Origin of the sequence: Leptolyngbya sp. KIOST-1, from assembly GCF_000763385.1 — a bacterium.
In the GTDB taxonomy this organism is placed as follows: Bacteria; Cyanobacteriota; Cyanobacteriia; order Phormidesmidales; family Phormidesmidaceae; genus Nodosilinea.
Window position 1 is genome coordinate 1,997,759 of record NZ_JQFA01000004.1, and the last position, 108,578, is coordinate 2,106,336.

Genomic DNA, 108,578 nt, shown 5'->3' on the forward strand with positions numbered 1-108,578 from the left:
GGCCTGCCTGCTACAGCGGGTAGAATGGTCGGCCCCTGGGGTGCCGCCGACAGCCAGCGATCCCAACTTTCAGACCCTACCTGTCGATCCGCTCTTTACTGACTGGTACGGCACCCTGGCCCAGGGACAGATTATTAACCTGGTCGAAGCCGACTTTTCTGAGCTTCAGCGTCAGGTGCTGGGCAGTGCGCCCAGCCAGGTTAAGTCGCTGCTGCTGCTGCCCCTGTTCCTGCAAAACCGGCTACAGGGGGTGATGGGCTTTAGTAACTGCGCCGAGCCCCGCCGCTGGGGTGAAGGCGAAATTGACCTGCTGCGGGTGGTCACGGCCGATCTAGCCCTGGCCCTGGAGCGGCGGCAGACCGAGCTTTCGCTAAAGCGGGCTGAGGCCAAGTATCGCAGCATCTTTGAAAACGCCGTCGAAGGGATGTTTCAGAGCACCCCCCAGGGCCAGTACCTGACCGCCAACCCAATGCTGGCCCGACTCTATGGCTACGATTCGGCCCAGGACCTGATCCAAAATCTGACCGATATTAATCGGCAACTCTACGTGCAGCCCGGTCGGCGGCAGGAATTTATCGACCTGATCTGGGCCAGCGGCTCGGTGCTGGGGTTTGAGTCTGAGGTGTACCGCAAAGATGGGGCCGTGATCTGGATTTCGGAGTCGGCGCGGGCCATCTACGACGATCGCCAGGTGCTGATTGGCTACGAGGGCACCGTCGAAGACATTACCGATCGCAAGCGGGGGGAAGCCGCGATTCTGCGCCGCGATCGCCTGCTTCAGGGGGTTGCCCAGGCCAGCCAGTGCCTGCTCACCACCGCCAACGTCAACGAGGCGATTCCCCAGGTGCTGGCCCGCCTGGGGGAAGCTGCCACCGCCGATCGCGCCTACGTCTACACCCACCATCCCCAGTCAGTAACGGGGGAACCGGCCATGACCCTGCGCTACGAGTGGACCAACGCCAACATTCCTCCCAGCATGGATCAGCCCCACTGGCACGATCAGAGCTATCGGGATTTGGGGGTAGAGCGGTGGTACCAGGCCTTTCAGGCCAATCAGTCGATCTGCGCCCTAACTCGGCACCTGCCTCGGGCCGAGCAGACCTTGCTGCTGAAGGACAATATTCTGTCGATTTTGATGGTGCCAATTTTCATTGACGCTGAGCTGTGGGGCTACATTGGCTTTGATGCCTGCCAGCAGGAGTGGGAGTGGAGCGCCAGCGACGAGTCTATTCTGGTGGCGGTGGCGGCCAGCCTGGGGGGTGCCCTCAAGCGCCAGCAGACCGAGGCCCAGATGTGCTACCAGGTGTACCACGACACCCTGACCGGGCTGCCCAACCGGGCGTTTTTTGACCTGCATCTGCCCCAGGCGATCGCCCGCACCAGCCAGGGCGAACAGATGCTGGCGGTAATTTTTCTAGACCTCGATCACTTCAAAACCATTAACGACACCCTCAGCCACGCCGTGGGGGATCTGCTGCTACAGCAGGTTACCCAGCGCATGAGTGCCGCCCTGAGGGCCGAAGACATCGTAGCCCGCTGGGGCGGCGACGAGTTTACGCTGATTTTGCCCAACCTCGTTAGCCCCAGCGACGCCGCCAAAATTGCCCATCGCATTGCCGACCAGCTGAGGCCCCCCTTTCTGCTGCACAACCATGAGCTACACGTAACCGCCAGTCTGGGCATTGCCCTGTTTCCCCAGGACGGCGAAGATATGACCACCCTGCTGCAAAATGCCGACGCGGCCATGTACCGGGCCAAGCAGCAGGGGCGCAATAACTACCAGTTCTACACCCAGAGCCTGAGCACCGAGGCCGCCCAGCGGCTCAAGCTAGAGACGTTTTTGCACCACGCCCTGGGGCGTAACGAATTTGTGCTCTACTACCAGCCCCAGGTGAATGTGGTTACCGGCAAGGTGGTGCAGATGGAGGCCCTGCTGCGCTGGCAGCATCCGACCCTGGGGTTGGTCACCCCCTCCGAATTTATTCCTCTAGCCGAAGAAAATGGCCTGATTGTGCCCATTGGTGACTGGGTGATGCACACCGCCTGCACCCAGGTGATGGCCTGGCATCGGCTGGGACTGCCCCTGGTCAACCTGGCGGTCAACCTGTCGGCGCGGCAGCTCCAGCACCCCAACCTGGTCACCCGCGTGGCTGCCGTATTAAAAGAAACGGGGCTGCCCCCCCATTGCCTGGAGTTAGAAATCACTGAAACGGCGGCCATGGCCGACATGACCGCCTCCATTGAGCGGCTGCAGGATCTGCGTCAGCTGGGGGTCAAAATTTCCATGGACGACTTTGGCACCGGCTACTCCTGCCTCAGCCATCTAAAGCAGTTCCCCCTCGACGGCATCAAGATCGATCGCGCCTTTGTCAAAGACCTGCCCTACAGCCCGGTAGATCAGGCCATGGTCAGGGCCATTATCGCCATGGCCAGGGGGCTGTCGCTCAGCCTGGTGGCCGAGGGAGTGGAAACCGCCGACCAGAGCCTGTGCCTCCACGAGCTGGGCTGTATCGAGATGCAGGGGTACATGTTTGGCCCCCCCCAACCACCCGAGGCAGCGGCTTCCTATCTGCGCCCTCTGCACGGGCAGAGGTGGCAACTGAGCTGATGCCAAGCCCTAGGGGCTGCAACCGTTGTTTTCGGGCCTTCAAAGGCTAATTGATCACAGCCCCTAAGCCAGCGCCGCCTTCAGCTGGCGGCAAAAGTCGCCGATGGTGGACAGGGCCACCTCAGGGGAATCGGCGGCCAGGCGCTTGACAAAGGCGCTGCCCACAATCACGCCGTCGGCCCCCCAGGCTTTGAGCTGCTGGGCCTGATCGGGATCTGAAACGCCAAAGCCCACGCCTACAGGTTTGTCGGTGGTTTGCTTGAGCCCATCGATCAGGTCTTTGACCCGGCTTTGCAGCTCACTGCGAATACCGGTGACGCCGGTGACGCTGACCAGGTAGACAAACCCCTGGGCCTGGGCTGCGATCGCCTGAATCCGCTCCGCCGGCGAGGTCGGGGCCACCAGCAGGGTGACGTCGATGCCCGCCGCTGCCGCCGCCGCCAGCAGGCCCTCCACCTCTTCCAGGGGCAGGTCGGGCACCACCAGCCCCGCCAGCCCCGCCGCCGCGATATCGGCCATAAACGCCTCAATGCCCCGGTTGAGGATGGGGTTGTAGTAGGTAAATAAAATCAGCGGAGCCTGGAGCTGCATGCCCTTCACCATAGAGAGCACCGCATCGAGGTTGACGCCTTTGGCCAGGGCGCGGGTGGCGGCAGCCTGGATCACCGGCCCGTCGGCCAGGGGGTCTGAATAGGGCACCCCTAGCTCGATGAAGTCGGCCCCGTTGTCGTCGAGCACCCGCAGGGCCGCAGCGGTAGTCTCCAGGTCGGGATCGCCAGCAGTAATGAAGGGGATCAGGGCGCATTTGCCCTGGGCACGCAGGTCACGGAAGCGATCGGAAACAAGGGCCATAGCGGGATACCAAAGACTTAGTCCAGAGAAGTTGGCCAAAGGGCTGGGGCAAACATTTCGCCCAATACAGCACTCTAGGACAAGAGGGGCACTGAGTCTATGGTCTGAAGCTTAAGGTCTGGGAGCCAGCGATCGCGCCTAACAGAAAGAGGGGTTACCTGAACCATCTAGCCCTGATCGTCGTCGAGCTTCTCCTGGAGGGCGGCCAGCTGCTCGGGGCTGAGCTCGTCGAGTCGACGCTGGAGCACCGCCGACTCGTAGTCCTCCATCTGCTGGTTGAGGGTCATGTTGTGGGTGACGACCCGGAACAGGTAGCTCAGCAGCCAGGCCACCACGCCCCCAACCATGATCGCCTGACTCCAGATGCCGGCGTTGATGCCGTCGAGCCCAGCCAGGCGCAGGCCAAGGAACATTCCACCCCCGGCCAGAAAGATGCCGAGGCCAATGGCCAATACATCGATGCGTCGCATAGCCCGTTAAGCCTTGAGGTTGCGGGGCTGAGGACGGAAGTTGAGGAAGGGGCTAAACAGCAGCATGCCGGGGAAAAAGACAAACACCAGCCCGTACAGCAGAGTGCGCTCGACCGAACCCGCCACATACCAGCGCTGGCGGACATAGAAGATCAGGGCCAGGGGGACCACCAGCAGGTACAGGCCGCCAATACCGGCGTACAGGGCCGCCGTCAACAAAAAATCGCTCGATAGCGCGGTCGGTAGGGTCATGGCAAGTGCGTGATAAATCCGCTAACCCAGCGGGGTGAAACGTATTCAGGCTTTGGTCCCGTGGGCCGAAAAACTCCCAAGACCAGACTGTGCCTGAGGACATTGTAAAGGGTTCTCGCTCAGCGGAGCGCCCCAGGGCGCAAATGTTCCCCTAGCCCGTCGGGGTGGCGATGTCCAGCCCTAGAGCGGGCCATTGTCCAGGGTCAGGAGGGCGCGATCGCCTGCGGCCAGCGCCCCTGGCTGCAGCACCCGGGCGTACAGTCTACTGCTGCCGGGATAGTGGCGCTGGCTGATGCGGCTGTAGCGGCGATCGCGGAACCAGCGCATGACGGTGCGGCAGGGCGGTGCGTAGTCAGTGATCTCAATCCACACCTGCTCGCCCAGCTGGAGTTGGTGCCCCGGCCCCAGAACTGTCCAGTCCAGCCCGGCCAGGGTGAGGTTTTCCCCAGCGCTGCCGGGGGCAATGGGGTGACCTTCGACCCGCAGGGATTCAATCACCTCCAGCGACCAGAGGCAAAGGGCGCGATCGGGGCCGCCGTGAAATTTGAGATTCCGCTGCCGGTCACCGCTGAGGCCAGCGAGGGTGACCTGGGCCTGGGGCACCGATCGCTTCGGCACCCCACCAGCGGAAACATTAATCTGCGCAACGCGACCGACAAGGGCCATAGCCGAATGCTTCCGGTTGAGGGAGTAGGGGAGAACACCCTGGGCTGGGGTGAAGCCATTCTAGTCCAGGGCAATCTTCAAAGAGCGTCCTTATCGATTCCATATAACCTCTGTGGTACTTTCTAGCTCAATTTCTAGCGCCAGCCCAGGCCAAGGGGAGTGGGCGGCTCTCGCCAAGGGATGTAAGGTGGCGCTGCGCCGTACCCTCGATCAGGCAAATCAGCACAAATTTAAAAAACTTAACAGAGCTTTTGTGTATATTTACGGATGCCCTTGGTATGATTTGCCGAGTTTGGCAACATCTACATTTTTTTAGCGGTTGTCAATGGGTTCTGACCCCACAGGAGTGAGCAGACGCATGGGTTGACCTCGGTTGGCCCGGCTACGTGGTGTGAAGAGTGGTCTCAGAGGGGTAGTGTGGGACGTATTGAGCGACGACTTTACCGAGGGCTGCTGTTTTTGCTGGCCCTGGTTTTAAGCTATTGCCTGAGCCATGCGGGGCCACCCTCGACGGTGGCGCAGGCTCAAAATCGAGTCTTTATCAACCAGGCCTCGGCCCAGTTTGACGGTCCGCAGGGACCCGCCACCATAGCGTCTAACGAGACTCGGGTGGGGGAAAACATCGTGCCGCTCAGTCTGGTCAAGACCGCTGACCGGGCGGCGGCGGAACCGGGGGATGTGGTTGTCTACCGCCTGCTGGTGACCAACCCCTCCAGTCGGGTGGCCGCCCCGCTGACGGTGACTGACCAGCTACCCCGAGGCATGATCTACGTGGCCAACTCGCTGCAGACCACCCCTCTGCAGCCCGCCCAGCAGGTGACCACCGACAGCAGCCTGTCGCTGACCTTCCCCGCGCTAGAGCCGGGGGCTTCGGTTTCGATCGCCTACGGAGTGCTGGTTACTCCCGATGCGGTGCGCGGCGATGGGCGCAACGTGGCCCAGGCCTCGGCTCCGGGTTTTGCGCCGGTATCGGCACCATTCCAGCTCACCATTCGCCCCGGTATTGTGTCCGACTGCGGCACGATTGTAGGCCGGGTGTTTGTGGATAAAAACTTTGACGGGCAGCAGCAGCCCGGGGAGCCTGGGGTCCCCAATGCCGTTATCTTCATGGACGATGGCAACCGGATCTTGACCGACCCCGACGGGCTATTCTCGCTGGCCAATGTGCTGCCGGGCTACCGGGTCGGCACCCTGGACCTCTACAGCCTGCCCGGCTATACCCTGGCTCCCAACCTTTACCGAATTGAGGAAAACAGCGCCTCGCGCTTCGTGCGTCTGACGCCCGGTGGCCTGGGTCGGATGAACTTTGCCGTCACACCAACCTTTGGGGAGGAGCAGTCATGATGTCTCTGTCTTCTCGTTTGCTGGGGTTGGGTTTGCTGACCACCCTGGCCGGGTCGTTTGGCCTGCTGCTGCCGGCTGAGGCGGCTCCCGGTGATGGGGGCACAGCCGCTGACCTGGAGCTTTCGGGCTCTTCGTCAGCCCCAACTGAATCGCCAGCCCCGACTGGATCGGTGTACGGTGCTTCGGGGGGCGATTCCCTCCCCGGCGAGCCCCTGCGGCTGACCCTGCCCTCCCAGGCTGGCCCACTGCTGCCCAATTCGGCCCCTGCCCCGGGTGCCGTTGCCTCAGGCTGGACAGACCCTAGGGCGGCGATCGCGGCGGCCACGGTACTGCCCCAGGGACAGCTGCCTGCGGTGGAGTCCGGGGCAGATCCCGGCGTAGTGCCCCTGGCCAATCGCCGGGAAAATGCCGAGCTGTTTGAGTTTCGCTTTGGGGGCGACCAGTTGCCGCTGAACCCTCCCCCCACCCAGCTCCTGCGGCCTGTTACTCCAGAGGTCGAGGTGGCCTACACCCTGACTGTGACCCCCGCTCGCGAGTTTCAGGTGCCGGCCAACGGGCGATCGACCCTGACCCTGGTGGGAGCCGTCACCACGGCGGCGGGAGACCCCCTGGCAGGCGATGTGGTGGTGACCCTGACCACCAGTGCCGGGGAGTTTGTCGGAGCCGACTACGATCGCGATCGCAGCGGGTTTCAGGTCCTGGCCCGGCGCGGCCAGTTCGAGGCCCAGCTGCGATCGACCCTGGATGCCCAATCGGTAACGGTGCGCGCCCAGGTCAGCTCCCAGGCACTGCGACAGCTGGACCCCAACCTGGGGGAGGGCTATCCGGCGCTGGAGGCCAGCACCCAGGTCAGCTTCTTCACCGACCTGCGGCCCACGATTATTTCTGGGGTGGTGGATTTCCGGGTGGGCCGAGGCGGCACCAACCTGCTGGGCAGCTTCCGGGACTTTCTCAGCCCCGACTCCCTCAACCAGGATGTGGAGGTGAGCTTTACCACCGGGCTGTTTGCCACTGGAGCGGTGGGCGACTGGCTTTTCACCGGGGCCTATAACAACACCCGCGGGCTCAACGATCGCTGCGATGGCCGCAGCCTCTACCGTGACGTGCAGGCCTGCGACCAGACCTATCCGGTCTATGGCGACAGCTCCACCACCGACTTTCTCACCCCTTCCATCGACAGCCTGTACCTGCGGTTTCAGCGCGACTCCCTGGTGCCCAACGCCGAGCCCGACTACTTCATGTGGGGCGACTACGGCACCCAGGAGTTTGCTGGCCAGTCGCAACAGTTCACGGCCACCGTGCGCGAGCTGCACGGCTTTAAGGGCAACTACACCTTTGGCAACGGCCTCCAGCTCACCGCTCTGTACGCCGACAACGTGCGGCCCTTCCAGCGCGACACCATCGCCCCCGATGGCACCAGCGGCTACTACTTTTTGTCGCGGCGACTGGTGCTGCGGGGCAGTGAGAACGTGTTTATCGAGGCCGAGGAGTTTAACCGGCCCGGCACTGTACTGGAGCGCACTCCGCTGTACCGCGGCGTCGACTACACCATCGATTACGATCGCGGCACCCTGCTGTTCAACCAGCCAATCCGCTCCGTCGATCTCAACCCCCTGGGGGTGACCCTGGTGCGCCGCATCGTGGTGACCTACCAGGTGGAAGATGCCTCGGTACGGGGCAGCCTCTACGCCGGGCGGTTGCAGTACCGGCCCAACGGGGGCGACGGCGTGGTGGGGGCCACCCTGCTGACGGAAAACCAGGGGGCCCAGGACTTCACCCTCTACGGCTTTGACCTGCTCTGGCCCCTGGGGGACCTGGCCCAGGTGAGCGGCGAATTTGCCCGATCGTCGTTTAATGCCGGGGGCACTAACAACCAGGGCAACGCCTACCGCATCGAACTCAGCGGTACCCCCTTTGAGGGAGTGACGGGGCAGGCCTATTACCGCTCCACCGACAGCGGCTTTAACAACACCGCCACCAGCACGTTTCGCCCCGGACAGACCCGCTGGGGTGGCCAGGTGCTGGCCCAGGTCGGAGCGCAGACCCAGATTCGCGCCCTGGTGGATCAGGAGCGCAACCTGGGCACCGCCACCGCTATTCAGACCTCCGCCGCCGGGCTGCTGCGACCGGGGCAAACCGCCATCCAGGGCGGCCAGATCGACAACACCCTGACCGAGTGGCGGGCCGGGATTGTGCAGCAGTTTGGCAGCGCCACCCTGGGCATTGACTTTGTCAACCGCAGCCGGGACGATCGCATTGCCAATACCTCAACCAATGCCAACCAGCTGGTATCGCGGCTGAACCTGCCGCTGACCGAGACCCTCAGCGCCCTGGCCCAGAGCGAGCTGAACCTGGGCACCACCGACCCCCTCTACCCCACCCGCAACACGGTGGGCCTGGAGTGGGCGGTGCAGCCCGGAGTGAGCCTGCGACTGGCCCAGCAGTTTCTGTCGGGGGGCACCGGGCCGGGGTCAATCACCAGCCTTGACACCCTGGTGGACTACGAACTGGACGACAACACCACCCTGACCAACCGCTACTCGCTGCTGGGGGGCTACAACGGGATTACGGGCCAGGGGGCGATCGGCCTCAACCACCGGCTGGTGCTGGCCCCTGGGCTGCGGGCCACCTTTGGCTTCGAGCGCATCTTTGGCGATGGCTTTAACCTCACCGGGGCAGGTCAGCAGTTTGCCCAGCCCTTTGCCGTGGGCCAGGGGGGATCCTCCTCCCTGGGGCTCTTGGCCTCTACGGTGTATTCGGTGGGGCTGGAGTACACCGACAACCCCGACTGGCAGGCCAGCGGCCGCATTGAGTACCGCGACTCGCCGGGGTCGAGTAACCTGGTGCTGGGGGCGGCGGCGGCCGGGCGAATTACCGATTCCCTCACCGGTCTGGCTCGGTTTGACCTGGCCAACTTTGCCAACCAGACCATCACCGACGCCCTGGGCAACTCCAGCAGCCTGCGCCTGGGGCTGGCCTACCGCAACCCGTTCAGCGACCAGTTCAACGGCCTGTTTAGCTACGAGTACCGCCGCAACCCCGGCAGTACGCCAGACAGCATTTTGCAGGGCACCAGTTCCGAGGCCCAGGACCACACCCTGTCCCTGGAGGGCATCTATGCCCCCAGCTACCGCTGGGAGTTCTACGGCAAGTACGGGCTGCGCTACAGCACCGCCAATCTGGCCGAGAACTTTGGCTTTTCCAACAGTATTCACCTGGCCCAGCTGCGGGCTACCTATCGGTTTGCCTTCCGCTGGGATGTGGGGGCTGAGGTGCGCTGGCTGGGACAACCGGCGGTGGGCTACAACGAGACCGGCTTTGCCGTGGAGGCGGGCTACTACCTCACCCCCGATGTGCGCCTGGGGCTGGGCTACAGCTTTGGCGGTGCCAACGACGGTTCCTTTGTGGGCGGCGGCGGCTATCGCTCCGCCAGCGGCCCCTACTTTGGCATTACCGCCAAGGTGAACCAGCTGTTCAACGGCTTTGGAGTGCAGCCGGTGTCGCCACCCCAGCAGCGGGAGTCCTACGTGGACGAGGCAGCCCTGATCGAGATTCCCGAGGCCCAGGTGCCCGAGGCCCAAGTGCCCGAGGCCCAGGTACCCGAAGCCAGAGTGACAGGAGGTGAGGAATGAAGCAGCGCTGGTGGATAGGATGGGGCGCGATCGCTCTGAGCGTGCCGGGGCTAGCCCTGGCGGTGGCCCCTGTGGCGGGACAGTCGGCGCTAGCAGGCTACAGCCTGCGGGTAACCAGCGCGGACGATGGCCCGGTGCAGCCCGACGAGGGGCTGACCCTGCGGGAGGCGATCGAGCTGGCCAACGGCAGCCTGACTCCTGAGGAGCTGAGTCAGGCTGAGCGGGCCTTCGTGCAGCCGCTGCCATCGGGGCAAGGATCGCGAATTAGCTTCGATCTGCCAGCGGGGCAGACCACCATCGCCCTGGTGGACCTGCTGCCGGAAATTGTGGCCCCGGAACTGGTGATCGATGGGACCACCCAGGCGGGCTTCGACGCCGAGGCCGGTCTGGATCCTAAATTTCCACCCGCCCCGGTGGTCAGCCTGACGGTGGCCGAGGGCAGCGAGGTGGCGCGGGGCCTGACCATCGCCGCCGATGGGGTGACGGTGCGAGGGCTGAGTTTCTACGGGTTTCGCACCAGCGATCGCGCCACCCAGACCACGCCGCCCGCCAATATTTTCATCAGCGCCTTGGCCCCCCCGGTGGACGCCAGCCCCCTCAGCCCGGTGCTGGACCTGTTTCGCCTGAACGAATCCGAGGCCGCGCCCCGAGGGGTGGTGATCGAGCAGAACTGGCTGGGTCTTCCCCCCGACGGTGAGTTTCCGGCGGTGCCGTCGGCCTTTGGGGTGTCGGTTTTCAACGCCGTGGAAACCACCATTCGCAACAACCGGATTCAAAACCACGACGGTAGCGCCATTATTACTGGCTTTCGGGCCGAGGGCCTGCTGGTAAGCGAAAACGCCATCATTGGCAACGGCCTGGCCGGTATGCCCGACGCCATTCGCCTGGAGGGGGCGATCGCCGCCAGCGCCATTACCGACAACCTGATCTGCGCCAACGACGGCAGCGGCATCTATCTGTTTAAGCCGGAGGGATCGACCCAGATCTCGGGCAACGCCATCCAGTACAACGGGCGGCGGTTTGAGCGAACCGCTGTCTATCTGATGGGCAGTGACCACCAGCTCAGCGACAACTTCATCGGCTACCAGCCGGGGCCGGGGGTGACGGTGACCGCCTACCCCCTCAGCCACCGCAACCAGATTCGCGGCAACCGCTACGCCGGGCTAGACGGGCTCTCCATTGACCTCAATACCCAGGGCAATACTGGCGTGCAGGATTTTCAACAGGGGGATGGTCCCAACCCACCCCGCAACTCGCACCACCGCCGCCGCGAAACCGGCAACGCCGCCATCAACGCCCCCCAGTTTGACAGCTACAGCTTTGTCAGTGGGGCAGCCCAGGTCACGCTCACCGGCACTGCGGACCCCGGCACCGAGGTTGACCTCTACCGGGTGGCGGACGCCGGGCTGCCCTTTGCCCCCCTGGGCGAGCCCTTAGGCACCGTCACCGCCAGCCCCGAAGGCACCTTTAGCGCCAGCCTGGCGCTGCCGCCGGGGACGCGGGTGAGCGCGATCGCCAGTGACCCGCAGTGGGGCACCTCAGAGCCCGCCGCCGTGGCTGCCGTCCTGGCCGCTGACGGCACCCTGCCCGATCTGCCCAACGGCCCCGCCGAGCTGCCCAACTGCGCCCCGCCGGTACCGCCGCCCGCTCCGGTGGAGCCGCCCCCACCGCTGGAACCGCTGCGGCTGGAGATCCCGCGCAACATTCACTTTGCCCTCGATCGCTCCAACATCAGCGCCGAGAGCGCCCGGGTGCTCGACCAGATCGCCGCCGCCCTGCTGGAATACCCCTTCCTGACGGTGGAACTGCACGGCCACACCGACCCCCGCGCCAGCGCCGCCTACAACCTGGCCCTGAGCGAGCGCCGTGCCCTGGCCGCCCGCGACTACCTGATTCGCCGGGGGGTCCCCCCCGAGCGTATGCGGATTGTGCCCTTTGGCCTCACCCAGCGCCGCAGCCAGGGCAACACCCGGCTGGACTTCGCCCGCGATCGCCGGGTGGAGTTCATCTTCACCGACCTGCGCGGGCTGGAAATTATCTTCGTCAACCAGGAGGCCGACCTCCAGCTGGAGTAAAGCTGCCGGCCACGCCACTGCCTGATTGGTCCATGTCTTGTCACCCCTTACTATGCCCGTTATGCAACAGTCTGCCAAACCTGACCTACGGGAGAGCAAAGCGATGGTTCTCCCATTCCCCACCGCCCGGCTGGCAGGTCTAGTAGCTGGAGTCGTCCTGGCTTTGGTCGGGGTGCTGGGTGGGGCAACCCCTGCCTATGCCCAGCTGGCAGCCCCGGTCAGTGTAGACTCTCTAATCACCAACAACGAGCCTGCCATTCGAGCAGACTTCCCGGGCACCCCTTTCACAACCCCCTGTAACCCAGCGGCTTTTCCCGGCTGTGATGCCCTTGGAGCAACCTCAAACCTCTCCTTTGGGGCTGGCACCAACGTTGTTTTGGAAGCTGTGATTGCAGCGGGAAACCGGTTTGAGCCCGCCGCCGATCTGCTACCCCCCGTTGGTCTGGCCCAGCAAATTGTCTTTCGCCGCAATCTGGGAGCTGGCTTACCGAACCGTGAGCTCCTGTTTTTTGAGCAGCTGAACATAAACCTGCCCACCATTGAATTAAATCCTGGACAGGTAAGCGGCATTGAAGAGGCCATGCTGAGCAGAATTATCAATCGGGGTATCGATAACGTTTTTAATAACCAACTGGAGGTAGTTCCTCCCGCAACTACTGGTGCGGAGACTAGCAACAATATTGAGCGTATTGACTATTTGATTACCGCCCCAGGCATTACTGTGCCCGTCGAGCAACAGGGTGATGTCGGCTTTCTAATCCTGGAGCGAGGTGGTAATGACGCCTTCAAAATTGCGGCTATTACCGCCGTGGATGGTGCTGGCAACCCAACTGCCTATGGCCCTCTGATCAACGTTGGTGCCGGTACCTGGGGCAACAGCACGGATGTCAACATCTCGACAGCTGTGTTACGGCGTGACGATTTGGCCTCGGTGGTTCCGCCGCTGTTTCGGCCCTCGCACCTGGTAGGACCTCAAAACGTTCAGGGTATTTTCTTCCCGATCAACTCACTGGTTCAGGCACCGGAAAATACCCAGCCCATCTTTGGCTACTCACTGTTTGCGGCTGATGTCACCGGGGTAGGTCCTCAGTTGGTAGATTTCACCAACACTGCGTTCTTTCCAACAACGACTGACGGTACTAATTTTGGTGGTCTCGACTTAATTGCAGGTGGTTTTGGCTTGATTCGGCGGGCCGCTCCCCCGCCTGTTGGCGTCGGTGCTCTGGCGCTGGTTAAGCGGGTCACCAACTTGTTTGGGGCCGCGCCCCTACCCAACTTTGGCCAGGTGGTGGGCGATGGTGCAGCGCTGACGCTGCTGCAAAACAATGGTCTGGGCCAGGGGCTGGATGTGATTACCGAACCCCAGGTGGAGCCGGGCAACGGTATTGAGTACACCGTTTACTTTGCCAACTCAGGGGTCGGGCCCAGCAACAATGTAGTGCTGTGCGACCAGATTCCCGCCGGGCTGACCTTTGACCCCAATGCCTACGGACCGGGGGTGGGGATTCAGGCGATCGCCCCGTCGTCCCCAGCAGGCCCAGTGGTGACCTACACCAACGCCAGCGATGGGGACCCCGGCCAGTTCATTGCCCCTGGGGCGGCGTTACCTCCGTTCTGTGGCGTCAACCAGGGCAACGGGGCGGTCGTGGTCAATGTGGGCACCGTTGACAGTGACCAGGTGGGGCTGATTCGGTTCAGAGCCACCGTGAATTAGGGCTGTTTTTAGGGCTCTTTAAGTCTAGGCTCTGTAAGGCATGGGTACGGCTGGTCACAGTGGCCAGCCGTTTTAGTATCAGCGTCAGATCGTAGGCTAGCAGAGGCTGGGTGGCCGGGGTGAGGGGCGGAATGTGTACAAAGAGGGCGTGGATAGGCCAGCGGTGCTGCGCGATCGACCCCAGCAGTCGGTGGTACAGGTGGTTGCACACATAGGTGCCCGCATCCTCGCTAATGCTCGTCAGATGGGTGCCCAGCAGCAGCGAGTCCAGGGGCAGGGCCGTGGCCAGCCAGTCCTCCCCGTTCTTGCCGTAGCGCTCCAGGTGCAGGTGGCGGCGTTTCTCCGCCATCCCGCAGCACACCACCACCGCCGGCCGCAGTTCCACCAGCTTGGCCACCACCCGAATGGGGGCCAGCTCAAAACTGACCGGAATATGGCGCACAACAGTGGTGCCCAGGGGAATGTGGTGATGCTGCTGCAGGTGAGCCACCAGATCGTCAGCGGCATTAGAACACTGGTGGGCTCGCCAGGGGGCGAAGGTGGTGAGGAGCATGGGGTGAGGGGTGGGGAGTGAGGGGTAAGGGGTGAGGAGTGAAAAGTGAAAAGTGAGGGGATGATCGAGTAGCGAGTTGGTTTTGAGTTTTGAATGCATTTCGTACACCGAAAACTCAAAACTCAGCCCTTAAAATTTACATCGACCCCCACCCATCCACCCCTTACCCATTAACCAATCCACTCGCTACCCATCCCCAGGTAGGATAGAGTCTGGAAATGTCCCAGTAGCCCAAAAACGTGAGCAGATCAGGAGATCCCATGGCCAATATTGCCGTAATCGACTATGACATGGGCAACCTGCACTCGGCCTGTAAGGGACTGGCGCTGGCGGGGGCAATGCCCACCATTACCGATGTGGTGGCCGACCTGGAGGCCGCCGATGCCCTGGTACTGCCTGGCGATGGGGCCTTTGACCCGGCCATGCGGCACCTGCGCGAGAAGGGATTGATTGAGCCGATTAAGCGAGAAATTGCGGCGGGCAAGCCTTTCCTGGGCATTTGCCTGGGGCTTCAGCTCCTGTTCGACGGTAGTGACGAAGGGGTCGAGCCGGGACTGGGAATTATCCCCGGTCGAATTCGTAAGTTCAAGCAGGAGTCGGGGATCACCATTCCCCACATGGGCTGGAACCAGCTAACCCTGACCCAGCCGGACTGTCCGCTGTGGCAAGGGGTGGCCAATGGCGACTGGGTGTATTTTGTGCACTCCTACTACGCCGAGCCCAGCCACCCGGCGGTGAATGCGGCCACCACTACCCACGGGAGCCAGACTGTAACGGCGGCGATCGCCCGCGACAACATCATGGCCATGCAGTACCACCCCGAAAAGTCGGCCCCGGCCGGTCTCACCATGCTGGCTAACTTTGTGGCCTTGGTGAATGCCCAAACCCCAGTGGCGATGGCCTAGCCATGCTGCGCATCTACGGCAACCGCGCCCTCAAGACCCTGCCCGGCACCGACACTCGGCCCACCGCCGCTCGGGTGCGAGAGGCCCTGTTCAACATCTGGCAGGGGCGCATTGCGGGCTGCCGCTGGCTCGACCTGTGCACGGGCAGCGGTGCCATGGGGGCCGAGGCGCTGTGTCGTGGCGCAGCTGAGGTTGTGGGCATTGAAAAATCACCGGAGGCCTACGCCATCACCCGCGAAAACTGGCAGAAAGTGGCCCAGAGCGACCAAACCTTTAGTCTGTTCAAGGGTGATGTGGTGAAGCAGCTCTCGCGGCTGCACGGCCAACCCTTCGACTGCATTTACTTTGATCCGCCCTACGCCAGCGAGCTGTACCTGCCGGTGCTGGAGCGGATTGTCAGCCTCAAGCTACTGCAGCCCACGGGCGAAATGGCGGTGGAACACAATCCCAATGTCTGGGAACCCGTCGTCCTTTCTGGCCTGAGCTTGGTGCGGCAAAAGCACTACGGTACGACCCACCTGGCGTTTTACGCCCCTTGTTCTCGGTGTCACAGCGAATTTGAATGGGGGCCTGACCGTCCACCGGGATAACCGAGATAGGACCATCGGTAGAGCTGGGGCCCGAGTCCGCAGAGTTGGATGACCCATTCGGACTGGGGCCAGTGGCCTTAGTCTGGGTGATCGAAATGCCGACCCGGCCCCGACTCCGCTGCCCACGGTAGCTAAATGAGTAGGAGCCGATCGCGTAGTTAGGCCGGTCGGTGAGCGTCCCCCGGTGGGGCGAGACCGTCAGCTCGACTAGACCGCCAATGGATTGCTGGAAGGCTGGACAGGTCTGGAGGGTGGTTTTGGCAGCGATATAGGTGGCACCAAAGGTGGCCACCGCCGCCTGGTCCCTGGCGGCATCGGTCTGGAGCAAGCGCCACCCGGTTGACCAGGGGACCAGCAGATAGAGCAGCAGCAGCCCTGAGCCTGCCGCCAGGGCAACCCTGGCCTGGCCATAGATCCCATCGCTGGTTGTGCCGACGAGCAGGTAGCGAATCAGCAGAATGTTGAGACCCGCAAAGATCGCGATCGCCCCATTCAACAGGCGATCGCCGCCACTTGAGGGCCCTGACCATAGAGCGCCCTGCATCATGCCCAGCAGCAGCAGCACCAGCAGGTAAAAGGTCAGGGCCATGCCGCCCGCTACAATCAGCGGCAGCAGAGGCACGCGCTTTAGGGCCAGATTCAGCAGGGCCAGGGCCAGGGTAGATGCCCAAAAAAACACCACCATACTCCGGCTAATGTCATCGGGAACGGGGGTATTGGGGCCAACCCAACCTAAATTTACCGTTACGAAGGCCAACGAAAACGCGCCATACCCCGTCGTGGCTGCAATCAAAAATAGGGCGGCACTGCCCAACCAGGGGGCGAGGATCCGTTGCAGTCGATTGAGCATTGGCTCTAGCCTCCTGGCTGGCACCGAGTAGTCGATCTTTTAAGGTGCGGGGCACCTGCCATCGCCCCCGGATATTGGCTATGGTAGGTCCACCTCCATTGTGCGGAACCGATCGTGCAACGACTTCACCGGCAACATAATCGGGCCAGGGCTTTGGCCCCCGCTTCCTGCAGGGTCGCTGGCAGGCTGATGGGTTGGATTGCCGTGGCCACCGCCTTGGTCGGTCTGCTGGAGCTGGGGGAGGTAAATCTGGGCACAGCCAGCGGTGTGGCTCCGCTGGTTGGCGTGCCCACAACGCTGGCTTTCTTGACGGTGTTGGCCCAACCAGGGGCAGCCGTGGCGATCGCCCTCTGCCTGGCCGCCCTTTACAGCTGGCTGGCCCGAGGCGTTTGGCAAAACTCGACCGTGGCCCTGGGGCTGAGTCTGGTGCTGCTGCTGGGCGATCTGGGCGGAGGTGCCCTGGCCGCGCTTGAGGTCAGTGGCGAAATGCCGCCGGCCCTGGTGGTCTTGCTGGCAGCCCTCTTTCTGGCACCTCGGCTGGGCCTGATGTACCTGCTGGGGCAGTGCCTTCGCCAGCAGAAAGGCGATCCGATCGCTGTGAAAATCGGCGCTCTGACCCAGGGCTTGGTTCGGTTTTTAGTCGATCCCATCGGCTGGATCATTCACCGCAGGAATTGATCGGCCGCCGCTACCCAGGCCCAGTCGCTCTAGGTCAAAACATCCCTAGGCCCTGGCGGTCATGCTCTGCAACCGACCCAGGGTGCGCTGCACCGACGACAGCCCCTGCTGATCGCCCTGGGCCTCCAGGTAGGCGCTGGCCCGCTCCAGGTCAGCGATCGCCCGAGCCTGGTCGCCCTGACTCTGGTAGGCGGCGCTGCGGTAGCAGTAGGGCAGGGCAATTGGGTCGCCGCAGGCGATCGCATCGCTGTAGTCGCGCACAGCCCCCTTCAGGTCGCCCAGCTTTTGCAGGGCGCTGCCCCGGTACACGTAGGCCATCGGCAGGTGGGGCTTGAGGGCGATCGCCTGGGTGAAGTCGGCGATCGCGGCGGCGTAGCGGCGCTGCTCCAGGCGCAGCCAGCCCCGGTTGCAGTGGGGGGCAAACAGCTTGCCGTTCTGCAGAATTGCCTCGCTGAGGTCGGCTTCGGCGGCCTCGGGCTGGTTGAGTTCGAGCTGGGCCACCCCCCGGTTGTTGAGGGCGATCGCGTGGTTAGGCTGGAGGGCAATTACCTGGCTGTAGTCGCTGATCGCGCCGGGCTGGTCGCGCAGGTCGTGGCGGGTGGTACCCCGATTGAAAAAAGCCATCCCATCGCCGGGGGGGATGACTGGATCGTGGAAGCGCTGCATCAGCGCCTGCACCACGGCGGGTTCGGCGGTGCGCAGCTTGGCCTCCAGGTCGGGGATAACGGCGCTCTGGGTTGGCAGCGCCTTGAGGCTAACAATGGCGTAGGTGTGCTCTGCGGTATTTTCACCCGAGGCGCCGCTGCCGCTGTCGCAGACCAGGTAGCTCTCGGCGGTGCCCATAATTCTAAACTTGAAGCGATCGGGGTAGTTTTCGCGCAGGGGCAGCAGCTGGTTGAGGGCCGTCTTCAGCAGTTGCAGCTGGCTCGACTCGGTACCCCAGCGCTGGCTAATCCGCCAGGCCAGGCGACCGTCGTGCTGGTCGCCCCGGTGGCACCAGCCAATTTCAAGCTGCCCGCCCCGCTCCAGCAGCTGGTTAAACCGCTGGAGTAGAGAGTCATCGATGGTGACGTAGCTGGCCCAGGGCCACACCAGCAGCACTCGCCGGGTGGCGGTCGTCAGCGCCGCCTCCAGGGCCTGGTGGCTAGGCAGAGCCTGGGGCTCGCTCCCTGTTGCCACCGGCAGATCGATAATCCAGTCGGGCTGGGTGGCCTGGTTCGGTGCTTTGACCGGTTCCTGGCGTTCGGTTTCCCGGTGCGGGGTTTCCTGGCGCGATCGCTTCAGGTCGGTTTCCGCCTGCTGCACCCGGCGAGCCAGATGAATCAGGGCTTTGCGGTTAGCGGTGTCTCCGGGGGCCGTGACCAGCTGGCTAGTCAACTGCTGCTGCCGTTCCGAGAGCGATCGCGTCACCCCCTCCAGCTGCGCCACCTGGGCCTTGACCTGGCCCAGGTACTGGGACACCACCTGCTGCACATGCTCCTGGGTATGGCCGGCGGTCTCCTGACGGCTGACCTGCTGCTGCAGGCGCTGCACCTCAGCGGTCAGCCGCTCTAGCTCGGCAATGCTGGGGGTTGGGGTGGCGGGGGCACCGCTCACCGTGCCCACCGGAATTTTGGTCAGGGCTTGCTCCAGCCGGGTTTGCTGGCGGGTGAGGTCTTTGACATGGTCCACTAGCTGGCTAAATTCTGACTGGGGCACCAGAGTAGCCATCGCCTTGACCACTTCCCCCATTTCAGCCCGATACTGGCTGGAATTGCTGGTCTGGGGTAACTCCTGCCAGCGGCGATCAATTTGCCCCAGGGCGTCCTGCAGATTGGAGACCAGGGTACGCGTTTCAGAGCGCAGGTTTTCGAGGCTGACCCGCGTTTGCATGAGGTCAGTTTTGACCTGAGAGAGTTTGTTTTCGGCCGCCTCTACCCGTGGGGTAGTGGCCAGCCGCTGCACATAGGTGGTGAGGTGTTCAAAGTTGGCCTGAGTCGCGGCCGCCTGCTCCTGCAGCTGCCCAATCTGGCGGTCAATACTGCTCAGATCCGGGCTGGCCAGCACCTCCAGCTGCTGATCGACATGGGCTCGCAGATCTTTAATTTCCTTAGAAAAGCGGATAAACGAGTGGTTACTGCGATCCATTACCGCCCGCTGAAAGTTGGTTAGCGCCTCGGGCGAGGGCATGGCCGTCACCTGCTTGCTCAGGTTGGTGAGGCGGTGTCCGGTTTGGCGATGCTGGCGGGCCAGCTTTTCCTGCGCTTCTTCCAGCTGCTGCTCCACGCGGGTGCGGTTGAGCAGACCCACGGCGGCTAGCACCGTCAGCGGAGCCGACGCTAGCGCCATATTTTGAGCGGCAACGGATGCGACGGCACCGACGCCAGACCCCACCACGAGGGCCCGTTCAGCCCTTGTCAACCAGTGATTATCGGCCACGTTTGAATCCCCTGATGATTTAAAGACACGCTAGGCAAGCGCGGTGACAACTGAGGGGGCGTCAGGGGGCTTCACCGCTACTGACTCACTCTTCACAGGGCGATCGCGCCATCAGGATAGTTTTTAGGGAGAGGACTGGGGAGCGGCGGCGAAGGACTGACGGCGAGGGGACTCCCCTGGCGGCGCGGCAGCGGGGCAGGGAAATGCATTATAGAAGTTTATCAATCAGCAATGAAAAACAAATTGCATTTAATCAATTTACCCCTTCCGTTTTAGACCATGCATTGGCTAAACTCTATTTCATATAGGTCTAACTCTATCTAACCCACCTAACGATTGACTAATACCAATTGTTTCCCGTGGTTTTGTCAATGGGTTGGGTCTCTGCTTCTGCCCCCTGGCTCTATTGTCGTCCTTTTTGCCCAAGGATTTCTCGACTATGACCCCGATTCTGGCTCAGACCAGCTGGCTAATTCCCCTATACCCGCTGATGGGAGCGCTGCTGACGATTCCCTGGTCGCCCGCGATGATTCGCCGCACCGGGCCGCGTCCGGCGGGGTACATCAACATTGTGACTACGGCCCTGGCCCTGGTGCATAGCCTGCTGGCGTTTCTAGCTTTTTGGGGTAAATCGTCGCCGCAGTTCTTTTTTGCCCCCTGGCTCGATGTCGCCGGGCTCAATCTAATTATTCCTTTAGAGGCATCCGCCATTACCCTGGGGGCCTGCGTGCTGATTACGGGGCTCAACCTGCTGGCGCAGATCTACGCCGTGGGCTACTTAGAGATGGACTGGGGCTGGGGGCGGTTTTTTGCCATGATGGCTCTGTTTGAGGCTGGCATGAGCGCCCTGGTGCTGTGCAACTCACTGCTGTTCTCCTACATGCTGCTGGAGATTTTGACCCTGGGCACTTACCTGCTGGTGGGCTTCTGGTACAACCAGTCTCTGGTGGTCACCGGAGCGCGGGATGCCTTTTTGACCAAGCGGGTGGGTGACCTGGTGCTGCTGATGGGGGTGCTGGCCATCTATCCCCTGGCCCACACCTGGGATTTTCGGGAACTGGCGGCCTGGGCCCAGACCGCCAGCGTCGACCCCGGCCTGATCACCGTGATCGCCATTGGGCTGATCGCTGGTCCCATGAGCAAGTGCGCCCAGTTCCCTTTGCACCTGTGGCTAGATGAGGCCATGGAAGGCCCCCTGCCCAGCACCATTCTGCGGAATGCGGTGGTGGTCACCACCGGGGTATGGATCCTGGTGAAGCTGGAGCCTGTGATTGCGCTGTCGTCTACCGCCAGTGCGTTTGCGATCGCCGTGGGGACCGTTACCGCGATCGGCGCAACGCTGATCTCCGCCGCCCAGGTCGACATCAAGCGGGTGCTGTCATACCTCAGCAGCGCCTACATGGGCCTGATGTTCATTGCCGTGGGGGCTCACCAGCCCGGTGCGGCCCTGCTGCTGGCCCTGGTCTATGCCCTGGGTATGGCCGCCCTGGTAATGGGCGCAGGCTCGGTCATCGTCAACGTCACCACTCAGGATCTGACCCAAATGGGCGGGCTGTGGAGTCGTCGCCCGGTTACCGCCATGGCGATGGTGGCTGGGGCAGCTGGGCTGGTGGCGCTGCCCCCCCTGGGCGGTTTTTGGGCCATGCTGGCCCTGGTTTCGGGCCTGTGGAGCAGCGATCGCGGGCTGTTGGTCGCCCTGGTGCTGCTGGTCAACTGGCTGACGGCCTTCAGCCTGGCCCGCCTGATCGGCCTGATCTTTGCCGGCAACACCCAGCAGATGACAATCCGCGCCCCGGAACCGCTCTGGCTGATTGTGCTGCCCATGGCCGTGGTGGCAGGCTTTACCCTGCACCTGCCCCTGGTGATGGGCCAACTCCAGCTGCTGCCCGCCTGGGCCGACATCAGTCAAGACATGGCTTTGCTGCTGAGCTGGTCCAGCATTCTAGGCGCTGCGGTCGGCACCCTGCTCTACGTCAACCGCGTGGTGGAGCATCCGGCGGGCCTGATCAAAAAGCCCCTGCAAAACCTGCTGGCCTACGACTTCTATACCCCCAAGCTCTACCGCAATACCTTTGTGCTGGGCGTGGATCTGTTGTCGCGCCTGACTGACTGGCTCGATCGCTACGTGGTCGATGGCCTGGTGAATGCGGTGGGACTGGCCTCTCTCTTTGGCGGTGAAACCCTCAAGTACGGCAACACCGGACAGCTCCAGTTCTACGTGCTGACCATTTCCCTGGGCGTCGCTCTGCTGGGCATTGTGATGAACTGGAACGCCCTGACGGCATTGTTTTAGAGACAGGGGTAGGGAGGCCAAATACCCCCTACCCATCCACCCCCTACCCATCCACCCCCTACCCATCCACCCCCCACCCATCCACCCCCCACCCACCTCCATGCTCACCCCCCTCCTACTCCTCCCCCTCCTCGGCGCGATCGCCATCGGCTTCTGGCCCGGCCTCACCGGCAAGCAGGCCCGCCTCGGGGCGCTGGTGGTTTCCGGAACCGCCCTGCTGTGGACGATCTGGCTGTTTATCCAGTTCGATCTGTCCTTTGGCGGCTTTCAATTCCACGAGTTTTTGCCCTGGTTGCCCGCCCTCGGCCTTAACTACGAACTCAGCCTGGACGGGCTGTCGCTGCTGATGGTGGCCCTCAACAGCCTGATCACCTGGATCGCGATCTGGAGCAGCGCCGCCGATATCGAGCGGCCCCGGCTGTTCTACAGTCTGCTGCTGCTGGTCAGCGCCGGGGTGGCCGGCGCCTTTGTGGCCCAAAACCTGATGCTGTTTTTCCTGCTGTACGAAATTGAGCTGGTGCCCCTGTACCTGCTGATTGCGATCTGGGGTGGCGGCAGAAAAACCTATGCGGCCACCAAGTTTTTGCTCTACACCGCTCTCTCCGGGGCGCTGATGCTGGCGGGCTTTTTGGGTACGGTGTGGCTGAGCGGAGCCGAGGACTTTACCTACCATGCTGTGATGGGACACGACCTGCCCCTGGGCTGGCAGTTTGTGCTGCTGGGGCTGCTGCTGGTGGCCTTTGGCATCAAAATTCCCCTGGTGCCGTTTCACACCTGGCTGCCCGATACCTACGTGTCGGCCAGTACCCCGGTGGCGATGATGCTGGGGGGGGTGCTGGCCAAGCTGGGTACCTACGGCCTGTTTCGCTTTGGCCTGGGGCTGTTCCCCGATGCCTGGGCCCAGTTTTCTCCCTACCTGGCCGGGTGGGGGGCAGCGAGTGTACTCTACGGAGCCATTACGGCGATCGCCCAGAAGGACATCAAGCGCATGGTGGCCTACAGCTCCATTGGCCACATGGGCTACGTGCTGCTGGGCGGTGCGGCCATGACCGACCTGGCCCTGACCGGGGCCGTCAGTCAGATGGTCTCCCACGGTATTATCCTGGCCATTCTTTTCCACCTGGTCGGCGTAATTGAGCGCAAGGTGGGCACCCGCGAGCTGGACGTGCTTAACGGGCTGATGAACCCGGTGCGGGGCCTGCCCATGGTCAGCGCTCTGCTGGTGCTGGGGGGCATGGCCAGCGCCGGTATCCCCGGCCTGGTCGGGTTCGTCACTGAGTTTCTGGTGTTCCAGGGCACCTACGCGGTGTACCCGGTGCAGACCCTGCTGGGGGTGATCGGCACGGGCCTGACGGCGGTGTACTTCGTGATTTTGCTCAACCGCACCTGCTTTGGCAAGCTGGACAACGCGATCGCCTATTTCCCCAAGGTCACCTTTTCTGAAAAACTCCCTGCCTACGTGCTAGCCGGGCTGATTCTGTGCCTGGGCATTCAGCCCAACTGGCTGGTGAAGTGGGGCGAACCCACCGCCAGCGGCATGCTGGCCGCGATTCCCATCCCGCTGGATGAGGTGGTGGCCGATGAGGCGATCGATAGCTTGCCCCTGGATGTGATCCCCAAGGAAGCGAGCGCCCTCCCCGTCGCCACCCTCCTGCCATGACCCACAACCCCGTTGGGTACAACCCCGTAGGGTGCATTAGCGCAGCAATGCCCCATCCCACTCCGCCACCCACCCGCCGCCCAAATACTCGCGATGGTGCCTCACGGCCAATGCAGGATGGATCGGCACCGGCGACGGTGATCTACGGCCTAATGCACCCTACCGATCGGGTTACGGTGGGTCAAAGGAGCCGCCAGATTTCCTCGGGAACGAGGCGATGGGGGCCGTCGCGGAGGGCGGCAGGCGATCGCCATACCGCCTTAAACTGCCGATTCCCCTCCACGACATCCAGACTCTCGCGATCGTAAAGCGACTCATCCACAAACCGCCCGTCGTAGACAAACACGATCTCGTGCCCCGGCTTCCCCTCGTAGACAAAGATGTTCTCCACAATGCCCAGCAGCTCCACCCCGGCAATGTCAGCCCCCAGCTCCTCTCGAATTTCGCGGATCGCGGCCTCGGCGCTGGTCTCCCCCACGTCAATGCCCCCGCCCAGGGGTCGCGCAAACCCCCGATCCTTCACCGAGTCGTAACTCTCATGCACCAAGATGTCCTCCCCCCGCCGCAGCAGACAGATCGAAATTGGCCGAATTCGCTCTTTTTTGCCCATCCCAGTGCCTTAGCTGAAGCATTTAGCCTACACAATAGGGCGTGAAGAGGTGAAGAGGTAAAGACCTGAAGAAGTAAAGCACCTACTTCACCGATCTACTCATCCACCCATCTACTCATCCACCCACCTACCCCCAATCCCATGGCTACCCTCACCGAAACCAAACCCCTGATTCCCCCCTCCACCCACCCCCATGCCGACGTGATCCACCGGCTGGAGGCGGGCGGCTCGATGCTGCCAGATACCCCCGACAACCTGATGCAGATCATCGGCATCTACAAGGCCTACGCGGTGCCAATGGATTTCTACTGGCGCGACCTGCTTTACATTGCCGAGCGGGTGTTTCTCAACCCGGTGCCTGCCTTTAAGTACTTCCTGCCCCAGGAATATCTGGACCTGCCCAACCACTACGCAGGCGACACCGCCGACCTGCGCATCTGGCGCGGCGAGGCCACGGCCCACCCCGAACTGCTGGAGTTTATGGCCAAAGGCGAAACCGGGCGCAAGCTGCCCAAGCTGTTTCTGCACCTGTGGCACGATCGCGTCAACATGGAGTTTGCCGAGGCCTGCATGAAGGCCATGCTCTGGCACCAGGACATGGGCGGTCGGTTCAACGACTACCTGTACACCGAGGAATATAAGCAGGCATGCGATCGCGCCATTGCTGCCTACTTTAAGGGCAACCCGGTGATGCTGGGGCTGCACAAGCTGTTCCCCGAAATGTTCTACGAAAAGTGCCGCGAACTCTCCTACTACTCCAACCTGGGTCTGTTCTGGGAAGTGATGGCCCCGGTCTTCTTTGAGATGAGCGACATCTACGACGAGGGCGGCTTTGCGGGCGTACCCGACGCCATGGACTTTTTGGTCAACGGTATTTTTGCCGTTGCTGGTCGCCCCATCTACCACCACGTCTACGTGGGCGACGAATGCTTTGAGCTGATTCCCAAGTCCTGCGGCTTCACCTGGCTCTACGAGGCGGCCCTGCCCTACGTGGAAGCGGTGTTCTACCGCACCGCCCCCTTCCGGGGCACCAAGTCCTACAACGCCCAGGCGGGCCAGGTACCCGCCGATCAAAACGACTTCCACTACGGCATTCTCTACGCCGATGTGTTTCCCGTCGGCAGCGCAGGCATTCCCCCCACCCTGCTGATGCAGGACATGCTCCACTTTTTGCCTCCCTACCTGCTCGACTACTACCACCAGCACTGCCGGGGCGAAGACGACATGCTGATCCAGCTGGGAATTACCTTCCAGCGATCGATGTACAACGTCACCTCGGCAGTAATCCAGGCCCTGCGTACCGCCCTGCTTTACCCGCTGGATGACCAAAACCCCCGCCACCTGATGGCCAACCGCAAGTTCTTCGAAGCCCAGATGGATCGCTTTGTGCGCCCGGAAGCCCGTCTGCGCGACATCCAGCGGCAGGACTATCGGTAGATGGGTGGATGGGTGGATGGGTGGATGAGTACTTATCTGCATCCACCTGCCTACCCCCCTACTCGCCCACCCATCCACCGGCCTACCCACCCACCCGCCCACCCACCTACCCACCTACCCATCCACCCCTATGCCTACCATCGTCGATATCGCCGTCAACAACGAAGGCTTCTCCACCCTGGTCGCTGCCGTCCAGGCCGCCGGTCTGGTTGAGGCCTTGCAAAGCCCTGGACCGTTTACCGTGTTTGCGCCGAACGATGCCGCCTTTGCCAAGCTGCCCCCCGGCACGGTGCAAACCCTGGTGCAGAACCCGCCCCAGCTGGGCCGGATTCTCAAGTTCCACGTTGTTGCCGGTAAATACACCAGGGATGAGTTGATTCAGATGGGTACGGTGGAATCGCTGGAAGGAGCGCCAATCCCCATTGATGGCACTGATGGGTTTGAGGTGAAAAACGCCACGGTGGTTGCTGCCGATATCGAAGCCGACAACGGCATTATTCACGTGCTGGACAACGTGATTTTGATGGGGTGAATGGACGGCCCAAGGGTGCTGGCTAAGCTATGGCAACTTCGAAGAGATTGTACTCAATCTCAATTGGGGATTTGTCCTGGAGGCCGGGTATGGTTGGCGCAATAATTTCAAGGGTGGATGGCTCCTGAAAGTTGCGCTTTTTGGTCTCAGGGTGGGGGTAGTAGATCCAGCCGTCATAGGAAAACCCCTGAAAGAAAACCCAACATTGCGAGAATGAGAAGTCTTCGGGCGGATGGCGGTTGGTCCATTCAACTTGGCGAAAGGTGAATTCTGGGTTGATCAGCTGAAACCGTTTGGGGGCAATCGAAACGTTGAGCGTTCCCGGAAAGTAGCCCGATAGATCTAAGCCCAAAGCCTTGAAGAAGGGCGTTTGCATTGCGATCGCCCCGGCCGGATAGGGGCTATCGGGAGCAGCCCCAGAGGCTACCTGATGCCCGGGCACTATGATGCCTTTTACCGTTTGCCAAGCGCGATCGTTCATCTGCAAGTTCATTCAGCCTTAGCAGATTGTACCGTTGTGGGAGGGGTGCTGGGGCAGGAGGGGTCCCTTTGAGGCGATCACATGCCCTAGGGGCTGCCCTGGGGTTTTGAGGAACTGCAGCCTAGCTTAATGAGACTGGACATTTGGCACCCACTCAGACCCACCCCAATCATTGCCACAGCGCAAACCACATACAGCAGCGCCATACCCGAACCGGGGTCATTGCCTAACATGCCCAGTAGTCGGCTCAGACTGCCGTCAGGGACCAGTGCTGGCTCTAAGACGCGATCGGCCAGGGGGCCTGCAATTAGCGCCGCCCCGGCACTCACCACCTGCAACACCAGGGAGTTGGCGGCAAACACTCGGCCCTGTTGCGCGGGGGCGATCTGGGTCATCCAGATGGCGGTTTCGGAGCTGCCCAGTAGCGGAAAGTTGAGCGACGAGCAAAACTGGGCCGGTATCCAAATTTGGGGCGATCGCCCCAGGCCAAACACTGCTTTGCTCAGCCCCGCCCCGATGAATCCGGCCAGCATCCCCTGCACTCGGCGCTGGGGGCCACCCCAGAGGCTGAGCAAAATTGCCCCGGCCACCCCACCAAGGCCCGCTGCCGTGGCGGTACTGGCCAGCACCTGGGCGCTGCCGCCGGAGCGAGCCAAAATCATGGGGTCGTAGATGGCACCGCCCAGGTCGTGGAAAAACCAGAACAGGGTGCTAATCAGCAGCAAGGAGCGCAGGCTGGGCTGTCGCCACACTTCGCGAAAGCCAAAGGTGAGCTTGGCCAACAGCGTTTCACTATCGCGGGTGGTAGGGGGTGCGGGCTGGGGAATGGATCGGGACAGGAGGGTGGCGATCGCTACCCCAAAACTCGCCAGATCAATGCTGACAATGCCTAGTAGCCCGATCGTCGGGTAGAGCACCCCAGCCAGAGCAGGGCCAAAAATCGCTGCCCCGTAATGTACCGCCGAGTTCATGCTGTTGACCCGCGTGAGCTGAGCGGGCGGCACCAGACTAGAGATGGAGGTCTGATAGGCCAGACCTTGAATTTGCCCAAAGCCGCCGTTGAGCATGACCGCTACATAGAGATGCCAGATTTGCAGGTTGTCGATGAAGTAAAGCCAGCCAATACCGACGGTAGCGAGCACAGCAACGGTATCCCCTACAACCATGAGTTGCTTACGGTTGAGATGGTCAACAATCAGCCCCGCGAACAGCGTCACGGGAATGCGTGGGGCCTGGGAAAAGAATCCGATCAGGGCCAGGGCGGTGGCCGATCCGGTAATTTCCCATGCCCAAATGGTAAGGGCAAATTCGGTCATGTAGCTGCCGATGGTTGAGACCAGCTGACCGAACCAAATAATTGTAAAAGTACGCACAGACCTAATGTATAGCCCTAATATACTTCGCCTGAATCGCTAGACTTTAAGGATGGAACACAGGCGATAAATTCAGTTTTTAAGACCTCTGGAAACTGTTTCCAGGGAATGGTGCCGCTCTTGCTGTTGAGATAGCGCTCGCTTAGTTGCAGCACGGCCTCGGCAATCTCGCTATGGTTATTGTCTTTGACTAAGACTTTTGCCAGGGCGTAGGTTGGCTTGTCCTCTGCCGCCAACGCAATGGAGCAGGGATGATTGCAAGTCCACAGGCAATCTACGCCGCGTACCTCTAAATCTGACTGGCGCAGCCAGGTTTGGTGCAAGGTTTGGATGCGATCGCACAAAGCAGCACCATCCGCGGGCTGCTCCAGAGGCCGTTGCTCCGATCCATGGCAGGAACGGCAGATGAAAAGGGTGGATTTTGGCATGGTGATTATGACGTAGGGAGTAGGGGCAACAACATCTCAGGCAGCTTTTTCAGTATCAGCTCATCGGTGATCGGGCCTCGGGTAATGCTGCCCCAGAACTGATAGTCACGCTGGCGGCGGATCTTCTACCAAATAGGTGAACAAGTCGTCGATTACACCATCGGCGGCCAGGGGATTGCCGCCTCTCCAGGTAGGATAGTTGACCGGGTAAACCCGATCGTTTTGAACGGCTCTTAGCCTCTGCCACAGCGGGTTTTGTTTGAGTTGGGTGATGGTTTGGGCCGCTTCGGCACCATCGGCGGCGACAAATAGAACATCGCCGTCAATATCCATCAGCCGTTCCTCAGACAATTTCACAAGGCCACCATCAACCGGCACGGCCTGAGACGATGGTCGACGCAGGCCTGCATCAGCCAGAATGCTGCCATTGAAAGAATTTTTTAAGTCCAAGTCAATCGTGCCACAGCAGGTGTGGACAAAGGAGACCTCTGGGTTTTGCTGGTTCTTTCTAGGGCCGTTTTTAACGACTCAATGCGCTGAGCATAACGACTCCAAACCTGCTGGGCTAAATCCGTTTTTCCTAACACATTAGCGACAAAGTCAAAGTGACTTCGCCAGGAAGGATACCCATCCCAATCATCGGCTACGGTGGGAGCAATCTGCGACAGTTGGCTATAAATAGCCTCGGTAGAGTACTTAATGCCGATGATCAGATCGGGTTTTAAGGCCACAATCTTTTCAAGACTGGGTTGTTCTTCTTTGCCCAAGGTTTGAATGGAGCCTAGATGCTCCGCCAGGTAAGGTGGCGGTTCGTCAAAATAGACGATGGTGGCGATGGGTTGCACCCCCAGGGCGATCGCATCCCCCAGGCTAGGCACGCTCAAGGTAATCACCCGCTGCGGCTGATTGGGCACACAGGTTTCCCCCAGAGCATGGCGAACCATCCGACAGGTGGATGTCTCGGTGGTTGATGGTGTCGCAGGCGGTGGATTGCCTGAGCCAGTACAGCTCTGGATCAGGGCTACCATCAAAACTCCGCCCCAAAACAACTGAATCCGTCGCCACCAAGATTTACAAAACATGAGCTTTACGTCATCCATTCAACAGGCTTAAAACGACCAAGAAACCGTGCCCCTGAGGGTGAAAGGTGCACCGTAGAAAACACGCAGAGGGCTTTCGGCGGCTTCAAAATAGGTAATATCAAACAGGTTTTCAAAGTTTAGCCCAGCCCGAAAATTATCTCGCCTGTAGAACACCGAGGCATCGGTGCGGGTATAGCCGGGTACCTGGAAGGAATTGTCTAGATCACCCTGGCGATCGCCCACGTAAAACAGCCCCAATCCAAAGCCCAAACCCTGGAGCGGCCCTTCCTGAACTTCATAGGTTGTCCACAGGCTCGCGGCATGTTCTGGCACATTGTTGAGACGATTGCCCACGGTCAAGGTGTTATCTGCCGTTATTTGGGCATCGGTGTAGGCATAGCCCGCTACAATGTTCCACCCCGGTAAAATTTCACCCGTAGCCGTAAGTTCAACCCCGCGACTTCTCTGTTCACCGGTCTGCACCGAGAAGTTGGGGTTGATCGGGTCTTCGGTTAACACATTCGTTCGCGTAATTTGGTAAAAAGCCAGGGTGGTCGAGAGTCGATTGTCGAGCCAGTCAGATTTGATGCCGACTTCGTACTGATTGCCTCGCTCGGGTTCAAAGAGAGTATTGTCAAAGGCTGTGCCCACACTCTGCAAGAACGAGCGGCTGTAGCTGGCGTAGAGCGCATGCTCGTCGCTAGGCTGATATACCAATCCCAGTCGAGGACTAAACGCCGTATCATCCTGAAAATCCTGTGAACCATCGGCGAAAAGCGACTGTTGGCTCACCAGGTCAAACCGCCCACCCAGCAACAGTTTCAGCTGGGGCAGCAGGTCGATTTGATCTTGAACATAAACCCCTACCGAATTAGTAATAAAAGGTTCTCTTGGGAAGCTAGCCAAGAGCTGCGGTTGAGCTACCCCGTAGACTGGATTGAAAATGTCAATGGGAGAAAGGCTAAATTCTTGACCACCGCTTGCGTAGATATCGCGATTGACATCAAAGCCGAGTAAGAGTTGGTGAGAAATACTGCCTGTTTGTACCCTACCCGTCAGGCTGGTATCAAAGGAGTAGTTATCTTGAGATTGGTCGCCAGCGGTGAAAAGCCCCCGCTCTAGAGTGCGCTGATCAGCAAGCAGATTTAGAGGGAAAAGTGAATTTTGAGGAGTCCGCTGAAAACTGGCCCGAAACGAATTTTGTAGCTGCCAGTCGGGGTTGATCTGGTGGTCGAGGGTGTACCCCAGCCGCAGCACATAGCGATCGTTTTTGTCTATGTCATCATCGGGTTCGCCGATAAAGCGACTGCGGGGCAGCTGCCCATTGATGTTGGGCAGAACGGTACCTACGGCAGGTAGCCCGCGATCGTTGGGTTGTTCAGAAATGGTGTACTCACCTTCAAAATTGATCTGAGTATTGGGGCCAACCTGCCAACTGACCACCGGGGCAATGACATAATTTCTGCGCTCAAAAAAGTCAATGAATGTGCCTGAACTAGACGCGCCTGCGGTGAGCCTATAGAGCAAGGTTTCTGACTGATTGAGCGGGCCGGCAAAGTCGATGGAGCCGCCGTAGGTGTCGAAGTTGCCAACAGTTCCCTCCACAATATAGTGGGGGGTCGCCAGTGGCTTTTTGGTGACAATGTTGACGGTGCCGCCGGGCGCACCCTGGCTAAATAAGGCCCCGGCAGGGCCGCGCAACACCTCAATGCGTTCAATGTTGGGAATCGCGATGCGGGAGGTAACGTTAGTGTCATCGCGCAGCCCGTTGCGCAAGATGTTCCTACCCGAAAAACCGCGAATGACGTAGCCCTCAAAGGCCGACTGGGAGGAATTGTCGGGGGTAACACCCACCACCGTGCGGAGGGCCTCATTGACGCTTTGCACCTGCCGATCTTGCAGCAGCTCCTGGGGCACGACCTGAACCGAAAAGGGGAGATCCCGCAGGGGGGTATCGGTTCTGCTGCCCACCGCCGCGTTGGGGACACGGTAGGCCTGTTCCCCCTGGCCCGTGACTCCAATTTGAATGGCTTCTTCAGCACTGCCCGCCTGCTCTACCCCTGGCAGCACGCTCAAGACCAGGTTGCCTGAGGCTGTGTTGGCCTGGGCGGTAGGTGGGCCATCGGTGCCGGTGATGGCCAGGCGTACGCCACCGTCGGGCAAGCCCGTGACTTGCACCAGGGCAATGCCCTCAGCGGGGGCAAACTGCTCGGCGGCACTCTGGTCAGCTAACTCCAGCACCGCATTGGGGATGTCGGTAATCAGCGCATTGCCCTCGGTGCGGGAGGTGCCGATCGCCAAGGGGCGATCGCTGACCAGTTCAATCCTCAACCCCTCAGGAGCATCTGTGATTTGCACGTCGGTAATCACCGCTGCGGCACTGGCCTCCCCCTGGGCGAGCCACTCCTCTACGGTGAGTGCCGCTGGGCTGGGCTCCCCCACAACCCCCTCCGATGCTGGGGATTCTGCTGCTCCCCCAGGCGCGGCTATACCGGCCAGCAAACCCACCACAAATAGCCCAAGACCTAAGTTTGAAGTCATCATTCCTACACCACAGCAAGCCATCAGGTTCGTCACCCCTGCGATTAAACGAGAAGTGTTCTCAATTAGACGGCTTTTAGCGTATTGGGTTTGGGGGCAGCTTTTCTCTGCGTCCCGGACTTTTTTCTCTTCGAGGGGGACTTTTTGGGTTTCGGGTTTTGGGTTCAAGGTTTACGGTTCTACCTTGCACCGTTGACCTTGCACCGTAAACCCTCTTCACCCGACACCCGATATCTAACCCCTAATCCCCCCTACGCCCCAAACCTCTGTCCCATCTGATACACCTTGGGCGTAACTCCAAACCGACGGCGAAAGGCCCCGCTAAAAGCCGTAGGGCTGGCGTAGCCCACCGCCGCCGCCACCGCCGCCACCGATCGCTGCTGGCCCAACAGCTGGCAAGCTTTTTCCATGCGCTGCTGGGTGAGATAGCCAAAGACGGTGGTGTCGAACACCTGGCGAAACCCCTCTTTGAGCTTGCGATCGTTGAGGCCCACCTGCCGCGCCAGATCAATTAGAGAAGGGGGCGCTTGCAGGTCACTTTGCAGAATTTGCCGCGCCTGGTGGATACGGTCTAGATCGTCTCGCTGGAGGATGGGCTTAGCGGCGGTGCCGTCGTCTATGGCGTCTAGAAAGAGGGCGATCAGCTCCAGGGATTTAGCCTCCAGGTAGAGGGTTTGGGTCAGCCCCTGGTAAGGGCACTGGAGAATCTGCCAGAGGGCCGTCTGCATCTCGGGGGCGATCGCAATCGACTCAATCAGGGGCAAATCGCACTCCCCCGCCAGGATTTTTTGCAGCGTTTTGGGCAGTTTGGGGCTGTGACTTTCAAGCAACGCCCTCATCAGGGGCGGATCGAGATGGATGTCCACCGCTAAATAGTCCTGTTTGGCAAATTCGCGCCAGCGGCTGTCTTGCCCCTCGGGGCCAAGTAGGTGGGCGCGGCGATCGCCGAACACAGCGCTTTCGTTGTACTGGAGCTGGGTTGTGAGGCTAAAGACAAACTCGAAACAGTCCCCCTGTTCTGCTGAACAGACCTGCACTAGATCGCTGTGTAGGTGGTAGCGGTGCAGGGTTAGATCTATGCCACTGGGCAGATCGATATCGCGCTTGTAGCCCGTCCCGAGCCAGTCGGGATAGATCAGCGTTTGATCGCATCGGTTGGCCACAAGCTCTGGCTGAGTACTCTGCCCATGCTCCCGCAGCAGCTGGCGCAGTTCACCATCCTGAAAGGTGATCGTCACGGGTCGGTGGCCCTCCTACGGGCTGTAGGTTAATAAGACTAATTCTCGATCGCCTGGCCGATAGGCAGGCACAGCGGCGTGCCAGAAACGGGGTCGGTGATGATGCGACTCCTGAGGGCAAATACCTGCTCAACCATTGCCTCGGTTACAACTGCGGCGGGTTTTCCCTGGGCGATCACCTGCCCGTCGCGCAGCGCAATTAAATGGTGGCTATAGCGACAGGCCATATTCAAGTCGTGGAGCACCATGATGATGGTGCGCTTGGCTTGGCGGTTGAGCTGGTAGAGCAAGTCCAGCACCTCGATCTGGTGGGCCAGATCCAGATAGGTGGTGGGCTCGTCGAGCAGCAGAGTTTCGGTATCTTGGGCCAGGGCCATGGCGATCCAGGCGCGCTGGCGCTGACCGCCGGAGAGGGTGTCGAGGGGGCGGTTGGCAAACTCGTGCAGGTGGGTGGTGGCAATCGCCTCCTCCACCTTCAGCTCATCATCCTTTGACCACTGTTGCAGCCAGCTCTGGTGGGGGTAGCGGCCCTGTGCCACCAGCTCGCGCACCGTTAATCCTTCGGGCGCGGCGGGGCTCTGGGGTAAAATGCCCAGGCGCTTGGCCAGGTCTTTGGTGGGCAGGTGGGCAATAGCATCGCCATCCAAATACACCGTGCCCCCCTGGGGCTTGAGCAACCGGGCCAGCCCCCGCAGCAGGGTCGATTTGCCGCAGCCGTTGGGGCCTACCAGGGTAGTGATCTGCCCCTGGGGAATGGCCAGGTCAAGCCCCTGGATGATCATGTTGCCGTCGTAGGCCAGGGTGAGCTTGCGGGTGGTGAGGGCGATTGGGGTGGCAACATCAAGCATAGCTGCTAGGACTGATTTCTAATAAGGCTAGGTGTTATTGTAGGCGATCACGCGGGGAATAACGGAACCAGAGCCGCTACAGTTCAAAAGTCTTTCACTTGTTAGATGTCAAAAGCCAGAACCTGGCCTGTATTAAAGAAGGTAACTCAGGCTACCGCCAAGCCTAACCCTCAGATTTACAGAACCACAGATTCAATCGAATGGTCTTGTTATGCCTTCAGAAAAGCCCTTCAAACGCCTGAGAAGCTATGTCTTTCCGCTGGCCACGTTGCTGGGGCTGATTTATTTGCTACTGGTTGTCTTTGGGGTCATTGATTCAGACAGTAAGCGGTTGGAGTATACCGAAGTCGCTATTTTTATAATTATTTTGCTAATCAACTCTGACTTAACAGAACGGCTGACAAAAATACGGATGGGGAGTGAAGGAATAGCCGTCAAGCTAGAGGAGTTAGAAAAGCATCAGGGAGAATTAGACCACATTCAGCAAATTCAAGACCAGGAAATCAAGGATTTGGGCGGACTACTGGTCAAAGACCTGTTGAATGAGCAGGAGCAAGAGCTGTTAAAATCTTTGGCTGCTAAGCAAAGCTATGGCTATACGGAGAAATTGTCCATTAGCGACGATTTGCGTCTATTGAGCGACCGTGATTTGATCGAAAGCCACTCGGGAGATGCCTTAAGCATTGAGGATCTGCCCGACTCTACAAACGATCTGAGCCAGTTTGTCCAGGTCACTGAGTTGGGTTACGCTTGCCTGAAACTCATACAAAAGACCTCCCCTGACGATCGGCTTGATCACCTCGACCTCGATAAAAAATAGATCATCTGTAAACGGCGATCCTGTCAATTTATGGGTTGGACCCACCCCTGCCCTTGTCACGAGGGGATGGTGGGCAAAGACCCTACTGGGAGGGGTGCCCGCAGGGCGAGGGGCAACCTCGCGATCGCCCAACCTAGCACCCCTTGACGCCTTGACAGAAATCCAGCACTATTGCAAGTTGATTTCAATAAAAGTCGTTCCTCCCCGCCATAAGTCTTGACCTGACCAATCGCGACCTTGAGCTGCTTTGGACTGAGGCTGAATACCACTGCCCACCGGCCACCTCCATCGATCGCCTGGAGACGATTCGCACCATGCCGCCGCAGTTGGGCCAGGGCTATCACCGCGACATCGGCTTGTGCCCCGGCCTAGAGCTGTCGATTTTCCATGAGACATACCACACAGACTTTACCTATTGCGGTAAAGAGAATCTCCACCCGGTGCAGTTTATGGTGCATCTGTCTGGGGTGGTCGACAGCGGCAGCTTTCTCTACCAAGATGCGACCCAGGGCTACATTGGCGGCAGCGGCATTCAACCGGCGGTGACTAACCTGCATCGGGCCAACCAGCCCGAGGTCGGCGTCGATATTCATTTAAAGCCCCATTTCTTCAAACAGCTTTTTGCCACTCCCGCTGGCGATCTGCCCCCCGCGCTGCAGCCCCTGGTCAAGGGCGACGATTGGCAGCAGGTGTTTTCGCCCAAAACGGCGGAAGCCATGCGATCGGTGGTGCGGCGGCACTGGTCTGTTAAGAGGAGATACACCGAAACCCTCTTATACAAAGGATTTCTTGAGTTGATAAGGGTCTAGAGCAGAGCCCCATCGCCATAGCTGGAGTGGTGCGTTTCCTTAACCCCCAGTGCGATCTGACCCAGTTGTGAATGATCCGCTGAGTATCCAGAGTTCGTTGCAATGCCGCCCGTGTTTTGGCGTCCAAGTTTTGACGCCAACGATAGGCGCTGCACCGCCGCCTCAGAGCGGCATTCTGAGCCTCATTATGATTGGCATGCACCTCTGACATGGGACTAATGGCCGTAAAGGGATGCTCCGTCTTGAGCCAGACGACGCGCCGTTGACCTTGAGACCCCTTGATTTTCATCGCCACTTCCAAGCCTTCTCACCAGACTTTTCGAGTGCAATAACCGCTTGGACAATCGCGGAGTGCTAGATAGACACTGGCTAGGTCCCATAATGCTTTGCCATAGCGCCGCTCACCGTCAGTGAACCACCGAACGTAAGGGCAGGCTTGAGCCCACCGCCAAGCTTGTTGGGTGCCTCGTTGAAACAGGATGGCATCCTTGTGCCCGGCCTGAGCTGCTACCCAATAGCGACTGCTACGTTCAATAAAATGAATCGTCCATCCTTCAGACTTCTCGGGGGGGAAGGTTCTCGCCGACACGAGTGTACACTTCGTCGCCTTCTAGCGTGACCTCACGACCCTCAGGCGCAGGGGGTGACCAAGCGTCCACCTGATTGGCGAGACGTTGTTCCCAGCGCAGAAGCGTAGAGTGGGACTTCCCAAAGGACCGTGCTGTCGCTCGCACTCCCATTCCTTCGCTACGAACATTGAGAGCAAAGGCCACGACTGAGCTGGGGGCTCATAATCGAGCCATGGGGGTGCCGGTCCGTTCATTGAATTGTTTGCCACAATCTCGACAGCGATACCGCTGCATAAGAGTACCGTCTAAACGGGGCTCTCGCCCGTTTTTGCTAACCTGTTGGCTCTGACAGTGAGGACAATCCATCGCGTGATCTCGTTGCACTGCCAGTATTCTAGCTCTCATCGATTAACAGACCAGTGCCTTCTCAAAGACCCACCGATTCTGATTCTCGATGAGGCGACCTCAGCGGTGGATAACGAGACGGAAGTCGCGATTCAGCGATCCTTAGCGAAGATTACCCAGGGGAGGACGACGATCGCGTTGGCGAAGCCTCTCTGCAAGAGAATCGCCCATCGCCTCTCCACCATTCGCCAGGCCGACGGCATCTATGTGATGGATCGGGGGGCGATCGTGGAGCACGGTACCCACGACGAGTTGCTGACCCTGGAAGGAATCTACACGTGCCTGGTCAGAGTAAACGCATACTCGCCGAATAGGGATGGATAAGTTTGACGTAGTTGACATTTCCCATTGGCGGTGTTCCCCGCTCCGTAAAACGCTGGACCCTTAAAGGCCAGCGCCTGGCTACTATGCCTCGGCTGACTGCCCCCTTCAGCGCTTGTTGCCAAACGCGCCCACCGGCCCATGACTAAGGAGGCGATCGCCCTTCCGAGCCATCGCCTCCTTTTCAACAATCTATGAGCTAGACCGTTAGCCCAGCAGCGCCTTGGCCCGGTTGACCACGTTCTCAACGGTGAAGCCAAACTTCTCCATCACCAGGCCACCGGGGGCAGAGGCCCCAAAGCGGTCAACGCCAACGACGTCGCCTTCGGCCCCGACGTAGCGGCACCAGCCCATGGTGATACCCGCTTCTACCGCCAGGCGCTTAGTCACCGCCTTGGGCAGCACCGACTCCTGGTAGGCGGCCTCCTGGGCATCAAATAGCTCCCAGGAGGGCATGGAGACCACCCGCACCTTGGTGCCCGCAGACCGCAGTTCCTTAGCCGCATCCACGCAGAGGCTGACCTCGCTGCCGGTGCCGATCAAAATCAGGTCGGGGGTGCCGTCGCAGTCGTCGACAATGTAGGCACCCTTGGCCACGCCTTCGATCGAAGAGCCGGGCAGGTTGGGCAGGTTTTGACGGCTGAAGGCCATCAGCGTCGGGGTCTTGCGGTGCTCGACGGCAATCTTGTAAGCGCCCGAAGTTTCGGTGCCATCGGCGGGGCGAATCACGATCAGGTTGGGGATGGCCCGCAGGGAGGCGATGGTCTCCACCGGCTGGTGGGTGGGGCCGTCTTCGCCCAGACCGATGGAGTCGTGGGTCATGACGTAGATGACGCCTGCCTGGGAGAGAGCCGAGAGGCGAATGGCCGCCCGCATGTAGTCGGCAAACACCAGGAAGGTGGCACAGTAGGGAATCAGGCCCGAGTTGTGCAGAGCGATGCCGTTGCAGATCGCCCCCATGCCGTGCTCGCGGACGCCGAAGCGCAGGTTGCGGTTTTCGTAGGCCCCCTTCTGGAAGCTGCCGGAGATCTTCAGCTCCGTCAGGTTGGAGTGGGTGAGGTCGGCGGAACCGCCAATCAGCTCAGGGATAGCCGGAGCCAGGGCGTTGAGGGTGATCTCAGAGTTTTTGCGGGTGGCCAGGGCCTTGTCTTCGGGGGTGTAGGTGGGCAGCGCGTCGGCCCAGCCTTCCGGTAGTTTGCCGGAGAGCATACGCTCAAACTCGGCGGCCTCAGTAGCGTACTGGCTGCGGTAGGTGGCCAGGGTTTCTTCCCACTCGGCCTCAAGGCTAGCGCCGCGCTCGACGGCTTTGCGCATGTGGCTGAGGGCGTCTTCGGGAACTTCAAAGTCGCCGTGGCTCCAGCCCAGGTTTTCGCGGGTGAGCTTGATTTCGTCGCCGCCCAGGGCCGCGCCGTGGACACCAGCGGTGTTTTGCTTGTTGGGGGAGCCGTAGCCGATGGTGGTGGTGACTTTGATCATCGAGGGGCGATCGGTGACGGCCTTGGCCGCCTCGATCGCCTTGGCGATCGCATCTAGATCGGTGTTGCCGTTCTCCACGTGCTGCACGTGCCAGCCGTAGGCCTCAAACCGCTTAGCCACATCTTCGGTGAAGGCGATGTCGGTGGAGCCGTCGATGGAGATGTGGTTGTCGTCGTAGAGGGCGATCAGCTTGCCCAGGCCCAGGTGCCCGGCCAGGGAGCAGGCCTCACCGGAGACCCCCTCCATGTTGCAGCCGTCGCCCAGAATTACGTAGGTGTAGTGGTCAACCAGGGTGGCGTCGGGTTTGTTGAACTTGGCCGCCAGGTGCGCCTCGGCCATGGCCAGACCGACGGCGTTGGCAATGCCCTGCCCCAGGGGACCAGTGGTGACTTCCACACCGAGGGTTTCAAAGTTTTCGGGGTGGCCGGGAGTGCGGGCGCCCCACTGGCGGAACTGCTTGATGTCGTCCAGCGTCACGCTATCGTAGCCGGTCAGGTACAGCAGTGCGTACTGCAGCATGCAGCCGTGGCCCGCCGACAGCACAAAGCGATCGCGGTTAAACCACTGGGGATTCTTGGGGTTAAACCGCATGAACTTATCCCACAGCACGTAGGCCATGGGGGCAGCGCCCATGGGCAGACCGGGGTGGCCAGACTTGGCCTTTTCCACCGCATCAATCGCTAGAAAGCGAATGGAATTGATGCAGAGTTCTTCCAGGGATTGGGTTGCAACAGCCATAGGTTCAACAGCTTAACGACGGTTTTTCGGAGCAGCAGCACGCAGTATCAGTAGCCCAGGGGCTAACACGGTATCGGCCAGAATCGATTAAGACCCCACACACAGCCTCGCCTTTCAGCAGACCCCGCAACCAGACGATTGTCAATACCCTCTGGTTAAGCAAGGCACAAAGCTCAGGTGCCAAACGGCATATTTTAGGTCATTATACCTATCAATTGTTTCAATCCGTAACTCTAGCTACGGTATTTCTTGAACACGAGGGTAACGTTGTGCCCCCCAAAGCCGAAGGAGTTGGAAATAGCCACCTCAATGGGCATGGGGCGGCTCTGGTTGGGGACGTAGTCGAGGTCACAGGCGGGGTCGGGGTCGTGCAGGTTGATGGTGGGGGGGGCCACATCGTTGGCGATCGCCAGACAGGTGGCCACCGCCTCAATGCCCCCAGACCCGCCCAGCAGGTGGCCGGTCATGGACTTGGTGGAACTCACCGCCACCCGGTAGGCCGCCTCCCCCAGGGCGGTTTTAATCGCTTGGGTCTCGGTGGGGTCGTTGGCGCCGGTGCTGGTGCCGTGGGCATTGACGTAGCTAATCTCGCCGGGCGATACCCCGGCATCCTTGAGGGCCAGCTGAATACAGCGGGCCGCCCCCTCGCCGCCGGGCACGGGGGCCGTCATGTGGAAGGCGTCGCAGGTCATGCCGTAGCCGACGATTTCGCCGTAGATGGTGGCCCCCCGACTGAGGGCATGCTGCAGCTCTTCGAGAATGAGAATGCCGCAGCCCTCACCAATCACAAAGCCGTCGCGGGACTTGTCAAAGGGGCGACTGGCGGTCGTGGGGTCCTCGTTGCGGGTAGAGAGGGCGCGGGCCGCTGAGAACCCCGCCACCGACAGGGGGGTAACCGCCGCCTCGGTGCCGCCGCAGATCATCGCCTGGGCGTAGCCGTTTTGGATCAGGCGAAAGGCATCGCCAATGGCGTTTGAGCCGGCGGCGCAGGCGGTGACGGCGCAGGTGCTCGGCCCCTTCGCGCCCGTGTGGATGGCGGTCAGCCCCGCCGCCATATTGGCGATCATCATCGGAATCATGAAGGGGCTACAGCGGCTGGGGCCTCGGTTGAGGTAGATCTCCTGCTGGTCTTCGAGCACCTTGAGGCCGCCAATGCCTGAGCCAATGCAGGTGCCAATTTGCTCGGCGTTGAGATCGGTGATAGTCAACCCGGAATGGGCCAGGGCGCGCTGGCCAGCAATCACCGCAAATTGGGCGAAGCGGTCCATGCGCTTGACCTCTTTGCGGTCGAGAAATTCGCCTGGGTCAAACCCCTTCACCTCAGCGGCAATTTGCGACGCGTGCTGAGACGGGTCGAAGTGGGTGATGCGGTCGGTGCCGCTACGCCCAGCCACTAGCCCGGCCCAGTACTCGTCCAGGCTGTTGCCAATGGGGGTAATGGCATCCATGCCAGTCACCACGACGCGCTTTGAATCAGAGTTTGCCATAGCAAAAGAAACCGGGGGTCTAAAGAAGTGCACAAACGGGAGGGGATATACGGGCGTTAGGTGGTGGGTTTCAGGTATTGGGTGCCAGGTCTGAGACCCACCACCCAATACCCATTACCCGAAACCCGCTCCCCTAGGCAGCGGCTTTTTCTTCAATGAAATTGACCGCATCCTGAACCGTAGCAATGCTCTCGGCGGCCTCGTCAGGAATTTCAATCCCGAATTCCTCTTCCAGAGCCATAACGAGCTCTACCGTATCGAGAGAATCGGCGCCCAGGTCGTTGGCAAAGCTCGCTTCGGGTTTAACGTCAGCCTCTTCCACCCCTAGCTGCTCGCTGACAATCTTTTTGACCTTTTCAAAAGTCTCTGCGCTCATGGTTCTCCAACGCCTCTTTAGTACGGATTAATCGACAACAAAAAACCTTATCATCCTGCGACCCCATCGAGACGAATATCTGACGTCAAGCCCCAGCATAAGGCCGCCCAAATTTGAGCATTCCTTCAGTGTATCGGAAAAAGAACCCTACCAGAACTCCGTGGCCCGGTAGCCCAGTTCTGCCAGCATGACCCGCAGCAGCGGCAGGCTGAGGCCAATGACATTGGTGTGGCAGCCCTCAATTTTTTCGATAAACATGCCGCCTTTGCCGTCGATGGAAAAGGCTCCGGCGCAGACCAGCGGCTCCCCCGAGTCAACGTAGGTTTCAATGGTGGCGTTGTCGATATCGGCAAAGTAAACCCGGGTGACGGCGCTGCGTACCAGGGTGATCCCGCTGGGCGCAATCAGGGCATGGCCGGTGTGAATTTCGCCCACCTGGCCCCGCATCGCCTGCCAACGGGCGATCGCGTCGTCCCTATCCTTGGGTTTGCCGTAGATTTTGCCCCCAAAGGCCAGCACTGAATCGCAGCCCAGCACCAGCGCACTGGGGAACTGGGGGGCCACCGACTCGGCCTTACAGCGGGCCAGGGTGGCCACGTAGCTGGGCGGGGCCGTCAGCGCCACCTGGTCCTCGTCAAAGTTACTGGGGCAGACAAAGGGATGGATACCCGCCCCGACTAGCAGCAGGCGGCGACCCTTGGAGGCTGAGGCGAGCACGAACTGGGGGCGAGGAGAGGTTGGCATGGCAGACGCCGAGGACTTAGTCAATGTGATCAGGACGGGAGCCGCAGCCTGGGGTCGCGGTATCAGGTCTGCGGTTCAAGGCCACCCCTGCACCCGAAACCCTACTAGACCCACTATCTTTAGCTCGACAGACGCTGAGAGCCTGTCATCATTTCCAGCGAGAACTCCCATGATTAGCGCTTTTCCAGGCCCGATCCAAATAACAGGCTAGTAGTGGTTAGCAGAAATAGAACAACCTTGGCTGGAGTGTCCGGTATCGGGTGTCAGGTGTCGGGAACAGTTGACTGACTTCTGACGCAGAGTACTAGGGGCCGTAAGCCTTGATTTTTGGAGCGTTTAGCAGCTAGTCGATGATAGCCCCTAGGCCACCTTAAAGGAAGCAACCGACTGCTTCATCATGTCTCTGACCTTCTCCCAGCGGCTCTCGTCGGTGGAGGCGTTGAAGGTGTAGAGCTTGCCCCGGCGCACAATGGCGCTGGCCAGGTTGTGGCGGGGGCCGGCGGGCAGGTCGGCCAGGTATTCGAGGATGTAGTAGGTCTTGTTGTCGGCGGTGGTAATTCGCTGGGCGCTGAGCAAGTCGACGGTGCTTTCATCCCCGGAAAGGGCGCTAAAGCTCTTGGAGAGTTTGTAGCCAACTTCGGTGGGGGTGCCCAGGTCGTCGAGGTCTTTGCCCTCGGGTACGTCACTGATCACCACGCTGACGTTTTCGGTTTCGTGAATAATGTCGTGGAACACCACGTCGGCGGCACCGGGCACGTTCACCTCAACCCAACCTGTCGGGTACATGAACTCGTAGCCGGAGTACTGGTCGGCGTAGGCCTGTAGCCCGCCGCCGCCGCCCACGCAGCCCTGGAGGGTAACAGCAAAAACAATCAAAAGCACTGTGGCCAGCCGCTTCAGCATGGGTCGACGTCCTTGGGTCACGATCAGCAATAATTTTTAATTGTCTCACACGGGCTGCTCAAGCCCGCTTTTCAAAAAACAGCAGGTGCTGCTCGGGCAGGCGATCGTCGGTTTTGATCCAGGCCAAGCCAACGGCGGCCATTTCCCGGCGCACCTGAGCCACACTCATCTTGTGCAGGCGCTTGATCATCACCAGGGGATTTTCGGCCCGGTACTCGGCCAGCACAACCCGCCCGCCGGGTTTGAGCGCCGCCACTACCCCCTGCATCATCTCGCGGGGGTAGGCAAACTCGTGGTAGGCATCGACCATCAGGGCCAGGTTGATGGCATTGGATGGCAGGTTGGGGCTGTCGGGCTGGCCCAACACGGGCTCCACGTTCTCAATCCCCTGGGCCTCCAACTCCGCCTGGAGCATCGCCAGCATTTCGGGCTGAATATCGACGGCTAGCACCCTGCCCTGGGGCACCAGGGGCGCGATGCGGCGGGCGAAGTAGCCGGTACCAGCGCCAATGTCGGCCACGACATCGGTGGGGGCGAGGTCAAGGGCGGCGATCGCCGCCTGGGGCCGTTCCTGAAGGACTCGACTGGGGCGATCGAGCCAGCCAGCCCCCTCATGGCCCATGGTTTGGGCAATCTCCCGGCCCAGGTACACCCGTCCAATGCCGTCCGGGCTGGGGGATACGCTCTGGTAGTTGGCGCTGAGCTGGAGGGCCGGGGTAGCGCAGGCGGTCACCCCCCAGAGCAGGGCCACCAGGGCCAGACAGCGCAGGACTGGGGCCAGGGCGGCGCTGGCCTGAAGCTGGCGAGAAAAGCGTGGGGCGGGGCGAGTCATAGGGCAGGGGTAAAACTGGGCTGGAGTGGGCCTGATCTCTAATGAGCCTCCAATGGGCCTCTACTGGGCCTCCACCGGGGCCGGGGCGGCTGGTTCCAGCTGGGTGATCAGGGCCAGGTTGACCCGGTCTGCGGCGGGTTGGCTCAGGTCGGCCCGGAGGTTGGGGCCAAAGAACGATTCAATTTTGGCTTTCTTTTCCACCCAGGTGGTAAAAGGTACCGTGGGCGAGTCGAACTCCAGCACCAGGGCATAGCTGCCCTCAACCTCGGTTTCGTGAAGGCCGCTGAGCTCAGGGCACTCCTGCCCCGACGGACTCAGGCCCAGTTTTTGCAGCGCGACATCCAGGTGGGCCTCCTGGCCGTAGCGGTAGCGGGTGACATCCTGGCGCACCTGGTTTTGGGTGGGGGTGGCCTGTTCCTCGCGCAGTTTGAGTACCTCCGGGGAAGTGGGCTGGGTGTAGGGCGCAGGCTCTAGCTCCGCCGCCCGCAAGGCCAGCCCGCCCAACAGCACAGGAATGCCGTAGAAAAACCCGACCAGATTGAGGGTGGAGTTGTCCTGGAAGTAGGCCACGAAACCAATGACGGTGAGCACTCCCCCCACTGCCAGCAGCACCAAGCTCAGATTTGTACGCCCCAACATAGACCCCTCGATCAAAACGGTTACATCTACCCATCATGCCGTTTTGTGGCTGAGAAAGGTAGGGCGCGCAGGGGGGTGAGGTAGGTGCATCTCGCCACAAAGTTGTTTATGCTGTCGAAGAAGACGGAAACTGCTGGGGAAAGGCTATGGAGCTACAGGTAATTCGCGATCGCATTGCCACCATTCGATCGAAGCGAGAGGCGCTGATTCAGCTGCTGGAGCAGCCGGATCTGGGCACGCTACGCATTGACGTCAACCAGGCGATCGAAGAAATGGACGATCTGCTGGAAGAATTTGACCGCACCTTCCCGCTGGGATGATAGGTTGAGATTTGGACTGTAAATATCAAAGGACTTGGCTCCGGCGTTTGGGCGGCCCCTGGCTCAGCCCAGGTTGCTGGGCTGAGCCTATTCAAGTCCTTTCGTTACTCACCTAGATTCCGCTCAATCCACTATGGCCACCAGCTACACCGTCGAAATTCATCACCAGGGCGCTACCCAGACCATCACCGTCCCGGCAGACCAGACCATTCTCGATGCAGCTCAGGCGGCGGGCCTGGATCTACCTACCTCCTGTGGGGCGGGGGTCTGCACCACCTGTGCAGCCCTGGTGCTGGAGGGCGAGGTGGAGCAGAGTGACGGCATGGGGGTGAGTCCTGAGCTCCAGGCTGAGGGGTACGCGCTGCTGTGTGTGGCCTACCCCCGCTCCAACATCAAGCTGGAGACCGAAAAAGAGGACATCGTCTACCAAAAGCAGTTTGGCCAGGGATAGCCCGTTGGGTGAACCGGTAGCCGGTAGGGTGGGTATTGCCCACCACCAGAGGAGGTTTGGCAGCCAGGCCCTCCACCTCCCCCAGAGCACGTCCTTACTCCCTTGGTCAATATGGCGCTAGCAACTCAATTTATTATCCTGGAGTTTGGCCTGGGCCATGGGCAGGGGGATCTGGTCAGCGCCATAGAGGCGGCCCTGGCAGAGCGGGGTGAGCCGCTGCGTTGGGCCATTACTGGGGTCAACACTGCCACCCAAACCGCCATCGTAGAAGCGGTGGTCACCACCGGGGCAGCCCCTTCGACAGCCAATGCCGCTGGTTCTAACGCCACTTCTAGTCCCTGAGTCCTATGCCCCACCCTGACCTCGAACGTCGTCCCTACACGGCGGTGCTGGTGGTGCCGACGGGAATCGGTGCCGCCGTGGGAGGCTACGCGGGGGATGCGCTGCCGGTGGCGCGAGCGATCGCCTCGGTGGTCGATACCCTGATCACCCACCCCAACGTGATGAACGGGGCGCAGCTGTACTGGCCCCTGCCCAACGCCTGCTACGTCGAGGGCTACGGCCTGGACCAGTTTGCGGCGGGGCGCTGGGGATTGGCTCCGGTACACCGCAACCGCATCGGGCTGGTGCTGGATGCGGCGATTGAAGAGGATTTGCGCTGGCGACACCTGCAGGCGGCGGACGCGGCCCGCGCCACCCTGGGCTTGGACTTGACCGACTACGTGGTCACCGATGCGGCGCTGGGGGTCGAGCTGCGTCGGGCTGAGTCGGGGGCGACCTGGGGGACCATTCAGCGGCCCGACAGCCTGCTGCGGGCGGCCGAGCAGGCGATCGCAGCCGGGGCTGAGGCGATCGCCGTTGTCGCCCGCTTCCCCGAAGACATCGACACCGAGGCCCTGCAGGACTATCGCCAGGGCCAGGGCGTTGACCCCCTGGCCGGAGCTGAGGCGGTGATCAGCCACCTGGTGGTGCGCACGCTGAAGGTGCCCTGCGCCCACGCCCCGGCCCTCAGCCCGCTGCCGCTGGATCCCTCAGTGGCACCCAAGTCAGCCGCCGAGGAAATTGGCTACACATTTTTGCCCTGCGTGCTGGCGGGGCTGAGTCGGGCGCCGCAGTTTGTGCCGGGGCCGGGGGCAGGCCGTTCTAGCCTAGGGCTGTGGGCCGATCGGGTCGACGCCATTGTGGTGCCCGCCAGCGCCTGCGGGGGCAGTGCTCTGCTAAGTCTGGGACGGCGGGCGCTGGCGATCGCCGTGGAGGCCAACACCACCGCCCTGGCAGTGGGTCCCGAAGCCCTCGGCATTCCGGCGGTGCGGGTGGCCTCATACCTGGAGGCGGTGGGGCTGCTGGCCGCCCACCGGGCCGGGGTTAACCCCCAGGCTCTGACCGCTCAAATGCCCCAGCTCAAAGAGTTTCGTCCCAGGGCAGAGGTTCATCCCTTGGGCAGATAGAAACCTCGAAACCGCTTTCTACAATAAATGCGGAGGAGGTTGATTGTGGATGACGGCCTAGCTGTCACTCAATCATCGTGTCAATCCACTTTATAAAAAGGCGATTTAATCAAGGACTGATTCGAAAACCAAGTATCTGAGGCCTCGGCCGAAAGGTACAGCGGGTTTTTGGATGGGTTCTAAGGGCGAAATTAGACAAGGGCGAGACTTTGGTTGTCCGCGATGGCATCGAGGGTTGACGAGCATCAGTCGGTGCTGACGTCGATGCCGCCGATCTGCATCTAGCGCCTGCTGCCTGGTACGCTGATTCAGTCCGGCCTCCCCTGTCGTCACAGGAGCACGTCATGACAAAACGCACCGTCAACGTTCTGCTCGTCGAAGACGATGAGGTCGACGTGATGAACGTTCAGAGGGCTTTTAAGCGCAACCGCATCGAAAACCCCCTCTACATTGCCAGCAATGGGCTAGACGCACTGTCGATGCTGCGCGGCAGCGATTCTCAGCCACCGTCAGTACCGAGCCATCGTCGCCTGGTACTGCTCGACATCAATATGCCCAAGATGAATGGGCTAGAATTTTTACAGGAACTGCGCCGGGATGCTTCGCTGCGATCGACCCCAGTGGTGGTGCTGACGACCTCTGACGCCGACCAGGACCGGCTGGAGGCGTACCGCCTAAACGTGGCCGGCTATATTCTAAAGCCCGTGACCTTTGCTACCTTTGCAGATGTAATGGCATCGCTCAACCAGTACTGGGCGCTGTGTGAAATTCCTTAACCTTAAACAGATCCAGGAGGAGCTACCGCCGTGGGTTGTGGGAATAAAGGCTAACCGAATGGGTAGAGCGCTCGAAATCTTACTGGTGGATGATGATGCGGTCGATCGCATGGCCATTTGCCGGGCGCTGAGCCGCGCTGACCTGGCGGTACAGGTGACGGAGGTCAACAATGCCCAGGAGGCGATCGACTGCCTCAACAGTGCTGCCTACGACTGTGTCTTTTTGGACTATCGCCTACCGGAGCAGGACGGGCTTTCGCTGATTCGGCAGTGGCGCTCCGAGGGGGTCACCATTCCCCTGGTGGTGCTGACCGGTCAGGGCGACGAGCAGATTGCCGTCGATCTGATGAAAGCTGGAGCCAGCGACTACCTGATCAAGACTCGGGTTTCCCCCGATCGCCTGGCCCTGCTGCTGCGCAACGCTCTGCGGGTCTATGAGGCAGAGCAGCGGGAGGCTCTGGCCCTGGCCCAGCTGCAGCAGACCAACATGCTGCTCACCCGCCAAAATCAGGAGCTAGAGGATCAGCGGCGCTACATCGAAGACCAGAATCTCAAGCTGATCGAAGCCTATCGGGTCAAGTCTGAATTTTTGGCCACCATGTCCCACGAGTTGCGCACGCCCCTCAACGCCATTTTGGGGTTCTCACAAATTCTCGACAGCCAGTCCAAGGGCCCATTGACCTCCCATCAGGCGGAGATGGTGAGGCGCATTTTTACCAATGGCAAAAACCTGCTCAGTCTGGTCAATGACATTCTGGATTTGTCTAAGCTGGAGGCCCAGCGGCTGACCTTGATCCCCAGTGCGGTGGATCTGCACCGTCTGGTGGAGGCCACGCTGTCAGACCTGCGATCGCTGGCGGACGGTAAGACCCTGACCCTGGAGCGCGACCTGAACCTCAGCGATCCGGTTGTCATCAACGACGAGCACCGCCTGCGTCAGGTGCTCACCAATCTGGTCTCCAATGCGATCAAATTTACCGATCGCGGCCAGGTGAGCGTTAGGGTCACGGACGATGGAGCCAGCCACATTAGCCTGGTCGTGGAAGATACCGGCATCGGGATCGCCAGAGAACAGCTGCCCCATATCTTTGAAGCCTTTCGCCAGGTCGATCAGACTATCCGTCGCCAGCGCCCCGGCACGGGCCTGGGCCTGGCGATTGTCCATTCCCTGGTGACGGTGATGGGGGGAACCATTGCGGTTAACAGCCTGCCGGGGCAGGGAGCTACCTTTACGGTCACCCTGCCCCGGCAAATTGCGGCCCTGCCTGCGGCCGAAACCCTGGGGGTTGAGGTGCGGTAGCTGGCCTGGGTAGTTGTGCCTAGGTAGGCTTCACAAACTCAGCAATTTAGCGGTGGTTTGTGGTGACTACGTGGGAGAATAAGGGGCGCATTTTTTGGGGAACTGCCTGTGAAAGCTCTCGTGGTCGGCAACGGTGGCCGTGAACACACCTTGGCCTGGTCGCTGCTCCAGTCGCCCCGGATTACTGAGGTGGTCTGTGTGCCTGGCAACGGCGGCACTGCCACCCTTCCCCGCTGCCGCAACCTGGCCATGAATGCCGATGACTTTGAGGGCATCGCCCGCTTTGCCCTGGTCAACAACCTGGAGCTGGTGGTCATTGGCCCGGAGCAGCCCCTGGCCGACGGCATTACCGACTACCTGCAGCGTCAGGGGCTAAAGGTGTTTGGCCCGGTGCAGGCCGGGGCCCAGATTGAAGCCAGCAAAGCCTGGGCCAAGGCGCTGATGGCCGAGGCCGGCATTCCCACGGCCAGGGCCGCCGTCTTCACCGACGCCGCTGCGGCCCTGGCCTACCTGGACCGGGAGGGCGCACCAATCGTGGTCAAGGCCGATGGCCTGGCGGCGGGCAAGGGGGTAACGGTGGCCCAAACCCTCGAGGAAGCTACCCAGGCGGTAAACGAGGTCTTCAGCGGCCGCTTTGGCGAGGCGGGCCGTCAGGTGGTGATCGAAGAGTACATGACCGGACAGGAAGCGTCGGTGCTGGCGGTGACCGATGGCCAGACCATTCGCCCCCTGGTGCCCGCCCAGGACCACAAGGCGATCGGCGAGGGCGACACCGGCCCCAACACCGGCGGCATGGGCGCCTACGCTCCTACTCCGGTGGTCACGCCGGCGATCATGGCGCGGGTGCAGCAGGAGGTGCTGGAGCCCGCGATCGCCACCCTGCGCCGCCAGGGCATCGACTATCGCGGCGTGCTCTACGCCGGGCTGATGATCACCCCCAAGGGGGAGCCCAAAGTGGTGGAGTTCAACTGTCGCTTTGGCGATCCGGAGACCCAGGCGGTGCTGCCCCTGCTGGAAACCCCCCTGGACGACGTGATGCTGGCCTGCATTGAAGGACGGCTCGACAGCCTTGAGCTGCAGTGGAAGCCGGGAGCCGCCGCCTGTGTGGTCGTGGCCGCCGAGGGCTACCCCGGCAGCTACCCCAAGGGCATGGAGATCTCTGGGGTTGCGGAAGCCACCGACACCGGGGCGCTGGTGTTCCACGCCGGTACTCGCCGCAAGGGCAGCAGCGTTGTGGCCGACGGCGGTCGCGTGCTGGGGGTGACGGGGCTGGGCGATACCTTCGAGGCCGCGATCGCCAATGCCTACACCGGAATCGACAAAATTCGCTTTGAGGGCATGGTCTACCGCCGCGACATCGGCTACCGGGTCAAGGCCAGTTAGTTTTTCTGCTTAGTTTTTCTGCTCTGTAACCAGAGTTAGACCCTCCCAGGTGCCCTGGGCGTTGTAGGTGCGAATCAGCCGCTGCCGCAGGGTGGGGTTAATCAGCCAGCCCACCTCCAAAAATAGCGGCTGCCCCGGCACAATTTCGGTCGGAAAACTGGCCGATGCTCCCCCCGGCAGCAGCAGCACGGTGACCGGCTGCCTGCCCTGATCAAACCGCAGGGTGGAGTCGACCACCTGCCCCTGGGACTGGAGAACCGGACTGTTGCCAAAACTCAGGCGCTGACCCACCGCCGATCCCGCCTGCCAAACCTCTAGCCGGGTGGCCATCGTCTGGGGGGGCTGCAGGTCGGGAAATACCGTTTCGGCTGTCCCCACCCAGGTGCCGACGAGCTGATCGATGCTCAGCGCGGGACGGTCTGTGGGCTCATGGCCCTGCCGGGACTCGCGAATCAGCGTCAGGTGGCCGAGGGTGGGCACTTTGGGAAAGACCAGGGCCAAACGCAATCGCTCAAAGCCGTGAATTAGCCCCAGCTCAGCCCCAAAGTCGCTTACCGGGCTGCGCTGGATGGAGCCCTGGGAAAAGGCTCCGGTTTCGCAGAACAGCACCCCCCGCCCCAGGGAACTGTACTCCAGCACGGTTTCGCTGGGGGGCTGCTGGGGCGGGGATTTGCGAATGGTCTGGCGCATGGTGTTGCCAGCGCTGAGCGGCACCAGGGCCACCTCCGAGGGGATGTCCTGTAGCACCGTGCCGGTGGGGGAAAGCTGGGTGAAAGAGCCCACCCAGGTACCCTGATTTTTGAGCAGACGCGCCCACTGGGACGACGGAGCAGGGGTCATGGCAGCAGCACCAAAAGGGACGGCTCAGCCCCGCAGCTGGCTGACCAGGTGGGGCAATTCGGGCAAAATCAGCGCCTCCATCGCCAGGGTGACGGCGTTGCTCGAACCCGGCAGCGAAAAAATCAGTGTTGACCCCAAGACCCCGGCCACGGCGCGGGAGGCCATGGCGCGGGAGCCGATCTCCTGAAAGCTGAGCTGACGGAAGAGTTCGCCAAAGCCGGGCAGGGTTTTCTCTAGCAGGGCAGCGATCGCGTCGTAGGTGGTGTCGCGGGGGGCAATGCCCGTGCCGCCGGTGAGAATAATGCCGTCAACCTCAGCCTCCTGGGCCAGGGTTTGGCACAGGGGGCCGATTTGACTGGGCTCATCGGGTACGATGCGGTAGTCGTGGACCCGATGCCCCGCCTGGTTCAGCAGGGTTTGAATGATCTGCCCGCTGCGATCGCTCTCCACGGTGCGGGTATCGCTGACCGTAATTACCGCGCAGCGCACAGGCCGCGACAGCCTCTGGGAGTGGGCTGGGGGATGGGCCATAGTAGTCGGGGGAACTAGCTCTTGGTGAAGCCCAGGCCGTTTTGCTCGGCGTAGCGGTTCATGAACCGCATGAAGCGATCCCACTCGGCTTCGCTTTTCATCACGTAGGTGGCCTCAATGCCCGCTGGTTCGCCGTTGACAAACTTGCCGTTGACATCGCGGCTGGTCATCTCGCCCTCTTCGTCAACCAGGTACATACCGGTGATTTCAACCCCTTCCTCCTGGGAGAGCGCCTGGGGGTGATCGAAGTAGAAGGTGGCGGTGCCGTCGGAGCCGTCCTTGGCGCGGGTAAGCCGCACATCGGGAATGACAGGTTCTGCGATACCACGGGAAAATTGAATCTCGGCCATGCCAAAGGTCCTAATTTAATAGAAGTGCAACGGGTTGCTTAGTTATGCTCGATTTATTCTCGCATGTTACCGAGAATCAGACATTACCGCATATTTATGCAGCCTTAAGAACCTGGGGCAGGGCTTAAGGTTTGGCATACGCCTTGTACCCCCAGCTTTGCCACGTCCTAACTTTTAGGGTTGACGCGGCCCAGGGCCGTATCCCCCTAACCAGCGGCAACTAGGGCCTGAATCCGTTCCCCGGTGAGGCTAAAAGGGCGCACTTCAGTAATTTTGATCTGCACCAACTCGCCCTTCAGCGCAGCATAATCACCCGTAAAGAAGGCCAGCCGGTTACCCCGAGTCCGACCCATCACCTGGGTGGGATCTTTGGGGTTGATGGCTTCGACCAGCACTTCTTCGATGCGGCCCTGGTAGCGCTGCGATCGCTCCGCGGCTTTGGTATTGACCAGGTGGTTGAGCCGCTGCAGGCGATCGCGCTTCACCTCCTCCGACAGCTGATTCTCCCACAGGGCGGCGGGAGTGCCGGGACGGGGGGAATAGGCCGCCGTATTGAGTTGGTCAAAGGCAATGTCGTTGACCAGATCCAGAGTGTGCTGAAACTGCGCCTCGGTTTCGCCGGGGAAGCCCACGATCGCATCGGCGCTGATCGCCGCATCGGGCATATAGCGGCGCACGGTGTCGATAATGCGGCGATACTTTTCGTGGGTGTAGCCCCGGGCCATGGCCTTCAGCACGTCGTTGTCCCCCGACTGGAAAGGGATATGGAAGTGCTCACACACCTTGGGCAGCTCGGCGCAGGCGCGAATTAGCCGTTCCGTAAAGTAGCGGGGGTGGCTGGTGGCAAAGCGAATGCGCTCGATGCCGGGCACATCGTGGACGAAGTGCAGCAGGTCAGTGAAGGTGTGCTGGTGACGTCCGTCGACGGTGGAACCGGGCAGGTCGCGCCCGTAGGCGTCGATATTTTGACCCAGCAGGGTCACTTCTTTAAAGCCCTGGCGACCCAATTCCTCCATTTCGGCCCGAATCGCTTCGGGAGTGCGGGACTGCTCGACGCCGCGCACCCCCGGCACCACGCAGTAGGTGCAGCGCTCGTTGCAGCCGTAGATCACATTCACCCAGGCGGTAATGGTGCTGTCGCGGCGGGGCTTGGTGATGTCCTCCATGATGTCCACCTCTTCGGTGGCCACTACCTGGTTGCCGTCGAGCACCTGCTCCAGCAGGTCCTGCAGGCGGTTGGCGTGCTGCGGCCCCATCACCAGGTCGAGTTCAGGCACCCGGCGCAGCAAAGCCTCGCCCTCCTGCTGGGCCACGCAGCCCGCCACAATCAGCGTCAGGTCGGGCTTTTCGTGCTTGCGCTTGGCCTGACGACCCAGGTAGGAGTAGACCTTTTGCTCGGCGTTGTCGCGAATGGTGCAGGTGTTGTAGAGCACCACGTCGGCCTCGTAGGGGTCGTCGGTCCAGCTCAGGCCCATGGTGTCGAGAATGCCGGCCATGCGCTCGGAGTCGGCCTTGTTCATCTGGCAGCCGAAGGTGGTGATGTGGTATTGACGGGCAGAACCGGCCATAGGTCTAGGCTTTGTGAAATAGCAACAGCGCAGTTTTTTATTTTAGCGCCCTGCACGCTTTCTCCTCGACTCTTTCTCCTTGGCTCTGGGCCTGAGAAAAGCGCTAATAGGAAATGAGGTACTAGCAGGAATTGTTAAGGGTCTCGGCCACCTGTTTGAGGCGACCCAGCTGAGCGGCCATATCGCGCTTCGTCCAGCGGGCGGCAAACCAGTCGAACCCCACCTGGACAACCGGGTTGGGAATTTCAAATTCAAAGCGGTTCAAGAGCCTGGTGCCCTCTGCTTCGGGGCGGCATTCCCAGCGATCGCGGCCCCTGAAAAACCCTTCAAAAGACCACACAAGCAGGCCTGGTGCCCGTTCCGTCACCGTGCTGATAAGCGTGGGCTGCCACAGGGGCAGCCGGATGATAAAGCGGCTCTGGGCACCCAAATCGGTGCTCCAGGTGCCAATCGGCTCACACCGAAGCGCGGGGTTGAGCCAGCGGTGCATTAGATCTAACTGCGTCAGGCACTGCTCCACCTCAGTGGCACTGGCGCAGACAGAAATACTGTGCTCAATCACCTGACGGGTAGACATCCTGACGGTCTCCTGAGAGAATCGGCCCGGGTGGCAGTATTAGGAAAGCTTTCCTGGCAATAACCACTGTACCTGACCTAAGCTGGACCATTTTATGTCTCTGGGCTGATGCGGTGGCATGCCTACTCAACTAACCTTGCGTGGGCAGTTTATTTTCTGTTTCCTGTAGTAAATAGCCGATTGTCGAGATCGCGTAAGCTGTCCCCCCGCACGATGCCTTCGTGCACGATGCTCTTTCAGCACGCTCTCAACTACAAGGATCATGATTGATTTTTTCTCATTGACGCTGCTCCAGCTCGCGCAGCCTGGGGCTGGACCAGGTACTAATGTGCCAGCGACGGGTCCGGTGGCGGGTCCAGTCGGCTTTTTAGAGGCGGCGGCGATCCAACTGGGGCAATTTTTGCCCAGCCTCATCTGGGCGATCGCGCTGCTGCTGCTGGGCTGGATTGTGGCCACGGTGGTGGCTCTGGCCATTCGCAAACTGCTGCGCCAGACCAGTCTAGACGATCGCCTGGCCAACTGGGCCCTTGGCCGACCGGCGGATGCCCCAGTCCAGGTGGAGAAGTGGGTCTCCGCTGTGGTGTACTGGGTCATTTTTCTATTCGCCATTGTGGCGTCGCTAAATGCCCTCAATTTGGCCGGGGTATCAACCCCGCTGAACAACTTTTTAGACCAAATTTTCCTCTACCTGCCGCGCATTGGTGGGGCCCTGCTGCTGCTGGGGGTCGCCTGGCTGACGGCAACCCTGGTGAAATCCCTCGTCATCAACGGGCTGGGACGGTTTAACCTGGACGATCGCCTGGCCCAGCAGACGGGACTGGAGCGGGGTAGCAGCCCGGTGGTTTTGAATGAAACCATTGGCAACGTGCTGTACTGGTTCATCCTGCTGCTGTTTATTCCGCTGATTCTAAGTGCCCTCCAGCTGCCCGGCCTGCTGGCCCCCGTGGAGGGATTGATTAACTCTTTCCTACAGGCGATTCCTCGAATTATCACCGCAGCCATTGTGCTGGCCATCGGCTGGGTGATCGCCCGGATTGTGCGCGGTGTGGTCACCAACTTGCTGCTGGCGACTGGGGCTGACCAGCTGGGCCGCCGGATGGGGTTCCGCAGCTCCGCCCCAGGCCCAGGCCCTACCACCTCTACCTCTACTACTAGTAACCTGTCGCTGTCGCGGTTGGCGGGTACCGTAGCCTACGTTCTGGTGCTGATCCCGACGGTGGTAGCGGCCCTGAACGAACTCAACATTGATGCCATTTCGGCTCCGGCAATTTTGATGCTGGAGCGGGTGCTGACGGCCATTCCCCAGATCATCATGGCCGGTGTCGTCATTGCCGTCGCCTACTTTGTGGGCCGCTTTGTGGCTGACCTAGTGACCAACCTGCTGCGGGGAGCAGGCTTTGACAACATTATGGGCATTCTGGGACTGCCGGAGTTGAACCAGGGCCCCAGCGCCACAACCGTCCAGCCTGGTCTGGATGCCGAGGGACGTCCGATCGCCTCGGTGCAGACTCCGGGCCGCACCCCCTCAGATGTGGTGGGCATCGTCACCCTGGTGGCCATCGTGCTGTTTGGGGCGGTAACGGCCACCGAAATTTTGAACTTTCCGGGCCTCACCAACATTGTGCAGGCCATCCTGCTGATTGGGGCACGGGTGCTAAGCGGGGTGGTCGTCTTTGCCGTAGGCCTCTACCTGGCTAACGTGGCGTTTCGCCTGATCCGCTCCATGGGCACCGGCCAGGCGACTGTGCTGGCCCAGGCGGCTCGCATCGCCATTTTGATCTTTGTGGGGGCGATGGCCCTACAGCAGATGGGGGTGGCCCCAGACATTGTCAACCTGGCCTTCGGACTGCTGCTGGGAGCGATCGCCGTGGCGATCGCGATCGCGTTTGGTCTGGGCGGGCGCGAGGTGGCCGCCAGCGAACTGCGCGAATGGCTGACGGCCTTTAAGCAGCGCCAGTAACAACTCACCCAAAAACCATGCGCCTGGGGTCGGAGCCTTTGTCTCCGGCCCCGGGCGCGTTAGTATGTTAACTCAGCCTTAACCCGACCTGGCTTAGAGCCGTGTTTTCGGGGCCTGGTTGGCAAGCGGCCCCAGGGCGATCGCGATTCAGCATGAAACCTATCCATGGACGGCAAAGACTGGGCGAGATATATCGAAGCTACCGACGGGCTTTCTAAGCCCTGGCTGCTGATTCAGTGGCGGCTACAGCTCCTGCAGGAGCAGCGTCCCCACCTCGATCCTGAGACCTATGCCACCGAATTGGCGGCGCTCCACCAGGCCCTAATGGATCTGGGCGAATGGTGGCAGGGGCAGGAAGAAAGGGTGTTTGGATCGGGAGAATCATTGCCAGGGGACTCATAATTTGGGGAGCTTAATCCGATGGCCACGGTCGAACGCCACAGCAGTGAACGCCCCAGCGGTGAAGCCGCCCTCAACCTCAACGCCCCTGAGTACTACATCAGCCGGGAGTTGAGCTGGCTGGAGTTCAATCGTCGCGTACTCCACGAAGCCCTCGACGAGCGCACTCCCCTGCTCGAGGCCCTGAAATTTTTGGCCATCTTCAGCAGCAACTTAGACGAGTACTTCATGGTGCGGGTGGCCGCCCTGAAGCGGCAAATTGAGGCCCAGGTCACCAAGCGATCGCCCGACGGTCTGTCTCCGGAGGAGCACCTCAGTGCCATCAGCACTGCCCTGGGGCCGATGGTAGAGCAGCAGCACCAGTTCTTTGCCAAGGACCTGAGACAGCAAATGTCTCGCCAGGGGATCTGGCTGCTGGACCACGACGATTTGACCAAACCCCAGCAGATCTACTGCCGCGACTACTTCGACGAGCAAATCTTTCCGGTGTTGACCCCCCTGGCCGTCGATCCCGGCCATCCCTTCCCCTACATCTCCAACCTCAGCCTGAACCTGGCGGTGGTAGTCAAAGACCCCCGCACCCAGCAGACCCACTTTGCCCGGGTCAAAGTACCCCGAGTGCTGCCGCGATTTATTTCGCTGCCCACTCCCAGCGATGAAAGCTCAGAGGAGGGTCCCTGCCGCTGGCTGGGCGTACCGCTGGAGCAGGTGATTGCCGCCAACCTGACCGCCCTATTCCCCGGCATGGTAGTGCAGGAGCACTACGGCTTTCGGATCACCCGCAACGCCGACCTGGCCGTCGAAGAAGACGAAGCCGACGACCTGATGCTGGCCATCGAGCAGGAGCTGCGCAAGCGCCGCCGGGGTGGGTCAGCGGTGCGGATGGAGATTCAGCGGAACACGCCGGGACCGGTGCGGGCCATGCTGACGGAAGAACTGGCCCTGGCCCCCACCGACGTTTACGACATTGATGGGCTGATTGGCCTGAGCGACCTGATGACCTTTATGGCCCTGCCCCTGCCCGACCTCAAAGCCCCCAGCTGGACCCCGACCGTACCGCCAGCGATCGAAAACCTGAGTCCGCCCCAAGTCGATGCCGACGATATGGCCCTCGAAACCGCCGAGGACCTCTTCTCGCTGCTGCGGCGGCAGGATCAGCTGATCCACCATCCCTATCACTCCTTCTCGGCCACGGTGCAGCGGTTCATTACCCAGGCCGCCCACGACCCTCAGGTGCTGGCGATCAAGATGACGCTCTACCGCACCTCGGGCGATTCGCCCATCGTCAATTCGCTGATTTCGGCCGCCGAGAACGGCAAGCAGGTCACGGTTTTGGTGGAGATCAAAGCCCGCTTTGACGAAGAGAACAACATCAACTGGGCCCGCAAGCTGGAGCAGGCGGGGGTGCACGTGGTCTACGGACTGGTGGGGCTCAAAACCCACTGCAAAGTCACCCTGGCGGTGCGGCGCGAGGGGCAGCAGATTCGGCGCTACTATCACATCGGCACCGGCAACTACAATCCCAAAACCGCGCGGCTCTACACGGACCTGGGTCTGCTCAGCGCCCGCGACGATATCGGGGCCGACATTTCTGACCTGTTTAACTACCTGACCGGCTACTCGCGGCAGCAGGTCTACCGCCAGCTGCTGGTGGCCCCCCTGACTCTGCGCCAGCGCCTCGTCGCCCTGATTGAGCAGGAAATTGCCCTGCAGGCCAAAGGAAAACGCGGCCGGATTATCGCCAAAATGAACTCCCTGGTCGATCCCGACCTGATCGCCCTGCTCTACCAGGCGTCCCAGGCCGGGGTGAGCGTCGATCTGATTATTCGGGGCATCTGCTGCCTCAGGCCGGGACTGCCCGGCATCAGCGACAACATTCGGGTGATCAGCATTGTGGGTCAGTTTTTAGAACATTCCCGCATTGTTTACTTCCAGAATGGCGGCAGGGAAATTTTTCTGCTGGGCAGCGCCGACTGGATGCCCCGCAACCTCGATCGCCGGGTAGAGGTGATGGTACCCATCGCCGATCCCGCCCTCCGAAAAGAACTCAAAGCCATCCTCAACCTCTGCCTGGAGGACAACCGCCAGGCCTGGGACCTGGCCAGCGACGGCAGCTACCACCAGCGCCGCCCCGGCGAGGGGGAAGAAACCCGCAGTACCCAGGCCCAGCTGATGGCCCATGTCAGTCGTTCACCGGTCGGGCGAGCGGCTCCAGCGAAACAGCAAAACGCCAAGCCCCGCAAGCAGCGTAAGTCCCAACAGTCCGGCTAGGGGGTTGCCATCCAGGCCCGTCACCCAGGCGGGAACCCGGCCCGTGGGCCGCAGCAGGTTGCCCACCTCCAGCAGGTAGTAGCCCCACACCAGCCCGGCGTGCAGCCCCACCGGGTGGCCCAGGCCAGTTTCGCCGGGGGCGATCGCAATTCGCCGCGCCCACCCCAGCACAAACCCCAGCAGCAGCAGCCCGGCGAACTGGGGCAGCAGGGCCAGAATGGCGTCGAGGGGCTTGATAAAGTGGGCGATCGCAAAGATCAAACTGGTGACCCCCAGGGCTACCCCCGGTGTCCACCCCTGCTCCAGTTCGCGCAGCAGCCAGCCCCGAAACAGCACTTCCTCGGACCAGCCCACCGCCGTCGCTGCCAGGGCGCCCACCGCCGCCACCTGCAGCAGCCCCAGCCCTCGCGCACCAGCGAGATCGACATTCGCCCAGCCCAGCCCCAGCTGCACCACCGCCAACACCGCAATGCTCAGCGCTCCCAGGGCGGCGCCCACCGCCATGCCCCGCGCCAGCCCGCGCCAACCCGCAAAGCCAACCTTGGCCCAGGGCTGAGTTTCGCCGCGCACGCGCCGTTCCCAGCGGGGCAGCACCAGCAAAAAGACGACGTACAGCAGGGCGGTAGGGAAGATATCCCCCCCCGGCAGCACCCCTTGCCCCGCTAGTGCGTACAGGGGTAGCGCCAGCGGGGCCCAGAGCACGACTACAATCAGCAGAAACATCAGCACCCGCCCCAGGGGGGGGAAGCCAGTCAGTTTAGCCCAGGGCCACTTATTCATCCGGCTCGATGGTGCTGCTCAAACCCAGGTTACACAGCCCTTCGCTGTAAAATTCGGCGTGCTCCATGGCGCAGGTGATCACCAGCGCCACTCCGGCGGTATGGGCCTGCATCATGATGTCAACCGCCTGGGCCATGGTCAGGCTGGGCACGACCTTAATCAACGATTCCACCACGTATTCCATCGAGTTGAAGTCGTCGTTGTGGAGCAACACTCGATAGCGGGGTGCAGGTTTTTGAATGGTGGACGTTGTTGTCCGTTCGATAGTCTCAACTGACACAGCAACACCTCTCTGCCTAGTTCAAGGGGCTCAATATCAAGGGCTCAGTTCCAAGGGCACAGGGAAGGTCTACAGTCCCAAACCCCCCGCAGGCGCAGGGTCACGGTAGAGTACTCCGCACAGGCAGCCCTGGAGCAGCGCCGGATCGAGGGACTTACCTGGAACGTTGGCGCTGACGGGTTGCGCTTTACTGAGGTTGGTTAGAGCGCTGTTTGGAAAGACCGGCGAAAGCGCACACTCCCCCGGCCAACCCGTTATTATCATAAAACTTCACGATGGGTTTGGCATACCCCCAGGGGTGAACTGCGCCAAATCTTGCCCAGAGCCAGGGGCTGCTGCCCCTCTCTCTGGGATCCCTGGGCTCCCCTGGCCATGACCCCAGATTGCGGCAGACTGAGTCGCCACAGCGATCGCGCCGCCAAGACCCTCGGGTGATCTCGCCAGTGTCACCGCCCCAGCTCAATCGCTACCATAGAGCAGCGAACCGTAATTGGCGGGATTCGCGCCGCGATCGCCCCGACCGCTGTCGTCCTCTCGACGTTGTCCTACGTGCTATGACATCCCTGGTTGCAGGCCAAATTGTATTTTTAGAATGCCGCCAAACCCGTCTCTACGCCGAGGTGATTCAGGTGCTGGAGCCTCGATCCACGGGCTGGATTCGGCCCCTGGCCCTGGTGAATGGCGATGACGTCATTCCTCTAGGCACCGCCTTTGACACCGCCATCGCTGAACTCAACAAACCGGCGGTTCCCGACATGCTGTGGCCCCTGGACCAGCTTCAGCCCGCCCTCGACACCGAGGTGATTCCGCTGATCGCCAACCTGAGCGCAAAGGCCGGCGCTGACTCAGACCAAATCAACGGTCAGGCCAGCCTGCAAGTCAACGATTTCGTGCGATCGCTGTGGGCCGATCAACACCACGGGGATCAATCCTCAGACTAGAACGGGAGCCAAATTTGGCTAACCCAGGCACTCCGTAAAAATCCGGACAGTTTTTATAAAGCTTTTACAAAGATACTGGGTCTATCTACGAGAAATTCCAGGTATGCCTTGAAAATACTCAATAGTTGGGGAGGTTGCTCCAGCCGAGTGCTGCGTCTGGGGTAACGAGTTTAAATTAACCAATTACGGTCTGCTGAAGCGGTTCGCCGTAGGCACCCAACCCTGGAACCAGGCGAATGCGACCTTCGTCCATTTCATACATTAGGAGTTCCAAAGCTTCAGAGTCGCCAATGGGCAGATAGCCAAGGCGCGTCAATTCAGCGTTAATGCCCTGCTCGATCTCAGGGGTCAATAGCCCACTGTGAAGGGCCTGTTCTACCAATCGTCGAATGGAAAATGTGGGGGTCATAAACCATTACCCTGGCGTAGTTGGATTGTTGTTATTGTCTACCCTGAGCCCCAGCCTAGCCAGTGACCAAGCCAGCCAGAAAGTGTGAACTTTACCACTAAGATTCGTGATTCAAATCACAAAAGGAATCAGCCGTTGGAGATATGTTCAGTAAATTCACGGGGGTATTTAATTAACAAGGTCTGAATCTATATCAAGTTATGGTTCAGATACCGATTTAAGGTGGCGAAGCAAACGTAACCCCGAGTACCGTCGTAATGTAGCGCGACGGCTTTAATAGGTCTTAACATTATCCAAAACCTGGAGTTTACCCAGTATGCAGACAGTGACTAAGGAAATGGCTATTTTTCAAGCCCAGGGCTCTCTCAACGCCTCCAATGCCCACGACTTCCACGCCTCCCTGATGCAGAGTATCCAGTCTGACAGGGCCAGCGGGCTGTTTGTAGACATGAGCCAGGTGGAGTCCCTCGACAGTGCTGGCCTGATTTCCCTCGTTTCGGCGCTAAAGCACGCCCGGCAGCTGCAAAAGCGCCTTTGCCTGTGCTCAGTACCGCCCGCTATTCGGATCGTCTTTGAGCTCACTCAGCTCGATCGCGCCTTTGAAATGGTGGACAACCTGCCCCAGCCCCTGCCTGCGGCGGCCTGAGTTGCGTTCACAGCGGAGCCTGTCCTCAGGCCGCTCCAGGGTCGCTCCAGGGTCGCTCCAGGGTCGCTCCAGGGCCGCTATAGTATGAAGGTCATACTGGCGATCGTTGGGGCAACTGGGCTGTGACTGTATCAATCGACACACTGGTAACGGCGGACATTTCTCGGCCAGGGCGTTACCTGGGCAACGAGTTAGGCGCTGTTCACAAGCCCTGGGAACAGGCGGCGGTGCGGTGGGTTCTGACCTACCCCGAGGTGTATGAGGTTGGGGCGTCCAACCTGGGTCACATTATTCTCTATAGCATTTTGAATGCTCAGCCTCGCCAGCTGTGCGATCGCGCCTACCTGCCCGCCGCCGATCTATCCACCAAGCTCAAGGAAACCGCAACGCCTCTGTTTGCCGTCGAGTCGCAGCGATCGCTGGTTGACTTCGACATCTTGGGCTTTAGCCTCAGCTACGAGCTAGGGGCTACCAATATTCTCGAAATGCTCTCCCTGGCAGGTATTCCCCTGACCTGGCAGGAGCGCAACCAGGCCGGAGCCTTTGACGTCGAAGCAGGCTCCTGGCCGCTCATTTTTGCCGGGGGGCAGACCGCCACCTCCAACCCCGAACCCTACGCCGACTTCTTTGACTTTGTCGCCCTCGGGGATGGCGAGGAGCTGCTGCCCGAAATTGCCCTGGTGATCGAGGAGGGGAAAGCCGCTGGCCTCAGTCGCGAGGCACTGCTGCTCGATCTGGCCCAGGTGCCTGGGGTGTACGTGCCCCAGTTTTACGATATGGCAGCGGATGGCACGGTGCACCCCAACCGACCGGAGGTGCCCCACCGAGTGCTGCGCCGGGTGGCCACCCCGATTCCCGCCTACGCCATGGGCCTGGTGCCCTACGTGGAAACCGTTCACGATCGCCTGACGGTGGAAATTCGCCGAGGCTGCACCCGGGGCTGCCGCTTTTGCCAGCCGGGTATGCTCACCCGCCCGGCCCGCGATGTGGAGCCCGAGGCCGTAGTCGATGCGATCGAGACGGGCATGCGCAAGACGGGCTACAACGAGTTTTCGCTGCTGTCGCTGAGCTGCTCCGACTACCTGGCCCTGCCAGCGGTGGGGGTAGAGGTCAAAAATCGGCTCAAGGACGAGAATATTTCCCTGTCGCTGCCCAGCCAGCGGGTCGATCGCTTCGACGAAAATATTGCCAATATCGTCGGCGGCACCCGCCTCACCGGGCTGACCTTCGCCCCCGAGGCGGGCACCCAGCGGATGCGCGACATCATCAACAAAGGCCTGACCAACGAGGAGTTGCTGCGCGGCATCAAGACCGCCCACGAGCAGGGCTGGAGCCGGGTCAAACTCTACTTTATGATTGGCCTGCCCGGCGAAACCGATGTCGATGTGCTGGGCATTGCCGAAACCGTGCGCTGGCTGCGTCAGGCCTGCACCATCAAGGGGCGACGGCCAATATCGTTTAATATCACCGTTTCCAACTTTACCCCCAAGCCCCACACCCCGTTTCAGTGGCACTCGGTGTCCACGGAGGAGTTTTTGCGCAAGCAACGGCTGCTGCGGGAGGAGTTCAGGGCCATGCGCTGGGCCAAGGTCAACTTTACCGATGTGCGGATCTCGGCGATGGAGGACTTTGTCGGGCGGGGCGATCGCCGCCTGGGCTCGGTGGTGCGCCGCGCCTGGGAACTGGGGGCCGGCATGGACAGCTGGTGGGAAAGCCTGGAAACCGCCTTCAACGCCTGGACCCAGGCCATCGATGAAGCCGGATTGACCCTGAAATATCGCCAGGTGGACCAGGGCGAATGGAACGTGATGGACACCGCTGAGGGGGCGAGCCGCCTGGATGCTCCCCTGCCCTGGGATCACCTCGACACGGGGATCGACAAAACCTGGCTCAAAGAGGATCTGCACCGCGCCCTGGAGGCCGCCACGGTGCCCGACTGCTCCTTCGAGGGCTGCAGCCACTGCGGCGTCTGCGGTCCCGACTTTGGCCACAACATCGTGGTGCCGCCACCGCCAATTCCAGCCTTTGCGGGCCACGGCCAGCCCAGCGCTGAGCGGGTCCAGCGCCTGCGGCTCACCCTGGGTAAGCTGGGGTCGCTGGCGCTATTGGGCCACCTCGACCTGGTGCGCCTGTTCGATCGCGCCCTGCGGCGGGCCGGGTTGCCGATCGCCTTTACCGGCGGCTTTCATCCCGGCCCCCGGCTATCCCCCGCCAACGCGCTGCCCCTGGGGGCCACCAGCAGCGGCGAAGTGGTCGACTTTGAGCTGACCCGCGCGATCGCCCCCGCTGACTTTTTGCAGCAGCTGGCCGCCCAGCTGCCCCCGGAAATTCCCCTCTACGACATCGCGGAGGTGCCCCTCGATGAGCCCTCGGCCACCAAGCGCCTGGACCGGGCCGAGTACTACCTGAAGATCACCCCAGAGCAGGAGGGGGCCGTGGTGTGGAGCGAGTGGATTGATGCGGTGATGGCTCTGGAGGACTGCTGGTGGGAGAAAAAAACCAAATCGGGCAAAACTCAGCTGCTGAACCTGCGGGAACGCCTGCACGAGCTGGCGCTAGTAAAAACCGATCAACCTCTGCCGCCGGGGCTAGAATATGCTCAGGGAGAATCCGAGGTTTGGCTGAGGGCTTTGGGCAACTGTCGCAACGATGGGAACCTGCTGCGTCCGGAGCAAGTCGTCTTCATGGTGGAGCAGGTGGCAGGCCAGCCTCTGGCACTTCGGCACGTGCATCGCAGCCGGTTGATTTTTAGTTAGCAAACCCTGAGGCGGATCATGGACAGAGAAACAGGCCATTCACCAGCGGCGGCAGAGTTCTCAACCCCAGATCAGCGGCCGGAGCAGGGACAGGAGCGGCGGGGCCGCCCCAGGTCGGGCAGCAGGCCAGTTCTTGGGTTTGGGGGCCGGGTGATGGTGGCGATCGCCAGCGCCAGTCTGCTGGTGAGCGCCCCACCCCCCGCCGGGGCCGAGGTGATAGCGGACTGCCCCCAAGAGATGCTGACCCCCTACTGGCCCGAGCGATCGCCCCAGCTGCAGCAGATCTTTTGCGAGCTATTGGTGTTCCCCACCTCAAGCTTGATCAACGGTGATGGCTTTGTCGATCGCATTGTCGACGGATCGCTCTCCAGCGACAGCCGCCGGGCCTCCGCAGAAACCATGACCCTGCCCAGCCTGTGGTGGAACCGCGACTCCCTCACGCCTCGTCTGGGGGGTCGCCGCCTGGTGGACTCCTGGATTTCCTACCAGATCCAAGCGACGGGGACGGCGGTGGTGGATGTGATGATCAATCCTCAGATGTGGTCAGTGCTGACCTATAACGAGCGCTACGCCGTGCTCAACCAGTTTGGCACCGCCGCCCGCTCCTTTGGCTACAACCTGCGGTTTTTCCAGGGGAATTCCCGCAGCTACCGCCTGATGGGCCTCTACGCCTGCAACTTTGGCGACCAGCCAGGGGTACCGCTCAAGGCCGGTAACGACGTTCAAAGTTGCTCTGCCAACCTGGATGCAGGCCTGATTGTGCTGCTCCAGCGCAATCTGCTGGCGGAGAGCGATCGCCGCCAGCAGGCCGCTCAAGCAATACAGCCCGTCGCAAGCCAGGATCGGCTGCCAGAGCCCTCGCTAGAGAACGATCTACAGGCCGCAGGCACCTCGTCATCCCCCAGCTCCGATTTGGCTCAACCGAAACATCATCCCCGCAGGCGCTCCCACAAGTTGTGGTAGCGATCTTCAGCGATGCCGCTGAGGGGCTGCAAAAACTCGCTCTGGTTAGCCACCTCGGGACGTAGAGTAATTCCTGACGGCCCTTGCAGCGGCTCGGGCAGCTGCAAGGGCTCGACCCCCCATAGCCGGGTCGAGGTGCCCTGACCAAAGATAGCGAGTTGGGTGGCAAAGTCAGCATCGAGACTGAAGTCGAGCCAGTTGAGGGCCGTAGATGCGCCCTGACCGGCTGCAGACGCGATCGCCTGAGGTCTGACCCACAGCTGAGCGCTGAGCAGCGTCCCCTCGGACGGTACCGCTACCGCCAGCTGACGATACCGCTTTAGCAGGGGCAGGGCATCGTCGGACCAGGCCACCACGGCGGTGGCATCGCCAATCAGCAGCGTTTCGAGGTAGTGCTCAGAGTCGTAGACCCGCACCTGCTGGTGCAGATCGGCCAGGAAGGGGGCTAGCCCCTCTACCGCTGCGGGATCTTCGGTATTAGCGGAAGCACCCACCGCCTTTTGGGCCAGGCCCAGCACCAGACGGGGATGGTCGGGCAGCACCACCCGCCGCCGCAGTTCTGGGCGCAGCAAATCGGCCCAGGTGGCCAGCGGGGCGCTGCCGCGGGGGAGGCGATCGCGATCGTAGAGCAGCACCAGGTGGCTCCAGCGGTAGGGCACCGCCCAAATGCTGCCCTCCGGGCTGAGCAGACCGGCGGCATCCCGGCGCACCAGGTCGGGCCACACCGCCGCCAGGTCAGACCAGTGGGTGAGCGTCGATACCTCCAGGGGCTGCACCAGCTCCTGGCGAATGGCGGGGGCCAGCCAGTAGTCGGCCAAACTCACCCAGTCGGCCCTTGAAACCGTATCCTCGGGTTGGCGGTGCCACCGCTGCAGCAATCCGTACAGCTCCACCAGCGAATCTTCGGGGGTAACGGCGATGGTGCTGCCCTGGGGCAACTGTTGAAAGGCATCGAGCAGCTGAGCCGGCACCGAATGGGTCACCATGGCCAACCGGAGGTTAGGGCCAGACCGACGCTGGCATCCGGCCAGCAGGGCCGCGACGGTCAGCCCGCCCGCCAAAAAGCTGCGACGATTCATGAGCATTTGCCCCTCAGCTTCCCTCTCCGGGGGAGAATACTGATCAACCATAGCGCTTTAGGACGTCCATGAAAGCTGTTCGAGATATTGTCAGTGTCTCTATCACCATCATTCTGGTGTCGTTTATCGGCCTCAGCCTGGCTCGACTGATGTACTTTTTTCTCCACAGCCAGCACATTATCTAGTAGATGCCTTTGTGTTGGTCAGCGACGAAGCAATGACCGAGGCCTGCCGCTGGCTGTGGTTTGAACTGGGGATTGCAGCGGAGCTGAGCGGGGGAGCCGCGATCGCAGCTCTGATGACTGGTCAGTACCAGCCGCAGCCCGGCGAAGTCGTCTGCGCCTTGATCTGCGGCAGCGGAACCGCAGGTTTAGACCATTAAGCCGCCACAGGGCCAAGGGTGGATGAGATTCGCATGGCCAGTTCGGTCAGGTTGTCGGTGTCGGTGCAAAATTGCTCGGCCTCGGGTCGGGGCACTCCTGCCTCAACCAGATATTCCACCAGCAGGTTAAACAGCATGGCTTCGGCTAACTCGCGCTGGTCGGCCCAGCCCCGCTGTTGGTAGTGCAGATACTCCTGACAGCGCAGGGCCAGATCGTGATAGGTAGCATTGCTGGTTAGAAACTGAAGGCTGCTGACAATCATGGCGACCTCAGAACGCAGGTTAGCCATAGTCTAACCAAACAACCTGGCGAAATATAGCGATGGCCATTGCGCTTAGGTCATTTGCCCCTGTTACTAGCTAGAACTGGGGCAGCGTAATGGCGTATAGCCATCGCCCCATGCAGTTACAGAGTGTCCTAACGGTTTTGGCGATGGCTATAGCTCTACCCCAGCGGTTTTTGGACTAGCCGATCGCCCTAAACACCACCGACAGATTGTTGGCAGGCATGGCGATAGTTTCGATCAGCGCCAGCCCCTGGGCCTCAGCGGCGGTCTCCACCGCCTCCAGGTCACGTACGCCCCAATCCGAGTTTTGGGCCTGCAGGCTGGCGTCAAAGGCCACATTGCTGGGGGCAGTGTGCTGTCCATTCTGCTTATAGGGGCCGTAGAGGTACAGAATTCCGCCCGGCGGCAAAATTCGCCCTGCCCCCGCCAGCAGCCCCAGCCCAGCCGCCCAGGGAGCAATGTGAATCATGTTGATGTTGACTACAGCGGCGATCGGGTGCCGTTTCAGGTCCGGGGCTGAGCGCAACTGGCAAAAGTTTTCGGACTCAACCGGCCACAGGGGAGCCGCCGCATCCAAAGCCAGAGGCGCGTGCAGGTTGGCGGCGGGAGCTACCGCTTGCCAGGCGGCAATGCTGGCTCGGGCACCGGGGGCAAGATCGGAGGGCAACCACTGCCGGGGAGCCAGACGCGGCGCAAAGTACGTGGCATGTTCGCCGGTGCCGCTGGAAACTTCAAGCACGGTGCCAGTAGGGGGCAGCACCCGCTGAAGCACCGCCAGGATGGGTTCGCGGTTGCGTTCTGTGGCGGGAGCGTGGCGACGGGTGTCGGGAGTCGTAGACATAGTTAAATGTTAAGTTGCTGCTGACCAACTTAGCGTAGGCAAAGTTGGTCAGGGCCAACGGTGTTTGTCCTTACGCAAGCGTCTGTTGAGCATTGAGAAAATTGACGATACGCTTGTATTGGCGCTGGCTCTAATTGACCGTGACTCTGCAGAGGAAACCGACATCTCTGGCGGCTTGCAGGTAGGGGCGAGGGCGGCGATCTCAATTTTGCTCAGAGTGTCTATGGGCAGTCCTTTGGTTTAAGAATTGACATACAGCAATTTAGCGCCTTCCCTGACGTGTCCTTGTAGTTGTTGGGATAGTTCAGGTGTCACGGGTTAGCCCTGCATAGGCTAACCCACTATATCCATTATTCATTTTTTCTCACTAAGTACTGATACCAATACTTTATGAGGATGAGCCTAACTCGGCGCCTGCAAGGCTTGCTGCCAAAGGGCTCTGACCCAAGGTTTTCTAATCGTCCTCACGCTGGATTGGTATAACGTACTTTCGCTAAATCCACCTAAAACTGCCTGGAGAGTAGTGTTTTAGATATTAGAGTTCTTACACGGCGAATGCTGCGCCGAGCAAGATCTAAATTGTAGCTTAAATCACTAATTCGCCAACCTTTCCAAGCAGTTTGGTCTAGATATTTAAAATATCTATCAGCTTGGGGATGGATGCAGTTCTTATTCCAAGGCTTGGGTCTAGTTGTATAGTGAATAATATTCGGCTTCCGAATTAAATCTGCATACAGTTTTTCGTCATAAGGGTTGTGTTCGGGAGTTGCAAAGAAATGGACTACATGCATTTGATTCCAAAGCGGTGATATTTCACGCCATTTGCCGGCAAGAATGACATTAATAGCATCTTGATCTGGAAAGGGAAGGTCTGGATGATTTCCAATAAATTCAAGCACGAGATCAGCTATTTTAGCTTCCCTCCACTTCTCTAAATTAATCACTAAAACGCCAGCATTCAAATATTTATGCTCTTCTGTCAAGCCCTTTTTATCTAAGTCATATGGGTTGAGATGCTCTGCACTTAAGATGGTTTTGTGGACTGGATCTGCAACGGCCAACAAGTATTGGTCTTCGATGTCTTGATCCCAAAGTTCAGCAAGGTCACCTTCAACTACAACATCAGAATCCAGGTAAATAAGTTTATTGAATTGAGATGGAACGATGGCAGGCAAAAGCAATCTATAATAATTTGAAATCGGGTGGTTACTACCTCGACATTTATAAATCGTTTTTCTTATCTGATCTTCTGTTGGCTTAACCCAGTGGACTTCAAGCCGATCAGAATCCAGAGTCTCAAGAAGCTTACGCTTATTACCTGAACTAATGCCACCGTCTAGAATGTACAAGATCATTTGACGGTCGGGGCTTAAATTTTTTAGCGCTGAGAACGATGTAACGGCCAAGGGTATGGCGAAAAAATCATCAGCAGCACAAGCAACAACAATAGGCTCTTTAATCCTAAAATCCATCATAAAAGTCCCTTTAAGAGTTAGTTTAAAAATTTTATCTTAGTCAGAAATTGAAGAATTGCAGCCCAGAACAGCCTTGGCAAGTCCGCTTCCAAGGTCGCTTATGTGCCTTGCTAGCCGAGCGACGCATCGATCGCCTAAGACACCCAAAAAACTGCTCGTCAATCTAAAATAGCTTTTAAATATAAGGAATCTGTGAGCTGTAGATTCCCCCTCGTCCCTACCCTCACAACCGGGAGTGCGTCATTCTTTGGTCAGGTAAAAACTGTTTAGCTGTTCATTCAGGTGAACCCAATCGAGGATTTCCCCACTTATTCGAGGCACCTCCAGTTGGGCAAGGAGAGTTCGGATGCCAGAATGACTATCGCCTAAGCCATAAAACAAGCTAACAAAGGTCAGCTTTTGCAGCCACTCCGGCATGGGACGGTTTCTTGAAACCACCCCATGCCCGGCCCATCGCCGTTGATGCAAACACGTTGTACCGTGCGATCGCCCGTCCGAGATTTGACGCAGGCAACCCAACAGCTTCTTAGCCACCTACTGCATGGGTTTCAGCGATCGCCAGCTAACCCTTAACTACTCTGAAAATCTTGCAGGAAGAAGTATTGGCCGCTAGCGATCGCTCCGGATATAGACCAAACCCGCTACAGCAGTTCCGGCGGCACTTCTTCGGGCACGGTCCAGAAATAGACCATTCTGCCGTCCACATTTACCACCTGCTCCGGTTCCCAGCGGCCCATATCGAAGGCGTGGGAGACGATGCGGGTGCCGGGTTGCAGCTCCTGTAGCAGCCGGGGCTTGAGCCGCAGATTGACCTCAGACAACAGATACAGCGTCACGACGGTCGCTTCGCTGAAGTCGGTTTCAAACAGGTCCTGCTCCCTGAACTCCACCAACTCGGTAACGCCCGCTGCTTCGGCGTTGGCGTTAGCCTCCTCAACCCGATCTGGATCGATGTCTACACCAACCCCCCGGGTGCCGAAGCGCTCGGCGGCGGCAATCACAATCCGCCCGTCGCCACTGCCCAGGTCGTAGAGCAGGTCGTCTTGGCCGACATCGGCCAGGCGCAGCATTTCGTCCACTACCTCCATGGGAGTGGGCACGTAGGGCACATCGAGATCGGTGCGAACCGGGGCGGGGATACCGGCATCCACTCCGGCGGGCGGCTGCCCCGACTCAAAGGCCGTCTGCTGCTCGCAGCCATTTAGGGCGAGGCCAACGGTGCCCACCCCCAACGCGATCAAAGTCATCAAACGTGCGTTCATTAAAGCGATTCTCCCAGGCTAAACAGCTAACGACAGGACCGAGACTAGCGGGCAAAGCGCAGCAGGGGTAGGCCCAGGGCCACGACACCCACCCCAACCAGCGCCCCCAGACCTGTGTAGACCAGGCTGGAGTAGAGCAGGTAGCCGCAGACCAGGCAAAACAGCAGCGGCGTGACCGGATACCCCGGCACCCGAAAGGGTTGGGGAGCGTCCGGGGGCTGTCGCCGCAGCCGCAGCAGCGACAGGCCGCTGAGCAAAAAGAAAAACCAGAATACCGGGGCGGTGTAGTCGACCATGGTTTCAAAGCCGTTGCGGGTCAGGGTGCCGAGGCCGACCAGGGCCAGGGCGATCGCCCCCTGCACCGCGTAGGCTGCCGCTGGCGTACTGGAGCTGGCCCGCCAGCGACCCAGCAGCCCAAACCGGGCAAAATCCTGACCCAGGGCGTAGTTGGCTCGCGCCCCGGTAAGCAGGGTGGCATTGAGCGATCCCAGGGCCGCCAGGGCGATCAGCAGGCTGACTAGCACAGCCCCGGCTGGCCCCAGCACCTGACCTATGAGGTCAGCGGCGATCGCCTCCGAGGCGGCCATGCGCTCTAGGCCCAGCCCCCACAGGTAGGCAACATTGACCAGCAGGTAAAGCGCCGTAATTAGCCCAATGCTCCACAGCAGCGATCGCACCATGTTGCGCCGGGGCTGCTGCAGCTCGGCTGAGATATAGGCGGCCTCATTCCAGCCGCCGTAGGAGAGCAGCACAAACACCATTGCCAGGCCAAACGTTCCGGGCGAAGAGGCGGCCACAGGCTCGGCGGCTGGACTGGGTGCCAGGGAACCCAGCAGGCCGATCAGGGCGACCCCAATCACCGTGGCTACGGTCAGCCACTGCTGGGTGCGCTTGCCCCCCTGGAGCCCGCCGATGTGCACCAGGGTGAGCAGGGCGATCGCCCCGGCGGCATAGAGCGCTGGCGAGGCCTCCCCCAGCCGCCAGATCTGCGACATATAGTCGCCAAACACAAAGGCCAGCAGCGCGATGGATCCGGGCTGGAGCACGCTCATTCTGGCCCAGGAGAAGAGAAACGCTGTGGCCGACCCAAAAGCCCGCTTCAGATAGTAGTAGCTGCCGCCCACGTGGGGATAGGCTGTGGCCAGTTCGGCGTAGCACAGCGCCCCCACCACCGAAATGCCGCCGCCCAACAGCCAGGCCAGCAGCATGGTGGTGCCGCTGGTGGAATTGGCCGCCACCAGGGCCGGGGTCTCAAAAATACCGGCCCCAATCACTACGCCCACAATCAGGGCGATCGCATCACTCAAACCCAGACGCGACCCCGCCTCCGAACTGGGCAGACCTGAAGCGGTAACGTCAACTAGCTTTTCCACCCAACTGTTTCCCAAGTACGGCTCGGGCAGGTAACAACCCATACCCGCCCCATTGTTCACTACCGATGGTGACGAAAAATCCTACCAGGGGAAGAAAAAAGTAAAGCCCCCGGCAGGCTAGCCAGATGGACCGGAAAGTCGCTACCCATATCGTTAGCTAGGGTCTGAACCCACCGACAAAAAAAGGGTACAGCCGTGGCTGTACCCTCGAAGCTGTGGTTTGGCTAAAGGTTTAGTGACCTGCTATGGGCTTTAGCGGCGATTGGCACCGGCGGCAGAAGCCGACGAGTTGTAGACGCCCCAATCGCGAATACCGCTCTCCTGCAGCACCGATTCGGCGGCCCGAATTTCCTGTTCACTGCCTTCGACCAGTACCAGGTACTCACCCTTGTTATGGACGCGATCGTTGTAGTAGTTGGCGCGGTCTTCAGGGACGCCCCAGCCAATCAGGGCACCCAGCAGGCCACCGCTGGCCGCACCAATTCCCGTACCCAGCAGGGTATTGGCCAACAGAAAGCCCACTTCGGCTACGGCTCCGACGCCGGGAATGGCCAGCACGCCCAGGCTGCCAATTAAGCCCACGGCACCACCGGTAATAGCACCGGCTTTGGCACCGGCACCGGCACCGCCCAGGGCCTGTTCAGACTTGGGCTTATTGGGGTCGTAGTCCTGATTTGAGGATAAATCTCTCAATCCTTCACCCGATTTGGCCACCACAGAAATGCGGTCCATGGGAAAGCCGGAGTCCCGCAGGCGATACATGGCGCGCTCGGCCTCCTGCCGAGTCGCAAACAGCCCAACGGCGCGTTGGAACTGGTGAGGTTGATTGGGGGACGTTCTCATAAATGTTTCCTCCAGTGAGGATTGCAGCAAACAGCAGCGGTTCCAAACCAGTGAGCCGGAACCGTCGCTGACCTAACTTTAGAGTGACAAATAAATCGCCCCATGCCCTCGCCCGTTGGCCAGAAACCCCGCGTCACCCCAAGGCTAGATTGGGCCTCTATCGGCAGTCAGGGGAAAACTATGTCCCGCGGCCTGGGATGCAGGTCAGTGGGTCGGTTTACCAGCTTGGCGATCGCCGTACTGCTGCAGGGCCAGGCGCGCCGCCCCAACCATACCCGCCTGGTTGCCCAGTTCGGCCACCAGCACCTGCAGGCCCTCGCGGGAGCTGGGCAGCACGCGCATCTCCAGCTCGGCCTGGGTGGTGGGCAAAAACAGCGCCGCCGCCGCGCTAATGCCGCCGCCGACAATCACCGCCTCCGGGGTGAGCACATAGACCAGGCTGGCGATACCCGCCCCCAGCCAGCGACCGTAGGTGTGCCAAAAGGCGATCGCCGCCTCATCTCCCGCCTTTGCCCTGTCGTACAGCACAGCCGGGGTCAGCCCTGTCTCGCGCGCGATCGCCTGCACCGAGCAGTACTGCTCCAGGGACCCGCGGTTGCCGCTATTGCAGGGCGGGCCATCGGGATTTAGCGTAATCAGCCCCAGTTCTCCGGCGGTGCCCTGGCGGCCAACAAACAGCTGCCCGTTGAGGATAATCGCGCCGCCCACGCCGGTCCCCAGGGTCAGCGTCAGCACGTCCTTGAAGGCCCGTCCGGCCCCCAGCCAGGCTTCCCCCAGCCCGGCGCAGTTGGCATCGTTGGCAACGACCACGGGCCGACCCGTGGCCGCTTCGAGGGCATCGGCGATGGGCACGTCCGTCCACCCCGCCAGGTTGATCGCGACGCGGGCGATGCGGCCAGCGGCATCGGCGGGGCCGGGGGTGCCCACGCCAATGGCCACGGTTTCGCGGTTGGGGTCAAGAGCTGCGATCGCCTCGGCCATCGCAGCGATCACCGCCGCTGGTGTCGAAGGCTGGGGGGTGGGCACCGTCATATCGCTCAGGCACTGCCCCGATTGGGTAAAGCGCCCCAGCTTAATCGCGGTGCCGCCCAGATCGATCCCAATCACCTGCTGCGCTGCTGTCGCCATCGCCAATCCCTAGCCTGCTGTAATATCTGCCAGGGCCATTGTCTCAGATCGTTGTCTCAGAACGTTTGAGCGTTATTGGCGGCGGGCGGCGGCGGTTTGAAAGGCCTGGCAGTACTGCCGGTAGCCGCCTGGAAACACCACGTTGAGCACCAGAGGATCGTCGCCGTCCTGGGGATCGCCAGGGCCTTCGATGACCCTGCTGGTACCGCCGCGATCCTCCAATTTAAGCGCCTTGCGGTTCTTGAGTTCGCCGCCGCTGCTGTCGACGTAGGTGACCAGGTTGCCCCTGCCAAAGCGCTGGCCGATCGCCTGAATCAGGTGCAGAAAATTGCGATCGCTGCCGCCCCGCTTGGCCACCGGCTGGCCGTCTTCGATGACTACCACACTGGTCACCGTGTCGCCCACGCCCACCAGGATCGGCATCAGGGCCGGGTCAAAGTGCTGCACCACCAGATCCAGCAGTTCGCCGTGGCGGTGGGGGGCCCGGCGCACGCTAAAATCTTCGCCCAGGGGGTAGTCGCCGGTTCTGGCCGCGTAGTAGCGGTTCAACAGCGCCAGCACCCCCGCCTCTTTAATTGCCCCCCGCACCATGAACTGAAAGTCGGTGGTGCCCGACTCCTCCCCCTGACTAAACCAGGGAATTTCGGTGCCGTCGGGGCCGCGGCCGTGGTTGGGGGCGTAGTGGACAAAGAAGGCCCCCTCCAGTCCCTGGCGGGCCGCATTGCGCAGCAGGTCTTCCATCAGCCCCTGCATGGCGCGCTGGAGGGCAGCATACACCTGAGGTTGGTCCGCCAGCAGCCCGTGGAAGGTGTTGAGGTTGGCCGTGGGTGAGGCCATATTGTCCAGCACCGACGCCTGAATGGCTTGCTCCAGGGCAGCCCCGGCCAGACTGTCGCAGTGCTGGGCAAAGAACTGGCGCAGGCGATCGCCCATTGTCTCGGGCACCGCCGCCAAAAACGCCAGCTCGGCCTCACTCACCCCAGGATGGGAAATGTCGCCCGCGCGGGTCTGCCACTGCACACCGCCCGCCGCCAGCCCCGGCAGGTAGTAGCGCCCCGCCTGGGCCTGGGTTGCCCCTCCCAGCGATCGCTCAATAATGTCGTTCATCCCCCGCTTCCCCGTGTGCTCGCCGTTGGTGAGTACAAAGAAGTGGCCGTCAAAGCGCTGGGTGGCCTCCAGGTAGCTGCGCTCAACCACGCGATCGAGGGGATCGTTCACCAGGCCCATGCACACCCCGTCTAAGTCCTGAATAATCAGCAGATTTTCGGTGGTGGCCAGGCAGTCAACCCAGGCCCCGTGGTCCAGGGAAAACGCCTGCCGATGCAGGAGAGGAGGTGCAATATAAGACATGCCAAACGTCAGGATACGGCAAAACAAACAGCCCGAAGTTAGCAGATCAGCCTCAGGCTGACACCTACCGGGCGGTAGAAGTGGTTAGCGCTCCGGGGGGTCAGAAGGCTACGTTCAACATTCAAACTCTCCAATTGTGAAGGTTCAAGCGTCCTGAACAGGGATTTTTTCCTAGAGCCATCCCTTTAACCGGTAAACGCCAAGGCCCAAATATTCCTTGAGTGCCCGGCTGAGGTAGTGCAGGTTTTCCGTTTGGGGCAGCAGGTTTAGAATGCGGCCCTGCCAGGTGCTGTGGGCTGGGTCGAGAGAGTCCTGCACCACGTGAAAATCGGTGGGGGCCGGAATGGCCTCAAACCCGAGGTTTCTAAAGATGGCGAGGGCCCTGGGCATGTGCATCGCCGAGGTCACCAGCAGAATGCGCTCGATGCCGCGATCGGCCAGCAAAACCTGGGTATAGACGGCATTTTCAAAGGTGTTGAGAGAATTGGGCTCCAGCAGCATAGCGCTGGGGGGGACGCCCATGGCTTCGGCCAGTTCGGCCATGTCCTCCGCCTCGGAGCGGCCCTGCCCCTGGCCCCAGGTAATCCGGCCGCCGCTAAACACCAGCAGAGGCGCTTTGCCCGCTAGGTAGAGCCGCGCCCCATGCAGCACGCGATCGCCCTCCTCCGCCACCTCAATCCACGGGCGGGGCGGAAACTGCGCTCGAATTGCGCCTCCCAGCACCACGATCGCCTCCGCTGAGGGCAAATCGACGGTGTTGGGGTAGCGCCACTCCAGCGATCGAATCACCCGTGCCGCCACCCAGTTGTTGCTGCTCACCAGCAGCAGGACCAGCGCCAGGGCGATCGCCCCCCTGGCCCAGCCGGGCCGCCGCTTGATCAACACCAGCGCCGCCCCCAGCAGCAAACAGGCCAGCCCCAGCGGATAGATCAACTGCGGCAGCAGCTTAGACAAGAATAAAAACATGCCCTCCCACTCTCCAACCCCCTACCCCATCCACCCTTCACTCCCCCCGCTTCCCCAACAGCCCCCGCAGTTCCTCCAGCAGAGATTCCTGCTCGGTCTGCAAACTCTCCAGGCGGCCGACAATTTCCGTCAGGCGATCGCCATCCGGCTCAACCCGCGCGGGTTTTGCCCACCGCCGCACCAGCAGCCCCGACAGCGCGGCAAAGATCCAGGCGCTGAGCTGAAAGGGCAGCTTGACCAGGGTCAGCCAGAAGCCTTCGGTGAGGCGGGCGATTGCGCTCCACAGCCCGGCAAACAGCAGTAGCCCCACCACCACCAGCCCCAGCGTCCACAGCGGGTGCCCCACCAGCCAGCCCACCACCGGGTGCTCCGCCAGCCAGCTCTGCAGGGGACGCAGCAGGGCGGACTGGGCCACATCCACCCAGGAACTGGTCAAGGTATCTGTCAACATCCCCATCGCCACACCCACCCGCCCACTCACCTACCCACCCACTCTAGCTACGGAGCCGGAGCCGCAGGCGGTGCTGGCTGAGGTTCGGGCACATCAGGCGATCGGTTGGCCATCCACCACCAGCCCAGCAGCGCCAGCAACAGCACCGAACCCGATACCGCCAGCACCCAGCGCGGCACGCCCGGCGGCGGCGACGCTGTCGCCGGCCCTGGCCCCACCTCCTCCTGGGGCGAACTTTCGCCGTAGAGTTTGGCCCCGGTGGGGGGCACCGGCTCCGGTTCCGCCCCGGCCGGAATCGCCTGGTCGGCCCGCACCGAAGACGGGGTGAGGAGTTTGTGCTGCATCAGCACCACGGTGGTGTTGTCGTGACCATTTTTTTGGTTGGCCAGCTCGATCCAGGAGGCCACCGCCGAATCCAGGGTGACAATGTCTTTGATAATCAGGCCGATGTAGTTGGCCCAGGCATCTTCGATGCGGTAGTTGTCGCTGAGGCCGTCGGAGCACAACAGCAAAATGCCGGTCTCATCGAAGATAAATCGCTGAATGTGGGGCTGGAGATGATCGCCACTGCGGGTGCCCAACGCCTGGGTCAACGCCCCGGCATCGCTGCGCTCGAGCGCCTGGGACCAGGTCTGTCGGCAGGCGATCACCTCCCGCCCGGCAATGTCGTCATCCACTGTCAGGGGATGGCAGTAGTCGGGGGTAATCCAGTAGGCGCGGCTGTCGCCCACGTGAGCCACATACACTTCGTTGACCCGCTCCCAGCCCTGCTCAGTCTGCACCCGCTGGGGAATCACCATCGCCATGGCCAGGGTGGTGCCCATGCGCTGACGGCCCACCCGGCCCCGGTTGTCATTCTGAAAGTTAATCAGCTCGTTGACAATGCGAATGACGGCCTCTATCTGCTGAATAATCACCTGGGGTGGCAGCACCCGCAGCTCGTTTTGGGCCTCGGCCAAAAGCGCCTGGAGCTGAATTTGCAGCGACTGCACCGCCAGCTGACTGGCGACTTCGCCGCCCTCGTGACCGCCGACGCCATCGCAGACGATCGCCACCTGTAGACCAGCCGCTTCGAGCTGAGTCCCCTGGGGCCAGCAGGCGTCTTCGTTGTGGGGCTGGGTCGGTCCCTGGGCCGTAGCCCCCGCCAGGGCAATGCGGGTCGACACCGTGGCCGCCTGGTGCAGCAGGATCTGGTTCAGGTCGAGGGAGAAAGCCGCCGAGTCGGTATCGCCCGCGTCGATGCGGTTGACGATCGCCCGCAGCGGTTCTGAGACCGCCAGGTGCAGGGGGGAGAGCAGCGATCGCCATAGCTCCGCCAGGTCCGCCAGGGTGGGGGCTCCCAGGTCGCCATCGGACATCAGCTCCCGCAGCCGCAGCCGCCAGCCATCGACCCGCAGGTTATCGGGAATCAACACGCTCCTGGCTAGCCCCAGCGCCCCCAGCTGTCCCCAGAGTTCCCACAGCTGCCACAGCCAGTTGGCCTGCCGCAGCGGCGGTGCGCTAATCAGCCCCGCCTCCAGCTCAGGCAACAGCATCCCGGCCTGGGGATGGATGGGCGCATTGTCCAGCAGCAAAATGGGCGGTGCGCCGGTGCGCTCCAGCACGCCGTAGAGCCCGGGCACGTGCAGTCGCAGGGGGTGCGCCCGCAGGTAGGGTCTCGCCTCGGTGGGAAAGGAATCCGGGGCGCTGGGGCGCTGGTCGGGCTGGGTATCGAGCCAGACGTGCGGGGCCACCACCCGATAGCGCTGGCCCACCAGCTCATCCACCGGCAGGGTCTCCAGGTCTGTGCCTACGACCCACAGGTAGGGCTTGTAGCGAGCGGGACGGCGTTCAACACGGTTCATAGGGCGATCGGCACAATTCAACGCCAGGCATGTCTTAAAACAACGTAATCAAGCCCCCATAGAGGCTGACCCTAAAGATAGATTAATCCTAGGAGGATAGCGAAACTTTCTGACGGACAATCTGGAATCGGGCCAACCCGACGTGAAGTTGTCCTTCGGTAGCGCCTCCGTCTCTCTACCGGGTTGCCATGAACTATCCCTTATTCTGGGCCATTCTGGGGGCTGTCTTTTGCCTGATGGAGCTGTTTCTGCCCACTGGGTTTGTCGAATCCACCCTGGGCATCAGCGCTTTTTTTGTGGCCTTTTTAGCCCTGCTGGTGCCAATTTTTAGCCTCCAGCTCGTAGCCTGGGTGGCGCTATCGCTGGTGTTTATTTTCCTGCTGCAGCGGTTTGTGCCCAAGCGCACCCCCTACAGCCTGCAGGAGTCCACCGAGGCCCGCACCCTGACGGCGATCGCCCCAGGACAGACCGGGCGGGTAATCTACGAAGGCAACTCCTGGCAAGCTCGCTGCGACGACGAAACCATCACCATTGGTGCCGATCAACAGGTGGTCGTGGTCAGCCGCAAGGGCAACACCCTCTATGTCATGCCCGAAACCCTGCTGAGGGCTTAGGCGAGCAAGCCAAGACTGGCCAAACCACTACCGCAAACCCTTTGAGGACTTTCATCTATGGGCAGCCTTTTTAGTTTTCTAGTCCTGCTGATCTTTGGCGGCTCGATTGCCGCTAGCTCCGTCAAAATCATCAACCAAAGTGACGAAGCCCTGGTCGAAAGACTGGGCAAGTATAACGGCAAAAAACTCACCCCTGGCCCCAATCTTTTGATGCCCTTTTTCGACAAGGTGGTGTTCAAGCAGACCATTCGGGAGCGGGTGCTGGATGTGCCTCCCCAGCAGTGCATTACCCGCGACAACGTCTCCATCAGCGTCGATGCCGTGGTTTACTGGCGCATCGTCGATATGGAAAAGGCCTACTACAAAGTCGAAAATCTCCAGGCGGCGATGGTCAACCTGGTGCTGACCCAAATTCGGGCCGAGATGGGCAAACTGGAGCTCGATCAGACCTTCACCGCCCGCTCTGAGATCAACGAGATTTTGCTGCGGGAGCTGGATATTTCAACCGACCCCTGGGGGGTGAAGGTGACCCGGGTGGAGCTGCGCGACATTGTGCCCTCCAAGGCCGTGCAGGATTCCATGGAGCTGCAAATGGCCGCCGAGCGCAAAAAGCGCGCCGCCGTGCTCACCTCCGAAGGCGAGCGCGAGTCGGCGGTCAACTCGGCCCGAGGCCGGGCGGAGTCGGCGGTGCTCGACGCCGAGGCCCGCCAAAAGGCGGCCATTCTCGACGCCGAGGCCGATCAGAAGGCGATCGTGCTGCGGGCCCAGGCCCTGAGACAGGAGCAGATTCTCCAGGCCCAGGGTACCGCCGAGGCCATGCAGGTGATCGCCAAAACTCTGACCAGTGACCCCGGCATGCGCGAGGCGCTGCAGTTTATCATTGCCCAGCACTACCTGGAGATGGGGCTGAAAATTGGCAGCAGCGACAGCAGCAAGGTGATGTTTATGGATCCCAAGAGCATTCCAGCCACTCTGGAGGGCATGCGGGCGATCGTCGGCGACGGGCAGGCAAGCAACCTGTAGACAACCTGTAGTTCAATTGAAAACAGCCTGCCCCCTGCTGAGGTCAGGCTGTTTTGAGGTTGGGCTTTAGCCGCCCCACCGCCCCAAATAAGTTCAAAATTTTTGTCCCGCTTGAACGACAACCGCTTCTTTAGACAGTGTCTTCTTCAGGTGGTCAGCCAGACGCAATGTCAGCGCCAGTATGGTCAGGGTGGGGTTTGCATAGCCCCCCGTGGGAAAGACAGAACTACTGGCCACGTAAAGATTGGGAACTGAATGCACCTGGCAGTTTTCATTCACAACTCCCTGGCTGGGGCTAGCACTCATTCGCGTCGTACCCATGTGATGGGCCATACCCGAAGGCTCTGACAGGCTCAGATTGCCATCCTCAAAGTTACTGACGAAGCGCCCCAGGCCTGACTTTTCCGCCACTGCCGCAAATAAATCCTGGGTTCGCTGAGCATTGTCTCTGCTGAATTTTCCCCAGCGCCAGTCGAGTTCGACCCGGGGCATACCCAGGGGGTCGCGATCGCGGCTGAGCTGGACTCGGCTATTTGGATCAGGAGCCTGCTCTGTGACAAGTAAAACCTCGTAAGCCGTAAAGCGATCGCAGATTTGAGGATCCTTTGACCATCCGCCTCGCCCAAAACCATGCAGGAGAGATTGGTCGTATTTCCGCGCGTCGTAGATGGCGCGAGCCACATAATCTAAGCCGCCAGCGACCTTGATCAGTCGTTGGGCGATCGCAGGCCAATGCTCGGGGGTAGGATGCTTGAGATATCCATTCTCGGCCAGATCTTTTAGCGCAAGCACGGCTTGAGTTTGTCGCTGCGTGGGCCGGGGAAACAAAACCACAGCGTTATTCAGCAGCCGCTGTTCGGCCATCGCCTCCCGAGAATGAGTAATGTGCCCCATGACCAGGCTGCCCTTGACCTGTCGCAAGTCATAGAAAGCAGCTTGAGAAAAGGTACTTTTTTCACCCGGCAACAACCGCCCAACATTGAGCAGAGGATGATCCATAAAGAAACGACCAACCAAGCCGTTTTCGTTGCCCACACCGCACGGTTGATGACGGTTAGAGGCCAGCATAAGCCTGGCATTTTCAATACCTCCCGTAGCCAGCACAAAGGCTTTAGCCTCCACCCAACAGCTTTTTCCCGTCAGGTTGCTGACCCGAACCCGCTGCACTCGGCTATTTTCCTGGGGGACATCCAGCTCAACAGCCGTTGCATAGAGATAGATATCAACATTAGGTGCAGAGCTCAAATCTTCGAGGTAGTTTCGATGAAATACAGTGCGGGTACCAAACTGAAAAACCTTTGAGGTGAAAAGCTGATCGGCAAAGTCAAAGGGTTTTGACAGAGCATCGGACCAAGGCTCTGGACTATAGGAAAATGGCCCAGAATGGGCCACCCCCTGAGCCTTTTCATAGTATGGAATTAACGCTTCGCGACCAATGGGCCAACCACTGTAGGGCACCCAGTCTCTCTGTTCAAAATCAATTTTGTCTAGAGGAACATACCGTACCCCAATCTTCCATTGCCTGTCGTCCTCGCGCCCCAGTTTGATAGACCAAATATTGGAGTTGCCACCAAATTGTCGATTACGAATATCTTTTAGGGGCAGAAATGGGTCACCAATGCTACTACCATGACTTAGATCTTGAATCTCTGTATCTTGACTTATACCACCACTCTCCAGCAGACAGACCTGGTTGTTGGTACCGATAAATTCTCTAGCCAGCGTTACCCCTGCCGGGCCTGATCCAATAATACAAATATCTGCTTTGCAAACTTGCCCTTCAGGCACTTCGCGGATATCAACTATCATGGATTTACAATCCTTTTGTAAATACTGTTATTTAAAAACTGAAGCTTGATTTTCCAAGCTTGAAGCGTAGGGAGCATGTCAGGTTTGCAAGGTCGGCTGAAACAGGTGAGGATGCAAGTGTTGACCTAAAGGCCTAACTGATGACCCCTGAGAAAGCCACCCAACTCAAAACGGGAAAGCGCCTCAAACACCTTAAGCCCCCGGACACTGTTGCCGTGGCCATCTAGCAGAGGCGAAAATACCGCGATTCCAGCCTGGTTGGGCACCACCGCCATAATGCCCCCTGACACGCCGCTCTTGGCCGGAATCCCCACCCGAAAGGCCCACTCCCCGGCGAAATTGTACATGCCGCAGGTATACATCACGCTGAGAATGTCGCGCACGTGCTCGGACCCGACCGCCCGCTGACCAGTGATGGGGTTGACCCCCTGGTTAGCCAGCGTCGCCGCCATCACGGCCAGGTCGTGGGTGGTGACCAGCACAGCGCACTGCTGAAAGTACAGGTCGAGGGCTTCCTCAATGGGCTGCTCGATCATGCCAAAGTTGAGCATCAGGTGGGCCATGGCCCGGTTGCGGTGGCCTGTAGTTTTCTCCGACATAAAGGTGGACACGTCCACAAAGACCTCATTGCCCACGTAGCGCTCAAACATCGACAGCATTCGGTTCAGGCGCTCGGCGGGGTCACTGCCGGTGATCAGGCCGGTAGTGGCGATCGCTCCTGCATTTACCATCGGGTTGTCGGGGCGCTTAGAGTCCTCATCCAGGCGAATCAGCGAATTAAACGGGTCGCCCGTCGGCTCTACCCCCACCTTTCTCAGCAGTTTTTCGCGGCCATAGTCCTCCAGGGCCATGCCGTAGACAAACACCTTAGAAATCGACTGGATGGTGAATTTTTGCGCCACATCGCCCACCTCAAAGCTGCGGCCATCGAGGGTAACGATACTAATCCCAAACCAGCCGGGATCTGCCCGCGCCAGTTCAGGGATGTAGGACGCTAGCTTACCGTCAGTGATTCCCTTGAACTCGTGGTAGAGCTGCTCTAAAAACGTTTGCACCTGGGCCATGGGGAAGAAGGGGGGCGTGAGTAGGTACCCCTCTGGAGCCATGCCAATGTCTGTGGAACCCCGATTTACTTCGACAGCATGTCCGCCGCTGAGCGAGAGGCGATGGACGACATTTTTCAGCAGACTAAGAATGCGGCCTACGAAATTATCCGCCGCAAAGGCTACACCAACTACGCTGTGGGCTTGGCGGTGACGCAAATTGTGCAGTCCATTGTTCGTGACCAGAACCGGGTGTTGACGGTGAGCTGTATGGCCGATGAGATCTTTGGCGTCAGCGATGTGTGCCTGAGTCTGCCCGCCGTAGTTGGACGGTTTGGGGTCACCCGTCGGCTTAACCTGGCGCTAAATCAGCGGGAGCAGGAGCTTTTGCAGCAGTCGGCCCAAACCCTGCGAGCCGTGATCGATCAGATTAAATTTTAGGGCTTTTGGGCGTGTCATCAATTTTGGCCAGCTGTAACCCATGATTTTTGAGCGGTTAGCAGCTGATTGATGACGGGAGCATGTCAGGTTTGCAAGGTCGGCTGAAACAGGTGAGGATGCAAGTGTTGACCTAAAGGCCTAACTGATGACCCCTGAGAAAGCCACCCAACTCAAAACTCATCTCGCAGCAATCGCTCAATTGCTCTACGAGGAGAGCGATCCGGCTGACATGCAGACTCTAGAGGGCATTGAGATGACCGTGCGTGAGCAAATTCAGGCGCATGTCAGCCCAGAACTCGGCCATTTTTTATCCGCACGGTTAGCGGCACAGCAGCCGGACGCACACGACAGTTGAAAAGTACCTTGGGCCAGTTGAGCGTCACTACTCGTCAAGCGGAACGGCTTGCGGTGCCTGCCCATCGCCAGTTAAGCCCTCATTTAGAAAACTGTTGCCTGCGTGTGAGTGCAAATGTTTCTTACGAACAAGCCGCCCAAGATGTCGCCTATTTGACGGGCATCCGGGTTCCAGCCAAGACTCAGCAGCGCTTGGTGCATCAGCAGACATTCCCTCACCCAAAGGCTAATGAGGCCTTGAACGAACTCAGTGTAGATGGCGGCAAAGTGCGTATCCGAACCCCGCTGGGAGAGATTTGCCAGTGGAGAGACTACAAAGCCATCGCCACCGAAGGCGGAACCGTAGCGGCTTATCACGAGAATGCCGTCCTCATTGATTGGGCGAACCAGCAACCCTTAGCGTCCCCCATAACCTGTTTAGGGGATGGCCATGACGGCATTTGGAATATCGTGGCCCAGATTAAAACTCCAGAGGAGCGCCGAGAAATTCTCGACTGGTACCATCTGGTTGAAAACCTTCATAACGTGGGCGGGTCGCTCAAACTCTCAAACGACTCCATCAAGCCGAAGCGTTCCTGTGGCAGGGCAAGGTCGATGAAACCCTAGCCCTCTTTGGACCCTTGAGCAAAAAGCAGGCCCAGGCCTTTTGTAATTACCTCCGCAAGCATCGCCACCGCATTGTCAATTATGACTATTATCAACGCGAGCAAATCTGCTCGATTGGCTCAGGGGCGGTTGAATCGGCTATCAAGCAAATCAGCCGCAGAGTCAAAATCTCAGGGGCCCAGTGGAATGAGGACAATGTTCCCCAGGTGCTGGCCCATCGTTGTGCTTATCTCAATGGAGCCATTGGGTTACAAAGGTGACATGCTCCCGAAGCGTACGGTCAAGTCGACTTCATTTATGCGCAAAAAGCAAGCGATCGCTTGTTTAGGGATGTTATTTGAGGTGAAGTATTTAAAGTTAGATCCGACGTCAAACCCTCTAAGGCTAAAGGTTTTTCTGCTGGAGACAACTCCCAGAATTCCAGGCACTAGGCTGCGGACACAAACCTCCTAAGATCAGGAAAGTGACTTTTCAAGTATTCAGACCACAAGCACCAACTGATTTCCTACGAAGGTTGGCTGGAGTAGTTTTTTGGGCACATTACAGCCGCTTGCGGCAAATGCTGCAATAGGGAGATACAACCCAGGGAACTATTTGGTTTTTGCTTCTGATTGCCAACTCATTTTGAGCATAAGAACAGCGTAAAGCCTGTAAAGGCTACTCTTAGCCGGGAGAGTCAGCGTGAGAATGCCGTTTTGCGTAGCAGCATTTCAATCAATAAACATCAACCCTGAGGAATAGATTACGATGCACCGTTTAAGTTTTTAAGAAAAACACATTCTGAAAGCCTTGCATAAAGTTTTGGCAGGCGGTGCAAACCTTAGAACATCTATACCCATCGCCGGCAGGGTTAGGACATGACCCATGCCTCTGAAGCGATGGCTAAACCGTGGTAGGGGGTAATGCCGTGAAAGCAATGGCCAACGTTATCCCTGCCAAAAGTAGCCATTAAAGTAGCCAAGACAGGCTCTAACGTTCTACCTCTCTCCCGGCTGAAAACACGCTGGACAGGTTCAGGCCCTTGTAGCTCAGGGTAGGGTTGATTCATCCAGGGCGGCTACCACCTGGTCGTAGATTTCGCGGGCGTGGTCGGGGCTGGTGCCGATGCAGGTGAGGCCCACTTTGCCGTATTCCGACAGGCAGCCCATCAGATGAAACGCAGCCCCCACGCCGCTGATGGAGTTGAAGTGGAGCCGCTTGGTAACGATGATATCCATCAGGTCACTGGGCAGCAGGCCCCGGTATTGGGGCTTTTGCAGGTTGTCGGAGGCGCGGTAGTAGCGCACCTGCTCCTGCTTGGTATAAAACAGCCCGTCAGCCTGGTGAAAGTGCCCTTCGGTGAGCATTTTCATTGCCATCAGCGGGTGGGTGGTACCCCCTTTGCGCAGGTTAATTTCGATCGCTTGCAAGTCCCACTCGGGGGCCTCGGGGTCACCTTTGGCGACGGCGATAAAGTCCACACCGTAGCGCTCCAGGGCACCCTGGCGGGCCAGTTCTTCGCCAATCCGCTGGCCCATCTCCTGGATCTCCAGCCGGTAGTCGGGTCGGGCGGGGAAGGAGCAGCCCAGGAAGATCTGGCCGTCGGGGCCGCCCAGTTCCTGGTCGTGGGTGGAGAGAATTTCGACTTCCCCCAGGGGAGTGATACGGCCCTGCACGCTGGGCGACTCTTTGTGGTCGCCTTCGACAAAGGCTTCGGCGATCGCCCCCAACACCGGAATTTTGGCCGCAAAGTGCTCCCAGGTTTCGGTGTCGCACTGGAAGCTGAGACAGGGAAAGGCAGCGGCGATCGCCTCGACCCGCTCGCGATGGCTGACCTGTCCAGGGGCAAAGTTTTGAAGTTCGCGCAGGTCGAGCAGGGCGTTCCCCTCTCCGGAAAAGCCCTCGTTGAGCTTGATCACCATCCGATTGAGGCTGGGGTCCTGCTCCCACACCTCGGCGGTGGCGGCGGCCAGTTCATGCTCTGAAAATACCAGCTCGCTGCCGATGGGGTGGGGGATACCGCAGCGCCGGAAAATTTCGCGGCTGCCGCTCTTGGTGCCCCAGTGGAGCAGGTCGGGGTCCAGGGCCAGCAGGGGCATACCCAGGGCCAGGGAGAGATCGCGCTCCCAGGGGGTAGAGTTGTAGCAGGTCATGTAGGCCCGCTCGGGGTCCACCGCCTTGCGAATCCGCTCCAGCAGGCGGGGTCGCTCCAGCACTTTTTGGCTGAGGGGCTTACGGGAGGCGTCGTAGGTGGCAAACAGGGTAAGGCGATCGCGGGCGTGGGAGCTGGGAATACCGGGCAGCAGCTCCAGGTAGTAGTCGATGATGCTGGGGTGCAGCGGCATGGAGGTGACGTAAACCAGCCGGGTGTTGGGGTTGCGCAGCCGAATCAGCGAAAACAGCAGCCGCTCCTCGTAGTGGTTGACACCCTCAATTTTTTGCAGCTCCTCCTGGTCCAGGCTGAGGGAGGGCACCACCACAATGTGCCGCTCCTGGGTGTCAAACTCGTCGGTGGACGCCCAGCGATCGCCCAGGGTCGTTTGCAGTCGCTGAAATCTCAGCGCATCGTCAACCGGCAGTGTCGCCGGTTCGGTCACCGTAGCCACCTCTTTTGCCGTCACCATCCTGACTACCTCCCGCGATCGCCAAATCGGTTCTGGAATGAAACGAGTATAGTTGACCATTAGACGAAAGCTCTCGCCAGCCCCCGAATGGGGCTCCGAATGGCCCCCGGTTGGCCCAGGGCAACGGCTGGCGTGGGCAGAGGCAATCTCTACTCTGGAAACTCCATTTTCCCACCGAACGTTAGCCCTGCTATCCCCACTAGGACATAGGCCCAGCCCCGCTAGGCCAGGGCATCCCGGGCTCTCCCCTAGCTTTAGCATCCCCGGCTGAGCTGGGCAACCTGCAGCAATATCTCGTCAATCTTTTGTCGTAGCAGACTGGCGTGCTGGTTGGAATGGTTGATCACCAGGCTGAACACCAGCGGCTCGTAGTCGGGCGGCTGCAGGTAGCCTGCCAGCGACACGTTGCCGGTGAGCGCCCCTGTTTTGCCCTGCAAACGGCCCTCCAGCACCGTGCCCCGCAGCCGATTGCTGAGGGTGCCGCTCTGGCCTGCGATCGCCAGCGATTCACGGAACGCCCGCCCCTGGGGATGGGTGGTCATCACCTGGAGCGTCTCCACCAGCGCGGCAGGGGACACCAGATTGTGGCGCGACAGGCCCGAGCCATCCGCCAGCCGCAGGGCTGTGGCATTTACCCCCAGCTCGGTCAGGGCGGCTCGGACAGCTTCTCCCCCGGCCCGGCTGGCCTCCGCCACAGTCCCCCCCTGTCCAGCGCCGCCTGCGGTCACCCCCAGGGTTTTGAACAGAACCTCGGCGTAGAGGTTGTCGCTGTCGCGGTTGGCCAACCGCATCAGATCTCGCACCTCGGGTGACTCCACCGCCGCCAGCTCTGGGTCTGTGACCGGGGATGCGGTCTGGGTTATCACCGTTTGCCCCACCGGCACGGACTGCCGCCGCAGCGCCTGCGCCATCGCCGCCGCCACCTGCTGGGCCGGGTTCAGCACCGCTAGGTTAACCGTCCGCGGGTTGCTGCCCTGGGCCATCTGCCCCGTTACCCGCAGCGTCGGGGTATCGCCCGGTCGCCACAGGGCCAGGGGAACAGGGGCGGCCCCAGCGGCAACGGTGATGGCATCATTGACCAGCGGCAGCGGGCCGGCGGGCAGGGGTTGGGCCCAGGTCAGGCTGAGCGGGCTGCCCACCTGGGTTGGCGCCACCTGCAAAGCGATCGCATTGCGGTTGAGGATCAGGCTGTTGACCGGGGCGGCGTAGGCCCATTGGGCGTCTTCCCACTCCCAGGTGGCGTTGGTGGCAAAGCCGGGGAAGTAGGAATCGTCTAGGACCAGGCGAGTGACCTGCCGCACCCCGGACTGGGCCAGCTGCTGGGCCAGCCGGTCGAGTTCAGCGGTGGTCAGGCTGGGGTCGCCCCGCCCCACCACCCGCAGCGCGGCAATGCCCTCGCCGCTGGGGTTGCCATATACGGAGGTACGCAACCGGTAGTCGCCCCCCAGCTGGTGGGCGGCGGCGGCGGTGGTCAGCAGCTTCATGGTCGAAGCCGGGGTGAAGAGGCGATCGCCATGGCGGCTGTAGATCGTCCTGGGGGTGGGGCCCTGGGTTTGCAGCACCATCCCCGTATAGGCGGTATCCAGCGGGGCCTGGCTGAAGGCTGTATCGAGCTGGGCGGTCAGTTGGGCCGGGCACAGGGCCGCAGCGGCCTTGCCCAGCGGCATCAGCGCCAGGCACAGTCCGGCAGCGATCGCCCCAGGTATGAACGGCCTCCCTTGAGATATCGGCATAGGTCAGCGGTGATGGACAAACGACGGGCGGCGCTACAGAACTAGGCCTAGCCTCTGAAACCCCGGTGGTGTTTTTGCAGGGTTTCGACCTGCTGGGCGATCGCCGGGTCGTACAGGCGCAGGTAGTTCCAATAGCCGCCAAATACCGCCCGCACGTAGCCCCTGGTCTCCGGGTAGGGAATCTTGTCGGCAAAGTCATCGGCATCGACAAAGCCGCCCCGGTTGATCCAGTTGGCCACCGCCCCCGGCCCGGCGTTGTAGCTGGCCACCGCAAACAGCGAGTGGTTGTCGTACTCGGCGTGGGTGTAGTCCAGGTACCAGGTGCCCAGCTTGATGTTGTCCTCAGGGATGTTGAGGTCGTAGGTCTCAAGCCCGGCCCGGCCCTTGATCCACTCGGCGGTGGCGGGCATCACCTGCATCAGCCCTGCGGCCCCCACCCCAGAGCGAATTCTGGCCTCAAAGCGCGACTCCTGGCGCATCAGCGCCGCCACCAGCAGCGGGTTGAGCTGGCGCTGGGCCGACCAGGTGGTGATTAAGTCGGCGTAGGGCAGCGGGTAGACCCCGTGCCAGAAATCCGGGCGCTGCTTCAGCTCGCGCACCACTTTTTGATCCGCCGGGTCGTCCACCAGGGCCAGGCTCGACACCTGGTAGATGCCGTTGATGTTGTCGTTGGTGCCCAGGCGCATCATGCCATCGGTGAACTGCTCCTCGGGAATAGGATCCTGGTAGTTGGTATACTCCATCTGCCATCGCTCCCAGGCCCGCTGGTCCTGCCCCAGCAGGTACAGTTCCTGTAGCGTGTTCGACCCGGCGGGCAGCGGTGTGCGCTGGGCCAGGGGGGCCACAGCCGGCACCTGCGATCGCACCGTCTTAAAGTCCCCTACGTTCCAGCCCAGGGCCACGGCGGCTCGCCAGGCGTAGTACGACTCGGGGTGACGGGCAATCACGGTTTCCAGGGCGCTTTGGGCCACCTCGGTCTGCCCCAGCTGGCCGCCCCACTTGGCCACCCAGTAGCCCGCCTCGGCGGCCAGGTCGCTCTCGGGGCTGTGCTTCAGCACGTCGCCGCCCCAGCTAACCGCCATGGTCAGATCGCCCTGCCCAGCCGCATTGCGGGCATTTCTGAGCCGAATATCCGCCGCCGCATCGGAGTCTCTATACTCTTTTAGAATCAGCTCGCGGGTGGCCTGGGCCGACGCCGCGCTGTTCAGCTTGTCGAGCCGGTTAGCCCGCTCCAGCAGCGCCTCTGCCGCCCGATCCGGAAACCGGTTCACCACCTGGTCGAGCACCCCCAGGGCTGCCTGATCCGACAGGCTCTGGGCCAGCCGCAGCAGGCCGGTGGCGGTTTCGGGGGCCTCCGGAAACTGCTGGTCCAGCTGGTTGTAGAGGGCGATGGCGCGATCGCGTCGGCCACTCACCTGGTGGCCGCGGGCCGCCCGGTACAGGTTGCGGGGCGAGGGCGTAGCCTGGGCGTAGGCCACCGCCGCATCGCCGTAGCTGTCAATGCGCCAAAAGCCAAACCCCACCGTTTGCCAGTCCTCAGGGCTGAGCTGACTGGCGAACTCGGTCTTGAGCCGCAGCAGGGACGCTCCGGCATCGGGGTGATGCAGGCCCGATCGCGCTTTGATCATTAGCATGGGCAGGGCATCGGCCCGGCGGGGGTCAGCGGTCAGCCGCTGGTGGGCCACCTCCACCGCCTTGGGGTGACTCGGGAACCGCTGCACCAGCAGATCGGCGTAGGCCGGGTCCCGCTGGCTCAGCTCAAACAGCAGCGGGGCGATCGCGCCGTCGTCGCCATACTCAGTTAAGATTCGCTGCTGGGTTTGCTGAGCCGCCTCGGCCTGCCCCGCCGCCCGCTGCGCCTGAGCCAGCGCCAGGGCCACATAGGGAGCCATCGCTGGATACTCAGCTTCCAGCCCCTCCAGCAGGGGAATGGCGCTGCCGCCGCGATCGCTATTGATCAGATCCAGCGCCAGTAAATACCTGGCTCGGCTACGGCTCAGGGGCTCTCGGCCCTCGACGGCTGCCCGCAGCACCTCCTGCCGCTGCTCCGCCAGCTGTAGCGCCACCGCCAGCACCGGATCGTCGGCGCGGTTGGCCGTCAGCCCCCCCAGTCCGGGCAGCAGTGACTCTTCCAGGATCGCCGAGGGGTCAACGGTTGACGACACCGTATTGACCAGAGCCGCCCCCATGCCCAGCGATAGAGCACCGACCCCCGCGATCGCCACCAGGGGCAGATTTGCCTTTAGCCGTTTCACCATGGTGCGCCCTTAACCTCTGCAAACGATGACAGCCCCTAGCCAGCCCACACCCCAGGGGAGAACCGCTAGCCCGTCCTATACTAGCGAACCTCTCCACCGCTGGCTGGATCAAGATGTGATATGGACATTAATTTAGAGCAACCTCGCTCAGGCCGCTAAACCTGGGTTTCCTGCGGTAGGTTTATAGTAAACACAGAAAACTAGCCCCTAGGTTGAATGGAATTTCACGCACCCGGTAACTCCTGCTTAGACTGGTCTGGCGACGCCCTGATTCTTGGCCTCAGCGAAGCCGCACTCCCCCTGTCGGGCACCCTGGCCGAGCTCAATAGCCAGGTCGCCGGGCTGCTCCAAGAGCTGATCGATGAGGTTGAATTTACCGGCAAGGCAGGATCCACCGCCATCACCCGAGTCGGCACCGGAGCCAACATTCGCAAGCTGGGAATTGTGGGCCTGGGGGCTATCGACGCTATCACCGGCGATACCCTGCGCCGGGCCGCCGCCGCCGCCGCCCGCCTGGCTAAAAAAGAGAAATGTGCCTCCCTCGGCCTCAGCTTTCCCAATCTTCAACACGATGCAGCCCTTACAGCCCAGGCCATCGCCGAGGGCGCCATACTGGCCCTGCATCAGGACAACCGCTTCAAATCTGAGGACAAAAACGGCAAACCCACCGTCGAGCACATTCACATACTCGATTTGGCTGGCCAGGACAGCAGCAGCCTTCAAACAGCTCAAGCGATCTGCGACGGCGTTATTCTAGCCCGCGAGCTGGTCTCGGCCCCGGCCAACATTGTCACTCCCGAACTGCTAGCTCAAACCGCCCAGGAGATCGCCAGCGCCCACGGCCTGGAGCTAGAGATTCTGGAGCGAGAGCAGTGCGAGGCCCTGGGCATGGGGGCCTACCTGGGGGTGGCCAGAGCTTCTGACCTGCCGCCCAAGTTCATTCACCTCACCTACAAACCCACCGGCACCCCTACCCGCAAGCTGGCGATCGTGGGCAAAGGCCTCACCTTTGACTCGGGCGGTCTCAATATTAAAGGAGCCGGCAGCGGCATCGAAATGATGAAGATAGATATGGGGGGTGCCGCCGCCACCCTGGGAGCCGCCAAGGCGATCGCCCAACTCAAGCCCAGCGCCGAAGTTCACTTCATCAGCGCCGCCGCCGAAAACATGATCAGCGGCAACGCCATGCGCCCCGGCGACATTCTCACCGCCTCCAACGGCAAAACCATTGAGGTCAACAATACCGATGCCGAGGGTCGGCTCACCCTGGCCGACGCCCTGGTGTTTGCCGAAAAGCTGGGGGTCGATGCGATCGTCGATCTGGCCACCCTGACCGGAGCCTGTATTATTGCGCTGGGCGACGATATCGCCGGACTGTTCAGCGAAAACGAAGAACTGGCCGAGGCGATCGCCACCGCCGCCAAAACCGCTGGCGAAAAATTTTGGCGCTTGCCCATGGAAGAGAAATACTTTGACGGGCTCAAATCCATTGTGGCCGACATGAAAAATACCGGTCCTCGCCCCGGTGGTTCCATTACCGCCGCCCTATTTCTCAAGCAGTTTGTCAACTCCACTCCCTGGGTTCACCTCGACGTCGCTGGCCCGGTTTGGACCGAGAAAGAGAGCGGCTACAACAACCCTGGTGGCACCGGATTTGGCGTTCGTACCCTCGTGCAGTGGGTTCTATCGCAAGACACCGCCGCTTAAACTCAAGAGAGTCCCGTTGACGTATGGGATGCGTTAGCGATTGCTAACGCATCAAACCTCTGGGCGATAATGTGCTGCGGCAACCGTTGGTTCCTGGGTCTTTAAATGTAACTAACAACAGCCCTACGACTGGGTTAGAGATCCCAGGCTATCGCAATCTGCTTGATCACAGCCCCTGTTTATTTCTCGGTTGGAACAATTTCCGAATTAGCCAGTCTCTATACTTCAGCACACGCATAAAACACCTTCAGCTTGAGGATACTTTTCAGCGATCGCTACCCATGGGTTGCGACCAATGTGTCCGAAAAAGCATAGCCATTTACATCTTTCGTGGAAGGAACTCATGCAAGTGCCTAAATTACATCAACACTTTGGGTCACGGCGGCCCAGCATTCACAAAGACCTCTATCTAGAAGAAGCAGTTTTTTAAGCCCTCAATCGTAGGCATCAACCACGGCATCAAAACGACTTACCGTCAGCCTGGGTGATTCAGGAAAATCTTTTTTCAAACCCTAGTGCAGCGTCAAAGCTAAAAATCGGGGTTCCCGTAGGTTGGGTAAAGCCGAGCGTAACCCAACGGCAGTCAGCCTGGTTGGGTTCTACTAGCGCGCCACCCAACCTACAAACTTAGGTTGGGCAGAGCATTAGTTTTGAGTTCTTGAAAGTAGGTTTGTTTTTTGTAGTTATTAGCTTAGTTAGTGCTTGAAAAGTCACGACGTTTCCCACTTTACACCTCCCAGGTGAGCTACTACTGCCCAATCGCTGCTGGTTTCACAGCCTTTCGAACGTAAGTTCCACCTGAAATCACTCTTTTCAAACCCTCGCTGAAATCATTCGCTGCCTAAAGGCAGTTTTCATTCTTCAGCCGTATGTTCAGAGTCGAAATGGCTAAATTTTCGCCATTTCGACCTTGATAGAGATGGGTTATGACGGCAGGAATGAGTCCACGAACCCATAGGTTTGTCAACTTTTGATGACCAGGTAATTGCAAAAACCCACTATTCTACACTTTGTATCATCGGGGTAAACTAATGAATTTTGCAGAGTATTTCGATCGCATTGCTGTTGTTTATTTGCCAGAACGAAAAAGACGGTATAAGAGCATACAACGTCAGGTCAAGCGGCTAGGCATAGAAGAGCGTGTGCAATGGTTTAAGGGCCTCAGGTTCAAAGAGGCTGGCCAATTCCCTAAGGCTAGCGTTAGGGGCTGTGTCATGAGTAACTATGAGATTCTGCGTCAAGCGGCCCACGATAACGTTAAACGGGTGCTCCTATTTCAAGAGGACTGTGTTTTAAGTCAGCGCCTCATTTGTCAAGAAGAGAACATTCTTCGCGAGCTAGACAAGCAGCCGTGGGACTTTGCCTACTTTGGCTGTCAGGCCTACTCGGGGGACGAGGCCAAAAGCAACAAAGTTGCCCTGGACGCCACTCCAAATCAATTCTTTTCTCGCGTAGGTGTGCGTCAAAATATCCGTCGAACCCACTTTTGGGCTTGTCAAGGAAGCGCGATTCCGAAGCTTGTCGAGTTCATGGAAGCCTCGTTTGAACGGACTAAAGGCCATCCCGACTGTGGCCCCACCTACTTTGACGGATACATGAACGAAATTCGCTACCGCAATCCCAAACTCATTACGCTGGCCGCTGTGCCCAATCTAGGTTGGCCCCTGAGCAGCATGAGCAATCTCAACCCCGGGCGTCTGGACGGAATTCCGGGCGTATCGCCAGCGCTGCACGTCCTTCGAGGCACCAAAAATTTCTGCTTGGAAACCTCTGATTTCCTGCGCTACAGCCTGATCACCAACGACCGGCAGACGACCAGCTAAACGTTGGCTAAGCTAGCCTGCATTGCCCATGAGATGACTGCACAGTCCACCATTCTCGTTTAGCGAAAATCAACCTGGTGGTGGTCAGTCCCGTAGAGTTGCGCAACTCTACGGGACTGACCACTGTAGATGGGCATTTTTGCGAACAATTCGCGTTGGTCCTGGCGTACCCCTACCCCGCAGAGCAACCAAGCGCAGTCTTGCGGGGTAGGGCTTCAGTCGGCGCCTGGAGGTTAGGTGAAGGAAAATTTGCCCTCCGCTGACGAGAACCGTTCAGGATAGTCACTTCCTTCTTTGCACAGATACGCCTAGGTGTGAGGTGCGCTACTGCTAACCCCAAAACGATCGGCTATGATAGCAGCAAACATTGCATCTGAGGTAGCCTGGAGTAGCTTTAGGCGTCCTAAATCGAGGGTGCAATGTTCAACACCTTGGTATTGTGGTTCGGAGAGACTCGTGACTATTTACATTGGTAACTTGTCCTTTCAGGCTTCTGAGGACGACATTAGAAGTGTTTTTGCTGAATACGGCGAGGTTACTCGTATCAGCTTGCCTATCGATCGAGAAACAGGCCGAAAACGCGGCTTTGCTTTTGTCGATATGGCTGATGAAGCAAAGGAAGACCAGGCTATCTCCGAACTCGATGGGGCTGAGTGGCTAGGCCGTGAACTTAGGGTCAACAAGGCCCGCCCTCGCACTGAAGATGGCGGTGGAGATGGGGGCCGGCCAAATCGTAGCAATCGATTTTCCCACAATCCGCTCTAAACCTCCGGACTATTCTCCAAGCGCAGGACTGGGATTTACGTAGGTAGTTTGAAGTTCACAGCTTTGGCAGAGGTGTTCTTTGAATGCCTCTGCCATGCTGGTTTTTGGCGGCAAGTTTGCGCTATTCTTCACCCACCGCCGTTGATTGAACAGGGTACGCTATGGCTCAGTGGCGCTGGGTATTCCTCCTGGTGGGGCTGGTAGTGGGCTTGGGAGCCGTGCTGCTCCTCGCTGATGCTTTGCTGCGCCTGCACGCTGCGATCGCCCTGCTATCTCCACTGCTTGCCCAGGTCGTTGTCGGTGCCATCCTGGTAGCTGGAGCTGGCGCGGTGGGCTATGGGGTTTACCGTCTGTGGCCATTTTTGCGCCCCCGTCGCCGTCGGGTACAGCCGCCGCCGCCCCGAAACGCCACGGAGGCCGCCACCGCAAATTTCCACGTACTGCAGCAGCAGGTGGCTCAAATTCAAGACCAGGTGGCGCGTCAGGCCCTGGCGGAAAAGGCGAAGACGCTCCAGTTCTCCAGCGCCGCTCAGGTGCTGACCATTGCTGTATTTGGGGTGGGGTCGGCGGGTAAAACGGCTCTGATCAACGGGCTGCTGGGTCAAACCCTCGGTGCAGTAGGGGCCGCTATGGGAACGACCCAGGTTCAGCAAACCTATCCCTGGTATATCCCCAATGTGGCCAAACCGCTACAGCTGATCGATACCCCAGGGATTGCAGAAACCGGCGTTGCAGGTACAGAGCGCGAGCAGGCCGCTCGCACCGTTGCCACTGAAGCAGATCTGATCCTGTTCGTGATTGACGACGATTTGCGCCAGGCCGAATACAGCGTTTTGCAGGCGCTGATGGCCATGGGAAAACGAGTGCTTCTGGTCCTGAACAAGGCCGATCGCTACCCGGAGACCGATTTAGAAGCGCTGCTAGCCCGCTTGCGATCGCGAGTCGTCCCCCCCCTCAGCCCCGACGACGTTGTTGCCGTAGCCGCCCAACCCCAACCGTTGCCCCAGGTAGGCGGTGGCTGGCTACAAATGCAGCCTACCCTGCTGCCCCTCCAGGCTCGCCTGGCCGATGTCCTGCGCGCCGAGGGCGAAACGCTGATGGCCGACAACCTGCTTTTGCAGACTCAGCAAATTGGCGAAACCGCTCGCCAGATCATCGACAGCCAGCGCCAGGCCCAGGCCGACAGTGTGATTGAGCGCTACCAGTGGCTGAGTGCAGGGGCGATCGCCATCACCCCCCTGCCGGGTTTAGATTTTTTAGCCACCGCCGCGATCAACGCCCAGATGGTGGTTGAGCTGAGCCAAATCTACGGCTGCGAGGTCAGCATTGAGGAGGGCAAGGCCCTCGCCCTATCGGTGGCCAAAACGCTGACCGGATTGGGCTTGGTCAAAGGCACACTCGATCTCCTGGCTCTGGGGTTGCAAACCAACCTGGCCACAGCCCTGGCCGGACGCGCCCTCAAAGGGACAAGCGGCGCTTACCTGACCCGGGTGGCGGGCAAAAGTTTCATCGAATACTTCCGCCAAAACCAAAGTTGGGGCGACGGCGGCATGGGAGCCGTTGTGGAGCGGCAGTTTCGCCTCAACCAGCGCGATGCGGTGATGAAAGCCTTTATTCAAGAGGCCATAACCCGCATTGTTCCCATTGTCCAAGGGTAGCTCCGCGCCAGCGGTCCCCCACCATGAGGGCAGCCACCTTTTGCCCCAGGGAAATGGCCTCGCCCAGTTCGTCAGGTCAACTAAACTAATCCCGTACTTTCGAAATCGGCGCAGTCAATGGCTGCTTCGGACAGCGCAATTTTTGGATGAAGCGGGCATTTGAGCCGATGGTCGTTGGTGAAATAGCGGCATTCCGCACAGGGAATTTTGTGCATTACCGTTGCCCGGGCCACGCTGTCTCGCACCGCCGCCACCATGTTCCAGGCGGTTGTGCCCACCAACACCCAGGCCAACACAAAACACACCGGCACCAGCACCGCCTGCACCACCGCTACCAGCCCGGCGGGCAATACCCCAAGATTCAGTAGCATAGATCTCACTTCAACCGTGGCTTCACCCACAGCTTCAGCCACAAAACCCGAGCTGTGCACCACGGCCGCAACAACGTATTGAAACGAGATATTCTGCAACAATAGTCCATTCTAGTCAGCAATCCGGTCGGCAAACGCCTCGGTTTAGGGGGAGTCAGGCGCTTGTCCGGCGTCGGTGGCGATCGCTAGCTGCACCCCAGGCAGCGATCGCAGCCGATCCATCACCGCCACCACCCGCCCGTGGCTCACTGCCTGATCGGCCCGAATCACCACCAGCCCCCCATCGGCCAGCGTGCCCAGGGTTTGAATGGCCTCCAGCAGCTGCTCATCGGCCACCGCCCTATTGCCCACAAACGTCTCGCCCTCAGCATTCAGCGTCACCACCACCTGGCGTTGGGCCTGGGTTTCAGCCGTTTCGGCCCCCGGCAGCGCCACCGGTAGCCCCTCGTCACGGGTCAAAAACAGGCTGGACAGAATAAAAAACGCCAGCACCGCAAACACCACGTCAATCATCGGCACGATGTTGATTTGCAGCGGCGTTTCAGGATCTTCGGGGAGATGCATGGGATAGGGGTTAGTTTTGGAGTTTGAGTTTGGATGACCTGAGGGCAACGGCTAGGGGTTGTCCTTAGTTTGCTGCTAAACGCTCAAAAGTCAAGGGTTGCAGCCCCTGGTTTTTAGAGGTTGGGTGAAATGAAGTGAAACCCAACAGCAGTAAGCCTGGTTAGGTTCTGCTGGCGCGCCACCCAACCTACACATCAAGAATTGACAGATCCTAGGGAGCTTTTGCCATAGTCAGAATTTTTTCGGCGATCGCAGGCTCCACTGGCATCACCGAGAGCCGGTTGCCCCGGCGCACCACCCACAGCTCCTCGGAGGTAAACGTTTCCTTGAGCTGATCTAGGGTAATGCCTGTTGCAAAGGTTTCTATATAGCCTACCGTCACTGTATGCCAGCGCGGCTGGTCTGGGGATGATTTGGGGTCGTAATACTTATGGGCCGCATCAAACTGGGTAGGATCTACGACGTTGGCTTCGACAATCTCCATCAGTCCCACAATCCCCGGCGGTTTGGTGTTGGAGTGATAGAAAAAAGCTTTGTCTCCCACTTTCATACTGGTGAGAAAGTTGCGCGCCTGGTAGTTACGAACGCCGTCCCAAAGTTCCGTGCGATCGCGTTCCAGATCCGCAATGCCATACACATCGGGTTCAGACTTCATCAGCCAGTAGGCCATCGCCAACCACCTTCTTTAACAACGAAATATGTGCGTCACCCGCTGTCAGCGTCGCCCGCCGCCCGCCGCTGGGGTCAGTGTCCAGGCGCAGCCCGATCGCTGAAGCAGGATAATCCACCAGCCGCTCCGACCACTCGATCGCCAGGATGCCCGGTTCCGCCTCGCTGCCGTCCCAGTACCCCTCCAGTTCCAGGGAGTCCACCTGGGTCGGGGCCAACCGATACAGGTCCACATGGTACAGCGGCAGTCGCCCCTCCAGGTACTCGTTGATCAGCGTAAACGTCGGGCTGCTAATTGGCTCTGCAATGCCCAGGCCCAAACCGATGCCCTGCACCAGAGTCGTCTTGCCCATGCCCAGGTCGCCCGCCAGCAGCAGCACGGTCCCCGGCGAGCACAGCTGCCCCAGCCGCCAACCCAGTCGCTGAGTGGCCGCCGCATCAGGCAGATTTACCCCAAATTCTCCCATCCCGCTCGCCAATGTGTCCTCGCCTAACCTGCTCTCACCCAACCTGTTCTCGCTTAACCTGGTCACCGCTCAAAACGTCAGGTAGCACACCGCCAGCGCTGCCACCATACCAGTAAAATCTGCCACCAGCGCCGCCGGCAGCGTGTAGCGAGTATTCATAATACCAATGCTGCCGAAGTACACAGCCATCACGTAAAAGGTGGTTTCGGTGGAGCCCTGCATGGTTGACACCAGGTAGGCCAGAAAGCTGTCTGGGTCGTTGTTGACAATCTCCGACATCACCCCAAAGGCTCCGCCTCCCGATAGGGGGCGAATTAGCGCCATGGGCAGGGCTTCGGCCGGAAGCCCAATCAGTCCGGTGATGGGGCCGATCGCCGCCGTCATTAGCTCCAGGGCACCGCTGGCCCGCACCATGGCGATCGCCACAAAGATTGCCACCAAAAATGGAATAATCCGCACCGCGATCTGAAAACCTTCCTTCGCCCCCTCGGTGGCCGCCTCGTAGACCTTCACCCCCCGAAAGTAGCCCACCAGCAGCAGCCCGCAGATCAACATCGGAATAAGCCAGTTCGAAATCGCCGCCATTGCCTCGGTGCCCGCCAGCGCTGGGGTGCCCTGCACCGTCAGGCGATAGGTTACCGCCCCCACAAAAGCCACAACCAGACCGCCAAACAGCAGCTGCCCCACCCGCCCCGGCGGCTCTAGGGGTATTTCCGGTGGGGCATCTGCCAGGTCAGCGGGGTCGTTTTCCAGCAGCGCATCCCCTGGCCCACTGGCGGCGGGAATGGGCGGAGTTGCTGTCAGCGGGTCGTCTGAGTAGCGATTCCCGCGCGCCAGCAGCTTTGCAGCGGCGATCGCCACCGTTGTCGAACACACCGTCGCCACCAGGGTCGGCAGAATAATCGCCCCCGGACTGGTTGCCCCAGCGCTGGCCCGCACCGTAATCGCACTGATCGGCAGCAACGTCACCGACGATGTATTGATGGCCAAAAACAGACACATGGCATGGGTCGCAGTACCGGGGTTGGCGTTCAGCCGATTCAGCTCGGTCATCGCCTTTAGCCCCATGGGGGTAGCAGCATTGCCCAATCCCAGCGCATTGGCCGCCATATTCAGCACCATCGCCGACATCGCCGGGTGCTCCGCTGGCACCTCCGGAAACAGCCGCACCATCACCGGGCGAATGGCCCGAGCAATCCACTGCATCAGCCCCGCCACCTCCACCACCCGAATCACCCCCAGCCACAGGGCCAGCGCCCCAATCAGCCCAATCGCCAGGTTGACCGCACTCTCCGCCGACTCAAACACCGCCGCCGTCAGCTCGGCCATGGTGCCGTTGAAAGCCGCCACCACCGTGGCAACGACGATCAAAAAGAGCCAGATGCCATTCAGCGGCGAAGCGACAGACTTGGGGTTAGCAACCATAGCAGACAGGCGATCGCAGGGGCAAAGCAGCCTCAACTATCCCAGAGTAGGCTGGTTCTGGCAATGGGATAGCCATCGCCAGAACCGTTAGAGCATGACCAAGACGCCAGAAGCGATGACTGGCTGCTGTTGCGCTGTCTCAGTTTGACCCGGTGGCAGGGGTCCATATCCTGAACGCAATGGCCATCGTTTTAGACAAGGCAGCCGCTACAAACCAATGTCTACCCCCAGCCACAGTCCCTGCTGCGACTGATTTAGGCTAAAGCGGCTGATCCCCTGCCCGGCACTGTAGCGCGACTCCTTATATTGGTAGGCCAGTTGTAGAGCTGCCCGTTCAGAAATGCGGTAGCGCGCCCCCGCCAAAAAGCTCCAGGCCAGATTTTCGTCGGCCCCAATGCCCAGGCCAGCCAAGCTGCCCCGCAGGCCCAGCCCCCAGCGCTCAGACAGTTCCAGCCCCACCTGTGCCCCCAGCAGCGGCTTAATCAGCGTTGCCGACTCGGTCACGGGCAGGTTATCCAGCCCCAGCGGCCCCACCCCCACATTAAAATTCAGGTCGCCACTCAGCCGGGCCAGGCGTAGCCCCAGAAAGGGGTCAACCAGCAGCCGTGGGTAGCCCGGCTGGTCGGCCCCCGCCTGGCCCAGAAACTGATCCACCACCCGGTAGTAGCCCCCCAGGTCAAAGGTGGTTGTCCGGCCCGTAGCCCTCACCCCCACATCCACGGGAGTACCGGGGGGAATCACCACCCCGGGAGGGGTTCGCTGGTTGACTACCGCCGCCAGCGCCGGGGGCAGCGGCAGCCCCGAGACCGATCGACTGTCCTGCACAAAGACATGGGACAGATCGGCAAAAAAGCCATACTGAGGGTTGCGGGCCTCAAAGCGTAGAGCCCCAGAGAAAATGCGATCGAGACTAAACAGATCCCCCAGCCCCGTGGAGACGGACTCGGTGATGTCGCCCACGCCAATGTCGGTACGCACATTGAACGGTACAAAAAGATAAGGCTGCAGCACAAATTCCCACCCGTCCCCGTCGTTGGCGGGCCGCACCTGAGCCAGCACTGACTCTGGTTGGGGCTCAAGATGAGAATCTGTGGCGGTTTCTCCCTGCTCCCCTCCGGTCGAACCAACGGCTACAGGCATCAGATCCTGGGCCAGGGGAACGGTCATTTCCACTTCAGAAATACCGGAGGTCAATTCCTCAGGGTCGGTGAGATCGCTCTCTGGAGCAGGGAATGCTACCTCTATGTCATTCAGGGTGGGCGGCAGCGCAATCTGCGCGGAGGGGATGGATTCAACTAGTTCTGGCCAGGGCGCGATCGCAGGTATCTCCGTTTCCAGGGCATCGGCCTCCATGTCCAGGTGGACATCCGCTAGAGGAGTGACCTCAACCAGAAGCGTTGCAGAAGCGGGGGCAGGGGAAAAGAGCAGAGCGATCGCCCCAACCCCACTGCCTAGCAAATAGACGCGGAGGCACTGATGCTTTAGACGCATTTTTAAGTCAACACAAAAACAGCATTCTTCCCTAAATAACAACACAGAACGACACTTCAAGATAGTATCAAACGAAACCCAAAAGTCAAGGTCATTAAACTGTTCGACTGGCCTTAAACTAGCCAAATGCTACGTTTACAAACCCTGAAACTGAAACGGTTCAGCCTCAACGAATTGTCAGACACCTCTCCAGCATAGGTCTGTCCGTCATCCATTCTCAACACTTTTGCTCCGGTGCTTTCGCCAAAGTCGATATTTTTGAAATCGACCCAAAACGTGTTTGGAGTCAGCGCCGCTTCAAAGCAGTAGCGAAGTTTTTTCTGTCGGCCACTACCCGCCATTGGGTGGTCGAAAGGTTGAGAAATCCTTCAATAGAAATGCCGTAGGGCAATGATGGTGCCATTGGGGCCTTTGTAGACTACTCGGGTACAGGCCTCAGTCCACCTAACAAATCCTGCCATTTCCAAAGATGTCGCCAGGGCTGTCGCTACAAATCGCTTAAACATGTTCGCAGTTCAAGTCCAACGAAAGTTGGGCGAGGATTTTCCCTAGATGGTGCTTTCGTTCCAAAACTACTCCGTACAAATCAGCGCAGCAAATTTTTGTAAATCACCCCGTCTTTCATAATTACCAAAAAATTGGCGTCGGGATTTTCAACCAGCCGAATGTTTTCCAGTGGGTTGCCGTTGACCAGCAGCAAGTCCGCCAGAGCCCCCTCTTCCACCACACCCAGCTGTCCAGGGTAGGGGTTGCGCGGCCCAGAGAGAGCCAGCAGGGTAGCGTTGGTGCTTGTGGCCATCCGCAACACCTCCGCCGGGGTATACCAGCGCACCATCTTGGCCAGTTTTGCCCCCTGGCGAACCGCACCCTCAGGGCTAAAGAGATTGTCAGTGCCCCAGGCTGTTTTGATGTTGTATTTTTTCGCTAGGTTGTAAGCTCGGTCAGTGCCTTCAGAGACAATTAACTGACTAGCCCGGTTCTGGGATCCTTCCGGATAAGGGTTGCGATCTTCGTCGTCCAGGAACGGCTGCAGGCTGAGCCACACATCATTTTCAGCAATCATCCGGGCCGTCTCTTCGTCGATTAGCTGACCGTGCTCAATACTTTTTACCCCAGCCCGAATCGCCTTTTGAATGGCGCGCGGGGTATAGGCGTGAACAGCCACGTAGGTGTTCCAGTCCTCGGCAGCTTCTACAGCCGCCGCAAGTTCCGTTTCGGTGTACTGAGCCACATCAATGGGGTCAAAGTCTGAGGCAACCCCGCCCCCAGCAGCTAGCTTGATCTGGCTGGCCCCCTGCATCAGTTGCTCTCGAACCCGGCGCAGCACTTCGTCTACTCCGTCAGCGATCGCCCCCACCCCAAACTGCTCCGCCAGACTCAATTCAGAGGTGGGGGTGCGGGGCAGATCACTTAGCTCCCGGAAGTCTCCGTGGCCACTGGTTTGAGAAATCATCGCTCCAGACGGCCAGATGCGTGGCCCCACCACTGCACCTCGGTCAATGGCCCGCTTCAGCAGAAAGACCGGCCCGGCCATATCCCGGACGCTGGTAAAGCCCCGCATCAGCATGGCTGTGGCGTTTTCCTGAGCCTGCTGAAGCAGACGTTCCGGGGCGGCAGTCGCAGCGACCAGGTCTGCTTCTGTGCTAGTTTCCATGAACAGGTGGGTGTGGGCATCGATTAGCCCCGGCATCAGCACCCGTCCGTCTCCACTAATCCGAGTGACCGCAATATCGGCTGGGACAGGCAGCGATCGGGTATCAATTGCCTGAATCGTGTTGCCAATTACCAATACATTCGACGGTGCGGTCAGATTGGCAGAGACACCATCAAAAATTCTCACATTTTCAAAAAGGACAGCCGTTGGCTGAGAATTGTTGCCGCTGCCAGGGCTTTGGGCAACACTCACTTGGGTCATTAGCCCCAAAAGTCCCAACAGTACAGTCAATAGGGCAATTACATAGCGCGATCGCATCTGCATAAAATTACTGGAATCAATACTTGTGTCCCCAAAACTTAGCTAAGGGACAGTGCAACAGACAAGCAAAAGCAAACGCAAAGACCAAAACGCCATGCAAACAGTAGCAGCAGCCCCCTATTAAATCAAGCTCAAGGGTTAACTTACGTAAAGCTTAAGCGTTATGTCCTCCTGACAAAATCCCCGAGGCAAGGCATTCTCAATGCCCATGCATCAATTTGGGCGAAATGATTTTTTTACTGAGCCTTCCCAAAAACTTTACTTGCCTAGTCTTCTTAGCTTGCCAAAGAACTTTGCCAGCTAAAAATAGGAAAAAAATAGGATGAAAGTTCCCCTTTCCCGGTTATCAACTTCACGTATGATGCCTTTGTGGTTAGCGTGGCGCTCGGTCCCTTAGCTATGTTTGACCACGACTACCAAAAAGCAATTTGTGAGGAATATTGTGCCTCAGGGACCAGCAGCCAGCGTCCGGCAAAACATTCTGAACTAGCTCAACAGATTATCAAAAGGTCATCACTATGAAAATCCGTTCGATTCTGGCCTATTCGGCTCTGGCCTGTGGTGCTGCCGTCACGGTGATGAGCGCTCCCCCAATGGCCAAAGCAGCCGTGCCAATTCCGTCCTCCACAATGGTCGCCCAACAGCCCTCCCTCAACCTGGTAGGCGAAGGCGAAGGCACCCTCACCATCGGTACCCGCCCCAGCCAAACCGTCACTTTTGCCACTGTCACCACCACTAACCAACAGGCCGAGATCACCCTGCGCCTGGCGGATGGCAACCTGCAACGGTGGAACGGGCAGGTTATCAGCCGCAGCACCGAGGAAGCTCAGATTCGGCTAACCAACGCCGGTGCGGCCGACGCCACTGGCACTTTCACCATCCGCTACCAGGGTTCCACCCTGATTTCCATCAGCGGCAGCGGCACCCTGGATGGCCAGCCCCTGTCCCTGCGCTTCACCATTGCCGACGACAGTGTCAGCCGTCCCCCGGTCGCCAGCCCAGATATCTTTGCTCAGGCAGGCCAGGGCACTTTCGGTCTGCAGGGACGGCCCAACCAGATCATTACCTTTGCCTCGGTGACCGTTCAACCCGACGATAGCGCCGAGCTAACCATTCGCTTGGCCAACGGCAACAATATTCCCTTTGGCGGACAGCAAACTCGCAGAACCGCAGAGGACATCGTTCTCAACCTCACCTCTTCAGGCAATGCCGATGCCCAGGGCCCTGCCAACATCCGCTATGGTCCCAACAACTCAATCATCAGCATCTCGTCCAACGGCACCCTAGACGGTCAGCCCTTCTTTATTCAATTCAGTGGTCAGACCGCCGCTGCCCAACCCAGCATCCAGCCCGCCGCCACCCCGGCAGCAGGAACAGTCGTCTGTACTGGGCGCATGCAAAATGGCTGGCAGTACCGGGCCGAAGTCACCAATCGACGATTTAGCCAAATCAATTGGGAGCGATCGGGCGCAGAGCCCACGGTGTCAACCCTACGGTTTGATCGCAACAACGCCCAGGGACAACCTGTGTACCGAGGTTCCTTCCGAGCAGCCACGCAGGTGGCCCTGGTAGACCTCAGCGGCGGCAATCCTCGTCAAGGCTCTCAAATCTCCGTCGGGGTCGAAGAGTGGGGCTGGTCGCGAGGAAACTGTCGCTAAAGATTTGTCGCCCGTAGCCACCTCAAACCTGACGGGTTAATCAATAACCAATAACAAAACTGCGCCATATCGTGATGATGTGGCGCAGTTTCAAAAGGGGACCTGGCATCGAGCTATTTTGACAAGGGGCAACCCCCTCACTATCTTCGCCGCAGCTGCGTTTCACGTCTGAGTTCGGGATGGGTCAGAGTGGGACCACAGCGCCAAAGACACCAGGAAAGCGTTAATTGCTTCAATATTGTGTTGTTTAAGTTCCTTGAAGAACTGAATGTGAGAGAAATGGGGCTGTGCACACAGCCATGCTTGATTCGTTGAGTGAATCTGTGATGAGGTCCCACTCTGACCCATCCCGAACTCAGACGTGAAACGCAGCTGCGGCGAAGATAGTGAGGGGGTTGCCCCTTGTCAAAATAGCTCGATGCCAGGTCCCCTTTTGAAAAGGCGTCCAACCGTATGAGGTTGGACGCCTTTTTGTATTCGTATAGTTAACGCCTTAGGGGACGTAGTCAAAGAGGGCGTCTAGGTAGATGCGGTTGACATCGCGATCGCAGTTGCTATCCTGCATTAGAAACAGCGACAGGGCGGCGCAGAAGACCCGGTGCTGGTTCCAGGCTGGGTTGCCGTCAAGATAAACCTGCAAGGCCTCGTACAGTTCCTCGGGCACTTCGGCCATTAGGCTAACGGTGGTTTGGGTCGAATTCAGGGTCATGGGGTGCTGCCTTTTTCGAGAGAAACGCAAGCTGGTGAACGATAAAGGAGGGTGTAATTGGAAATGGCACGACCGGAAGTTGGGTGTACAGAGGGTTCCAGTTGTTTTGAATTGCCCAGGGCAAGCACTGCTGTACTGGCAGCAAACTTGTGATGGGCTCAGTTAACCCCTCCCACGGCAATGACGGTATCTGCTTAAAACAACCAGGGAGAACGCTAGGGCCGACCAACGCCCACGGCAAAGCTAGGCTATGTTTTAAAACCCTTAGAAAACCTTGATCCCTCGTAGGAGAAAATCAGGCTTTGACCAAGCTTTAAAACACGCCCTAGTACCTACTGCGGTTTTGCCAAAGTCTGAAACAGGTAACCCACGATTAGTTTTATCGCCAGGTTTTGGGGACCTAGGTCACAGGGCTTCGCTTTGCCAGTCGCATCATTCTGCCGAACTCTCCGGATGCTGTCAATCTTGCTTTACCGATAGGTTTGAGCTAAGCAGTTGTGGTTCCCACGACAGGATAAGGGTTCTGCCGATCGCCCAGGCGGGCAGAGGCCGATCGCGGCGAATTGGGCAAGCGCTGGCCTCAGATGTCGCGTTTCCCCCAGGTGCCGCTACATCCTCAGACTGCTGTAAGAAGTTGGGGAAAAGCTGGGGAAAACCTTGGGGAGGTTGGGGAAAACCCTGGGAAAACTCGGCCCTAAAATTTTGTTTTGTAATGTTTTGCCCGATTGGGGCTTGACGATTAGCTTAGATGTTGCTCTAGCCGATGATTTCGAGGCGGACAGTGGGGGAGCCGTTAATCTTTTGTATTGTTGCTGGAGCGGAGGGAATCGGTGGCCCCGTCCAGGGCCAGGGGTGAGGTCGGTACCGGCGGCCAGCGCACATCCCATAGGGCCCAGGTGCCCACCGTCAGCAGCAGAGCGATAGTTGGGGTTCGCCAGGGCAATGCTGAGCGATCGCCCGACCAACTCAACTGAGGGCTGCCCTCGCCGGCCATGAAGCCATGCAGTCGATCCCCAAGGGCTGCGGCTGAGAGGGGCGATCGCACCTCGGGGAGGACAATCTGCCGATTGGAGCCCAGCAGCGTCAGGCGGTGACAGAAACGCACCCCGCCGCGCGGCGTTTTGTCGCACAGCTCTGAGCTGATGGCAATATCTTGTAGGGTAAGCGGCTGTGGGCGGGCCAGCCAACCCCAGGGCTGCGGGTGGCTGGCCTGGCAGTAGACCTGCCCGGAGGCGGCGCGATCGCAAACGACATGGCTGGGGCCAGGCAGACTCAACGCCCACACCCCTAGCAGGGCAACACAGAGCACCAGCCCCAGGGGCAGGCGTCGCAGACTGGCGAACCAGCGGTGTGATGATTTTGTGGCTGACGGTTCGGTTGCGGGTGGCTCGGTTGCCGATGGCTCTTTCATCGCATTCTGCCCTGACTCGATCAACTGCTGACCCCATCCTGCCACAGCGGTGAACCCAGTCCCTTGCGCTCTCAGCCAGATTAGGGCATGCTCAGGTTGCCGGAGACAGGTGAGGGGATAGTGGCCAGTGGTCGGTCAGGGGGGATGGCCCAAGTTAGCTGGCGCCCTCCACCGCGCAGTTGATTTTTCCGCACTGAATTTCACACTATGGGCAAACACATTGTCATTACTGGGGTGAGCCAGGGCCTGGGCCGGGCTATGGTTGAGGGCTTTGTGGCCGAGGGGCACCGGGTGTCGGGCTGCGCCCGCCGCTCCAAGGCGGTAGCGGACCTGGCGACTCATTACCCTGCCCCGCACCAGTTTACCGCTGTCGATGTGTGTGACGACACAGCAGTACAGGCCTGGGCTGAAGCCGCCATGGACGCTAATGGGCTGCCCGACCTGGTGATTAATAATGCCGGGCTGGTGAACCGCCCCGCGCCCCTCTGGAGCGTGCCCGTTGACGAGTGCGACGCTGTGATTGCCGTCAACCTCAGCGGTGTCTGTAATGTGATTCGCCACTTTGCCCCGCCTATGGTTGAGCGGCGATCGGGTATTTTTGTCAACTTCAGCTCGGGCTGGGGACGATCGACTTCCCCTGGAGTTGCCCCCTACTGTGCTACCAAGTGGGGCGTTGAGGGACTGACTCAGGCCCTCGCCCAGGACCTGCCTGCTGGGATGGCGGCGGTAGCCCTCAACCCCGGCATTATTCACACCGCCATGCTGGAAACTTGCTACGGTGACGATGCGGCGGCCTATACCCCGATCGCCGTCTGGGTCAAGGCCGCGGTGCCCTATATTCTCAGCATTCAGCCCGGGGATAATGGGCGGGCCTTGACGGTGCCAGGCTAAGGAGCGGTGACGGGCAGGGCAAAAGGGCTCG

The 108,578-nt window shown here is 60.2% G+C and carries 94 protein-coding genes, 1 rRNA gene and 3 pseudogenes (1 of these 98 cut by a window edge); 40 read left to right on the plus strand and 58 right to left on the minus strand.

All coding sequences use genetic code 11. The annotated features are described in order from the left end of the window. A protein-coding gene (locus tag NF78_RS25735) for an EAL domain-containing protein (protein ID WP_225885421.1) crosses the window boundary here: on the plus strand, positions 1 to 2,608 show its 3' portion. It extends 1,073 nt beyond the left edge of the window; the window shows 2,608 of its 3,681 coding nt (coding positions 1,074–3,681); its start codon lies off the left edge, out of view; its stop codon occupies positions 2,606 to 2,608. A gap of 63 nt (positions 2,609 to 2,671) precedes the next feature. On the opposite strand, the gene trpA is transcribed toward NF78_RS25735, so the two are convergent. From trpA to NF78_RS25755, 4 genes are all read right to left on the minus strand, one after another. Beyond that, on the minus strand, positions 2,672 to 3,460 hold the full coding sequence (trpA, locus tag NF78_RS25740) for a tryptophan synthase subunit alpha (protein ID WP_035992941.1): 789 nt from the start codon (positions 3,458 to 3,460) through the stop codon (positions 2,672 to 2,674). Positions 3,461 to 3,627: 167 nt separating this feature from the next. Next, a complete protein-coding gene (locus NF78_RS25745; protein ID WP_035992944.1) occupies positions 3,628 to 3,930 on the minus strand; it encodes a DUF3007 family protein in 303 nt (100 codons plus the stop codon). Between the two features lie 6 nt (positions 3,931 to 3,936). After that, positions 3,937 to 4,182, minus strand: a complete 246-nt coding sequence (gene ndhL / locus NF78_RS25750) for an NAD(P)H-quinone oxidoreductase subunit L (RefSeq protein WP_035992947.1) — start codon at positions 4,180 to 4,182, stop codon at positions 3,937 to 3,939. A 180-nt stretch (positions 4,183 to 4,362) separates the two neighbouring features. Beyond that, on the minus strand, positions 4,363 to 4,848 hold the full coding sequence (locus NF78_RS25755; RefSeq protein ID WP_035992950.1) for an MOSC domain-containing protein: 486 nt from the start codon (positions 4,846 to 4,848) through the stop codon (positions 4,363 to 4,365). A gap of 417 nt (positions 4,849 to 5,265) precedes the next feature. Here NF78_RS25755 and NF78_RS25760 point away from each other — a divergent pair, with 417 nt between their 5' ends. From NF78_RS25760 to NF78_RS25775, 4 genes are all read left to right on the plus strand, one after another. Further along, positions 5,266 to 6,192: a DUF11 domain-containing protein gene (locus tag NF78_RS25760; protein ID WP_225885422.1), complete on the plus strand. Its 927-nt coding sequence runs from the start codon at positions 5,266 to 5,268 to the stop codon at positions 6,190 to 6,192. Further along, a complete protein-coding gene (locus tag NF78_RS25765) occupies positions 6,189 to 9,824 on the plus strand; it encodes a TonB-dependent receptor (RefSeq protein ID WP_197064968.1) in 3,636 nt (1,211 codons plus the stop codon). Before NF78_RS25760 ends, NF78_RS25765 begins: the two co-directional genes overlap by 4 nt. Further along, complete coding sequence (locus NF78_RS25770) at positions 9,821 to 11,899, plus strand: OmpA family protein (RefSeq protein ID WP_035992953.1); 2,079 nt, start codon at positions 9,821 to 9,823, stop codon at positions 11,897 to 11,899. Before NF78_RS25765 ends, NF78_RS25770 begins: the two co-directional genes overlap by 4 nt. A gap of 103 nt (positions 11,900 to 12,002) precedes the next feature. Then, the gene (locus NF78_RS25775; protein WP_197064969.1) at positions 12,003 to 13,613 is read left to right on the plus strand and encodes a DUF11 domain-containing protein; all 1,611 of its coding nucleotides are present in this window, start codon (positions 12,003 to 12,005) and stop codon (positions 13,611 to 13,613) included. On the opposite strand, the gene NF78_RS25780 is transcribed toward NF78_RS25775, so the two are convergent. Then, a complete protein-coding gene (locus NF78_RS25780; protein WP_052050962.1) occupies positions 13,594 to 14,166 on the minus strand; it encodes a hypothetical protein in 573 nt (190 codons plus the stop codon). The genes NF78_RS25775 and NF78_RS25780 overlap by 20 nt on opposite strands. 260 nt (positions 14,167 to 14,426) lie before the next feature. Between NF78_RS25780 and hisH the strand changes: the two genes are divergently transcribed. From hisH to NF78_RS25795, 3 genes are all read left to right on the plus strand, one after another. After that, positions 14,427 to 15,071, plus strand: coding sequence for an imidazole glycerol phosphate synthase subunit HisH (gene hisH, locus NF78_RS25785; protein ID WP_035992957.1), 645 nt, complete (start codon positions 14,427 to 14,429; stop codon positions 15,069 to 15,071). A gap of 2 nt (positions 15,072 to 15,073) precedes the next feature. After that, positions 15,074 to 15,661 (plus strand): 16S rRNA (guanine(966)-N(2))-methyltransferase RsmD, encoded by a 588-nt coding sequence (gene rsmD, locus NF78_RS25790; protein WP_197064970.1) that lies wholly within the window; start codon positions 15,074 to 15,076, stop codon positions 15,659 to 15,661. Between the two features lie 1,039 nt (positions 15,662 to 16,700). Then, positions 16,701 to 17,189 (plus strand): hypothetical protein, encoded by a 489-nt coding sequence (locus tag NF78_RS25795; protein ID WP_035992960.1) that lies wholly within the window; start codon positions 16,701 to 16,703, stop codon positions 17,187 to 17,189. Positions 17,190 to 17,234: 45 nt separating this feature from the next. Here NF78_RS25795 and NF78_RS28650 read toward each other — a convergent pair whose 3' ends face one another. Next, positions 17,235 to 19,517 (minus strand): tetratricopeptide repeat protein, encoded by a 2,283-nt coding sequence (locus NF78_RS28650; RefSeq protein WP_052050963.1) that lies wholly within the window; start codon positions 19,515 to 19,517, stop codon positions 17,235 to 17,237. Between the two features lie 529 nt (positions 19,518 to 20,046). Here NF78_RS28650 and NF78_RS25805 point away from each other — a divergent pair. Next, positions 20,047 to 21,900, plus strand: coding sequence for an NAD(P)H-quinone oxidoreductase subunit F (locus NF78_RS25805; RefSeq protein WP_035992963.1), 1,854 nt, complete (start codon positions 20,047 to 20,049; stop codon positions 21,898 to 21,900). Positions 21,901 to 22,000: 100 nt separating this feature from the next. Beyond that, complete coding sequence (locus NF78_RS25810) at positions 22,001 to 23,560, plus strand: NADH-quinone oxidoreductase subunit M (RefSeq protein WP_052050964.1); 1,560 nt, start codon at positions 22,001 to 22,003, stop codon at positions 23,558 to 23,560. 181 nt (positions 23,561 to 23,741) lie between these two features. Here NF78_RS25810 and NF78_RS25815 read toward each other — a convergent pair whose 3' ends face one another. Continuing rightward, positions 23,742 to 24,170, minus strand: a complete 429-nt coding sequence (locus tag NF78_RS25815; RefSeq protein WP_035992965.1) for an NUDIX hydrolase — start codon at positions 24,168 to 24,170, stop codon at positions 23,742 to 23,744. 141 nt (positions 24,171 to 24,311) lie between these two features. On the opposite strand from NF78_RS25815, the gene NF78_RS25820 reads away from it, so the two are divergent. Both NF78_RS25820 and NF78_RS25825 read left to right on the plus strand, forming a co-directional pair. Beyond that, on the plus strand, positions 24,312 to 25,607 hold the full coding sequence (locus NF78_RS25820) for a CO2 hydration protein (RefSeq protein ID WP_035992967.1): 1,296 nt from the start codon (positions 24,312 to 24,314) through the stop codon (positions 25,605 to 25,607). A gap of 130 nt (positions 25,608 to 25,737) precedes the next feature. Beyond that, the gene (locus tag NF78_RS25825; RefSeq protein ID WP_035992969.1) at positions 25,738 to 26,139 is read left to right on the plus strand and encodes a fasciclin domain-containing protein; all 402 of its coding nucleotides are present in this window, start codon (positions 25,738 to 25,740) and stop codon (positions 26,137 to 26,139) included. A gap of 22 nt (positions 26,140 to 26,161) precedes the next feature. Here the strand turns inward: NF78_RS25825 and NF78_RS25830 are convergent, their stop codons facing one another. The 8 genes from NF78_RS25830 to NF78_RS25860 all read right to left on the minus strand — a co-directional run bounded on the left by NF78_RS25830 (position 26,162) and on the right by NF78_RS25860 (position 34,130). Beyond that, positions 26,162 to 26,620 (minus strand): hypothetical protein, encoded by a 459-nt coding sequence (locus NF78_RS25830; RefSeq protein ID WP_035994166.1) that lies wholly within the window; start codon positions 26,618 to 26,620, stop codon positions 26,162 to 26,164. An 86-nt stretch (positions 26,621 to 26,706) separates the two neighbouring features. Next, entirely contained in the window at positions 26,707 to 27,993 is a 1,287-nt protein-coding gene (locus NF78_RS25835) for an MFS transporter (RefSeq protein WP_035992973.1), read from the minus strand. A 17-nt stretch (positions 27,994 to 28,010) separates the two neighbouring features. Next, positions 28,011 to 28,421 carry a DUF1636 family protein gene (locus NF78_RS25840; protein ID WP_035992976.1) on the minus strand — a complete coding sequence of 137 codons (411 nt, stop codon included), beginning with the start codon at positions 28,419 to 28,421 and terminating at the stop codon, positions 28,011 to 28,013. A 105-nt stretch (positions 28,422 to 28,526) separates the two neighbouring features. Beyond that, entirely contained in the window at positions 28,527 to 28,871 is a 345-nt protein-coding gene (locus NF78_RS33145; protein WP_197064972.1) for an ABC transporter substrate-binding protein, read from the minus strand. Next, positions 28,862 to 29,365, minus strand: a complete 504-nt coding sequence (locus NF78_RS33150; protein ID WP_197064973.1) for an ABC transporter substrate-binding protein — start codon at positions 29,363 to 29,365, stop codon at positions 28,862 to 28,864. The genes NF78_RS33145 and NF78_RS33150 overlap by 10 nt, the downstream gene beginning before the upstream one ends. 165 nt (positions 29,366 to 29,530) lie before the next feature. Further along, complete coding sequence (locus tag NF78_RS25850) at positions 29,531 to 32,044, minus strand: TonB-dependent siderophore receptor (RefSeq protein ID WP_035994168.1); 2,514 nt, start codon at positions 32,042 to 32,044, stop codon at positions 29,531 to 29,533. 251 nt (positions 32,045 to 32,295) lie between these two features. Then, a complete protein-coding gene (locus NF78_RS25855; RefSeq protein WP_052050966.1) occupies positions 32,296 to 33,282 on the minus strand; it encodes a helix-turn-helix transcriptional regulator in 987 nt (328 codons plus the stop codon). 38 nt (positions 33,283 to 33,320) lie between these two features. After that, positions 33,321 to 34,130 (minus strand): ABC transporter ATP-binding protein, encoded by an 810-nt coding sequence (locus NF78_RS25860; protein WP_035992978.1) that lies wholly within the window; start codon positions 34,128 to 34,130, stop codon positions 33,321 to 33,323. 211 nt (positions 34,131 to 34,341) lie between these two features. On the opposite strand from NF78_RS25860, the gene NF78_RS25865 reads away from it, so the two are divergent. After that, positions 34,342 to 34,950, plus strand: coding sequence for a hypothetical protein (locus NF78_RS25865; protein ID WP_035992981.1), 609 nt, complete (start codon positions 34,342 to 34,344; stop codon positions 34,948 to 34,950). A 314-nt stretch (positions 34,951 to 35,264) separates the two neighbouring features. Further along, a complete protein-coding gene (locus tag NF78_RS25870) occupies positions 35,265 to 35,759 on the plus strand; it encodes a hypothetical protein (RefSeq protein ID WP_052050967.1) in 495 nt (164 codons plus the stop codon). On the opposite strand, the pseudogene NF78_RS30570 reads toward NF78_RS25870, so the two are convergent. Next, positions 35,698 to 36,694: pseudogene (locus NF78_RS30570) on the minus strand (transposase). The gene NF78_RS25870 and the pseudogene NF78_RS30570 overlap by 62 nt on opposite strands. Before the next feature lie 177 nt (positions 36,695 to 36,871). Here NF78_RS30570 and NF78_RS33275 point away from each other — a divergent pair. After that, positions 36,872 to 37,057, plus strand: a complete 186-nt coding sequence (locus NF78_RS33275) for a hypothetical protein (protein WP_318655511.1) — start codon at positions 36,872 to 36,874, stop codon at positions 37,055 to 37,057. 204 nt (positions 37,058 to 37,261) lie between these two features. Here the strand turns inward: NF78_RS33275 and tkt are convergent, their stop codons facing one another. The 7 genes from tkt to NF78_RS25910 form a co-directional block, all read right to left on the minus strand. Then, entirely contained in the window at positions 37,262 to 39,268 is a 2,007-nt protein-coding gene (tkt, locus tag NF78_RS25880) for a transketolase (RefSeq protein WP_035992986.1), read from the minus strand. Positions 39,269 to 39,501: 233 nt separating this feature from the next. Continuing rightward, complete coding sequence (gene fabF / locus NF78_RS25885; protein WP_035992989.1) at positions 39,502 to 40,755, minus strand: beta-ketoacyl-ACP synthase II; 1,254 nt, start codon at positions 40,753 to 40,755, stop codon at positions 39,502 to 39,504. A 133-nt stretch (positions 40,756 to 40,888) separates the two neighbouring features. After that, positions 40,889 to 41,131 (minus strand): acyl carrier protein, encoded by a 243-nt coding sequence (locus NF78_RS25890; RefSeq protein WP_035992991.1) that lies wholly within the window; start codon positions 41,129 to 41,131, stop codon positions 40,889 to 40,891. Between the two features lie 147 nt (positions 41,132 to 41,278). Then, positions 41,279 to 41,875, minus strand: a complete 597-nt coding sequence (locus tag NF78_RS25895; protein ID WP_035992994.1) for a Maf family protein — start codon at positions 41,873 to 41,875, stop codon at positions 41,279 to 41,281. 360 nt (positions 41,876 to 42,235) lie between these two features. Further along, complete coding sequence (gene psbP / locus NF78_RS25900) at positions 42,236 to 42,778, minus strand: photosystem II reaction center PsbP (RefSeq protein WP_035992996.1); 543 nt, start codon at positions 42,776 to 42,778, stop codon at positions 42,236 to 42,238. A gap of 58 nt (positions 42,779 to 42,836) precedes the next feature. Next, positions 42,837 to 43,610, minus strand: coding sequence for a class I SAM-dependent methyltransferase (locus NF78_RS25905; protein WP_052050968.1), 774 nt, complete (start codon positions 43,608 to 43,610; stop codon positions 42,837 to 42,839). A gap of 60 nt (positions 43,611 to 43,670) precedes the next feature. Continuing rightward, positions 43,671 to 44,249 (minus strand): DUF2854 domain-containing protein, encoded by a 579-nt coding sequence (locus NF78_RS25910; RefSeq protein WP_035992999.1) that lies wholly within the window; start codon positions 44,247 to 44,249, stop codon positions 43,671 to 43,673. 146 nt (positions 44,250 to 44,395) lie between these two features. On the opposite strand from NF78_RS25910, the gene NF78_RS32020 reads away from it, so the two are divergent. The 7 genes from NF78_RS32020 to purD all read left to right on the plus strand — a co-directional run bounded on the left by NF78_RS32020 (position 44,396) and on the right by purD (position 49,927). Beyond that, positions 44,396 to 44,569 (plus strand): hypothetical protein, encoded by a 174-nt coding sequence (locus NF78_RS32020; protein WP_197064974.1) that lies wholly within the window; start codon positions 44,396 to 44,398, stop codon positions 44,567 to 44,569. A gap of 133 nt (positions 44,570 to 44,702) precedes the next feature. After that, positions 44,703 to 45,020, plus strand: a complete 318-nt coding sequence (locus NF78_RS25915) for a 2Fe-2S iron-sulfur cluster-binding protein (protein WP_035993002.1) — start codon at positions 44,703 to 44,705, stop codon at positions 45,018 to 45,020. A gap of 111 nt (positions 45,021 to 45,131) precedes the next feature. Continuing rightward, on the plus strand, positions 45,132 to 45,362 hold the full coding sequence (locus NF78_RS25920) for a hypothetical protein (RefSeq protein ID WP_052050969.1): 231 nt from the start codon (positions 45,132 to 45,134) through the stop codon (positions 45,360 to 45,362). A gap of 5 nt (positions 45,363 to 45,367) precedes the next feature. Further along, a complete protein-coding gene (locus NF78_RS25925; protein WP_052050970.1) occupies positions 45,368 to 46,468 on the plus strand; it encodes a DUF3326 domain-containing protein in 1,101 nt (366 codons plus the stop codon). A gap of 344 nt (positions 46,469 to 46,812) precedes the next feature. Then, a complete protein-coding gene (locus tag NF78_RS25930) occupies positions 46,813 to 47,244 on the plus strand; it encodes a response regulator (RefSeq protein WP_035993005.1) in 432 nt (143 codons plus the stop codon). Between the two features lie 58 nt (positions 47,245 to 47,302). Next, positions 47,303 to 48,544 carry a hybrid sensor histidine kinase/response regulator gene (locus NF78_RS25935; RefSeq protein WP_035993007.1) on the plus strand — a complete coding sequence of 414 codons (1,242 nt, stop codon included), beginning with the start codon at positions 47,303 to 47,305 and terminating at the stop codon, positions 48,542 to 48,544. A gap of 108 nt (positions 48,545 to 48,652) precedes the next feature. After that, positions 48,653 to 49,927 carry a phosphoribosylamine--glycine ligase gene (gene purD / locus NF78_RS25940; protein WP_035993010.1) on the plus strand — a complete coding sequence of 425 codons (1,275 nt, stop codon included), beginning with the start codon at positions 48,653 to 48,655 and terminating at the stop codon, positions 49,925 to 49,927. Between the two features lie 9 nt (positions 49,928 to 49,936). Here purD and NF78_RS25945 read toward each other — a convergent pair whose 3' ends face one another. The 5 genes from NF78_RS25945 to NF78_RS25965 all read right to left on the minus strand — a co-directional run bounded on the left by NF78_RS25945 (position 49,937) and on the right by NF78_RS25965 (position 53,793). Beyond that, positions 49,937 to 50,767, minus strand: a complete 831-nt coding sequence (locus NF78_RS25945; RefSeq protein WP_035993013.1) for a DUF3598 family protein — start codon at positions 50,765 to 50,767, stop codon at positions 49,937 to 49,939. Positions 50,768 to 50,791: 24 nt separating this feature from the next. Continuing rightward, positions 50,792 to 51,298 (minus strand): molybdenum cofactor biosynthesis protein B, encoded by a 507-nt coding sequence (locus NF78_RS25950; protein ID WP_035993016.1) that lies wholly within the window; start codon positions 51,296 to 51,298, stop codon positions 50,792 to 50,794. A gap of 14 nt (positions 51,299 to 51,312) precedes the next feature. Then, complete coding sequence (psb28, locus tag NF78_RS25955) at positions 51,313 to 51,648, minus strand: photosystem II reaction center protein Psb28 (RefSeq protein WP_035993019.1); 336 nt, start codon at positions 51,646 to 51,648, stop codon at positions 51,313 to 51,315. Positions 51,649 to 51,854: 206 nt separating this feature from the next. After that, positions 51,855 to 53,216 carry a tRNA (N6-isopentenyl adenosine(37)-C2)-methylthiotransferase MiaB gene (gene miaB, locus NF78_RS25960; RefSeq protein WP_035993022.1) on the minus strand — a complete coding sequence of 454 codons (1,362 nt, stop codon included), beginning with the start codon at positions 53,214 to 53,216 and terminating at the stop codon, positions 51,855 to 51,857. 121 nt (positions 53,217 to 53,337) lie between these two features. Beyond that, positions 53,338 to 53,793 (minus strand): SRPBCC family protein, encoded by a 456-nt coding sequence (locus NF78_RS25965; RefSeq protein WP_035993026.1) that lies wholly within the window; start codon positions 53,791 to 53,793, stop codon positions 53,338 to 53,340. A gap of 328 nt (positions 53,794 to 54,121) precedes the next feature. On the opposite strand from NF78_RS25965, the gene NF78_RS25970 reads away from it, so the two are divergent. The 3 genes from NF78_RS25970 (at position 54,122) to ppk1 (ending at position 58,423) form a co-directional block, all read left to right on the plus strand. Then, positions 54,122 to 55,753 (plus strand): mechanosensitive ion channel, encoded by a 1,632-nt coding sequence (locus NF78_RS25970; RefSeq protein WP_225885423.1) that lies wholly within the window; start codon positions 54,122 to 54,124, stop codon positions 55,751 to 55,753. 165 nt (positions 55,754 to 55,918) lie between these two features. Continuing rightward, entirely contained in the window at positions 55,919 to 56,155 is a 237-nt protein-coding gene (locus tag NF78_RS25975; protein WP_035993030.1) for a hypothetical protein, read from the plus strand. A gap of 18 nt (positions 56,156 to 56,173) precedes the next feature. Then, positions 56,174 to 58,423, plus strand: coding sequence for a polyphosphate kinase 1 (gene ppk1 / locus NF78_RS25980; RefSeq protein ID WP_035993032.1), 2,250 nt, complete (start codon positions 56,174 to 56,176; stop codon positions 58,421 to 58,423). Here ppk1 and NF78_RS25985 read toward each other — a convergent pair. Both NF78_RS25985 and clpS read right to left on the minus strand, forming a co-directional pair. Continuing rightward, positions 58,343 to 59,203: a CPBP family intramembrane glutamic endopeptidase gene (locus NF78_RS25985; protein WP_035993034.1), complete on the minus strand. Its 861-nt coding sequence runs from the start codon at positions 59,201 to 59,203 to the stop codon at positions 58,343 to 58,345. The two genes, ppk1 and NF78_RS25985, sit on opposite strands and share 81 nt — an antisense overlap. Continuing rightward, positions 59,196 to 59,483: an ATP-dependent Clp protease adapter ClpS gene (gene clpS / locus NF78_RS25990; protein WP_052050971.1), complete on the minus strand. Its 288-nt coding sequence runs from the start codon at positions 59,481 to 59,483 to the stop codon at positions 59,196 to 59,198. Before clpS ends, NF78_RS25985 begins: the two co-directional genes overlap by 8 nt. Before the next feature lie 554 nt (positions 59,484 to 60,037). Here clpS and NF78_RS25995 point away from each other — a divergent pair. Continuing rightward, positions 60,038 to 60,424 (plus strand): hypothetical protein, encoded by a 387-nt coding sequence (locus NF78_RS25995; protein WP_035993036.1) that lies wholly within the window; start codon positions 60,038 to 60,040, stop codon positions 60,422 to 60,424. A 175-nt stretch (positions 60,425 to 60,599) separates the two neighbouring features. Here the strand turns inward: NF78_RS25995 and NF78_RS26000 are convergent, their stop codons facing one another. Beyond that, positions 60,600 to 60,833, minus strand: a complete 234-nt coding sequence (locus NF78_RS26000) for a hypothetical protein (RefSeq protein WP_052050972.1) — start codon at positions 60,831 to 60,833, stop codon at positions 60,600 to 60,602. Between the two features lie 316 nt (positions 60,834 to 61,149). On the opposite strand from NF78_RS26000, the gene NF78_RS26005 reads away from it, so the two are divergent. The 3 genes from NF78_RS26005 (at position 61,150) to NF78_RS28655 (ending at position 65,198) form a co-directional block, all read left to right on the plus strand. Beyond that, complete coding sequence (locus tag NF78_RS26005) at positions 61,150 to 61,479, plus strand: STAS domain-containing protein (RefSeq protein ID WP_035993040.1); 330 nt, start codon at positions 61,150 to 61,152, stop codon at positions 61,477 to 61,479. A 122-nt stretch (positions 61,480 to 61,601) separates the two neighbouring features. Further along, the gene (locus NF78_RS26010; RefSeq protein WP_035993041.1) at positions 61,602 to 64,235 is read left to right on the plus strand and encodes a TIGR03960 family B12-binding radical SAM protein; all 2,634 of its coding nucleotides are present in this window, start codon (positions 61,602 to 61,604) and stop codon (positions 64,233 to 64,235) included. 18 nt (positions 64,236 to 64,253) lie between these two features. After that, a complete protein-coding gene (locus tag NF78_RS28655) occupies positions 64,254 to 65,198 on the plus strand; it encodes a hypothetical protein (RefSeq protein ID WP_156119977.1) in 945 nt (314 codons plus the stop codon). Here NF78_RS28655 and NF78_RS26020 read toward each other — a convergent pair. After that, positions 65,165 to 66,283: an extracellular solute-binding protein gene (locus tag NF78_RS26020; RefSeq protein ID WP_225885424.1), complete on the minus strand. Its 1,119-nt coding sequence runs from the start codon at positions 66,281 to 66,283 to the stop codon at positions 65,165 to 65,167. The genes NF78_RS28655 and NF78_RS26020 overlap by 34 nt on opposite strands. A gap of 211 nt (positions 66,284 to 66,494) precedes the next feature. On the opposite strand from NF78_RS26020, the gene NF78_RS30100 reads away from it, so the two are divergent. Further along, complete coding sequence (locus NF78_RS30100) at positions 66,495 to 66,659, plus strand: hypothetical protein (RefSeq protein ID WP_081972951.1); 165 nt, start codon at positions 66,495 to 66,497, stop codon at positions 66,657 to 66,659. On the opposite strand, the gene NF78_RS26025 is transcribed toward NF78_RS30100, so the two are convergent. The 11 genes from NF78_RS26025 to NF78_RS33155 form a co-directional block, all read right to left on the minus strand. Beyond that, positions 66,656 to 66,949 carry a hypothetical protein gene (locus NF78_RS26025; RefSeq protein WP_035993043.1) on the minus strand — a complete coding sequence of 98 codons (294 nt, stop codon included), beginning with the start codon at positions 66,947 to 66,949 and terminating at the stop codon, positions 66,656 to 66,658. The two genes, NF78_RS30100 and NF78_RS26025, sit on opposite strands and share 4 nt — an antisense overlap. Before the next feature lie 175 nt (positions 66,950 to 67,124). After that, entirely contained in the window at positions 67,125 to 67,787 is a 663-nt protein-coding gene (locus NF78_RS26030) for a DUF938 domain-containing protein (protein ID WP_035993047.1), read from the minus strand. A 503-nt stretch (positions 67,788 to 68,290) separates the two neighbouring features. Next, positions 68,291 to 69,259: a glycosyltransferase family 8 protein gene (locus NF78_RS26035; RefSeq protein ID WP_197064975.1), complete on the minus strand. Its 969-nt coding sequence runs from the start codon at positions 69,257 to 69,259 to the stop codon at positions 68,291 to 68,293. A gap of 644 nt (positions 69,260 to 69,903) precedes the next feature. Then, positions 69,904 to 70,524 carry an SAM-dependent methyltransferase gene (locus NF78_RS26040; RefSeq protein WP_035993052.1) on the minus strand — a complete coding sequence of 207 codons (621 nt, stop codon included), beginning with the start codon at positions 70,522 to 70,524 and terminating at the stop codon, positions 69,904 to 69,906. A 44-nt stretch (positions 70,525 to 70,568) separates the two neighbouring features. Continuing rightward, complete coding sequence (locus NF78_RS26045) at positions 70,569 to 71,897, minus strand: APC family permease (RefSeq protein ID WP_263970703.1); 1,329 nt, start codon at positions 71,895 to 71,897, stop codon at positions 70,569 to 70,571. Between the two features lie 252 nt (positions 71,898 to 72,149). Continuing rightward, the gene (locus NF78_RS26050) at positions 72,150 to 72,740 is read right to left on the minus strand and encodes a general stress protein (protein ID WP_035993056.1); all 591 of its coding nucleotides are present in this window, start codon (positions 72,738 to 72,740) and stop codon (positions 72,150 to 72,152) included. Positions 72,741 to 72,944: 204 nt separating this feature from the next. Further along, positions 72,945 to 73,868 (minus strand): ROK family protein, encoded by a 924-nt coding sequence (locus tag NF78_RS26055; protein ID WP_035993058.1) that lies wholly within the window; start codon positions 73,866 to 73,868, stop codon positions 72,945 to 72,947. Between the two features lie 72 nt (positions 73,869 to 73,940). Then, the gene (gene stpA / locus NF78_RS26060) at positions 73,941 to 75,218 is read right to left on the minus strand and encodes a glucosylglycerol 3-phosphatase (protein ID WP_035993060.1); all 1,278 of its coding nucleotides are present in this window, start codon (positions 75,216 to 75,218) and stop codon (positions 73,941 to 73,943) included. A gap of 171 nt (positions 75,219 to 75,389) precedes the next feature. Continuing rightward, positions 75,390 to 76,184: a YdcF family protein gene (locus NF78_RS26065; protein WP_035993061.1), complete on the minus strand. Its 795-nt coding sequence runs from the start codon at positions 76,182 to 76,184 to the stop codon at positions 75,390 to 75,392. 37 nt (positions 76,185 to 76,221) lie between these two features. Next, on the minus strand, positions 76,222 to 76,635 hold the full coding sequence (locus NF78_RS26070; RefSeq protein ID WP_156119978.1) for a hypothetical protein: 414 nt from the start codon (positions 76,633 to 76,635) through the stop codon (positions 76,222 to 76,224). Between the two features lie 47 nt (positions 76,636 to 76,682). Beyond that, a complete protein-coding gene (locus tag NF78_RS33155; RefSeq protein WP_035993066.1) occupies positions 76,683 to 78,479 on the minus strand; it encodes a protein phosphatase 2C domain-containing protein in 1,797 nt (598 codons plus the stop codon). Positions 78,480 to 78,667: 188 nt separating this feature from the next. On the opposite strand from NF78_RS33155, the gene NF78_RS26080 reads away from it, so the two are divergent. Together NF78_RS26080 and NF78_RS26085 are read left to right on the plus strand one after the other, a co-directional pair. Then, the gene (locus NF78_RS26080; protein WP_035993069.1) at positions 78,668 to 79,093 is read left to right on the plus strand and encodes an NfeD family protein; all 426 of its coding nucleotides are present in this window, start codon (positions 78,668 to 78,670) and stop codon (positions 79,091 to 79,093) included. Between the two features lie 57 nt (positions 79,094 to 79,150). Beyond that, complete coding sequence (locus tag NF78_RS26085; RefSeq protein WP_035993072.1) at positions 79,151 to 80,116, plus strand: SPFH domain-containing protein; 966 nt, start codon at positions 79,151 to 79,153, stop codon at positions 80,114 to 80,116. A 93-nt stretch (positions 80,117 to 80,209) separates the two neighbouring features. Here the strand turns inward: NF78_RS26085 and NF78_RS26090 are convergent, their stop codons facing one another. Together NF78_RS26090 and glsA are read right to left on the minus strand one after the other, a co-directional pair. After that, a complete protein-coding gene (locus NF78_RS26090; protein WP_035993075.1) occupies positions 80,210 to 81,925 on the minus strand; it encodes a GMC oxidoreductase in 1,716 nt (571 codons plus the stop codon). A 125-nt stretch (positions 81,926 to 82,050) separates the two neighbouring features. Beyond that, positions 82,051 to 82,989 carry a glutaminase A gene (gene glsA / locus NF78_RS26095; protein ID WP_035993078.1) on the minus strand — a complete coding sequence of 313 codons (939 nt, stop codon included), beginning with the start codon at positions 82,987 to 82,989 and terminating at the stop codon, positions 82,051 to 82,053. A 36-nt stretch (positions 82,990 to 83,025) separates the two neighbouring features. On the opposite strand from glsA, the pseudogene NF78_RS26100 reads away from it, so the two are divergent. After that, positions 83,026 to 83,409 (plus strand): annotated as a pseudogene (locus NF78_RS26100) (L-lactate dehydrogenase); the annotation flags it as partial. Between the two features lie 145 nt (positions 83,410 to 83,554). Next, a pseudogene (locus tag NF78_RS26110) lies at positions 83,555 to 84,629 on the plus strand (ISKra4 family transposase). Between the two features lie 768 nt (positions 84,630 to 85,397). On the opposite strand, the gene NF78_RS26115 reads toward NF78_RS26110, so the two are convergent. The 3 genes from NF78_RS26115 to NF78_RS26125 form a co-directional block, all read right to left on the minus strand. Then, the gene (locus NF78_RS26115; RefSeq protein WP_052050975.1) at positions 85,398 to 86,972 is read right to left on the minus strand and encodes a peptide ligase PGM1-related protein; all 1,575 of its coding nucleotides are present in this window, start codon (positions 86,970 to 86,972) and stop codon (positions 85,398 to 85,400) included. A 254-nt stretch (positions 86,973 to 87,226) separates the two neighbouring features. Then, positions 87,227 to 88,705: a D-alanyl-D-alanine carboxypeptidase/D-alanyl-D-alanine-endopeptidase gene (gene dacB / locus NF78_RS26120; protein ID WP_072016257.1), complete on the minus strand. Its 1,479-nt coding sequence runs from the start codon at positions 88,703 to 88,705 to the stop codon at positions 87,227 to 87,229. A gap of 47 nt (positions 88,706 to 88,752) precedes the next feature. Continuing rightward, positions 88,753 to 90,963 carry a transglycosylase SLT domain-containing protein gene (locus tag NF78_RS26125; RefSeq protein ID WP_035993083.1) on the minus strand — a complete coding sequence of 737 codons (2,211 nt, stop codon included), beginning with the start codon at positions 90,961 to 90,963 and terminating at the stop codon, positions 88,753 to 88,755. Positions 90,964 to 91,179: 216 nt separating this feature from the next. Between NF78_RS26125 and NF78_RS26130 the strand changes: the two genes are divergently transcribed. The 4 genes from NF78_RS26130 (at position 91,180) to NF78_RS26140 (ending at position 96,916) form a co-directional block, all read left to right on the plus strand. After that, positions 91,180 to 92,670 carry a leucyl aminopeptidase gene (locus NF78_RS26130; protein ID WP_035993085.1) on the plus strand — a complete coding sequence of 497 codons (1,491 nt, stop codon included), beginning with the start codon at positions 91,180 to 91,182 and terminating at the stop codon, positions 92,668 to 92,670. 1,031 nt (positions 92,671 to 93,701) lie between these two features. After that, positions 93,702 to 94,493, plus strand: coding sequence for a hypothetical protein (locus NF78_RS26135; protein WP_156119979.1), 792 nt, complete (start codon positions 93,702 to 93,704; stop codon positions 94,491 to 94,493). Between the two features lie 456 nt (positions 94,494 to 94,949). After that, positions 94,950 to 95,258, plus strand: coding sequence for an RNA recognition motif domain-containing protein (locus NF78_RS30105; RefSeq protein WP_017297747.1), 309 nt, complete (start codon positions 94,950 to 94,952; stop codon positions 95,256 to 95,258). Positions 95,259 to 95,419: 161 nt separating this feature from the next. After that, positions 95,420 to 96,916: a YcjF family protein gene (locus NF78_RS26140; RefSeq protein WP_035993089.1), complete on the plus strand. Its 1,497-nt coding sequence runs from the start codon at positions 95,420 to 95,422 to the stop codon at positions 96,914 to 96,916. Positions 96,917 to 96,996: 80 nt separating this feature from the next. Here the strand turns inward: NF78_RS26140 and NF78_RS26145 are convergent, their stop codons facing one another. From NF78_RS26145 to NF78_RS26180, 7 genes are all read right to left on the minus strand, one after another. After that, positions 96,997 to 97,287 (minus strand): hypothetical protein, encoded by a 291-nt coding sequence (locus NF78_RS26145; RefSeq protein WP_035994199.1) that lies wholly within the window; start codon positions 97,285 to 97,287, stop codon positions 96,997 to 96,999. A 144-nt stretch (positions 97,288 to 97,431) separates the two neighbouring features. After that, on the minus strand, positions 97,432 to 97,851 hold the full coding sequence (locus NF78_RS26150; RefSeq protein ID WP_035993092.1) for an ExbD/TolR family protein: 420 nt from the start codon (positions 97,849 to 97,851) through the stop codon (positions 97,432 to 97,434). A 211-nt stretch (positions 97,852 to 98,062) separates the two neighbouring features. Beyond that, positions 98,063 to 98,521 (minus strand): EVE domain-containing protein, encoded by a 459-nt coding sequence (locus NF78_RS26155; protein WP_035993094.1) that lies wholly within the window; start codon positions 98,519 to 98,521, stop codon positions 98,063 to 98,065. Then, positions 98,496 to 98,987, minus strand: coding sequence for a tRNA (adenosine(37)-N6)-threonylcarbamoyltransferase complex ATPase subunit type 1 TsaE (tsaE, locus tag NF78_RS26160; RefSeq protein ID WP_035993097.1), 492 nt, complete (start codon positions 98,985 to 98,987; stop codon positions 98,496 to 98,498). Before tsaE ends, NF78_RS26155 begins: the two co-directional genes overlap by 26 nt. Before the next feature lie 69 nt (positions 98,988 to 99,056). After that, positions 99,057 to 100,412: a nucleoside recognition domain-containing protein gene (locus tag NF78_RS26165; RefSeq protein ID WP_035993100.1), complete on the minus strand. Its 1,356-nt coding sequence runs from the start codon at positions 100,410 to 100,412 to the stop codon at positions 99,057 to 99,059. A 207-nt stretch (positions 100,413 to 100,619) separates the two neighbouring features. Continuing rightward, positions 100,620 to 101,903 (minus strand): hypothetical protein, encoded by a 1,284-nt coding sequence (locus NF78_RS26170; RefSeq protein WP_156119980.1) that lies wholly within the window; start codon positions 101,901 to 101,903, stop codon positions 100,620 to 100,622. A gap of 586 nt (positions 101,904 to 102,489) precedes the next feature. Continuing rightward, positions 102,490 to 103,743, minus strand: coding sequence for a metal-dependent hydrolase family protein (locus NF78_RS26180; RefSeq protein WP_263970704.1), 1,254 nt, complete (start codon positions 103,741 to 103,743; stop codon positions 102,490 to 102,492). A 653-nt stretch (positions 103,744 to 104,396) separates the two neighbouring features. Here NF78_RS26180 and NF78_RS31605 point away from each other — a divergent pair. Then, entirely contained in the window at positions 104,397 to 105,536 is a 1,140-nt protein-coding gene (locus tag NF78_RS31605) for a hypothetical protein (RefSeq protein WP_156119981.1), read from the plus strand. 100 nt (positions 105,537 to 105,636) lie between these two features. Here the strand turns inward: NF78_RS31605 and rrf are convergent. The 3 genes from rrf to NF78_RS26205 all read right to left on the minus strand — a co-directional run bounded on the left by rrf (position 105,637) and on the right by NF78_RS26205 (position 107,656). Then, positions 105,637 to 105,753, minus strand: a 5S ribosomal RNA gene (gene rrf, locus NF78_RS26190). Between the two features lie 276 nt (positions 105,754 to 106,029). Next, on the minus strand, positions 106,030 to 106,245 hold the full coding sequence (locus tag NF78_RS26200; protein ID WP_035992733.1) for a DUF2811 domain-containing protein: 216 nt from the start codon (positions 106,243 to 106,245) through the stop codon (positions 106,030 to 106,032). 793 nt (positions 106,246 to 107,038) lie between these two features. Further along, entirely contained in the window at positions 107,039 to 107,656 is a 618-nt protein-coding gene (locus tag NF78_RS26205) for a hypothetical protein (protein ID WP_035992731.1), read from the minus strand. A gap of 207 nt (positions 107,657 to 107,863) precedes the next feature. On the opposite strand from NF78_RS26205, the gene NF78_RS26210 reads away from it, so the two are divergent. Beyond that, the gene (locus NF78_RS26210) at positions 107,864 to 108,547 is read left to right on the plus strand and encodes an SDR family oxidoreductase (RefSeq protein WP_035992728.1); all 684 of its coding nucleotides are present in this window, start codon (positions 107,864 to 107,866) and stop codon (positions 108,545 to 108,547) included. The last annotated feature ends 31 nt before the right edge of the window (positions 108,548 to 108,578 follow it).

What these genes read in the sequence shown, in the direction of transcription:
- trpA (WP_035992941.1), bottom strand. Translation starts at nt 3,460, where the DNA reads ATGGCCCTTGTTTCCGATCGCTTCCGTGACCTGCGTGCCCAGGGCAAA.
- NF78_RS25745 (WP_035992944.1), bottom strand. Translation starts at nt 3,930, where the DNA reads ATGCGACGCATCGATGTATTGGCCATTGGCCTCGGCATCTTTCTGGCC.
- ndhL (WP_035992947.1), bottom strand. Translation starts at nt 4,182, where the DNA reads ATGACCCTACCGACCGCGCTATCGAGCGATTTTTTGTTGACGGCGGCC.
- NF78_RS25755 (WP_035992950.1), bottom strand. Translation starts at nt 4,848, where the DNA reads ATGGCCCTTGTCGGTCGCGTTGCGCAGATTAATGTTTCCGCTGGTGGG.
- NF78_RS25765 (WP_197064968.1), top strand. Translation starts at nt 6,189, where the DNA reads ATGATGTCTCTGTCTTCTCGTTTGCTGGGGTTGGGTTTGCTGACCACC.
- NF78_RS25770 (WP_035992953.1), top strand. Translation starts at nt 9,821, where the DNA reads ATGAAGCAGCGCTGGTGGATAGGATGGGGCGCGATCGCTCTGAGCGTG.
- NF78_RS25775 (WP_197064969.1), top strand. Translation starts at nt 12,003, where the DNA reads ATGGTTCTCCCATTCCCCACCGCCCGGCTGGCAGGTCTAGTAGCTGGA.
- NF78_RS25780 (WP_052050962.1), bottom strand. Translation starts at nt 14,166, where the DNA reads ATGCTCCTCACCACCTTCGCCCCCTGGCGAGCCCACCAGTGTTCTAAT.
- hisH (WP_035992957.1), top strand. Translation starts at nt 14,427, where the DNA reads ATGGCCAATATTGCCGTAATCGACTATGACATGGGCAACCTGCACTCG.
- rsmD (WP_197064970.1), top strand. Translation starts at nt 15,074, where the DNA reads ATGCTGCGCATCTACGGCAACCGCGCCCTCAAGACCCTGCCCGGCACC.
- NF78_RS25795 (WP_035992960.1), top strand. Translation starts at nt 16,701, where the DNA reads ATGGGTTGGATTGCCGTGGCCACCGCCTTGGTCGGTCTGCTGGAGCTG.
- NF78_RS28650 (WP_052050963.1), bottom strand. Translation starts at nt 19,517, where the DNA reads ATGGCGCTAGCGTCGGCTCCGCTGACGGTGCTAGCCGCCGTGGGTCTG.
- NF78_RS25805 (WP_035992963.1), top strand. Translation starts at nt 20,047, where the DNA reads ATGACCCCGATTCTGGCTCAGACCAGCTGGCTAATTCCCCTATACCCG.
- NF78_RS25810 (WP_052050964.1), top strand. Translation starts at nt 22,001, where the DNA reads ATGCTCACCCCCCTCCTACTCCTCCCCCTCCTCGGCGCGATCGCCATC.
- NF78_RS25815 (WP_035992965.1), bottom strand. Translation starts at nt 24,170, where the DNA reads ATGGGCAAAAAAGAGCGAATTCGGCCAATTTCGATCTGTCTGCTGCGG.
- NF78_RS25820 (WP_035992967.1), top strand. Translation starts at nt 24,312, where the DNA reads ATGGCTACCCTCACCGAAACCAAACCCCTGATTCCCCCCTCCACCCAC.
- NF78_RS25825 (WP_035992969.1), top strand. Translation starts at nt 25,738, where the DNA reads ATGCCTACCATCGTCGATATCGCCGTCAACAACGAAGGCTTCTCCACC.
- NF78_RS25830 (WP_035994166.1), bottom strand. Translation starts at nt 26,620, where the DNA reads ATGAACGATCGCGCTTGGCAAACGGTAAAAGGCATCATAGTGCCCGGG.
- NF78_RS25840 (WP_035992976.1), bottom strand. Translation starts at nt 28,421, where the DNA reads ATGCCAAAATCCACCCTTTTCATCTGCCGTTCCTGCCATGGATCGGAG.
- NF78_RS33150 (WP_197064973.1), bottom strand. Translation starts at nt 29,365, where the DNA reads ATGGTTCGCCATGCTCTGGGGGAAACCTGTGTGCCCAATCAGCCGCAG.
- NF78_RS25850 (WP_035994168.1), bottom strand. Translation starts at nt 32,044, where the DNA reads ATGACTTCAAACTTAGGTCTTGGGCTATTTGTGGTGGGTTTGCTGGCC.
- NF78_RS25860 (WP_035992978.1), bottom strand. Translation starts at nt 34,130, where the DNA reads ATGCTTGATGTTGCCACCCCAATCGCCCTCACCACCCGCAAGCTCACC.
- NF78_RS25865 (WP_035992981.1), top strand. Translation starts at nt 34,342, where the DNA reads ATGCCTTCAGAAAAGCCCTTCAAACGCCTGAGAAGCTATGTCTTTCCG.
- NF78_RS25870 (WP_052050967.1), top strand. Translation starts at nt 35,265, where the DNA reads ATGCCGCCGCAGTTGGGCCAGGGCTATCACCGCGACATCGGCTTGTGC.
- tkt (WP_035992986.1), bottom strand. Translation starts at nt 39,268, where the DNA reads ATGGCTGTTGCAACCCAATCCCTGGAAGAACTCTGCATCAATTCCATT.
- fabF (WP_035992989.1), bottom strand. Translation starts at nt 40,755, where the DNA reads ATGGCAAACTCTGATTCAAAGCGCGTCGTGGTGACTGGCATGGATGCC.
- NF78_RS25890 (WP_035992991.1), bottom strand. Translation starts at nt 41,131, where the DNA reads ATGAGCGCAGAGACTTTTGAAAAGGTCAAAAAGATTGTCAGCGAGCAG.
- NF78_RS25895 (WP_035992994.1), bottom strand. Translation starts at nt 41,875, where the DNA reads ATGCCAACCTCTCCTCGCCCCCAGTTCGTGCTCGCCTCAGCCTCCAAG.
- psbP (WP_035992996.1), bottom strand. Translation starts at nt 42,778, where the DNA reads ATGCTGAAGCGGCTGGCCACAGTGCTTTTGATTGTTTTTGCTGTTACC.
- NF78_RS25905 (WP_052050968.1), bottom strand. Translation starts at nt 43,610, where the DNA reads ATGACTCGCCCCGCCCCACGCTTTTCTCGCCAGCTTCAGGCCAGCGCC.
- NF78_RS25910 (WP_035992999.1), bottom strand. Translation starts at nt 44,249, where the DNA reads ATGTTGGGGCGTACAAATCTGAGCTTGGTGCTGCTGGCAGTGGGGGGA.
- NF78_RS32020 (WP_197064974.1), top strand. Translation starts at nt 44,396, where the DNA reads ATGGAGCTACAGGTAATTCGCGATCGCATTGCCACCATTCGATCGAAG.
- NF78_RS25915 (WP_035993002.1), top strand. Translation starts at nt 44,703, where the DNA reads ATGGCCACCAGCTACACCGTCGAAATTCATCACCAGGGCGCTACCCAG.
- NF78_RS25920 (WP_052050969.1), top strand. Translation starts at nt 45,132, where the DNA reads ATGGCGCTAGCAACTCAATTTATTATCCTGGAGTTTGGCCTGGGCCAT.
- NF78_RS25925 (WP_052050970.1), top strand. Translation starts at nt 45,368, where the DNA reads ATGCCCCACCCTGACCTCGAACGTCGTCCCTACACGGCGGTGCTGGTG.
- NF78_RS25930 (WP_035993005.1), top strand. Translation starts at nt 46,813, where the DNA reads ATGACAAAACGCACCGTCAACGTTCTGCTCGTCGAAGACGATGAGGTC.
- NF78_RS25935 (WP_035993007.1), top strand. Translation starts at nt 47,303, where the DNA reads ATGGGTAGAGCGCTCGAAATCTTACTGGTGGATGATGATGCGGTCGAT.
- NF78_RS25945 (WP_035993013.1), bottom strand. Translation starts at nt 50,767, where the DNA reads ATGACCCCTGCTCCGTCGTCCCAGTGGGCGCGTCTGCTCAAAAATCAG.
- NF78_RS25950 (WP_035993016.1), bottom strand. Translation starts at nt 51,298, where the DNA reads ATGGCCCATCCCCCAGCCCACTCCCAGAGGCTGTCGCGGCCTGTGCGC.
- psb28 (WP_035993019.1), bottom strand. Translation starts at nt 51,648, where the DNA reads ATGGCCGAGATTCAATTTTCCCGTGGTATCGCAGAACCTGTCATTCCC.
- miaB (WP_035993022.1), bottom strand. Translation starts at nt 53,216, where the DNA reads ATGGCCGGTTCTGCCCGTCAATACCACATCACCACCTTCGGCTGCCAG.
- NF78_RS25965 (WP_035993026.1), bottom strand. Translation starts at nt 53,793, where the DNA reads ATGTCTACCCGTCAGGTGATTGAGCACAGTATTTCTGTCTGCGCCAGT.
- NF78_RS25975 (WP_035993030.1), top strand. Translation starts at nt 55,919, where the DNA reads ATGGACGGCAAAGACTGGGCGAGATATATCGAAGCTACCGACGGGCTT.
- ppk1 (WP_035993032.1), top strand. Translation starts at nt 56,174, where the DNA reads ATGGCCACGGTCGAACGCCACAGCAGTGAACGCCCCAGCGGTGAAGCC.
- NF78_RS25985 (WP_035993034.1), bottom strand. Translation starts at nt 59,203, where the DNA reads ATGAATAAGTGGCCCTGGGCTAAACTGACTGGCTTCCCCCCCCTGGGG.
- NF78_RS25995 (WP_035993036.1), top strand. Translation starts at nt 60,038, where the DNA reads ATGACATCCCTGGTTGCAGGCCAAATTGTATTTTTAGAATGCCGCCAA.
- NF78_RS26000 (WP_052050972.1), bottom strand. Translation starts at nt 60,833, where the DNA reads ATGACCCCCACATTTTCCATTCGACGATTGGTAGAACAGGCCCTTCAC.
- NF78_RS26005 (WP_035993040.1), top strand. Translation starts at nt 61,150, where the DNA reads ATGCAGACAGTGACTAAGGAAATGGCTATTTTTCAAGCCCAGGGCTCT.
- NF78_RS28655 (WP_156119977.1), top strand. Translation starts at nt 64,254, where the DNA reads ATGGACAGAGAAACAGGCCATTCACCAGCGGCGGCAGAGTTCTCAACC.
- NF78_RS26020 (WP_225885424.1), bottom strand. Translation starts at nt 66,283, where the DNA reads ATGCTCATGAATCGTCGCAGCTTTTTGGCGGGCGGGCTGACCGTCGCG.
- NF78_RS30100 (WP_081972951.1), top strand. Translation starts at nt 66,495, where the DNA reads ATGACCGAGGCCTGCCGCTGGCTGTGGTTTGAACTGGGGATTGCAGCG.
- NF78_RS26025 (WP_035993043.1), bottom strand. Translation starts at nt 66,949, where the DNA reads ATGGCTAACCTGCGTTCTGAGGTCGCCATGATTGTCAGCAGCCTTCAG.
- NF78_RS26030 (WP_035993047.1), bottom strand. Translation starts at nt 67,787, where the DNA reads ATGTCTACGACTCCCGACACCCGTCGCCACGCTCCCGCCACAGAACGC.
- NF78_RS26035 (WP_197064975.1), bottom strand. Translation starts at nt 69,259, where the DNA reads ATGGATTTTAGGATTAAAGAGCCTATTGTTGTTGCTTGTGCTGCTGAT.
- NF78_RS26040 (WP_035993052.1), bottom strand. Translation starts at nt 70,524, where the DNA reads ATGAACGCACGTTTGATGACTTTGATCGCGTTGGGGGTGGGCACCGTT.
- NF78_RS26050 (WP_035993056.1), bottom strand. Translation starts at nt 72,740, where the DNA reads ATGAGAACGTCCCCCAATCAACCTCACCAGTTCCAACGCGCCGTTGGG.
- NF78_RS26055 (WP_035993058.1), bottom strand. Translation starts at nt 73,868, where the DNA reads ATGGCGACAGCAGCGCAGCAGGTGATTGGGATCGATCTGGGCGGCACC.
- stpA (WP_035993060.1), bottom strand. Translation starts at nt 75,218, where the DNA reads ATGTCTTATATTGCACCTCCTCTCCTGCATCGGCAGGCGTTTTCCCTG.
- NF78_RS26065 (WP_035993061.1), bottom strand. Translation starts at nt 76,184, where the DNA reads ATGTTTTTATTCTTGTCTAAGCTGCTGCCGCAGTTGATCTATCCGCTG.
- NF78_RS26070 (WP_156119978.1), bottom strand. Translation starts at nt 76,635, where the DNA reads ATGTTGACAGATACCTTGACCAGTTCCTGGGTGGATGTGGCCCAGTCC.
- NF78_RS33155 (WP_035993066.1), bottom strand. Translation starts at nt 78,479, where the DNA reads ATGAACCGTGTTGAACGCCGTCCCGCTCGCTACAAGCCCTACCTGTGG.
- NF78_RS26080 (WP_035993069.1), top strand. Translation starts at nt 78,668, where the DNA reads ATGAACTATCCCTTATTCTGGGCCATTCTGGGGGCTGTCTTTTGCCTG.
- NF78_RS26085 (WP_035993072.1), top strand. Translation starts at nt 79,151, where the DNA reads ATGGGCAGCCTTTTTAGTTTTCTAGTCCTGCTGATCTTTGGCGGCTCG.
- NF78_RS26090 (WP_035993075.1), bottom strand. Translation starts at nt 81,925, where the DNA reads ATGATAGTTGATATCCGCGAAGTGCCTGAAGGGCAAGTTTGCAAAGCA.
- glsA (WP_035993078.1), bottom strand. Translation starts at nt 82,989, where the DNA reads ATGGCCCAGGTGCAAACGTTTTTAGAGCAGCTCTACCACGAGTTCAAG.
- NF78_RS26115 (WP_052050975.1), bottom strand. Translation starts at nt 86,972, where the DNA reads ATGGTGACGGCAAAAGAGGTGGCTACGGTGACCGAACCGGCGACACTG.
- dacB (WP_072016257.1), bottom strand. Translation starts at nt 88,705, where the DNA reads ATGCCGATATCTCAAGGGAGGCCGTTCATACCTGGGGCGATCGCTGCC.
- NF78_RS26125 (WP_035993083.1), bottom strand. Translation starts at nt 90,963, where the DNA reads ATGGTGAAACGGCTAAAGGCAAATCTGCCCCTGGTGGCGATCGCGGGG.
- NF78_RS26130 (WP_035993085.1), top strand. Translation starts at nt 91,180, where the DNA reads ATGGAATTTCACGCACCCGGTAACTCCTGCTTAGACTGGTCTGGCGAC.
- NF78_RS26135 (WP_156119979.1), top strand. Translation starts at nt 93,702, where the DNA reads ATGAATTTTGCAGAGTATTTCGATCGCATTGCTGTTGTTTATTTGCCA.
- NF78_RS26140 (WP_035993089.1), top strand. Translation starts at nt 95,420, where the DNA reads ATGGCTCAGTGGCGCTGGGTATTCCTCCTGGTGGGGCTGGTAGTGGGC.
- NF78_RS26145 (WP_035994199.1), bottom strand. Translation starts at nt 97,287, where the DNA reads ATGCTACTGAATCTTGGGGTATTGCCCGCCGGGCTGGTAGCGGTGGTG.
- NF78_RS26150 (WP_035993092.1), bottom strand. Translation starts at nt 97,851, where the DNA reads ATGCATCTCCCCGAAGATCCTGAAACGCCGCTGCAAATCAACATCGTG.
- NF78_RS26155 (WP_035993094.1), bottom strand. Translation starts at nt 98,521, where the DNA reads ATGGCCTACTGGCTGATGAAGTCTGAACCCGATGTGTATGGCATTGCG.
- tsaE (WP_035993097.1), bottom strand. Translation starts at nt 98,987, where the DNA reads ATGGGAGAATTTGGGGTAAATCTGCCTGATGCGGCGGCCACTCAGCGA.
- NF78_RS26165 (WP_035993100.1), bottom strand. Translation starts at nt 100,412, where the DNA reads ATGGTTGCTAACCCCAAGTCTGTCGCTTCGCCGCTGAATGGCATCTGG.
- NF78_RS26170 (WP_156119980.1), bottom strand. Translation starts at nt 101,903, where the DNA reads ATGCGTCTAAAGCATCAGTGCCTCCGCGTCTATTTGCTAGGCAGTGGG.
- NF78_RS31605 (WP_156119981.1), top strand. Translation starts at nt 104,397, where the DNA reads ATGAAAATCCGTTCGATTCTGGCCTATTCGGCTCTGGCCTGTGGTGCT.
- NF78_RS26200 (WP_035992733.1), bottom strand. Translation starts at nt 106,245, where the DNA reads ATGACCCTGAATTCGACCCAAACCACCGTTAGCCTAATGGCCGAAGTG.
- NF78_RS26205 (WP_035992731.1), bottom strand. Translation starts at nt 107,656, where the DNA reads ATGAAAGAGCCATCGGCAACCGAGCCACCCGCAACCGAACCGTCAGCC.
- NF78_RS26210 (WP_035992728.1), top strand. Translation starts at nt 107,864, where the DNA reads ATGGGCAAACACATTGTCATTACTGGGGTGAGCCAGGGCCTGGGCCGG.